This is a genomic window from Agrococcus jejuensis (assembly GCF_900099705.1).
Classification (GTDB): Bacteria; Actinomycetota; Actinomycetes; order Actinomycetales; family Microbacteriaceae; genus Agrococcus; species Agrococcus jejuensis.
Map to the genome: position 1 here is coordinate 1,850,892 of NZ_LT629695.1, position 115,019 is coordinate 1,965,910.

Annotated in this window: 99 protein-coding genes (2 of these 99 cut by a window edge); 55 read left to right on the forward strand and 44 right to left on the reverse strand. The window is 72.3% G+C overall.

The annotated features are described in order from the left end of the window. The 3 genes in view from BLQ67_RS08830 to BLQ67_RS08840 are tightly spaced (at most 41 nt apart) and all read left to right on the forward strand, a layout consistent with a single transcriptional unit that may run on beyond the window. Positions 1-1,799, forward strand: partial view of a dipeptide/oligopeptide/nickel ABC transporter permease/ATP-binding protein gene (locus BLQ67_RS08830; protein ID WP_092504307.1) — the 3' portion only. It extends 43 nt beyond the left edge of the window; only the last 1,799 of its 1,842 coding nucleotides appear in the window; its start codon lies beyond the left edge, outside the window; it ends in the stop codon at positions 1,797-1,799. Then, positions 1,796-2,659, forward strand: a complete 864-nt coding sequence (locus BLQ67_RS08835; protein ID WP_092504309.1) for an ATP-binding cassette domain-containing protein — start codon at positions 1,796-1,798, stop codon at positions 2,657-2,659. Before BLQ67_RS08830 ends, BLQ67_RS08835 begins: the two co-directional genes overlap by 4 nt. 41 nt (positions 2,660-2,700) lie before the next feature. Continuing rightward, complete coding sequence (locus BLQ67_RS08840; protein ID WP_092504311.1) at positions 2,701-3,714, forward strand: LacI family DNA-binding transcriptional regulator; 1,014 nt, start codon at positions 2,701-2,703, stop codon at positions 3,712-3,714. A 570-nt stretch (positions 3,715-4,284) separates the two neighbouring features. Here BLQ67_RS08840 and BLQ67_RS08845 read toward each other — a convergent pair. Beyond that, a complete protein-coding gene (locus BLQ67_RS08845) occupies positions 4,285-5,142 on the reverse strand; it encodes a sugar phosphate isomerase/epimerase family protein (RefSeq protein ID WP_231945004.1) in 858 nt (285 codons plus the stop codon). A 121-nt stretch (positions 5,143-5,263) separates the two neighbouring features. Here BLQ67_RS08845 and uxaC point away from each other — a divergent pair, with 121 nt between their 5' ends. The 6 genes from uxaC to BLQ67_RS08875 all read left to right on the forward strand — a co-directional run bounded on the left by uxaC (position 5,264) and on the right by BLQ67_RS08875 (position 12,737). Next, positions 5,264-6,676, forward strand: coding sequence for a glucuronate isomerase (gene uxaC, locus BLQ67_RS08850; RefSeq protein ID WP_092506862.1), 1,413 nt, complete (start codon positions 5,264-5,266; stop codon positions 6,674-6,676). Next, positions 6,673-8,070 (forward strand): mannitol dehydrogenase family protein, encoded by a 1,398-nt coding sequence (locus tag BLQ67_RS08855; protein WP_092504313.1) that lies wholly within the window; start codon positions 6,673-6,675, stop codon positions 8,068-8,070. The genes uxaC and BLQ67_RS08855 overlap by 4 nt, the downstream gene beginning before the upstream one ends. A gap of 57 nt (positions 8,071-8,127) precedes the next feature. Beyond that, positions 8,128-9,555 carry a glucuronide transporter gene (gene uidB / locus BLQ67_RS08860; RefSeq protein WP_092504315.1) on the forward strand — a complete coding sequence of 476 codons (1,428 nt, stop codon included), beginning with the start codon at positions 8,128-8,130 and terminating at the stop codon, positions 9,553-9,555. Beyond that, a complete protein-coding gene (manD, locus tag BLQ67_RS08865) occupies positions 9,552-10,799 on the forward strand; it encodes a D-mannonate dehydratase ManD (RefSeq protein WP_092504317.1) in 1,248 nt (415 codons plus the stop codon). Before uidB ends, manD begins: the two co-directional genes overlap by 4 nt. 126 nt (positions 10,800-10,925) lie before the next feature. Continuing rightward, complete coding sequence (locus BLQ67_RS08870) at positions 10,926-11,426, forward strand: gluconokinase (RefSeq protein ID WP_092504319.1); 501 nt, start codon at positions 10,926-10,928, stop codon at positions 11,424-11,426. Between the two features lie 90 nt (positions 11,427-11,516). Beyond that, on the forward strand, positions 11,517-12,737 hold the full coding sequence (locus tag BLQ67_RS08875) for a multidrug effflux MFS transporter (RefSeq protein ID WP_197674588.1): 1,221 nt from the start codon (positions 11,517-11,519) through the stop codon (positions 12,735-12,737). Positions 12,738-12,747: 10 nt separating this feature from the next. Here the strand turns inward: BLQ67_RS08875 and BLQ67_RS16605 are convergent, their stop codons facing one another. Both BLQ67_RS16605 and BLQ67_RS16610 read right to left on the reverse strand, forming a co-directional pair. Beyond that, complete coding sequence (locus tag BLQ67_RS16605; protein WP_172802281.1) at positions 12,748-13,392, reverse strand: TetR/AcrR family transcriptional regulator; 645 nt, start codon at positions 13,390-13,392, stop codon at positions 12,748-12,750. A 169-nt stretch (positions 13,393-13,561) separates the two neighbouring features. Next, a complete protein-coding gene (locus BLQ67_RS16610; protein ID WP_172802282.1) occupies positions 13,562-13,768 on the reverse strand; it encodes a hypothetical protein in 207 nt (68 codons plus the stop codon). An 89-nt stretch (positions 13,769-13,857) separates the two neighbouring features. Between BLQ67_RS16610 and BLQ67_RS08885 the strand changes: the two genes are divergently transcribed. The 5 genes from BLQ67_RS08885 (at position 13,858) to BLQ67_RS08905 (ending at position 19,010) form a co-directional block, all read left to right on the forward strand. Next, complete coding sequence (locus BLQ67_RS08885; protein WP_092504323.1) at positions 13,858-14,805, forward strand: AEC family transporter; 948 nt, start codon at positions 13,858-13,860, stop codon at positions 14,803-14,805. A 174-nt stretch (positions 14,806-14,979) separates the two neighbouring features. Continuing rightward, positions 14,980-15,927, forward strand: coding sequence for an EamA family transporter RarD (gene rarD, locus BLQ67_RS08890; protein ID WP_092504325.1), 948 nt, complete (start codon positions 14,980-14,982; stop codon positions 15,925-15,927). 43 nt (positions 15,928-15,970) lie between these two features. Beyond that, positions 15,971-16,933 (forward strand): hypothetical protein, encoded by a 963-nt coding sequence (locus BLQ67_RS08895; RefSeq protein WP_092504327.1) that lies wholly within the window; start codon positions 15,971-15,973, stop codon positions 16,931-16,933. A gap of 90 nt (positions 16,934-17,023) precedes the next feature. Then, positions 17,024-17,425 (forward strand): Fur family transcriptional regulator, encoded by a 402-nt coding sequence (locus BLQ67_RS08900; protein WP_231945233.1) that lies wholly within the window; start codon positions 17,024-17,026, stop codon positions 17,423-17,425. A gap of 82 nt (positions 17,426-17,507) precedes the next feature. Then, positions 17,508-19,010 (forward strand): catalase, encoded by a 1,503-nt coding sequence (locus tag BLQ67_RS08905; RefSeq protein ID WP_092504330.1) that lies wholly within the window; start codon positions 17,508-17,510, stop codon positions 19,008-19,010. A 258-nt stretch (positions 19,011-19,268) separates the two neighbouring features. On the opposite strand, the gene BLQ67_RS08910 is transcribed toward BLQ67_RS08905, so the two are convergent. Continuing rightward, on the reverse strand, positions 19,269-20,543 hold the full coding sequence (locus BLQ67_RS08910; protein WP_231945005.1) for a low temperature requirement protein A: 1,275 nt from the start codon (positions 20,541-20,543) through the stop codon (positions 19,269-19,271). 165 nt (positions 20,544-20,708) lie between these two features. Next, positions 20,709-21,146: a DUF6069 family protein gene (locus tag BLQ67_RS08915; protein WP_092504332.1), complete on the reverse strand. Its 438-nt coding sequence runs from the start codon at positions 21,144-21,146 to the stop codon at positions 20,709-20,711. An 86-nt stretch (positions 21,147-21,232) separates the two neighbouring features. On the opposite strand from BLQ67_RS08915, the gene BLQ67_RS08920 reads away from it, so the two are divergent. Continuing rightward, positions 21,233-21,688 carry a MarR family winged helix-turn-helix transcriptional regulator gene (locus tag BLQ67_RS08920; protein WP_092504334.1) on the forward strand — a complete coding sequence of 152 codons (456 nt, stop codon included), beginning with the start codon at positions 21,233-21,235 and terminating at the stop codon, positions 21,686-21,688. A 348-nt stretch (positions 21,689-22,036) separates the two neighbouring features. After that, positions 22,037-23,530, forward strand: coding sequence for an MFS transporter (locus BLQ67_RS08925; RefSeq protein WP_092506865.1), 1,494 nt, complete (start codon positions 22,037-22,039; stop codon positions 23,528-23,530). 154 nt (positions 23,531-23,684) lie between these two features. Here BLQ67_RS08925 and BLQ67_RS08930 read toward each other — a convergent pair whose 3' ends face one another. Continuing rightward, complete coding sequence (locus BLQ67_RS08930) at positions 23,685-24,665, reverse strand: aldo/keto reductase (RefSeq protein ID WP_092504336.1); 981 nt, start codon at positions 24,663-24,665, stop codon at positions 23,685-23,687. 192 nt (positions 24,666-24,857) lie between these two features. Here BLQ67_RS08930 and BLQ67_RS08935 point away from each other — a divergent pair, with 192 nt between their 5' ends. Next, positions 24,858-25,307 (forward strand): YbhB/YbcL family Raf kinase inhibitor-like protein, encoded by a 450-nt coding sequence (locus tag BLQ67_RS08935; protein WP_197674589.1) that lies wholly within the window; start codon positions 24,858-24,860, stop codon positions 25,305-25,307. 57 nt (positions 25,308-25,364) lie between these two features. On the opposite strand, the gene BLQ67_RS08940 is transcribed toward BLQ67_RS08935, so the two are convergent. The 6 genes from BLQ67_RS08940 to BLQ67_RS08965 all read right to left on the reverse strand — a co-directional run bounded on the left by BLQ67_RS08940 (position 25,365) and on the right by BLQ67_RS08965 (position 34,075). Then, on the reverse strand, positions 25,365-27,503 hold the full coding sequence (locus BLQ67_RS08940; RefSeq protein ID WP_092504340.1) for a DUF11 domain-containing protein: 2,139 nt from the start codon (positions 27,501-27,503) through the stop codon (positions 25,365-25,367). A gap of 171 nt (positions 27,504-27,674) precedes the next feature. After that, on the reverse strand, positions 27,675-28,559 hold the full coding sequence (locus BLQ67_RS08945; protein ID WP_092504342.1) for a hypothetical protein: 885 nt from the start codon (positions 28,557-28,559) through the stop codon (positions 27,675-27,677). Continuing rightward, positions 28,556-30,226, reverse strand: a complete 1,671-nt coding sequence (locus tag BLQ67_RS08950; protein ID WP_092504344.1) for an N-6 DNA methylase — start codon at positions 30,224-30,226, stop codon at positions 28,556-28,558. Before BLQ67_RS08950 ends, BLQ67_RS08945 begins: the two co-directional genes overlap by 4 nt. A 114-nt stretch (positions 30,227-30,340) precedes the next feature. Beyond that, the gene (locus BLQ67_RS08955; RefSeq protein WP_092504346.1) at positions 30,341-31,321 is read right to left on the reverse strand and encodes a carbohydrate ABC transporter permease; all 981 of its coding nucleotides are present in this window, start codon (positions 31,319-31,321) and stop codon (positions 30,341-30,343) included. Beyond that, positions 31,318-32,343, reverse strand: coding sequence for a carbohydrate ABC transporter permease (locus BLQ67_RS08960; RefSeq protein WP_092506866.1), 1,026 nt, complete (start codon positions 32,341-32,343; stop codon positions 31,318-31,320). The genes BLQ67_RS08955 and BLQ67_RS08960 overlap by 4 nt, the downstream gene beginning before the upstream one ends. A gap of 370 nt (positions 32,344-32,713) precedes the next feature. Continuing rightward, positions 32,714-34,075 (reverse strand): ABC transporter substrate-binding protein, encoded by a 1,362-nt coding sequence (locus BLQ67_RS08965; RefSeq protein WP_092504348.1) that lies wholly within the window; start codon positions 34,073-34,075, stop codon positions 32,714-32,716. 242 nt (positions 34,076-34,317) lie between these two features. Between BLQ67_RS08965 and BLQ67_RS08970 the strand changes: the two genes are divergently transcribed. Further along, a complete protein-coding gene (locus BLQ67_RS08970) occupies positions 34,318-35,316 on the forward strand; it encodes a LacI family DNA-binding transcriptional regulator (protein WP_092504350.1) in 999 nt (332 codons plus the stop codon). A 328-nt stretch (positions 35,317-35,644) separates the two neighbouring features. Here BLQ67_RS08970 and BLQ67_RS08975 read toward each other — a convergent pair whose 3' ends face one another. Then, a complete protein-coding gene (locus BLQ67_RS08975; RefSeq protein ID WP_172802283.1) occupies positions 35,645-36,409 on the reverse strand; it encodes a DeoR/GlpR family DNA-binding transcription regulator in 765 nt (254 codons plus the stop codon). A gap of 29 nt (positions 36,410-36,438) precedes the next feature. Between BLQ67_RS08975 and BLQ67_RS08980 the strand changes: the two genes are divergently transcribed. Continuing rightward, on the forward strand, positions 36,439-37,629 hold the full coding sequence (locus BLQ67_RS08980; protein WP_231945007.1) for an MFS transporter: 1,191 nt from the start codon (positions 36,439-36,441) through the stop codon (positions 37,627-37,629). 448 nt (positions 37,630-38,077) lie between these two features. Next, complete coding sequence (gene treS / locus BLQ67_RS08985) at positions 38,078-39,802, forward strand: maltose alpha-D-glucosyltransferase (RefSeq protein WP_092504354.1); 1,725 nt, start codon at positions 38,078-38,080, stop codon at positions 39,800-39,802. Between the two features lie 25 nt (positions 39,803-39,827). Here treS and BLQ67_RS08990 read toward each other — a convergent pair whose 3' ends face one another. The 4 genes from BLQ67_RS08990 to BLQ67_RS09005 form a co-directional block, all read right to left on the reverse strand. Further along, positions 39,828-40,220, reverse strand: coding sequence for a VOC family protein (locus tag BLQ67_RS08990; RefSeq protein ID WP_092504355.1), 393 nt, complete (start codon positions 40,218-40,220; stop codon positions 39,828-39,830). Between the two features lie 32 nt (positions 40,221-40,252). Continuing rightward, positions 40,253-40,984, reverse strand: a complete 732-nt coding sequence (locus BLQ67_RS08995) for a TSUP family transporter (protein WP_092504357.1) — start codon at positions 40,982-40,984, stop codon at positions 40,253-40,255. A gap of 3 nt (positions 40,985-40,987) precedes the next feature. After that, entirely contained in the window at positions 40,988-41,818 is an 831-nt protein-coding gene (locus BLQ67_RS09000) for an RDD family protein (RefSeq protein ID WP_092504359.1), read from the reverse strand. A 128-nt stretch (positions 41,819-41,946) separates the two neighbouring features. Then, positions 41,947-42,564, reverse strand: a complete 618-nt coding sequence (locus BLQ67_RS09005; protein WP_092504360.1) for an RDD family protein — start codon at positions 42,562-42,564, stop codon at positions 41,947-41,949. Positions 42,565-42,645: 81 nt separating this feature from the next. Here BLQ67_RS09005 and BLQ67_RS09010 point away from each other — a divergent pair, with 81 nt between their 5' ends. Then, positions 42,646-43,653, forward strand: a complete 1,008-nt coding sequence (locus BLQ67_RS09010) for a pirin family protein (protein WP_092504362.1) — start codon at positions 42,646-42,648, stop codon at positions 43,651-43,653. A 98-nt stretch (positions 43,654-43,751) separates the two neighbouring features. Here the strand turns inward: BLQ67_RS09010 and BLQ67_RS09015 are convergent, their stop codons facing one another. Both BLQ67_RS09015 and BLQ67_RS09020 read right to left on the reverse strand, forming a co-directional pair. Beyond that, positions 43,752-44,603: a hypothetical protein gene (locus tag BLQ67_RS09015; RefSeq protein ID WP_092504363.1), complete on the reverse strand. Its 852-nt coding sequence runs from the start codon at positions 44,601-44,603 to the stop codon at positions 43,752-43,754. 467 nt (positions 44,604-45,070) lie between these two features. Next, a complete protein-coding gene (locus BLQ67_RS09020) occupies positions 45,071-45,787 on the reverse strand; it encodes a DUF3159 domain-containing protein (protein WP_092504365.1) in 717 nt (238 codons plus the stop codon). A gap of 206 nt (positions 45,788-45,993) precedes the next feature. Between BLQ67_RS09020 and BLQ67_RS09025 the strand changes: the two genes are divergently transcribed. After that, on the forward strand, positions 45,994-46,581 hold the full coding sequence (locus BLQ67_RS09025) for a hypothetical protein (RefSeq protein WP_092504367.1): 588 nt from the start codon (positions 45,994-45,996) through the stop codon (positions 46,579-46,581). A 22-nt stretch (positions 46,582-46,603) separates the two neighbouring features. Here BLQ67_RS09025 and BLQ67_RS09030 read toward each other — a convergent pair whose 3' ends face one another. From BLQ67_RS09030 to BLQ67_RS09035, 3 genes are all read right to left on the reverse strand, one after another. After that, the gene (locus BLQ67_RS09030) at positions 46,604-47,488 is read right to left on the reverse strand and encodes an MBL fold metallo-hydrolase (protein WP_157674742.1); all 885 of its coding nucleotides are present in this window, start codon (positions 47,486-47,488) and stop codon (positions 46,604-46,606) included. Beyond that, a complete protein-coding gene (locus BLQ67_RS16385; protein ID WP_157674743.1) occupies positions 47,485-47,664 on the reverse strand; it encodes a hypothetical protein in 180 nt (59 codons plus the stop codon). Before BLQ67_RS16385 ends, BLQ67_RS09030 begins: the two co-directional genes overlap by 4 nt. A gap of 156 nt (positions 47,665-47,820) precedes the next feature. Then, the gene (locus BLQ67_RS09035; RefSeq protein ID WP_231945008.1) at positions 47,821-48,597 is read right to left on the reverse strand and encodes an IclR family transcriptional regulator; all 777 of its coding nucleotides are present in this window, start codon (positions 48,595-48,597) and stop codon (positions 47,821-47,823) included. Between the two features lie 62 nt (positions 48,598-48,659). Here BLQ67_RS09035 and BLQ67_RS09040 point away from each other — a divergent pair, with 62 nt between their 5' ends. The 4 genes from BLQ67_RS09040 (at position 48,660) to BLQ67_RS09055 (ending at position 52,887) form a co-directional block, all read left to right on the forward strand. Further along, on the forward strand, positions 48,660-49,748 hold the full coding sequence (locus tag BLQ67_RS09040; protein WP_092504372.1) for an isocitrate/isopropylmalate family dehydrogenase: 1,089 nt from the start codon (positions 48,660-48,662) through the stop codon (positions 49,746-49,748). A gap of 40 nt (positions 49,749-49,788) precedes the next feature. After that, a complete protein-coding gene (locus BLQ67_RS09045) occupies positions 49,789-50,787 on the forward strand; it encodes a tripartite tricarboxylate transporter substrate-binding protein (protein ID WP_092504374.1) in 999 nt (332 codons plus the stop codon). Between the two features lie 85 nt (positions 50,788-50,872). Then, on the forward strand, positions 50,873-51,376 hold the full coding sequence (locus BLQ67_RS09050; protein ID WP_157674745.1) for a tripartite tricarboxylate transporter TctB family protein: 504 nt from the start codon (positions 50,873-50,875) through the stop codon (positions 51,374-51,376). Between the two features lie 2 nt (positions 51,377-51,378). Continuing rightward, positions 51,379-52,887, forward strand: a complete 1,509-nt coding sequence (locus tag BLQ67_RS09055; RefSeq protein WP_092504378.1) for a tripartite tricarboxylate transporter permease — start codon at positions 51,379-51,381, stop codon at positions 52,885-52,887. Positions 52,888-52,930: 43 nt separating this feature from the next. Here the strand turns inward: BLQ67_RS09055 and BLQ67_RS09060 are convergent, their stop codons facing one another. Both BLQ67_RS09060 and BLQ67_RS09065 read right to left on the reverse strand, forming a co-directional pair. Then, positions 52,931-54,334: a glucose-6-phosphate dehydrogenase gene (locus BLQ67_RS09060; protein WP_092504380.1), complete on the reverse strand. Its 1,404-nt coding sequence runs from the start codon at positions 54,332-54,334 to the stop codon at positions 52,931-52,933. Positions 54,335-54,458: 124 nt separating this feature from the next. Beyond that, complete coding sequence (locus BLQ67_RS09065; protein ID WP_092504381.1) at positions 54,459-54,848, reverse strand: peptidoglycan DD-metalloendopeptidase family protein; 390 nt, start codon at positions 54,846-54,848, stop codon at positions 54,459-54,461. Between the two features lie 302 nt (positions 54,849-55,150). On the opposite strand from BLQ67_RS09065, the gene BLQ67_RS09070 reads away from it, so the two are divergent. Further along, complete coding sequence (locus tag BLQ67_RS09070; protein ID WP_092504383.1) at positions 55,151-55,636, forward strand: FBP domain-containing protein; 486 nt, start codon at positions 55,151-55,153, stop codon at positions 55,634-55,636. Between the two features lie 137 nt (positions 55,637-55,773). On the opposite strand, the gene BLQ67_RS09075 is transcribed toward BLQ67_RS09070, so the two are convergent. The 4 genes from BLQ67_RS09075 to BLQ67_RS09090 all read right to left on the reverse strand — a co-directional run bounded on the left by BLQ67_RS09075 (position 55,774) and on the right by BLQ67_RS09090 (position 59,662). Then, complete coding sequence (locus BLQ67_RS09075) at positions 55,774-57,456, reverse strand: thiamine pyrophosphate-binding protein (protein WP_092504385.1); 1,683 nt, start codon at positions 57,454-57,456, stop codon at positions 55,774-55,776. 367 nt (positions 57,457-57,823) lie between these two features. After that, positions 57,824-58,540 carry a VIT1/CCC1 transporter family protein gene (locus BLQ67_RS09080; protein ID WP_092504386.1) on the reverse strand — a complete coding sequence of 239 codons (717 nt, stop codon included), beginning with the start codon at positions 58,538-58,540 and terminating at the stop codon, positions 57,824-57,826. A 71-nt stretch (positions 58,541-58,611) separates the two neighbouring features. Further along, positions 58,612-58,878, reverse strand: coding sequence for a hypothetical protein (locus tag BLQ67_RS09085; RefSeq protein ID WP_092504388.1), 267 nt, complete (start codon positions 58,876-58,878; stop codon positions 58,612-58,614). 73 nt (positions 58,879-58,951) lie between these two features. Next, positions 58,952-59,662: a GOLPH3/VPS74 family protein gene (locus BLQ67_RS09090; protein WP_092504390.1), complete on the reverse strand. Its 711-nt coding sequence runs from the start codon at positions 59,660-59,662 to the stop codon at positions 58,952-58,954. A 243-nt stretch (positions 59,663-59,905) separates the two neighbouring features. On the opposite strand from BLQ67_RS09090, the gene BLQ67_RS09095 reads away from it, so the two are divergent. From BLQ67_RS09095 to BLQ67_RS09110, 4 genes are all read left to right on the forward strand, one after another. Then, positions 59,906-61,162, forward strand: a complete 1,257-nt coding sequence (locus BLQ67_RS09095) for an inorganic phosphate transporter (protein WP_092504392.1) — start codon at positions 59,906-59,908, stop codon at positions 61,160-61,162. Beyond that, positions 61,159-61,386, forward strand: a complete 228-nt coding sequence (locus BLQ67_RS09100) for a hypothetical protein (RefSeq protein WP_157674747.1) — start codon at positions 61,159-61,161, stop codon at positions 61,384-61,386. The genes BLQ67_RS09095 and BLQ67_RS09100 overlap by 4 nt, the downstream gene beginning before the upstream one ends. 87 nt (positions 61,387-61,473) lie before the next feature. Further along, a complete protein-coding gene (locus BLQ67_RS09105) occupies positions 61,474-62,055 on the forward strand; it encodes an HhH-GPD-type base excision DNA repair protein (RefSeq protein WP_092504396.1) in 582 nt (193 codons plus the stop codon). Continuing rightward, complete coding sequence (locus BLQ67_RS09110) at positions 62,052-63,728, forward strand: class I SAM-dependent methyltransferase (protein ID WP_231945009.1); 1,677 nt, start codon at positions 62,052-62,054, stop codon at positions 63,726-63,728. Before BLQ67_RS09105 ends, BLQ67_RS09110 begins: the two co-directional genes overlap by 4 nt. A gap of 57 nt (positions 63,729-63,785) precedes the next feature. Here the strand turns inward: BLQ67_RS09110 and BLQ67_RS09115 are convergent, their stop codons facing one another. Next, entirely contained in the window at positions 63,786-64,475 is a 690-nt protein-coding gene (locus BLQ67_RS09115) for an NUDIX hydrolase (RefSeq protein ID WP_231945010.1), read from the reverse strand. A 92-nt stretch (positions 64,476-64,567) separates the two neighbouring features. Between BLQ67_RS09115 and BLQ67_RS09120 the strand changes: the two genes are divergently transcribed. From BLQ67_RS09120 to BLQ67_RS09145, 6 genes are all read left to right on the forward strand, one after another. Further along, positions 64,568-65,593, forward strand: coding sequence for an SPFH domain-containing protein (locus BLQ67_RS09120; protein ID WP_092504399.1), 1,026 nt, complete (start codon positions 64,568-64,570; stop codon positions 65,591-65,593). A 1-nt stretch (position 65,594) separates the two neighbouring features. After that, a complete protein-coding gene (locus tag BLQ67_RS09125) occupies positions 65,595-66,485 on the forward strand; it encodes an NAD(+)/NADH kinase (RefSeq protein WP_092504401.1) in 891 nt (296 codons plus the stop codon). An 86-nt stretch (positions 66,486-66,571) separates the two neighbouring features. Further along, positions 66,572-67,024, forward strand: a complete 453-nt coding sequence (locus tag BLQ67_RS09130) for a MarR family winged helix-turn-helix transcriptional regulator (protein WP_092504403.1) — start codon at positions 66,572-66,574, stop codon at positions 67,022-67,024. 73 nt (positions 67,025-67,097) lie between these two features. Beyond that, the gene (locus BLQ67_RS09135) at positions 67,098-68,441 is read left to right on the forward strand and encodes an MFS transporter (protein WP_092504405.1); all 1,344 of its coding nucleotides are present in this window, start codon (positions 67,098-67,100) and stop codon (positions 68,439-68,441) included. Positions 68,442-68,553: 112 nt separating this feature from the next. After that, positions 68,554-68,847 (forward strand): hypothetical protein, encoded by a 294-nt coding sequence (locus tag BLQ67_RS09140; protein ID WP_092504407.1) that lies wholly within the window; start codon positions 68,554-68,556, stop codon positions 68,845-68,847. Positions 68,848-68,909: 62 nt separating this feature from the next. Beyond that, the gene (locus tag BLQ67_RS09145) at positions 68,910-69,239 is read left to right on the forward strand and encodes a DUF7882 family protein (RefSeq protein WP_092504409.1); all 330 of its coding nucleotides are present in this window, start codon (positions 68,910-68,912) and stop codon (positions 69,237-69,239) included. Between the two features lie 11 nt (positions 69,240-69,250). Here the strand turns inward: BLQ67_RS09145 and BLQ67_RS09150 are convergent, their stop codons facing one another. Beyond that, a complete protein-coding gene (locus BLQ67_RS09150) occupies positions 69,251-69,568 on the reverse strand; it encodes a YbaY family lipoprotein (RefSeq protein ID WP_092504411.1) in 318 nt (105 codons plus the stop codon). Positions 69,569-69,898: 330 nt separating this feature from the next. Between BLQ67_RS09150 and BLQ67_RS09155 the strand changes: the two genes are divergently transcribed. Next, positions 69,899-77,941, forward strand: a complete 8,043-nt coding sequence (locus BLQ67_RS09155) for an Ig-like domain-containing protein (RefSeq protein WP_157674749.1) — start codon at positions 69,899-69,901, stop codon at positions 77,939-77,941. 325 nt (positions 77,942-78,266) lie between these two features. Then, on the forward strand, positions 78,267-84,197 hold the full coding sequence (locus BLQ67_RS09160; RefSeq protein ID WP_172802284.1) for an Ig-like domain-containing protein: 5,931 nt from the start codon (positions 78,267-78,269) through the stop codon (positions 84,195-84,197). Between the two features lie 187 nt (positions 84,198-84,384). Here the strand turns inward: BLQ67_RS09160 and BLQ67_RS09165 are convergent, their stop codons facing one another. The 3 genes from BLQ67_RS09165 to BLQ67_RS09175 form a co-directional block, all read right to left on the reverse strand. Beyond that, positions 84,385-85,446, reverse strand: coding sequence for a winged helix DNA-binding domain-containing protein (locus tag BLQ67_RS09165; protein ID WP_092504417.1), 1,062 nt, complete (start codon positions 85,444-85,446; stop codon positions 84,385-84,387). Positions 85,447-85,615: 169 nt separating this feature from the next. Beyond that, positions 85,616-86,827: an MFS transporter gene (locus BLQ67_RS09170; RefSeq protein ID WP_092504419.1), complete on the reverse strand. Its 1,212-nt coding sequence runs from the start codon at positions 86,825-86,827 to the stop codon at positions 85,616-85,618. Further along, a complete protein-coding gene (locus tag BLQ67_RS09175; RefSeq protein ID WP_092504421.1) occupies positions 86,820-87,179 on the reverse strand; it encodes an ArsR/SmtB family transcription factor in 360 nt (119 codons plus the stop codon). The genes BLQ67_RS09170 and BLQ67_RS09175 overlap by 8 nt, the downstream gene beginning before the upstream one ends. Before the next feature lie 209 nt (positions 87,180-87,388). Between BLQ67_RS09175 and hemB the strand changes: the two genes are divergently transcribed. The 3 genes from hemB to BLQ67_RS09190 all read left to right on the forward strand — a co-directional run bounded on the left by hemB (position 87,389) and on the right by BLQ67_RS09190 (position 90,169). Then, positions 87,389-88,366, forward strand: coding sequence for a porphobilinogen synthase (gene hemB, locus BLQ67_RS09180; RefSeq protein ID WP_092504423.1), 978 nt, complete (start codon positions 87,389-87,391; stop codon positions 88,364-88,366). A 127-nt stretch (positions 88,367-88,493) separates the two neighbouring features. Then, a complete protein-coding gene (gene hemL, locus BLQ67_RS09185; protein WP_092504425.1) occupies positions 88,494-89,813 on the forward strand; it encodes a glutamate-1-semialdehyde 2,1-aminomutase in 1,320 nt (439 codons plus the stop codon). Positions 89,814-89,962: 149 nt separating this feature from the next. Continuing rightward, the gene (locus BLQ67_RS09190) at positions 89,963-90,169 is read left to right on the forward strand and encodes a hypothetical protein (RefSeq protein WP_092504427.1); all 207 of its coding nucleotides are present in this window, start codon (positions 89,963-89,965) and stop codon (positions 90,167-90,169) included. Positions 90,170-90,374: 205 nt separating this feature from the next. Here the strand turns inward: BLQ67_RS09190 and nucS are convergent, their stop codons facing one another. Both nucS and BLQ67_RS09200 read right to left on the reverse strand, forming a co-directional pair. Further along, complete coding sequence (gene nucS, locus BLQ67_RS09195) at positions 90,375-91,070, reverse strand: endonuclease NucS (RefSeq protein WP_092504429.1); 696 nt, start codon at positions 91,068-91,070, stop codon at positions 90,375-90,377. Between the two features lie 46 nt (positions 91,071-91,116). Next, positions 91,117-92,313 (reverse strand): MFS transporter, encoded by a 1,197-nt coding sequence (locus tag BLQ67_RS09200; RefSeq protein WP_157674753.1) that lies wholly within the window; start codon positions 92,311-92,313, stop codon positions 91,117-91,119. Between the two features lie 39 nt (positions 92,314-92,352). Here BLQ67_RS09200 and BLQ67_RS16390 point away from each other — a divergent pair, with 39 nt between their 5' ends. Genes BLQ67_RS16390 through BLQ67_RS09210 form a run of 3 tightly spaced genes read left to right on the forward strand, consistent with a single transcriptional unit; the run spans position 92,353 to position 95,389 of the window. Then, the gene (locus BLQ67_RS16390) at positions 92,353-92,655 is read left to right on the forward strand and encodes a hypothetical protein (protein WP_157674755.1); all 303 of its coding nucleotides are present in this window, start codon (positions 92,353-92,355) and stop codon (positions 92,653-92,655) included. Positions 92,656-92,712: 57 nt separating this feature from the next. Continuing rightward, the gene (locus BLQ67_RS09205; protein WP_092504433.1) at positions 92,713-93,753 is read left to right on the forward strand and encodes an ABC transporter ATP-binding protein; all 1,041 of its coding nucleotides are present in this window, start codon (positions 92,713-92,715) and stop codon (positions 93,751-93,753) included. Between the two features lies 1 nt (position 93,754). Beyond that, a complete protein-coding gene (locus BLQ67_RS09210) occupies positions 93,755-95,389 on the forward strand; it encodes an ABC transporter permease (protein WP_157674757.1) in 1,635 nt (544 codons plus the stop codon). A 1-nt stretch (position 95,390) separates the two neighbouring features. Here BLQ67_RS09210 and BLQ67_RS09215 read toward each other — a convergent pair whose 3' ends face one another. From BLQ67_RS09215 to BLQ67_RS09230, 4 genes are all read right to left on the reverse strand, one after another. Further along, positions 95,391-96,065, reverse strand: coding sequence for a GPP34 family phosphoprotein (locus BLQ67_RS09215; RefSeq protein WP_092504437.1), 675 nt, complete (start codon positions 96,063-96,065; stop codon positions 95,391-95,393). A gap of 38 nt (positions 96,066-96,103) precedes the next feature. After that, positions 96,104-97,453, reverse strand: a complete 1,350-nt coding sequence (locus tag BLQ67_RS09220; protein WP_231945011.1) for an MATE family efflux transporter — start codon at positions 97,451-97,453, stop codon at positions 96,104-96,106. A 114-nt stretch (positions 97,454-97,567) separates the two neighbouring features. Then, on the reverse strand, positions 97,568-98,788 hold the full coding sequence (locus tag BLQ67_RS09225; RefSeq protein WP_092504439.1) for an acyl-CoA dehydrogenase family protein: 1,221 nt from the start codon (positions 98,786-98,788) through the stop codon (positions 97,568-97,570). After that, entirely contained in the window at positions 98,785-100,155 is a 1,371-nt protein-coding gene (locus BLQ67_RS09230; RefSeq protein WP_092504441.1) for an LLM class flavin-dependent oxidoreductase, read from the reverse strand. Before BLQ67_RS09230 ends, BLQ67_RS09225 begins: the two co-directional genes overlap by 4 nt. A 164-nt stretch (positions 100,156-100,319) precedes the next feature. Here BLQ67_RS09230 and BLQ67_RS09235 point away from each other — a divergent pair, with 164 nt between their 5' ends. The 7 genes from BLQ67_RS09235 to BLQ67_RS09265 all read left to right on the forward strand — a co-directional run bounded on the left by BLQ67_RS09235 (position 100,320) and on the right by BLQ67_RS09265 (position 108,710). Next, on the forward strand, positions 100,320-101,699 hold the full coding sequence (locus BLQ67_RS09235) for an MFS transporter (protein WP_092504443.1): 1,380 nt from the start codon (positions 100,320-100,322) through the stop codon (positions 101,697-101,699). Between the two features lie 299 nt (positions 101,700-101,998). Continuing rightward, positions 101,999-104,149, forward strand: coding sequence for an adenylate/guanylate cyclase domain-containing protein (locus BLQ67_RS09240; RefSeq protein ID WP_092504445.1), 2,151 nt, complete (start codon positions 101,999-102,001; stop codon positions 104,147-104,149). Next, positions 104,146-105,573: a mechanosensitive ion channel domain-containing protein gene (locus BLQ67_RS09245; protein ID WP_197674590.1), complete on the forward strand. Its 1,428-nt coding sequence runs from the start codon at positions 104,146-104,148 to the stop codon at positions 105,571-105,573. The genes BLQ67_RS09240 and BLQ67_RS09245 overlap by 4 nt, the downstream gene beginning before the upstream one ends. Positions 105,574-105,582: 9 nt before the next feature. Then, positions 105,583-107,523, forward strand: a complete 1,941-nt coding sequence (locus BLQ67_RS09250) for a M13 family metallopeptidase (protein ID WP_092504447.1) — start codon at positions 105,583-105,585, stop codon at positions 107,521-107,523. A gap of 280 nt (positions 107,524-107,803) precedes the next feature. Then, the gene (locus BLQ67_RS09255; protein ID WP_092504449.1) at positions 107,804-108,052 is read left to right on the forward strand and encodes a hypothetical protein; all 249 of its coding nucleotides are present in this window, start codon (positions 107,804-107,806) and stop codon (positions 108,050-108,052) included. After that, positions 108,052-108,507, forward strand: coding sequence for a phage holin family protein (locus BLQ67_RS09260; RefSeq protein WP_092504451.1), 456 nt, complete (start codon positions 108,052-108,054; stop codon positions 108,505-108,507). Before BLQ67_RS09255 ends, BLQ67_RS09260 begins: the two co-directional genes overlap by 1 nt. Then, positions 108,504-108,710, forward strand: coding sequence for a DUF3618 domain-containing protein (locus BLQ67_RS09265; protein ID WP_092504453.1), 207 nt, complete (start codon positions 108,504-108,506; stop codon positions 108,708-108,710). The genes BLQ67_RS09260 and BLQ67_RS09265 overlap by 4 nt, the downstream gene beginning before the upstream one ends. A 90-nt stretch (positions 108,711-108,800) precedes the next feature. Here BLQ67_RS09265 and BLQ67_RS09270 read toward each other — a convergent pair whose 3' ends face one another. Further along, on the reverse strand, positions 108,801-109,277 hold the full coding sequence (locus tag BLQ67_RS09270) for a GNAT family N-acetyltransferase (protein ID WP_157674760.1): 477 nt from the start codon (positions 109,275-109,277) through the stop codon (positions 108,801-108,803). A gap of 122 nt (positions 109,278-109,399) precedes the next feature. On the opposite strand from BLQ67_RS09270, the gene BLQ67_RS16395 reads away from it, so the two are divergent. Further along, the gene (locus BLQ67_RS16395) at positions 109,400-109,831 is read left to right on the forward strand and encodes a pyridoxamine 5'-phosphate oxidase family protein (protein WP_157674763.1); all 432 of its coding nucleotides are present in this window, start codon (positions 109,400-109,402) and stop codon (positions 109,829-109,831) included. A 98-nt stretch (positions 109,832-109,929) separates the two neighbouring features. Beyond that, on the forward strand, positions 109,930-110,484 hold the full coding sequence (locus BLQ67_RS16400) for a thioesterase family protein (protein WP_157674766.1): 555 nt from the start codon (positions 109,930-109,932) through the stop codon (positions 110,482-110,484). Between the two features lie 22 nt (positions 110,485-110,506). On the opposite strand, the gene BLQ67_RS09280 is transcribed toward BLQ67_RS16400, so the two are convergent. The 4 genes from BLQ67_RS09280 to BLQ67_RS09295 all read right to left on the reverse strand — a co-directional run bounded on the left by BLQ67_RS09280 (position 110,507) and on the right by BLQ67_RS09295 (position 114,752). Then, a complete protein-coding gene (locus BLQ67_RS09280) occupies positions 110,507-111,673 on the reverse strand; it encodes a hypothetical protein (RefSeq protein WP_092504459.1) in 1,167 nt (388 codons plus the stop codon). A 4-nt stretch (positions 111,674-111,677) separates the two neighbouring features. Continuing rightward, positions 111,678-112,319, reverse strand: coding sequence for a hypothetical protein (locus BLQ67_RS09285; RefSeq protein ID WP_092504461.1), 642 nt, complete (start codon positions 112,317-112,319; stop codon positions 111,678-111,680). Between the two features lie 19 nt (positions 112,320-112,338). Further along, positions 112,339-113,055 (reverse strand): WXG100-like domain-containing protein, encoded by a 717-nt coding sequence (locus tag BLQ67_RS09290; protein WP_092504463.1) that lies wholly within the window; start codon positions 113,053-113,055, stop codon positions 112,339-112,341. Positions 113,056-113,180: 125 nt separating this feature from the next. Beyond that, the gene (locus BLQ67_RS09295) at positions 113,181-114,752 is read right to left on the reverse strand and encodes a phytoene desaturase family protein (RefSeq protein WP_092504465.1); all 1,572 of its coding nucleotides are present in this window, start codon (positions 114,750-114,752) and stop codon (positions 113,181-113,183) included. 178 nt (positions 114,753-114,930) lie between these two features. On the opposite strand from BLQ67_RS09295, the gene BLQ67_RS09300 reads away from it, so the two are divergent. After that, positions 114,931-115,019: the beginning of a proline dehydrogenase family protein gene (locus BLQ67_RS09300; protein ID WP_269457080.1), read on the forward strand. Its footprint extends 4,813 nt past the window's final position; 89 of the gene's 4,902 nt are visible here — the first part of the coding sequence; the start codon lies at positions 114,931-114,933; the stop codon falls past the right edge of the window.

The following is a 115,019-nucleotide window of genomic DNA, read 5'->3' on the forward strand; positions in this document are numbered from 1 at the left end:
CGGTGCGCCCGCACATCCTGCGGCGCCTGCTGCGCAACCCGCTCGCGGTCATCTCGTCGACGATCCTGGCGATCCTCTTCGTGCTCGCGCTCATCGGGCCGATGATCGCCCCGTACGGGCAGAACTTCGCCGACGTCGCCCAGCCGCTCGCCGACCCGTCGTCGGCGCACTGGCTCGGCACCGACTCCGCCGGCCGCGACGTCGTGAGCCGCCTGCTGTTCGGCACGCAGCTCACGATCCTCTCGGCCATAGTCTGCGCGGCCGTCGCCATCGCGATCGGCCTGCCAGCAGGCCTGCTCGCCGGCTACTACGGCGGCCGCTTCGACGGCGTCGCCGGCTGGATCGCCGGCATGCTCATGAGCCTGCCGAGCATCATCGTGCTGCTCGCGGTGCGCTCGGCGCTCGGGCCGTCGGTGTGGATCAGCATGCTCATCTTCGGCATCATGCTGAGCCCCGGCTACTTCCGCCTCACCCGATCCGCGGTGCAGTCGGTGCGCGGCGAGCTCTACGTCGATGCTGCCCGCGTCGCGGGGCTGTCGGATGCGCGCATCATCGCGCGCCACATCCTGTCGGTCGTGCGCGCGCCCATCATCATCCAGACGGCCATCGTCGTCGGCGTCGCGATCTCGATCCAGGCGGGCCTGCAGTTCCTCGGCCTCGGCGACCCGAGCGAGGCCAGCTGGGGCTCGATGGTCAACGACGGCTTCCGCAACCTGTTCAACGCGCCGGGCCTCATCGTGCCGCCCGTCGTGCTCATCGGCGCGACGATCGGTGCGCTCGTGCTGCTGGCCAACGGCATCCGCGACGCGCTCGAGGACCGTGCGAAGGGCAAGCGCAAGCGGTCGACGAAGGACATCGCGACGGGGGCGATCACGGTCGTGACGCCCGTGCAGCAGGCGGGCCGCGCGCCCGCCGTGGGCGACGAGGCGGCGCCGTCCGGCGACGAGCTGCTGCGCGTCGACGGCATCGGCATCGGCTACCGCAAGCCCGACGGCTCGCTCCGCACCGTCGTCGACGACGTGTCGTTCACGGTCGCACGCGGCGAGGTCGTGGGCATCGTCGGCGAGTCGGGCTCCGGCAAGTCGCAGACGGCGTTCGCGATCCTCGGGCTGCTGCCCGACGATGCCGAGATCGTCTCGGGCTCCATCGAGTTCGACGGCACCCGCACCCTCGCCGAGGGGCAGACGAAGGTCGACCAGTCGATCGTGCGTACCCTGCGCGGCAAGCGCATCGCGTACATCCCGCAGGAGCCGATGTCGAACCTCGACCCGAACTTCACCGTCGGGCACCAGCTCGTGCGGCCCCTGCAGGTCACGAAGAGGATGACCAAGGCGGCCGCGAGGGCGCGCGCGCTCGAGCTGCTCGCCATGGTCGGCATCAAGGATCCGCAGCGCACGTTCGACGCGTATCCGCACGAGATCTCGGGTGGCATGGCGCAGCGCGTGCTCATCGCCGGCGCCGTCGCCGGCGAGCCCGACCTCATCATCGCCGACGAGCCGACCACGGCCCTCGACGTGACGGTGCAGGCCGAGGTGCTCGACGTGCTGCGCGACCTGCAGCACCGCCTGGGCATGGGCATGGTGCTCGTGACCCACAACTTCGGCGTCGTCGCCGACATCGCCGACCGCGTCGTCGTGATGCAGGCCGGCCGCGTCGTCGAGACCGGCTCCGTGCGCTCGGTGCTGCGCGAGCCCGAGCATCCGTACACGCAGATGCTGCTCGGGTCGATGCTCGAGGGCAAGGAGCCCATGACGCTCCTCACCGCCGATGGCGGACGCAGGGCAGGAGGCCCCCGATGACCAGTCCGCTGCTGACGGTCGACGAGCTCGTCGTCGAGTACCCGCGCAAGGGTCTGCGCGCCAAGCCCAACCGGGTGCTGCAGGGGGTCTCGATCGCGATCGAGGAGGGCAAGACCCTCGGGCTCGTGGGCGAGTCCGGCTCGGGCAAGACGACCCTCGGTCGTGCGCTGCTGGGCCTCGCGCCCGTCACGGGCGGCACGATCACGTTCGACGGGCGCGACATCAGCCATCCGTCGCGTCGCGAGCGTCGCGCGCTGAGCCGCGACGTGCAGGTGGTGTTCCAGGATCCGTACTCGTCGCTCAACCCCGCGATGCCCGTCGGCGAGATCCTCGCCGAGCCGCTCGTCGTGCAGGGCATCGGCGGCTCGGAGGCGAAGGCGCGCATCGCCGAGCTGCTCGACCAGGTCGGGCTGCCGACGGATGCGTCGAGCCGTCTGCCGCGCGAGTTCTCGGGCGGCCAGCGGCAGCGCGTCGCCATCGCCCGCGCCCTCGCGCTGAGGCCGCGCCTGATCGTGTGCGACGAGGCCGTCAGCGCCCTCGACCTGTCGACCCAGGCGCGCGTGCTCGACCTGTTCCTGCGCATCCAGCAGGACACGGGCGTCGCCTACCTCTTCATCTCCCACGACCTCGACGTCGTGCGCCACATCAGCCACGACGTCGCCGTGCTCAACCACGGCGTCATCGTGGAGCAGGGGCCGGCGAAGCAGGTGACGGAGGATCCGCAGGACGCGTACACGAAGCGGCTGCTGCTCGCCTCGCCCGTGCCCGACCCTGATCGACAGGCGCAGCGTCGTGCCGAGCGCAAGGCGCTCATCGCCGAGACCGATGCGGCGCGGCTCGCGTCGGTCGACGCGGGCTAGCATGGACGCTGCTCTGCCAGGCGCGGATCGGAGGAGCGGGGATGGCGACTGAGAAGCCGCGCCGCGCGTCGACGGCGCCCACCATCTACGACGTGGCCCGTCTCGCGGGCGTGAACCCGTCGACGGTGTCGCGGGCGCTCAACACCCCCGGCCGCATCAACGCGCGCACGGAGGAGAAGGTGCACGCCGCAGCCCGCGAGCTGCGCTACCGCTCGAACCCGATGGCGCGTGCCCTGCCGACGGGGCGCACGTCGACGATCGGCCTCATCCTCTCCGACATCACGAACCCGATGATCGCCGGCATCGTGCGTGGCGCCGCGACGGCTGCGGATGCGCTCGGCTACACCGTGGTCATCGCGGAGTCGCAGGAGTCGCCCGAGCTCGAGTCACGCGCGACGGAGCGCATCGTCGCGAGCGTCGACGGCGTGATCCTCGCCGCGTCCCGTCTCGACGACGCCTCGATCACGGAGCTCGCGGGCGAGAAGCCGCTCGTGCTCATCAACCGCGCCCTCGACGGCGTGGAGTCGGTGATCGGCGAGGTGCGCGCGGGCATCGAGGAGGCCGTCGCGCACCTGCAGCTGCTCGGCCACACGCGCATCGTGTACCTCGCGGGTCCGTCGACGTCGTGGATGAGCCGCCACCGCGCCGCGGTCATCCAGGACGTCGCGTCGGGTCGCGGCATCGACATCGAGGTCGTGGGCCCGAACGTGCCGACGCTCGAGGGCGGTGCGGCGACGCTCTCGCGGCTCGTGGCGATGGATGCGACGGCCGTGATGGCGTACAACGACGTCATGGCGATCGGCCTGCTGCGCGCCGCCGCCGAGCAGGGGTTCGACGTGCCGTCGCAGATGAGCATCGTCGGCTTCGACGACGTCTTCGGCTCGGACTTCACGCATCCGCCGCTCACGACCATCCGCATGCCGCTGCTCGCGCTCGGCGAGCTGGCGGTGCACCGCATCCTCGAGGCCGTCGGCGTCGAGACGGCCACCGAGCCGGCTGCCGCCCCCATCGCGCAGCTCGTGGTGCGGGGCTCGACGGCGAGGCCTCGGGCGTAGGTCGTCGCACGAAGCGATGCTGAGCGGGCCTTCATCTGCATGTCGCGGATGAGGGCCCGCTCAGCATCATTCGGTGCGGTGATGCTCGCCCACCAACTGGTCGAGGAGCGCGCGAGCCCTTGGGCGAGCACGCGTCACGAGACCACGCGAGCGCCGCTCCTGCCCGGCCATGCGCGTGGTCGCGTCGAGCGGGCACGTCGCGTGGTCTCGTGACGGCTCCTCGCTGCGCTCGGGGCCTCCTCGACCAGCTGGGAGGGGGCCGCCCCGTCCCCAAGTCCGATCGTTGAGGTGCGAGCGCAGCGAGCCTCGAAGCGATCCCCACCGAGGTCCGCGGTGCCCCTTTCGAGGCTCACTTCGTTCGCACCTCAAGGAGCGGTTGGGAAGGTCGGGCCCCCACCAGCTGGTCGAGGAGCGCGCGAGCCCTTGGGCGAGCACGCGTCACGAGACCATGCGAGCGCCGCTCCTGCCCGGCCATGCGCGTGGTCGCGTCGAGCGGGCACGTCGCGTGGTCTCGTGACGGCTCCTCGCTGCGCTCGGGGCCTCCTCGACCAGCTGGTGGCGAGCGAGGCGTCAGAACAGGTCGCCGAAGCCCATCGTCTGCAGGTTGTCGTACGACGTCTGCAGGCAGTCGAAGACGTCGCGGCCGTAGAGGTCGTCCTGCTCGACGAGCAGGTAGCGGGCGCCCGACTCGACGGCGGTGGGGATGATGCCGTGCCAGTCGAGGTTGCCCTCGCCGACCTCGCCGAACTGCACGACGGCGTTGAACGCGTCGTAGACGGCGCTGCGGTCGCCCTTCGACAGCGCGTCGAACACCTCGGGCGGCATGTGGCCGATGCGGTAGTCCTTCAGGTGCACCATCGACACGCGACCGGCGCGGGCGGCGATGGCGCGCTGCGGGTCGAGGCCGCCGCGCTGCAGCCAGTGCACGTCGAGCTCGAGGCCGACGGTGGGGGAGCGGTCGGCGATGATGTCGAGCAGGTAGGTGCCGTCGAACTTCACGAACTCGACGTGGTGGTTGTGATAGTGCAGCTCGATGCCCTCGTCGCGCAGTCGCGCGGCCATCCGCTCCGCCTCGTCGCAGAACTCGAGCACCTGGTCGAGGCTCGCGAGCGACGCGAGCGGCAGCATGCCGATGCGGATCATCGTCGAGTCGAGCGCCTTCGCGTCGGCGACGATCTTGTCGAAGCGCTCCGAGAGGGAGTCGTTGCCGACGACCTGCGGCCCGACGGTCGCAGAGAGCGCAGCCATCTCGACGCCGAGCTCGTCCTTCGCGCGAGCGAGCTCGGTGACGTTTTCGGGCGTCATGGGGATCTGCGACACCTCGATCGCTCCGTAGCCGATCTCGCGCACGCGCCGCAGGGCCTCGTACGCTCCGTGCTCCTCGACCGCGCCCTTGAGCATCATCGCCTGCACGCCGATCTTCGCCATCGCATCTCCTCGTGTCGCACGACCGCGCCACTGCGGTCGATGCTTCCACCTTGGCCCGAAAGCCGCATTTTGGCAACCGGTTGACAAACGGATGCCGCGCGGCTTGAATCGGCATGTGCCGATGACGCTGCGCCTGGATCCCGACCGCCTGCTCCCCGTGGACCCCACGACGAGGGAGGTGGCCAGGCGCCTCTATGCGCTCGTGGCCGGAGCGCCGATCGTCTCGCCGCACGGCCACGTCGACCCGCATCTGCTGCTCGACGACGAGCCCTTCCCCGACCCGGCGACCCTCTTCATCCGCTACGACCACTACGTCACGCGCCTGCTGCACGCCGACGGCGTCTCGTTCGCGACGCTCGGCGTGCCGGATGCGTCGGGCGCCGAGCAGGTCGGCGAGCCGCGCGAGGCGTGGCGCGCGTTCTGCAGCCGCTGGCGCCTCTTCGCCGGCACCGCATCGGGCTACTGGCTGGCCCACGCGTTCGGCACGCTCTTCGGCATCGACGAGCAGCCGAGCGCCGAGAACGCCGACGCGCTCTACGACCGCATCGCCGCGCAGCTCGAGCGCCCCGAGATGCGCCCCCGCGCCCTGTTCTCGCGGTTCGGCATCGACGTGCTCGCCACGACCGACGACCCCATGGACGACCTCGCGGCCCATCGGGCGCTCGCCGACGACCCGACGTTCTCGGGTCGCGTGCTGCCCACGTTCCGCCCCGACGCGTACATCGACCCGCTCGCGCCGGGCTTCCGCGACAAGGTCGCGGCCCTCGCCGCGTGGGGCGGCCACGCGGCCGACGACTACCCCGCGTACGTCGCGTCGCTCGAGGCGCGCCGCCGGCACTTCGTCGAGCACGGCGCCGTCTCGGCCGACTTCGGCGTGCGCGAGCCGTACTCGATCGACCTCGGCGCCGAGCGCGCGGGCGAGCTGTTCGCGAAGGCCGTCGCCGGCACGATCGACGCCGCCGAGGCGCGCGACTTCCTGGGCCACATGCTGCTGGAGTCGGCGCGCATGAGCGTCGACGACGGCCTCGTCATGACGATCCACCCGGGCGTGCACCGCAACCACTCGCAGTCGACGTTCGACCGCTTCGGGCCCGACACGGGCCACGACATCCCCATCCCGGCCGAGTTCGTGCAGAACCTGCGTCCGCTGCTCGAGCGCCACGGCAACGACCCGCGCCTGCACCTCGTGCTCTTCACGATCGACGAGACGACGTACTCGCGCGAGATCGCGCCGCTCGCGGGCTTCTACCGCTCGGTGTTCATCGGTGCCCCGTGGTGGTTCCTCGATGCGCCGGATGCGGTGCAGCGCTTCCGTGCCGCCGTGACCGAGACCGCAGGCTTCTCGCGCGGCTCGGGCTTCATCGACGACACGCGCGCGTTCCTCTCGATCCCCGCCCGCCATGACATGAGCCGCCGCCTCGACGCCGCGTTCCTCGCGCGCCTCGTCGCCGAGGGTCGCCTCGACGAGGAGTCGGCGGCCGAGATCGTCGTCGACATGGTCGGCGCGCAGCCCAGGAAGGTCTTCCGCCTGTGACCGCTCTCACCCGCGCCTCCGCGCGCGCCGGCGCTCCGGCACCCGTGCGCATCGTGCATCTGGGCCTCGGCGCCTTCCACCGCGCGCACCAGGCCTGGTACACGGCGAAGGCCGAGGATGCGGGCGAGTGGGGCATCGCGGCGTTCACGGGCCGTCGGCCCGACGTGGCGGATGCGCTGCGCCCGCAGGGCGGCGCGTACACGCTGCTCGAGCGCGGGCCGGATGGCGACGCGGCCGAGACGATCGGCAGCATCGTGGAGGTGTGGCCGGGCGACGACGTCGCGCGGCTGCGCGAGCTCGTGGCCCGCGAGGCCGTGGCGATCGTGTCGCTCACGATCACGGAGCCCGCGTACCGGCTGCGCGCCGACGGCTCCGCCGACCTCGACGACGCCGCGGTCGCGGCCGACGTCGCGGCGCTCGCCGCGGGCACCGACCCGTCGACGCCGCTCGGCCGCCTCGTGGCCGCGCTCGACGCGCGACGCCGCGCCGGCGCGGGTCCGATCGCGGTCATGCCGTGCGACAACATGCCGAACGCCGGCGGCAACGTGCACGCGGCGCTGCAGGCCATCGCCTCCGCTGCCGGCCTCGACGAGACCGCCGCGTGGATCGCATCCGACGTCGCGTGCGCCTCCTCGAGCGTCGACCGCATCACGCCCGCGACGACCGACGCCGACCGCGCCGAGGTCGCGCGACTCACGGGCCTCGACGACGCCTCGCCCGTCGTCACCGAGCCCTTCCGCGACTGGGTCGTGCAGGGATCCTTCCCCGCCGGCCGCCCCGTGTGGGAGACCGCGGGCGCGCGCTTCGTCGACGACGTCGAGCCCTTCGAGCGCCGCAAGCTGTGGCTGCTCAACGGCTCGCACTCGCTGCTCGCCTACCGCGGCCTGCTCGCGGGCCACGCGACCGTCGCGGAGGCGATCGCCGACCCCGTGCTGCGCGCCGAGGTGGATGCGTGGTGGGGCCTCGCGGGCGAGCACCTGCCCGCCGGCCTCGACCTCGCGGCGTACCGCGCCGCGCTCGTCGCCCGCTTCGAGAACGCCCGCATCGAGCACCGTCTGCAGCAGATCGCGGCGGAGGGCGTCACGAAGCTGCGGGTGCGGTTCGTGCCCGTGCTGCTCGCGGAGCGCGAGCGCGGCGGCGACGCGTCGAACGGCGCCGTGGCGATCGGCGCGATCGCGGCGTGGGTCGCGCTCGTGCTCGACGGCGTGCAGCTCGTCGACGGCCGTCGTGCCGAGGTCGAGACGGCCATGGCGTCGGCGACCCCCGTGCGCGACCTGCTCGCGCTCGTCGAGCCCCGGCTCGCGGCCGACGCATCCATCGTCGAGGCGGTCGAGATCGCCGCCTCCGAGGCCCGTTCTGGCAATCGCTTGCCAACCGTGCCGGAACTTGCTTGACTGAGTCTCGTGAGGCCCCGACGGGCCGCACCCGCTTGCGATGCGAGGAGCACGACCATGAGCGACGCGACGACGCGCCTCACCAGGCTGCAGATCGTCGGCTACGGCGCCGGCGACGCGGCGAACAACCTCGCGTTCACGACCGCGACGATGTTCCTGCTCGTCTACTACACCGATGTCGCCGGCATCGGCGCCGCGGCCGCGGGCACGCTGCTGCTCGTCGTGCGCATCTTCGACGCGTTCGCCGACGTCTTCGCCGGCCGCGTCGTCGACCGCACGTTCACGAAGCGGTTCGGCAAGTTCCGCCCGTTCCTGCTCTTCGGCTCGCTGCCGCTGCTCATCCTGAGCTTCCTCACGTTCAACGTGCCGCAGATCGGCGAGACGGGCATGCTCATCTACGCGTACCTCACGTACGCCGCGCTGGGCCTCGCCTACAGCCTCGTCAACATCCCCTACGGCTCGCTCGCCGCGGCCATGACGCAGACGGCCTCCGAGCGCGCCCGCCTCTCGGGCGCCCGCACGATCGGCGCCGTCGTCGTCGGTGGCGGCCTGGGCATCTTCGTCGCGCCGCTCATCACGCCCGAGCGCGACCTGCAGACGATCTTCACCGCCATGACGCTCGGCTTCGTCGTCGTCGGCTTCGCCCTCTACCTCTTCACGTTCTTCACGGCTCGCGAGCGCGTGCAGCGCGACGTGCCCAAGGTGTCGATGCGGCAGAGCATGCGCGTGCTGCGCACCAACCGGCCGCTCATCATGCTGTGCGGCGCCGCCTTCCTCTTCCTCACCGGCATGCTCGCGATGAGCACCGTGCAGCTGTACTACCTGCGCGACGTGCTCGGCGCCATCGAGCTCTACGCGTTCGTCGCGATCGTGCAGATCGCCGGCACCTTCGGCATCGGCGCCCTGCTGCCGCGCATCGTGCGCGCCATCGGCAAGCGCGCCGGCTTCCTCATCGGCATGGCCGTCGTCGCCGTCGGCGGCGTCACGGCGGCGCTCGCGCCCGCATCCATCCCGGGGCTCGGCTTCACGGGCATCGCGATCGCGACGCTCGGCGTGAGCTTCAGCGGCATGCTGCTGTGGGTGCTCGAGGCCGACACCGTCGAGTACGGCGAGTGGCAGACGGGCGTGCGCGCCGAGGGCATCACGTACGCGCTGTTCTCGTTCACGCGCAAGACCGGCCAGGCCGTCGGCGGCGCCCTCGCGGCCTACGCGCTCGCGATCGGCGGATACGCGGCGGGCGCGGGCGAGCAGTCGTCGAGCGCCGAGTGGGGCATCCGCATCGCCGTCGGCGGCATCCCCGCCGTCATGGCCGTGCTCGCCGCGAGCCTCATGGCGATCTACCCGCTCACCGACGCGAGGCACCGCGAGATCGTCGCGGAGATCGCCGAGCGCCGCGCCGACACCATCGACCCCGTGCTCTCGACCGCCGCGTTCGCGACGCGGTCGGGCACGACCACGCCCCCGACGAAGGAGACCAGGGCATGACCATCGAATCCGCAGAGGTGCTCGTCTCGAGCCCCGGTCGCAACTTCGTGACCCTCCGCATCACGACCTCCGACGGCGTCACCGGCCTCGGCGACGCCACCGTGAACGGCCGCGAGCTCTCGGTCGTGTCGTACCTCAAGGACCACGTGGTGCCGCTGCTCGTCGGCCTCGACGAGCACCGCATCGAGGACACGTGGCAGTACCTCTACCGCGGCGCGTACTGGCGCCGCGGCCCCATCACGATGGCCGCCATCGCGGCCGTCGACACGGCGCTGTGGGACATCAAGGCGAAGATCGCCGGCCTGCCGCTGTACCAGCTGCTCGGCGGCCGCAGCCGCGAGGGCCTGCTCTGCTACGGCCACGCCTCGGGCGCCGACCTGCCCGAGCTGTTCGACTCCATCCGCCACCACCAGGCCGAGGGCTACCGCGCCATCCGCGTGCAGACCGGCATCCCCGGCCTGCCGAACGTCTACGGCGTCGCGTCGAGCGCGAACTCGGCGACGACGGCCGAGGGCGTCACGGCCCGCTACGACCACGAGCCGGCCCGCCCGGGCTCGAAGCCCGTGGAGGAGTCGTGGGACACCCGCGCGTACATCCGCCACGTGCCCACCGTCTTCGAGGCCGTGCGCAACGAGTTCGGCCCCGAGCTGCCGCTGCTGCACGACGCGCACCACCGCCTCACGCCCATCCAGGCGGCGAAGGTCGGCAAGTCGCTCGAGCCGTACGACCTGTTCTGGCTCGAGGACGTCACGCCCGCCGAGAACCAGGCCGTGCTGCGCCGCGTGCGCGAGCACACCACGACGCCGCTCGCGATCGGCGAGGTGTTCAACACGATCCACGACTACCGCGAGCTCTTCGAGGAGCAGCTCATCGACTACGTGCGCAGCCCCATCACGCACGCCGGCGGCGTCACGGGTCTGCGTCGCATCTTCGACTACGCGTCGGTGTACCAGATCAAGTCGGGCGTGCACGGGCCGACCGACGTGTCGCCCGTCGGCCTCGCCGCGGCCATCCACCTGGGCATCGCCATCCCGAACTTCGGCATCCAGGAGTACATGCAGCACTCGGCGGCGACGCATGACGTGTTCCAGACGGACTACACGTTCGAGGGCGGCATGCTGAAGCCCGGCGAGGCCGCGGGTCTCGGCGTCGAGTACGACGACGTGGCGGGCGCCGCCCACGAGTACGCGCCGGCCTACCTGCCGGTGAACAGGCTCCTCGACGGGTCGATGCACGACTGGTGAGCGAGAGCACCTCGTCGGCCAGCGACACGACGAGGCATGGGAGGGCGGGGTCGGCTGGGCCTCGCCCTCCCGCATACGACGAGAACCCCACACGACGAGAACCCCACACGACGAGAGGATGGGCGGATGCGGCCGATCGTGATCATGGGCGCGCAGGGCACGGGCAAGTCGACCGTGGGCGCTCTGCTCGCCGCTGCGCTCGGCGTGCCGTTCGTCGACGGCGACGACCTGCATCCGCCTGCCAACAAGGCGAAGATGGCGAGCGGCACCCCGCTCGACGACGCCGACCGCGCGCCGTGGCTGCGCGACGTCGGGGCGCGGCTCGCTCGTGGCGATGCACCGGTGGTCGCGTGCTCGGCGCTCAAGGTCGCGTACCGCGACCTCATCCGTGGCGAGGCGCCAGACGCCGTGTTCGTGCATCTCGTCGGCGACCGCGACCTGCTCGCGTCGCGGCTCGCGGGGCGCGACCACGAGTACATGCCCTCGACGCTGCTCGACAGCCAGCTCGCGACGCTCGAGCCGCTCGAGCAGCGCGAGGATGCGGTGGCGCTGTCGATCGATGCGGCGCCCGAGGCGATCGTCGCGTCGGCCGTCACGTGGCTGACCGCGCAGCCCGCGCGGCGCTGACGTGCCGGCTCGGGTGCGGGGCACTCGCGGAGCCTCCCCGCGATCCGCCGCATCCGATGGGATGGATGACGACATGAGGGAGCATCGACCGTGACGCAGCGCAGCACCGCCGACCGGGCCGTCGGCGGCCTGGGGCCGTGGCTGCCGATCGTGCTCGGCATGCTCACGATCTTCGGCCCCATCTCGGTCGACATCTACCTGCCGTCGCTGCCGGCGCTGCGCGACGACCTCGCCGTGACGCCGGCGCTCGCGCAGCTCACGCTCACCGCCTGCCTCGTGGGCCTCGCGCTCGGGCAGCTGCTCGTCGGGCCGCTCTCCGATCGGTTCGGCAGACGGCGTCCGCTGCTCGTGGGGCTCGGCGTGTACGTCGTCGCCGCGGTGCTGTGCTCGGTCAGCATCTCGATCGAGATGCTCATCGTCGCGCGCGTCGTGCAGGGCGTCGCGGGCGCGACGGGCATGGTCATCGCGCAGGCGTCGGGCCGCGACCGGCTCGACGGCCCGCGACTGACGCGCTACTACGCGAACATCGCGGTCGTCGTCGGCTCCGCGGCGCTCGTCGGCCCGCTGCTTGGCGGCCAGCTCGCCGCGTTCATGGACTGGCGCGGCATCTTCCTCGTGCTCGCCGGCATCGGCACGGCCATCTGGCTCGCGTGCCTCACGGGCTTCTCGGAGTCGCTGCCGCACGACCGCCGCCGCGCGGGCGAGTCGTCGATCCTGCACGACATGCGCAGCCTCGCCCGCGACCGGGCGTTCGTGACGCCCGTGCTCGTCATCGGCCTGCTGAACGGCGCCGTCATCGGCTACGTGAGCGGCGCCTCCTTCCTGCTGCAGGGCGCCTACGGGCTCACGCCGCAGCAGTACTCGTACGTCATCGCGGCGGGCGCAGTCACGTTCGTGCTCGGCGGCATCGTCGCCGGGCAGGTGGGCGCTCGTCGCTCGCCGCGCGCGCTGCTGCCCGTCGGCATCGGCCTCGCCATCGCGGGCGCGACGGCGACGCTCGTCATCGGGGTGCTCGACGTCGGGCTGGCGGCGCTCATCGCGGCGATCCTCGCGGTGACGAGCGGCACCGCGCTCACGGTGCCCTCGGCGACGACGATCGCGCTCGCCCGCAGGCCCGACATCGCGGGCAGCGCCGCGGCGGTCGTCGGGGTGACGCGCTACGCGCTCGGTGCTGCGGCCGCACCCCTCGTGGGCCTCGGCGGCGGCCTGAGCGCCGTGCCGCTCGCGATCGTCATGCTCGTCTGCACGCTGGGTGCGCTGGGGGCGTGGCTCGCGATCCCGCGGGCGGGCGAGGGAGCGTCGGGCGACTGAGCATCGTCGCTCAGCCCTCGATCGCCTCGCGGATCGCCTGCGTCAGCATCGACTCGACGATGGCGCCGAGCTGCGCGATCGCCTCGTCGTCCATCCCCGGATCGTCGAGGAACGCCGCGAGCACGATGGCGTCGGTGCGCTGGATGGCGGCGACGAGCTCGGTGCGGCGCGCGGGCGTGAGCACGACGCCGTGGCGCGGCGCGAGCACGGCCACGAGGTCGCGCGCCGCGGCCTCCACTGCGATCGCCCGGTCGGCGCGCGCCTCCGGCAGCAGCCACTGCCACGCGCGCACCGGTTGGTACGCCGGGATCGTGCGGTGCATGCGCACGTAGGTGTCGAGCAGCGCGCGCACGTCGGCGGCGAGGCTGCCGTGCGACGTGACGGCGGCGTCGACGAGCGCGTCGCGCATGCGCATGACGTTGCGCTCGTAGAGGGTGCGGATGAGCGCCTCGCGGTCCTCGAAGTACCGGTAGACCGTGCCGACCGAGACGCGCGCACGGGCGGCGACGTCGGTCGTCGTCAGCCGTTCGATGCCGCGATCCCAGATGAGGGAGGCGGCAGCGTCGAGCAGGCGATGCGCCGTCTCGGTCGCCTGACCTGGCGTCGGATCCACGCGCATGGCTGCGGAGTCGAGCTCGATGGGTCCGGTGTCCATGCCGACCTCCTGCATCCGTGCGGGTACGCGAGCATAACCGGCGAGAACCTTCGACGGTCGAAGGAAACTCACTGGATCGATCGAGGAGCTCGAACGGCGTTCTGACCTGTGTTTCCGCAGGTTTCCGGCGGTCGACAGTCGACCGTTCCGGGGTGAAGAAGGTTCGGCGTCAGTCGCCGTCGGCGGCGTCGTCGACACCGCTGGCGTCACCGGCCTCGGCGCTCGTCGGCGTCGGTCCGTCGGCTGCGAGCCACGCGGCATCCGCGGCCCCGCCGTCGTCGAGCCCCGCCTCCGCGAGCGCACGCTCGATCGCATCCGCGAGCGGATCGGCGCCCGGCTCCGAGGGCGTGCCGAACGGCAGTGCTTCCTGACCCATGCCAGCACGGTACGTCGCGAGGTGGCCAGCACGCCAGGGGTGGCAGGATCGGAGGGCATCGGTTCCACGGACGGACGGAGCGTCCGCTCGTGGACCTCGACAACATGGCCAACGCCGCCCTCGCGTTCGGTGGCGTCGCCGTCGTCATCGCCATCGGCTACGTCGTGCGCCGCTTCGAGGTCGTGGGCCCCGAGGCCGAGCGCATCCTCAGCCGCCTCACGCTGCTCGTCGGCATGCCGGGCCTCACCTTCGTCGTGCTGGCCCGCGCCGACCCGACGGTGCTGCTGTCGTCGTACTCGCTCGCGATGATCGCGCCCATCGTGCTCACGATCCTCGTCACCGTCGGCGCCCTCATGACGCAGGCGCGCGTGCGCCGCTCGCCGACGGCCCTCGCCGTGCTTGGCATCTCGACCGGCTTCACGAACTCGGGCAACATCGGCATCCCGCTGTCGGTGTCGATCCTCGGCACCACGTCGTTCCTGGCGCCGAGCATCCTGCTGCAGGTGCTCGTGCTCGCGCCCGTGGCGATGGGCATCGCGACCGCCGCCGCGCACGAGGGCGGCCCGCAGCCGTGGTGGCGGCGCGTGCTGCGCCCGTTCGCGACGCCCGTCGTGCCCGCCGCGCTGCTCGGCGGCACCGTCATGCTCACGGGCGTCGAGATCCCGGATGCGGTGCTCATGCCCGCCGACCTGCTCGCCGACGCGTCCATCCCGATGCTGCTCCTGGCGTTCGGCATGTCGCTGCGCGGTGCGCGCCCGCTCGGGCCGTTGCGCACCGACACCGCGGTCGTGCTCATCCCGCTCGTCGCGAAGCTCGTGCTCCTGCCGCTCGCGACCCTCGGCTTCGGTCTGCTGCTCGGCTTCGGCGGCCTCGAGCTGCTCGCGCTCGTCGTCATCGCGTGCCTGCCGTCGGCGCAGAACATGTACGCCATCGCGTCGTCGTACACGTCGTTCGGCGCCGTCGTGCGCACGGTCGTGCTCACGACGACGGTGCTCGCGTGCCCGTTCGCGGTGCTGGCGGCGGGGCTGCTGGGCTGACGCCCGGCACGAGGTGACGCTGAGGCGGCCTTGGTCGGCGACATGCACGTCAACCCGTCGTGAGCGTCACCTGGTGCCCTGAGCACGTCGCCGCTCGCGCATCCGCCCGCTCCTAGGCTGGATGCGCGCAGGCCGTCGGCGAGCGCATCCCGCCCGCTGCCGCATGGAGGTCGCATGCTCGCGCCCGTTCGCGCCGCATCGTCGCTGCGCTCCGGCGTCGGCCTCGGCGTCGCCGCGTCGATCGGGGCGTCGGTGCTGTTCGGCGTGCTCTTCCTGCTGCCGCCGCTGCTCGCGCCGCTGACGGGCATCGAGATCGTCGCGTGGCGCGTCGTCGTGATGCTGCCGGTGCTCATCGCGCTGTTCGCCGCGACGGTCGGGCTGCGCGACGTCGCGCGCGTGCTCGCCCGCATCCGTCGCCGTCCCGTGCTCGCGCTCGTGCTCGTGGCCGACGCCGCGCTGCTGTCGGTGCAGCTGTGGCTGTTCGGCTGGGCGCCCATCGCCGGGCACGGCCTCGACACCGCGACCGGCTACCTGCTGCTGCCGCTCGCGATGGTGCTCGTGGGCGTCGTGCTGCACGGCGAGCGGCTGTCGCGGATGCGCGGCGCGGCCGTCGCGGCCGCGGTGCTGGGCGTCGTCGCGGCGCTCGCTGTCGGCGGCTCGGTCGGGTTCACGACGGCGCTCGTGGCGCTCGGCTACCCGATCTACTTCGACCTGCGCCGCCGCTTCGGCCTCGACGGACCCGGCGCGACCGTGCTCGAGCAGCTCGTGCTGCTGCCCGTCGCGATCGTCGTGCTCGTCGCGCACGCCGCATCCGGTGCCGCCGCCGTGACGTGGGGCCACGCGCCGATGCTCGCGCTGCTCGGCGTCGTGAGCGGCACGGCGCTCTGGATGTACCTGTCGGCCAGCCGCATGCTGCCGTTCGGGCTCTTCGGCCTGCTCACGTACGTCGAGCCCGTGCTGCTCGTCGTCGTCTCGACGCTGCTGCTCGGGGAGGCCGTCGGCGCCTCCGACGCCCTCGTCTACGGGCCCATCGCCGTCGCGCTCGTGCTCCTCGCCCTCGAGCCGTGGCTCGCCCGCCGCCGCGGCGAGCCGCCCACGACGACGCAGCCCATCCCGCACTGAGCCGCCCCAGGGGCCGTGGATGTGGTCGTGCGAGGCTGCCGAGATGACGAACGTCGCCGCCGGTGCCATCAGGTGGCGAGCGAGCGCAGCCCGCGTCGTCGGTCACGGCTGGCTGCTGGGGGCGGCGGGCAGCGGCGTCGCCGCACTGGCTGCGGGCGTCGTGGCCGGGGTGCAGGCGTCGCAGCGCACCGAGGTCGACGGCTGGTCGATGGTCTTCGTGGGCCTCGTCGTGCTCCTCGGCGTCGCGCCGGTCGGCGGCACGGGCGGGCTCTGGGCGGCCGCGATCGTGCTCACCCTTCGGGGTGCTCGGCCCGCCCGGCGCCACGGCCCGCGCATCGTGCGCCTCGCGATCGCGATCGCACTGCTCGTCGGGGGCCTCGTGACGGTCGTGCAGCTCGTCGACGTCGGAGCCATGGCCGGCGCCGACGGCCCGGTGCCCGCCGTCGTCCTGGCCGTGATCGGGCTGCTGGCGACGGCGCGCATCGTGCGCATCGCCGGCCGCGTGTCGCAGGGGGCGCCGCGGGTCGAGTCGACGGCCGAGCCGACGTCGGGGGTCGCTGCCGTCGAGGTGCTGCCGCGCGAGCCGTTCGTGCTGGGCGCGTGCCTCGGCCCGATCGCCCTGGCGGCGGCACCGCTCATCGCGACCCTCGACCCGCAGACCTCGACGCCGATCGTGCTGACCAACGCGGGCATCCTCGTGTGCTTCGGCATCGGACTCGGCCCGCTCGTCGGGCTCGGGTTCGCGGCGGTGGTGCCGCTGCCGTGGGCGCAGCGCGACGATGGGCCGCGCCCGCTCCCGGTGCGCATCGCCGGGCTCGTGCTGCTGCAGGTCGTGTCGGCCGCGCTGCTCGGCGGCATGGCGTACGCGCTCCTCGGCATGGACGAGGCCGCGGTGCACGCCGCCACGAGCGGCGGCGTCGTGATCCTCGCCGTCCAGCTCGCCCTCCTCGACGCCGCGTGGCGTTCGCACGCTCGACACGCCGAAGATTTGAGTCGTTCACGATAAGCCGCCAGGATGGGGGGCATGGACCTCGTCGACCACGCACCCGCCGAAGGGCCCGACGCGGCCCTCGCGCAGCGCGTCGCGCACGAGTCGATGCTCCGCACTCGCGGCCTGCGCGTCACGCGCGGCCGCCTCGCCGTGCTCGACGTGCTGAAGGCCCAGCCGCACTCGGATGCCGACACCATCCACCAGGGCGTCGCCATCCTCGAGCCCGGCATCTCGGTGCAGTCCGTGCACAACGTGCTCGCTGCGCTGCACGAGGCAGGCGTGCTGCGCCGCTTCGAGCCCGCCCGGTCGGCCGCGCGCTACGAGCTGCGCGTCGACGACAACCACCATCACGCCGTCTGCTCGCGCTGCGGCCGCGTCGAGGACGTCGACTGCGTCACCGGCGAGGCGCCGTGCCTGCACGCGCCCGCACCCGTCGGCTTCGCCGTCGTGCAGGCCGAGGTCACGTTCTGGGGGCTCTGCGCCGACTGCGCGCAGTCCGAGCGCTGACCCCCGCCCGCATCCCGATCGCCTCGGGATGCTCCACCGACTCCACCGACCCGTTCGACCCACCCCACGAGGAAGAGGACCCATGACCCAGCGGACCACCACCAACTCCGGAGCGCCGGTCGCGAGCGACCAGCACTCGCAGTCGGTCGGCGCCGACGGCGCCATCGCGCTCACCGACCACTACCTCGTCGAGAAGCTCGCCCAGTTCAACCGCGAGCGGGTGCCCGAGCGCGTCGTGCACGCCAAGGGTGGCGGCGCCTTCGGCACGTTCACGACCACGAACGACGTGTCGCAGTACACGCGCGCCGCACTCTTCCAGCCGGGCGTCGAGACCGAGATGCTCGCACGCTTCTCGTCGGTCGCCGGCGAGCAGGGCAGCCCCGACACGTGGCGCGACCCCCGCGGCTTCGCGCTGAAGTTCTACACGACCGAGGGCAACTACGACCTCGTCGGCAACAACACCCCCGTCTTCTTCATCAAGGACGGCATCAAGTTCCCCGACTTCATCCGCTCGCAGAAGCGCCTCCCCGGCTCGAACCTGCGCGACCACGACATGCAGTGGGACTTCTGGACGCTGCAGCCCGAGTCGGCCCACCAGGTGACGTGGCTCATGGGCGACCGCGGCCTGCCCGCGTCGTGGCGCCACATGGACGGCTTCGGCTCGCACACGTACCAGTGGATCAACGCTGCAGGCGAGCGCTTCTGGGTGAAGTACCACTTCGAGACCGACCAGGGCAACGACTTCATGGCGCAGGACGTCGCCGACCAGCTCGCGGGCTCGGACGGCGACTACTACATCCGCGACCTCTACGAGGCGATCGACGGCAACGACTTCCCGTCGTGGACGCTGTACGTGCAGGTCATGCCGTACGACGAGGCCGCCGAGTACCGCTTCAACCCGTTCGACCTCACGAAGGTGTGGCCCAAGGGCGACTACCCGCTCATCGAGGTCGGCCGCATGGAGCTGAACCGCAACCCCGAGAACTACTTCGCCGAGATCGAGCAGGCAGCGTTCGCGCCGTCGAACTTCGTGCCCGGCATCGCGGCCAGCCCCGACAAGATGCTGCAGGCCCGCATCTTCAGCTACGCGGACGCGCACCGCTACCGCGTGGGCACGAACCATGCCGAGCTGCCTGTCAACCGGCCGCACGCGACCGAGGCGGCGTCGTACTCGAAGAACGGTGCCATGCGGCACACGTTCCACGCGCCCGAGACGCCGGTGTACGCGCCGAACTCGTTCGGCGGCCCGCACGCCGACCCCGAGGCGCACGGCGACGACCGCGGCTGGGAGTCCGACGGCGCCCTCATCCGCTCGGCCGCCACGCTGCACCCCGAGGACGACGACTTCGGCCAGGCCGGCACCCTCGTGCGCGAGGTGCTCGACGACGCGGCCCGCGAGCGCCTCGTGGGCAACATCGTCGGCCACGTGTCGAAGGTGCGCATCCCCGAGATCCGCGAGCGCGTGCTCGCCTACTGGGCGAACGTGGATGCGTGGCTCGGCGAGCAGGTCGCTGCGCGCCTGCCCGAGATCACCGACCCCAAGTCGACGCTCGTGGAGCCCCCGGCCACCGCGCCGGTCGGCTGACGCCCCGCTTCGGCGGTGCGATGTGCGCGTGAGCGGCACCTCGTGGCGCTGAGCGCCACGAGTGCCCGCTGAGGCGCACATTCGGTCGACCGACGACGGCCCCGCACCCCTTCGGGTGCGGGGCCGTCGGCGTCTGCGGCATCCGTCATGGTGACTGGTCGCAGTTGGCTCATGACTGGTCGGACTTGGCAGCCAACGCTGACCAGTCGGCGACCAACTGTGACCAGTCCCGGGTGATCAGTCGATCGCCCCGAGCGCTCAGTGCGCGTCGACCCGCGCGTCCGTGCGCGCGTAGTGGTCGGCCAGGTGCCGGCGGCCCACGGTCTCGGCGCCGACGACCACGATCCACGGCGCCGCCGCGACCAGCAGGATGTCGAGGGCGAACGGCGTGCCGGTCTCGGTCAGCACGACCGCCAGCGCCAGCACCGCGATCGCCAGCGTCAGCATGACGACGTGCCCACGGTGCACGCGACGGATGAGGATGTCGGCGATCGCGACGTACGCGACGAGGAAGATGCCGACGGGGATCGCGACGGCACGCGTCGCCTCCGCGTAGCCGACCTCCGCCTCGCCCTCGATGACGTAGGCGCCGAGATGCAGCCCGGCGCCGACGGCGGCGATCGCCGCGAACACGAGGATGTGCAGGTAGCCGAACGCGAACGAGCCGCCGCGCTCGCGGTGCAGCAGGTCGCCGAACGGCATCGCGAAGTACGCCCACCACATGCCGAACGTCAGCACGACGCCCGCCACCACCAGCACGATCGCGTCGCCCGACCAGCCCTGGTGCTCGATGATCGGCTGCACGGCGGCGACGGTGCCGAGCACGCCCTCGCCGAGCGCGATGATCGCGAGCAGGCCGTAGCGCTCGGCGATGTGGTGCGGATGCCACGGGGTCGCGTGCAGGCGCTCGGAGAAGAAGGGGCCGGCGAGCTCGATCGCGTAGAGCACGACCGAGGCGATGATCGTCGGCACGAGCTGCATGTGCACGACGGCGACGACGACCCATCCGACCTGCGCGACCGCGATCGCACCGGCGTAGCGCAGCGCGGTCGTGCGGTGCTCGGGCGACTGCGCCGCGAGCCGCAGCCACTGCGCGAGCATCGCGACGCGCATGACGATGTAGCCGGCCACGACGACGCCGTTGTCGATGCCCTCACCCTCCTCGAGCGAGTGGAAGACGTCGGAGAGGCCGAGCGCGAGCACGACGACGCCCACCATCTGCACCATCGTCGTGAGTCGGTAGACCCAGTCGTCGGTGTCGAAGGCGGATGCGAACCACGAGAAGTTGATCCACGCCCACGTGATCGCGAAGGCGCCGAATCCGAAGCCCGCGATGGCCACGAAGACGTGGTCCTCTGCGAGGGCGTGCGCCATCTGGTTGCCGGCGATGCCGAACGCGACGACGAACGCGAGGTCGAACAGCAGCTCGAGCGGCGTCGCGGCGCGGCCGCGCTCGTGCGGGTCGCGGCCGAGCATGCGTCGCAGGCGGACGGATGCGATCGCGGGAGCGGTGGAGGGGGCGTCGGCGCTCATGCGGATCCTGTCTGCCGAAGGTGGCGACAGCATCCCACAGCGCGTGCCCCGCGCTGACCGGTCATTCGTCGTGGTGACTGGTCACAGTTGCACCGGACTGGTCACAGTTGCACCGGAACTGCGACCAGTCAGGTGCAACTGCGACCAGTCCGGACTCCGGGGCGGTCAGCGCGAGCGACGCGCCATGAGCGCCGCGAAGAACGAGCCTCCGGCGACGAGGTGCATGATCGCGAGCGTCACGCCCGACGTCGGCTCGGTCGCCGCGGTCAGTGGCTGGAACGTCGACGCGACCGCGAGCACGAGGCCCACCCACGCGAGCACCTTCGTGGTGCGCGGCCAGCGGCGGGCGAGCAGCCACGCGACGACGGCGCCGATCGCCAGCGGCAGGATCGTCGCGACGATCACGGGCGCGATGCCGACGACCATCGTCGAGCCGCCCATCGCGACGGCCATGGCGGCGCCCGCGGCGGTCGCGACGAGCAGCAGCACGACGTTGACGACCGTGGCGATGCCCGCTGCGGCGAGGCCGCGCACGAGCAGGGTGGGGGATGCGGTGGATGCGGTGGTGCCCGTCGCGGCGACGGGCTCGGATGCGGTGCTCATGGCTCCTCCTCGGTTCCGTGCGGACCATGATCCGCCGAATGCTTGACCAAGTCAACCATTGACCTGGCGGAGTATGCTGACGGGCGATGACCGAAGCCGCCGCACGCATCCAGGAGTCGCGCGAGCTCGCCGTGCTCGCCCACCGCACGGCCGCCCTCGCACGCGCCGACTTCGCCCGCGCCGTCGCGCCGCACGGCGTCACCCCGCCGATGGCGCGCGTGCTGCTGCTGCTCGCCGAGCCCATGCCCATGCGCCGCATCGCCGAGCGCCTGCTGTGCGACGCCTCCTACGTCACGGGCGTCGCGGACCTGCTCGAGGATGCGGGGCTCGCCGAGCGCACCGCCGGCACCGACCGTCGGGTGAAGCTGCTCGCCGCGACGTCGCGGGGCGCCGAGGTGCGCGTGGCGCTCGCGGGCGCGGTCGCCGACGAGTCGACGGTGCTGCGCGCGCTCGACGACGCCGAGCGCGCGCAGCTGCGCGTCCTGCTCGGCCGCCTGCTCGCGACGACGGATGCGCCGGTGGAGGTCGACGCGTTGGCGTGAGCGGGCCATCGGAGCGGTTCACCTCCAGCTGGTCGAGGAGGCCCCGAGCCCGAAGGGCGAGGAGCCGTCACGAGACCACGTGACGTGCCCGCCCGACGCGACCACGTGCGTGCGTGAGCAGGAGCGGCGGTCGCGTGGTCTCGTGACGCGGGCTCGCCCTTCGGGCTCGCGCGCTCCTCGACCAGCTGGGGTGGGCCGCCGGATCCGCGTCGCTGCGACGTGCCAGGTGGAATGCACCCTCCGCGTGCCGCTCAGGCGCGGATACGGCGGCGCCCTCCGCGACCAGCCGACCCCGCACGGTCCGCCGCATCCCAGCATCCCCCGCAGCGTAGGGTCGATCCAGTGACCATGGACTCCGGCGGCGACCCCACGACGGGGCGCGTGCCGATCGTCCCGGGCACCGACCCCGACGACGCGCGCGCCGATGCGGCGGCGCCGGCGCACCAGGTCGCGGGCCTCGAGGCGTCGTCCGACGCGATCGCGAAGCCCGGCCCGCACCAGCCGACCGAGCCCGAGGCGCCCATCCGGCGCAAGCGCCTCGTCGACCTCGAGCCGCTGCGCGCATCCCCGGCCTTCGCGCGCCTGTGGATCGCGAACGCGATCTCGGGCATCGGCTCGATGGTGACGGTCGTCGCGGTCGGCCTGCAGATCTACGACATCACCGAGTCGACGCTCGCGGTGTCGCTCGTCGGCCCGATCGGCCTCATCCCGATGATCGTCGCCGGCCTCTGGGGCGGCATGCTCGCGGATGCGTTCGACCGCAAGCGCGTGCTGCTCGTGTCGGCGATCGTCGGCTGGCTCACGGTGCTCGGCATCGTCGCGATGTCGGCGTACGACGCGTGGGCGATGGGCGAGGGGCAGCGCGTCGACGTGTGGCCGTTCTACCTGCTCGCCACGATCAACGCCGTCGCGACCACCGTCTCGGGCGCGACGCGCAGCGCGATCACGCCGCGCATCGTGCCCGCGCACCTGCTGTCGCGCGCGGCGGCGCTCAACGGCATCGCGATCGGCGCGATGGTCACGATCGGCCCCGCCCTCGCCGGCGTGCTCGCCGCGACGGTCGGCCTGCCGCTGACGTTCGCCGTGGATGCGGTGCTGTTCTCGGTCGCGTTCATCGGCATCCTCGGCCTGCCGGCCATGCCGCCGCAGGGGCAGGTGGCGAAGCCGGGCCTCGAGTCGCTGCGCGACGGGATGCGGTTCCTGAAGCAGGCGCCGAACATCCGCATGTCGTTCGTCGTCGACATCATCGCCATGGTCTTCGGGCGGCCGAACGTGCTGTTCCCGGCCGTCGGCGCGCTCGTGATCGGCGGCGGACCGATCACGGTCGGCGTGCTCACCGCCGCGGGCGCGATCGGCACGCTGCTCGCGAGCCTCTTCTCGGGTCCCGTCGCGCACGTGCACCGCCACGGCCTCGCGGTGCAGCGGGCGATCATGCTCTACGGCACCGCCGGGCTGCTGCTCGGCGTCGTGCTGCTCGTCACGACGCTGTCGGGCGTCTCGGTCACCGACCAGCTCGAGGGCGTCGCGTGGCCTGCGCTCGTGCTCGCGTGCCTCGCGATGGCGGGGATGGGCGCGAGCGACGAGATCAGCGCGATCTTCCGCTCGACGATGCTGCTGCAGGCGTCGCCCGACGAGATGCGCGGCCGCCTGCAGGGCGTCTTCACGGTGGTCGTCGCCGGCGGACCCCGTCTCGGCGACCTCTACGCCGGCCTCACCGCATCCCTCGTGGCGCTGTGGTTCCCGCCGCTGCTCGGCGGCCTGTGCATCGTCGCCCTCGTGGTGCTCGTGACGCGGATGCAGGGCACGTTCCTGCAGTACGACGCACGCACCCCGACGCCGTAGGCCCGTCCGTCCGACTGGTCAGAGATGCACGGGACTGGTCAGAGATTCGTGCGGACTGGTCGCAGTTGCACCGAAGCTGCGACCAGTGTGGTGCAACTGCGACCAGTCATCGGGCACGCCGTGACCAGTCAGCGCGACGAGGAGCCGCGCGGGATCAGGCGAAGCCCTCCATCGCGTGGGGCACGTAGTGCTCCTCGAGGCGGCGCAGCTCGTCGTCGGTGAGCGTGAGCTCGGCCGCGGCGACGGCGTCGTCGAGGTGCTGCATCTTCGTCGCACCCACGATGGGCGACGACACGACCGGCTGCGCGAGCACCCACGCGAGCGCGACCTGCGCGGGGCGCACCTCGCGCTCGGCGGCGATCGCCAGCACGGCATCCACGATGCGCCGGTCGGAGTCCTCCGCCTGGTGGTAGAGCGAGGGCGCGAGGCCGTCGGTCGCGAAGCGCGTCGACTCGGCGTCCCACGGGCGCGTGAGCTTGCCGCGCGCGAGCGGGCTCCACGGCAGCGCGCCGACGCCCGAGTCGAGGCAGAACGGGTACATCTCGCGCTCGTCCTCGCGCGTCAGCAGGTTGTACTGCGCCTGCATGGAGATGAAGCGCGTCCACCCGTGCAGCTCGGCGGTGTGCTGCAGCTTCGCGAACTGCCACGCCCACATCGACGAGGCGCCGATGTACCGCACCTTGCCAGAGCGCACGAGGTCGTCGAGCGTCTGCATCGTCTCCTCGATCGGCACCGTCGGGTCGAAGCGGTGGATCTGGAACAGGTCGATGTAGTCGGTGCCGAGACGGCGCAGGCTCGCGTGCACGGACTCGAGGATGTGGCCGCGCGACAGGCCGCGGCCGTTGACGCCGTCGCGCATCGGCATGAAGACCTTCGTGGCGATGACGACGTCCTTGCGCTGCGCGAAGTCGGCGAGCGCCTTGCCGACGATCTCCTCCGACCGGCCCGCCGAGTAGGCGTTGGCGGTGTCGAACGACGTGAAGCCCAGCTCGAGCGCCCGCTGGATGAAGCCGCGCGACTCCTCCTCGGGCAGCGTCCAGCCGTGGTTGCCGGCGTCGGGCTCGCCGAAGCTCATGCACCCGAGGGTGATCTGCGAGACGTCGAGGCCGCTCGTGCCGATCCTGGTGCGCTGCATTGCGTGGCTCCTTGCCGTGGGCGTGGGCGATCCGCGCCGAAGGTCGGCGAGCGGATGCGGGGATGCGACGCCTCCGATCCTCGCAGAGCGCGCCGTGACGCGGCCACGCTCCCAGCGCAACCCGCTGCATCCGTCGACGGCGAGCGACAGCATGGAGGGAGTCGCGCTGCTCGCGCGACGGAGAGGATGCCCATGGGACCGCACGTCGCCGACCTGACCATCTCGACCGAGGACTACGAGGCCGACGGGCGCATGCCCGACCGGCTCGCGAAGGAGGGCGGCAACGAGGCGCCCCGCTTCGTCGTCGCCGGCGTGCCGAAGGACGCCGTCGAGCTCGCGCTCGTCGTGCACGACCCCGATGCGCCGATGGCGCGCGGCTTCACCCACTGGGTCGTCTACGGCCTGCCCGCCATCGACGGCGCGATCGACCCGTCGCTCGGCCGAGCCGCGCCGACGAGCGCGGGCGAGCCCGGCTGGTACGGCCCGCAGCCGCCGGTCGGCCACGGCACCCATCGCTACTACGCGTGGGTCTACGCCCTGTCGGAGCCCATCGGCGGCGAGCCGACGCGCGAGGCGTTCCTCGACCGCCACGCGGGCGCGATCCTCGAGCAGAACCGCGTCGTCGGCACGTACTCGCGCTGACCGCGCGAGCGCATCGACCACGGATGCCCCGGCCGACCCGGCCGGGGCATCCGCACGTCACGAGCGGCGAGCGCGCCGCCGCATCCCGAGCGCGGCGAGCCCGACGAGCAGCGCGAGCGCCCCGCCGACCCCGATGATCGGCGAGACCGCGGCGCCGGTCTCGGGCAGCGGATCGGTCGGGCGCATCGGGCGCAGCGTGGGGCTCGGCACGGGCGCGGCCGCCGGCGTCGTCGCCGGCGGCGACGCGACGGCGACGGGCACGAGCGGCGTCTCGACGACGTCGCAGCGGTCGTCGTCGCTCACGAGGTCGTCGTTCGGCGTGCAGGTGCCGGGCGATGGCGGCGTCTGCGGACTCGTGACCCATGCCGCGTTCGCGACGGTCGCCGCGGCGCTCGGCGTCGTCGACACCGTGCCCTGCAGCGTGACCGAGGCGACGGCGCCCGACGCGAGCGCGCCCACGCTCCAGACTCCGGAGGCGGCGTCGAACGCGCCCTGCGACGGTCCGCCCACGACGCGCACCGTCGCGAGGTCGAGCTCGGCGGGGTAGTCGTCGACGACCGTGACCTCGGTCGCCTCGACCGGGCCGAGGTTGCCGACGTCGATCGTCCACGTCACCGTCGCGGCACTGCCGTCGTCGGCGGCGAGCAGCTCGGCGTCGACGCGCTTGTCGATGCGCAGGTCGGGCAGCGCGGCGAGCGCCACGGCCGCCTCGGCGTGGTCCTCGATGAACGCCCAGTCGTCGATCGCCCGCAGGTCGCCCCATGATCCCGTGCGCCCGTCGTTCTGGTTCGGATGCTCGCCGCCCGCATCCCACCCGTGCACGCCGCCGGCCGACGTCGTCGCGGGATCGCTGCCGATGAGCGCCGCGGGGCGCGTCCAGCGAGCGGCGCTCGACGCCTCGAGCGCCGTGTCATCCCAGTGCAGCGTCGCGACGCCCGGCGCTGGCCCGGTGAGCGCCTCGACCTCGATGCCGCCCGCGCTCGTCTCGGCGTCGATGCGCACGACGTGCACCGGCGACACCTGCGCCATCGTCGCCCGCATCGTCACGCCCGTCGCCGTCACCGGCACGGCGGCACCCGACGCGTCGAGCCCATCCCATCGCCACGAGAACGGCCCCGGCTCGAGCACGGCGACCTCGTCGACGACGTCGAGCGGCCCGTCGTACGCGCCGTCGCCGTCGGCGTCGACCTCCACGCGCACGACGCCCGGCTGCCCCAGCAGCGAACCCGAGAGCACGCCTGCGTTCGACGCGAACGTCTCGCGCGCGAACCCGAGCTCGGCGATCGAGGGCGCCACGTAGGAGGCGGCGAGCCACGTGTCGTCGGTGCGGCCGTCGGCCCACGCCGTCGTGGACGCCGGCAGGTCGGCGGCCGGAGGGTCGAGGAAGAGGCGGAAGTCGGTGAGCCCCTCGCACTGCGCGTCGGTCGGCTGCCACCACGCGGCCCCGGCGCCTCCCGCCTCGGGCGAGTGCGGCATGGGCACCGAGCGCAGCGCGGGCTCGCACGTGCCGACGGCGGCGTTGCCCACGTCGTTGACGCGCAGCGTGGAGTCGACGCCGTCGTAGCCGTCGAGCGTCACGCGGTAGAGCGCCCCGTCGGGCGCCGCGGCGAAGAGCTCGAGCGTCGTCTGCTCGGGCGTGTGGATCGCGAGCGACTCCGTCCACACGCGTCCAGGGATCGACGCGCCGCCGCGCACGACGCCCACGTCCCACGCGAGCGACGCCTCGCCGCCCGTGCCCACGAACGGGTCGACGACCGCGATGGTCCAGACGCCCTCGACCGCAGCGATCCACGCGCCGCCCACGTGCGTGCCGGCGATCGGCACCGGCACGGCGTCGTCGTGCACGACCGCACCCGTCGGATCCGTCACGACCACCCGCGCACCCGCAGGCGTCCGGGCCGTCGAGGCGATGCGCGCCACGATCTCGTCGCCCGCCGCGGCGTACGCGAAGAGCGTCGTCGCGCCCTCGTCGGTGAAGCCGCCCTCGAGCAGCGTGCCCGGCAGCGTCGTCGTGGCCGGACCAGGGATCGCGTGCGGCCGCGTGCTCGCCTCCGCGCCCCACGCCGCCGCGGGGCCGAGCCCGAGCGCGACGGCCACGGGCACGCCCGCCAGTGCTGCTGCGAGGCGCGGCCAGCGCCGCCGCCGTCGGTCGTGATGGATGTGCGTCGTCTCGGTGCGCGCTCGTCGCTGTCGCATGGGGCCTCCCTCGTGCCGCGGCGAAGGTACGAGCGAGCCCCGACTCCGACGGGTCCAGAGAGCTCCGAATGTGGACGGACGCGTTCTCCACAGCCCCCGCCTGCACGCGGAAGGGGGCCGCCCACCGGGCGACCCCCTCCAACGGTCACCGCAACGCGAACGCCGCGGTGACTACACCAAAGTGTCTTCTTCGCGAACTGGGATGTTCCGACGCTCGATGAGACTGCGCACCGCCACATGCTGCGACACTGCGGTCCCTTCGAGGACGCGGGTCACCATCTTGGTCATGAACTGCTCAGGCCGAACATCCTCCGGCACGGCATCCAGCTCGACGACGACCTCGCCGTCACTCGTGTGCCAATCGATGAGAGCGAGGCCGGTGGCCGTGTATCCATTGGATGCATCGGTAGCGCGAAGCTTTCGCATCATGTCGATGGTGCGCTCGAAGGCCTCCGGTTCATCTCTCAGGATGGTGGCTCGCTGGACGAAGAAGAAGCCCACGGCGGCGAGCGGGTGTCGACCGCGGAGGTTGCCCGCGTCGCCGTACGCTTCCTCGAAACGGTTGCTGAGGTTCTTGCCGAATGAGGAGATCTGGGTCTTCGTGCTGAGGAGGAGTTCTGGCCCCCGATCCCAGCGCGCGATGGCGACGTCGACCTGCTTTTCGTAGGCGCGACCCAGAATGTGGGCATCGGTCGGCGCAATTGCAGCCATGTTGGCCACTCGCGCTCTCACGTCGTCCGCTAGGCCCTTGGGCAACCTCTCGAGGAGTAGCGCGATGTCTCGGGGAAGGACTCGCGGACGGGTGGGACGCGGCCACACCTCGTCGACGCCGAATCTGGAGCGCCGGAGCTCGTGGGACAGCCAAGAGTCGACGCCGTTTGCAAGCGCTCCTGTCTCCCAGCCCTTTCCAGCAGCGACCGGGATCGTCAGCAGCCTGGCGAGCAGTTGGTAGTCGGGCGCATACGTCGGCGGCTGGCCCCGACCATGAGTCCAGGGATCGCCCAGATCAGCCGCCGCGAGAGCGTCGTCGAAGGGAGAGAAGGAGTCCTTCTTCATGGTTGACGTCTCAACTTTCTCCCGCTGCGACCGCGGGCTACCCGGCGATCGGCAAGCTTCGCCTGATCGTTGCGAACTGACTCGAGCTCAGACGATGTCATCGCAGAGAGCAGAACCGAGTCGACAAGGCGAACAGCTTGGTTCAGCTTCTTTTGCTGAAGCAGGCGCCGGACGGTCGGCCGGATAGCGAGCAGGTCGTCACGCCGTGTACTGATCGCTTCCGGTGACGGCACCATCCAGCCGTCTGCTTCACGAGGTTCCATCTTCAGAATGCCGCCTCCATACGACCGTCCCACGGACTCAGCGGACAGCGTCGTGAAGGAGTTCAGTGCTGCAACGGAGAGCAACTCTCGTCCCAGGTCGCGTACTTCGGGCTTCAAGTACACGCCATGAACGCTGTTGAGATGTCGCGCTTCGACCTCATTGGTCGCCAGTTGCACGGTGGCGGCATTCATGTAGGTCAGGAAGAGGTCAGGGGCAGCAAGTACCGGTACGCGCCACCATGGTGAGCGCACGCGGCACTTGTACGCCTGGTCGACGCCGGTGGCGTGGCCTTGTGCGATGTACTCCATTGTCGCTTTGGCTGGGTTGCTACTTGGGTACAGAAGCCAGGTCGACTCGCCGTTTCGTCCAAGGCGGGAGATTGCATCACGTGTCAGTGCCAGTGAGCGGAGATGGGTACTGCCGGGAGGGCTTACGCGCAGTAGGTCGCGGCGAGGTATGGCGAGTTCTCGCACGCGTTCAGGCGAGAGCGCAAAGAATCGATTGCCCCCAGTCACGGCGCCCAGAGACGTTTCTCCCCAGGTGCTCAGCGGTGTGAAGCTGCCGTCGCCTCGGGCGTTGCCGACCGCTCGCAGTGTTGTGTCTGAGAGCTGGAGTGCGGGCCAGCGGTCACCCGTGTCGAGCGGGAGCCAGGATGTCCCCACGTCGAGACTGCTGAGCGACTCAGCGTTGCGAGTCTGCCGAAGCGTTGCAGCACCGGTACCACGGAGACCCCAGCCTGATGCCTTGACCAGCACGGTGTCCGCCTCCGCATCGGAAAAGATCTGCTCGTCGAACACCACTAGTTCGACGTGCGCAAACCTCTCCAAGAGAAAGCGTCTTACGGGAGCGGCGTAGTTGACGCTCAGGAGCTCTGCCGGAAGCACGAGTCCAAGGCGACCGCCAGGCTTCAAAAAGCCTGCGGCGTGCACGACGAACGCTGCCCAGCTCGAGGCGAGGCCAGTGAGAGCGACGCCTTGATCCAGAGCTGCGAAACGCGCGCGGTCTCGCTGATCCCCTGTCCAATCCTGGTAGCGGATGAACGGGGGGTTGCCGATCACCGCGTCGAAGCGAGCCTGCGCTTCCACCAGAAAGAAGTCACTGACACGAATGGCCGCTTCCCCGCCGGCCTCGCCAACGATGAGGCGGGCTGACTCAGCACTCGGACCATGTATCTCGACGCCGTCGACGAGTGGTTTGTCGGCGCCCAGTTCCTTCAGCCGGTCGACCGCTGCAGCAAGAAACGCTGCCTCTCCAGCAGATGGCTCCAAGACACGATCCGACGCATCGACGAGTGCCCACTCTGCGAGGTGCCGGGTCACTGAAACCGGGGTGAAGAACGCGCCGCGAGCCTTTCGCTCCGATGGAAGGTCCAAGACGCCTGGGAGTGGACGATCGGGCAGCATCACCCCACGATATTCGCGGCGACCGCTGACATGTACCAGGCACGCGGAAGGGGGCCGCCCGCCGGGCGACCCCCTCCTGCGCGAACCGCAACGCGAACGCCGCGGCGGCGACCCCTATCCCTTCGCCGAGCCTGCGAGCAGGCCGCGCACGAAGAACCGTTGCAGGCCGAAGAACACGATGAGCGGCACGATGAGCGACACGAACGCGCCTGCGGTGAGGCGGTCCCAGTTCTCGCCGCGCGAGCCCGCGAGCTCGGCCAATCGTTGCGTCAATGGCGCGGTATCGGGTGTGCCAGACGAGAACACCAACGCCACGAGCAGGTCGTTCCACACCCACAGGAACTGGAAGATCGCGAACGACGCGATCGCCGGCATCGCGAGCGGCAGGATGATGCGGAAGAAGATCTGCCCGTGCCCCGCACCATCCACGCGCGCGGCCTCCACGACCTCGCTCGGGATCTCCGAGATGAAGTTGTGCAGCAGGAAGATCGCCAGCGGCAGCGCGAAGATCGTGTGCGCGACCCAGATCGGCGCGTACTGCCGCTCCGAGATGAACGGCAGCGCATCCGCCAGCCCCTCCTGGAAGGGCTGCAGGAACGTCACGAACATCTGCAGCAGCGGGATGAGCGCCATCTGCAGCGGCACGATCTGCAGCGCGAAGATGATGACGAACAGCGTGCCCGAGCCCTTGAACTTCACCCATGCGAACGCGTACGCCGCGAGCGAGGCGAGCACGAGCGGGAAGATCGTGCCCGGGATCGCCACGATGAGCGAGTTCACGAAGTACTCGCCGAGCTGCGGCGACGACGCCGAGCCCGAGAGCAGCACCTCCTGGTAGTTCTGGAGCGTCAGCTGCGGGTTCGTGAAGAACGTCCACCAGCCGGAGGTGCGGATGTCGTCGCCCGGTCGGAACGACGACAGCAGCAGGCCGAACGTGGGGATGGTCCACAGCACGGCGATGACGATGGCGACGAGCGTCGCCCACGGGCTCGTGAGCCGCTGCTTCACACGGTCCGCGCGCGAGCGAGGAGCCGTGTTCAGCGCGTCGTCGACGTCGCGGATCTCGGGATCGGGCGTGATGGCGGTGGAGGTCATCGGATCTCCCTCTGCTGGCGCAGGATGCGCACGTTGTAGAGCACGATCGGCAGCACGAGCACGAACAGGATGAGCGCGAGCGCGGCACCGCGCCCGGGCTCGCCGGCGCGGAACGCCTGCGTGTACATCTCGTTGGCCACCACGGAGGTGTCGAAGTTGCCGCCCGTCATGGTGCGGACGATGTCGAACACCTTGAGCGTCGCGATCGAGATCGTCGTGACGACGACCACGATCGACGAGCGGATGCCGGGCACGGTCACGTTCGTGAACCGCTGCCAGGGGCTGGCGCCGTCGAGGCTGGCTGCCTCGATCTGCTCGGTCGGCACGCCCTTGATCGCGGCCGACAGCACCGTCATCGCGAAGCCCGTCTGGATCCAGATCATCACGATGATGAGCGCGAGCGTGTTCGTGGGCGAGTTCTGCAGGATCTGCTGCGGGTCGCCGCCGAAGAGCACGAGGATCTGGTTGATGAGGCCGATCTGGTCCTGCTGCGGACCGCGGTAGGCGTACATGAACTTCCAGATGATGCCTGCGCCGACGAACGAGATGGCCATCGGCAGGAAGACGAGCATCTTGAAGACCTTCTCGCCCGCGCTCTTGTCGATGAAGACGGCGTAGGCGAGGCCCACGATCGTCGACACGAGCGGCACGAGCACGACCCACACGACGGTGTTCGCCAGCGTGACGAGCGCCGTGCCCTGCGTGAACATCCACACGAAGTTGTCGAGTCCGTTGAACTCGCCCTGCGCGTTCGTGAACGCGAGCAGCGCCGTGCGCAGCGCGGGGTAGATGAGGCCGAGGGTGAGCAGCGCCACCGCGGGCACGAGGAAGACGAGCATCGGCTTCGAGTCGTCGTCTCGGGATGCGGTGAAGCCGAGCACGGCCACGATCGAGATCGTGAGCGCGGCGGCCCACGGCCAGGCGCCGATCGTGGTCTCGCCAGCGCCTTCGATGACGAGTGCCCCGACGACGACCGCGGCTGCGGCGAGCACGTGGGCGGCCAGGCGGCCGGAGCGCCGCATCCGCTCGGGTGCGAGCTCGAGCAGCAGGCCGATGAGCAGGGATGCGGTGAGCGGCCATCCGATCAGCAGGATGGCGGTGCGCACCTGATCGGTGAGCCAGCCGACTCCGTCGAGGAGTCCGAGCTGGCTGGCGAGCGTCGCGACGAGCACGACGGCGGCCGCGACGATGCGGCCGATGATGCTGCGCAGGGCCGTGGCCTCGCGGTCGAGGACGAGCAGCAGCACCACGACGAGCAGGGCGAAGCCGCCGAGGCCGAACACGGCCTGGAGCAGCTTGCCGACGAGATCCATGGTGGTCATGGGTCACCTCCCGGGTATGGATCGGGGGCCGTGCTCGCGCACGACCCCCGATCGCGGTGTCAGCCTCTGGCTACGGCCAGCTGCTCTCGATCGTCGAGAGCACGGACTCGGTCGACTCCCCGCCGACCCAGTTGACCATCCCGGTCCAGAACGTGCCCGTGCCGACGGCGCCCGGCATGATGTCCGAGCCGTCGAAGCGGAACGTGGTGTCGGGGTCCTGCAGGATCTCGACGGCCGACGTGAGGAGGGCGCTCGAGGCGTTCTCCGGGTCGAGGCCGTTGTTGGCCGAGATCACGCCACCGAGGGAGACGCGGTTGTTGGCCCACAGGTCGCTCGACAGGTACGTCTGCACGGCCACGACCTCCTCGGCGTCCGAGAAGGCGCCCACGAACTCGCCACCGCCGGTGACGGTGTTCGAGCCGTCCTCGCTCGGCAGCAGGAATGCCCAGACGTCGCCGTCCTCGGCGACGGGCACCGAGTTGTCGTCGCTCCAGAAGCCCTCGTAGAACGAGGCCTGGTGGTGCATGGCGCACGTGCCGTCGAGCACGGGCAGGCCCGCCTCGCCGAAGTCGGTGGTGGCGATCGTCGAGACGTCGCCGATGCCGCCGTTCACGTAGTCGGGGTTGAGGATGAGGTCGCCCACGCGGTCCATGGCGTCGACGATCTGCGGGTCGTCGAACGGGATCTCGTGGCTCGTCCACTGGTCGTAGACGTCGGCGCCCGCGGTGCGGAGCACGTAGTCCTCGACCCAGTCGGTGCCGGGCCAGCCGGTGGCCTCGCCCGAGCCGAAGCCGACGCACCAGGGCACGACGCCCGTGTCGTCGGTGGACTCGGCGATCGTGGCCGTGAGGTCGTCGAGCTCGTCGAGGGTGGTCGGGATCTCCCAGCCGTTCTCCTCGAAGACCGACGGCGAGTACCAGACGAAGCCCTTGACGCTCGCCATGAGCGGGGCGCCGTAGAGCGTGCCGTCGACGGTGCCGTAGTTCTGCCAGTCCTCGCTCCAGAACTCCTGCGCGTTCGCCTGCACCGACTCGGGTGCCGGCAGCAGCGAGCCGGTGCCCGCCACGGAGGCGAGGAGGCCGGGCTGGGGGAAGATCGCCAGGTCGGGCGGGTTGCCGCCCTGCACGCGCACGTTGATCTGCGCCTCGAACTCGGCGGAGCCCTCGTAGACGACGTCGATGCCCGTGCACGACTCGAAGTCGGCCCACGACTCGTTGAGTCGGTCGGCCTCGGCGTCGAGGATCGTGCCGTAGATGTTGACCTCGGCGCCGTCGAACGTGCCGTAGTCCTCGTAGAGGCTGCAGTCTGCGGCCTCGCCATCGCTGCCGCCGCCACCGCTGCCGGCGTCGTCGCCGACGCATGCGGTGAGTGCGAGTGCGGTGATGCCTGCGATGCCGAGCGGCATGAGCAGGCGGCGCTGGGAGCGCTTCATCGGAACTCCTGTCTCTATTGGTGCAAGTGCTGCAGACGACGGGAGACAGGCGGGGCGTCTGCTGGGGCGCCCTCGCCCGAACCGGAACCGGTTCCACAGCACTTGCGACGGTAACCGTTGGACCCGGATGCCGCAACGAGCCGGGCCTTTCGCTTTCGGTTCGTTGTGCTTCCGTGATACTCATTGGAACCGGTTGCGGCTGACCGGTCGTGGCTCAGGGACCGGATGCGCGAGGGGGCGCCATGGCCGTCATCGACGACGTCGCGAGGCTCGCGGGCGTCTCGAAGGCCACCGCATCCCGGGCGCTCTCCGGTCGCGGATCCGTGGCGGATGCGACGCGCCAGCGGGTGCTGCAGGCCGCGGCCGCGCTCGACTTCCGCGCGTCGCCGGCCGCCGTCTCGCTCGCGACGGGCCGCACGGGCGCGCTCGGCGTGCTCGCTCCTGCGATCGACACCTGGTACGTGTCGACGCTGCTGCGGGGCATCGCCGAGGCGGCGCTGTCGCACGACCTCGACGTCGTGCTCTACGACCTCGGTCGCGGCGCCGAGATGCGCGAGCGCGTCTTCGAGCGCTTCCGGCAGCGGCACCACATCGACGCGCTCATCTCGACCACGTTCGCGCTCACGCACCGCGAGGTGTCGCGGCTCGCCTCCATCGGCATCCCCGCCGTCGCGCTCGGGGACGGGGCGGCGGGCGTGCGTTCGTGGTGCCTCGACGACGAGCGCGTCGGCACGCTCGCCACCGAGCACCTGCTGTCGCTCGGGCACCGGCGCATCGTGCACGTGGGCGGGTCGACGGTGCTCGACGAGTCGCTGTTCGCGGCCGAGCGGCTGCGCGAGCGCGGCTACCAGCGCGCGATGCGCGCCGCCGGGCTGCAGCCGGCGCCGACGCTGCTGCACGACCCGACCGCCGAGGCGTCGTACGCGCACGCGCTGTCGATGCTGCGGTCGCCCGACCGGCCTCGAGCGGTGTTCGCCGCGACCGACGAGATCGCGATGGGCGTGCTGCTCGCCGCCCGGTCGCTGGGGCTGCGCGTGCCGCTGGACCTCTCGGTCGTGGGCGTCGACGACCACGCGTACGCGGCGGCGTTCGACCTGACGACGGTGCGGCAGGACCCGCGCGAGCACGGCGAGCGCATCGTCGACTGGCTCGTCGCCGACCTGGCTGCGCCGTCGGGAGACACGTCGCACGAGCTCATCGAGCCCGAGCTCGTGGTGCGGGGGTCGACGGCGCCGGCGTGAGTCCTCGGTGGTCTCTGATCGGCCACTTCTTGCGGTGATCGGTCACTGGTTGCGGTGATTGGTCACTTCTTGCGGTGACTGGTCACTCGTTGTGGCGACTGGTCACTCGTTGCGACTGACTGGTCACGATTCGGTCCAACGAGCGACCATTCCCCACAACGAGTGACCACCGTGAGCCGGACTGGTCACGGTGGATCGGGACTGGTCGCAGATGCGCGCGACTGGTCACACATGCGCCGGGACTGGTCGCAGTTGCACCACATTGGTCACGGTTTCGGTGCAACTGCGACCAGTCACGCGCCAATCGTGACCAGTCCCGAAGGCAGGCTCAGGCCGACGGCACCAGCACGACCTCGGGCCTCAGGGCCCGGATCGCGTGCAGCACGTCGGCGGGCACCGCATCCGTCGTCACGACCGCATCCACGTCGGCGAACGTCGCGAACCGGTGCGCCGACGTGCGCGCGAGCTTGTCGGGCGTCACGACCAGCACGACGCGGCGCGAGGCGGCGATGGCCTCGCGCTTCACCTGCGCGTCGTCCCAGCCCGCGACCGTGAGGCCCGACTCGGGCGATGCGGCGCACGCGCCGAGGATCGCCACGTCGAACCGCGTCTCGCGCACGGCCTGCAGCGCGCCGACGCCCGCGAACGACAGGTCGTCGTGCACGATCGTGCCGCCGGGCACGCGCACCTCGGCGCCGGGTCGAGCGCCGAGAGCCGCGGCGGCGTGCAGCGAGAGCGCGAGCGCGCGGATGCGTCGCCCCGCGAGCGCGCGGGCGACGGCGACGGCCGTGGTGCCGTTGTCGACGAGCACCGAGGCGTCGTCGGGCACGAGCGCGGCTGCGGCCGCGGCGAGGGCGGCCTTGTCGTCGCCGTGCTCGCCCGCGCGCAGCGAGAACGGGAACCCCGAGCCGCGATGCGCGACCGGCTCGGCGCCGCCGCGCACGCGAGCGAGCGCGCCGACCTCGGCGAGCTCGGCGAGGTCCCGGCGCACCGTGATGGCGGACGCGCCCGTGAGCGTGCAGAGGTCGTCGATCGTCCGCCGCCCCGACTCGACGGCTCGGATGATCGAACGCTGCCGTTCCGATCGTTGCATGCGATCAGTCTGGCCCCTAGCGTGCATCCGTGGCCATCCGATCGACGCTCCGACCCATCGCCGGCTCCGGCCTCATGTTCGCGACGAACGGCGCGATCTTCGCCGCGCTGCTGCCCTGGTACCCGCAGCTCGCCGACCGGCTCGGACTCGGCGGCCTGCAGTTCGGCCTCGTCGTCGCCTGCTTCGCTCTCGGCGCCGTCGTGTCGTCGGCGCTGCCCGCGCCGCTCATCCGCCGCTTCGGCGCTCGCCGCGTCGCCGTGCTCGGCACCGTGCTCGTCGCGCTCGCGGTCGCCGCCGCCGGCTGGTCGACGACCGGCGTCATGCTCGCAGCGTGCATCCTCGCCGTCGGGTTCACGGATGCGATCGTCGACGTCGCGCAGAACGTCGCCGCCCTGCGCGTGCAGCAGCGGGCCGGCAGGCCGATCCTCGGGTCGCTGCACGCGCTGTGGAGCCTCGGCGCCGCCGGCTCCGGCGCCATCTCGACCGCCGTCGCGGCCTCGGGTGGCGACCTGCGCATCCACCTCGCGGTCACCGGCGTCGTCTGCGTGGGCCTCGTCGGCCTCGCCGGCTGGCTCGTCGGTCCCGTGCCCGAGGCGCCCGTCGAGGAGGACGCCGGCGTGCACGGCCTCGCGCGCTGGCGCCGCGTCGCCGTGATCGCGCTGCCGATCGTCGTCATCGCGATCGCCGGCACGGTCGTCGAAGACGTCGCCAACAACTGGGCCGCGCTCTCGGGCGTGCAGCTCGCGGGCCTCGACGCCTCGGTCGCGGGCATCGCGTTCACGGTCGTCATCGCGAGCCAGTGCGTGGGCCGCTTCACGGGCGACCTGCTCATCCACCGCCTCGGCCGCGGCACGGTCGCGCGCATCGGCGGCGCGCTCGTGGCGCTCGGCGGCGTCGCGATCGTGCTCGCGTCGGAGCCCGCGCTGCTCATGGCCGGCTTCGTGCTCGCCGGATACGGATGCGCGACGCTCGTGCCGAGCGCGTTCTCGGCCGCCGGATCGATCCCGGGCCTGAGCGAGGGCGCCGGCGTCACGGTCGTGAGCTGGCTCATGCGCCTCGGCTTCCTCGGCACGAGCCCGCTCATCGGCGGACTGTCGGATGCGGTCGACCTGCGTGCGGGACTCGCGGTGCTCGTGGTGGCCGGCCTCGTGGTCGTGGTCCTCGCCCCGCGGCTCGAGCCGGGAGCGCAGCGGGCGGTGCCGTCCGCGCCGGCGTCCTGACCGCGTCCGTCGCTCGGCGTCGGCTGCTGACTGGTCGCTCGTGGGGGTGATCGGTCACTCGTGGGCCCGAATGGTGACCACTCGATCCAACGAGTGATCACTCGACGCAACGAGTGACCACTCGACGCAACGAGTGACCAGTCGCCGTCCCGAAGTTGGGACTGGTCGCACTTGCACCACAGTGGTCGCAGTTTCGGTGCAACTGCGACCAGTCGAACGCGAACCGTGACCAGTCCGGTGCAACTGCGACCAGTCGAACGCGAACCGTGACCAGTCCGGGGCAACTGCGACCAGTCACCGAAGCCGCCCCATGCGCCACGACCACCGCCGCGCGCAAGCCCCCGCATCCTCTGGCCCCGAGCGCCCGCGAGTGCTTGGCTGGGTCGACGCGCTCCGACCGCGAGGCGGCGGCGCCCGCGCGAGCATGAGCCGAGCGAGAGGACCGCGCATGTCGTTCACCGCACCCATCCCCGTGATCGGCGCGAGCCATGTGCCCGGCTTGCAGCTCGACCCCGACTGGCACCGCAAGTCGGTGTTCTACGAGGTCATGGTGCGCTCGTTCGTCGACTCGAACGGCGACGGGTTCGGCGACTTCCAGGGGCTCACGTCGAAGCTCGACTACTTGCAGTGGCTCGGCATCGACGGCATCTGGGTGCCGCCGTTCTTCCAGTCGCCGCTCAAGGACGGCGGCTACGACGTCTCCGACTACGAGGCGGTGCTGCCCGAGTACGGCACGATCGACGACTTCAAGCACTTCGTCTCCGAGGCGCATGCGCGCAACATGCGCATCATGATCGACCTGCCGATCAACCACACGTCCGACCAGCATCCGTGGTTCCTCGCCTCCCGCGAGGATCCCGAGGGCGAGTTCGGCGACTTCTACGTGTGGCGCGACACGGATGAGGGCTACCCGAACGTGCGCATCATCTTCGTCGACACCGAGACGTCGAACTGGGCGTTCGACAGCCAGCGCAGGCAGTTCTACTGGCACCGCTTCTTCTCGCACCAGCCCGACCTGAACTTCGAGAACCCGAAGGTGCACGAGGCGGTGCGAGACATCCTGCGCTTCTGGCTCGACATCGGCGTCGACGGCATCCGCCTCGACGCGATCCCGTACCTGTACGAGTCGGAGGAGGGCAACGGCGAGTCCGAGCCGGCGACGCACCAGTTCGTGCGCGACCTGCGCGCGATGATCGACCACGAGTACCCGGGCCGGGTGCTCATCGCCGAGGCCAACCAGTGGCCGGCCGAGACGGCCGAGTACTTCGGCACCGCCGAGGAGCCCGAGTGCCACATGGCGTTCGACTTCCCGACGATGCCGCGCATCTTCTACAGCCTGCGCGCGCAGAACGCCGCGGAGCTGAAGCGCGTGCTGTCGGAGCAGGTGGAGGTGCCGCCGGGATCCGCGTGGGGCGTGTTCCTGCGCAACCACGACGAGCTGACGCTCGAGATGGTGAGCGAGGAGTACCGGCAGGCGATGTACGGCTGGTACGCGTACGACCCGCGGATGCGGTCGAACGTGGGCATCCGCCGCCGGCTCGCGTCGCTGCTCGACAACTCGCGCGCCGAGCTCGAGCTCGCGAACGCGCTGCTGCTGTCGCTGCCCGGGTCGCCGTTCCTGTACTACGGCGACGAGATCGGGATGGGCGACAACATCTGGCTCGACGATCGCGACGCGAGCCGCACGCCGATGCAGTGGTCGCCCGATCGCAACGCCGGCTTCTCGACCGCCGACCCCGGCAAGCTCTTCCTGCCGGTCGTGCAGTCGCTCGTCTACCACTACACGTCGGTGAACGTGGAGGCGCAGATGGCGCAGGCGTCGAGCCTGCTCAACTGGATGCGCGCCGTGCTCCACACCCGCAGGCAGCACCCCGTGTTCGGGCTCGGGTCGATCCGCGTGCTCGAGACCGACAACGAGTCGGTGCTGGCCTTCGTGCGCTCGTATGCCGGCGACGGCACGTACCACGGGCCGAAGGAGGAGCACGTGCTGTGCGTCTTCTCGTTCAGCCACAACCCGGTGCACGTGACGATCGACGCGCCCGACTGGTCGGGCTCCGAGCTGCACGACCTCTTCGGCGGCGGCCAGTTCCCGACGATCGCCGACGACGGACGCTTCTCGCTGACGTTCGGCACGCAGTCGTTCTACTGGATGCACATCTCGCCGCCGCGGTAGCAGCCCGCAGCAGGGCGCGCGGCGGCTACCGCGTGCCGGCGTCGAGCTCCGCCTGCGAGCGCAGCACGCACAGCTCGTTGCCCTCGGGATCGGCGAGCGTCACCCATCCGCCCGTCGCCGTGCGGCGGTCGGCCAGCTGGGTGGCGCCGATGGCGAGCAGCCGCTCGACCTCCTCGTCGCGCGTGCGATCCGTGGGCCGCAGGTCGAGGTGGATGCGGTTCTTCACCGTCTTGCCTTCGGGCACCTCGATGAACAGCAACCGGTGCGAGCCGTCGGCCGAGAGGATCATGCACTCCTCGTGGCCGGGCTCGTTCGGGTCGCCCTCGACGTCGACGTACCCGAGCACCTGCTTCCACCATTCGGACTGCGCGTACGCGTTCGCGGAGTCGATGGACGTGTGGGAGACGGCGCTGACCATGGCCCGAGGATAGGGACCAGACGCCCGACCGGCTACGCCGTCGCGAGCTGGATGACGCCCGTCACGATCACCGCGACGCCGCCGAGCGTCGCGACCGTGATGCACGCGATGCGGCCCGCGCGCGGGTCGATGCGCTTCGCGGCATACGAGCCGACGACCGCGCCGACGCCGAGCGCCGCGAGGGCCACGATCCACTCGGGGAGGGTGAGCGACGGCAGCTCGCCGCGCATGACGAGCGAGGCGATGCAGACGATCACGAGGTAGCCCTGCATGCTCGTGACGAACGCCTTGTGCTCCCAGCGCGCCGCGATCGCGTAGGCCGTGACGGCCGGCCCGCCGACGCCGGCGAGCACGTTCATGACGCCACCCGCAGCACCGGCGGCGACGAGCCCCGGCCACCGGTCGAGGCCGCGGATGCGCCGCGCGGCGACGCTGATCGACAGGGCGATGAGCACGAGGCAGCCGGCGAGGATCGACAGGTGCGGGCCCGCGAGCGACCGGGCGAGCAGCGCGCCCGGCACGATCGCGACGACCGCGGCGGCCGCGATCGGCAGGATCCGCCTGTACTCCACCTGCTTGATGACCCCGAGGTAGGCCACGACCGCGGTGCCGAGGCCGAAGACGTTCGCCACGACGACGCCCTGCAGCGGCCCGAGCAGCAGCATGAGCATCGGCGAGGCGACGAGGCCGAAGCCGATGCCCGCGACCCGCTGGGTCGTCGAGCCCAGCAGCACGATGCCGCCGATCGCGGCTGCGACCACCACGGGTCAGCCGCGCACGACGGCGGTCTTCGCCAGCTTGTCGTGGATCGCCTGGCGGCGCGCATCCCACAGCGGCCACAGGCCGTCGACGATGGGGAAGACGCCGGCGAGCAGCCCGAGCCCGGGCACGCCCGCGAGCAGGTTGGGCACCGCGTAGTGCAGCAGCCAGCGCGACAGGGCGGCGCGCCAGATCGGCAGGCCCTCGGCGTCGCGCAGCCGCACGCGGATGCCCATGAGGCGCTTGCCGAGCGTGCGGCCCCGCAGCGCGACGAGCACCACGTGGTACGCGCCGCTGGCCGCGAGGGTGAGGAACGAGAGCGCGATGAGCTCGCCCGAGTGCTGCGTCAGGAAGCCGACGTAGGCCTCGTCGACCGCGGCGCTCGCCGCCGCCGGATCCGTCTCGGCGCCGGCCGCGAAGAGCGGCGCGAACGCCTCGTCGGCTGCGGTGATGAGGCCGAGCGCGCCCGCGATCACGAGCGTCGTGAGCTGGATGACGATCCAGTCGACGACGTACGCGCCGAAGCGTCGGCCCCACGTCGCGAGCTCGACGCCGTCGGGCGTGCGGATGCGGTCGTCGGGCGACGCGGGCTGCCCCCAGCCGAAGCCGCGGGGCTGGTCGGGCCAGCCGTCCTGCTGGTCGGACGGGGTCGAGCCGTAGCCCGGCTGCGGCTCGGGCTGCACGGGCTGCGGCTGCTGCGGCGCACCCGGCGCCTGGAACGCCGCGGGCTGCGTCTGCTGCACGGCGAGCCACGTGTCGCCATCCCAGTAGCGGCGATCCTCGGGGCCGGTGCCGAACGGATCCTGGTACCAACCGGGCTCCCGGGACTGCTCGCTCATGCCTTCGATCGTACGGCGGCGCGGCGCGCGGTGCTGCCTGGCGGCCGGGCACGACGTGACGCTGAGCAGACCGCCGAGGGCGATCCTCCCTCGCGACGCCGCTCAGCGTCACTCCATGCCGGGTACGGCTACGCCATGACGACGCTCGTGCCCGCCGCCGAGTCGTGGAACGCCTGTCGGCGGTCGTTCCAGATGAGCGGGCGCAGCCCGTCGATCGTGACCCACAGGCCGGCGACGGCGCCGAACGGTCCCGCGGTCGAGAGCGCGGCCGGCGCGAGCTGCACCGCCCAGCGCGCGATCGCCTCCGATGGCGTCGCGAGGCGCTCGCGTTCGCGATGCCGTACGCGGATGCCGAGGATGCGCTTGCCGAGGGTCCAGCCCAGCCTGCTGACCATGAGGATCGAGTACACGGCGCCCAGCACGAGGGTCGCGGCGATCGACAGCGCGACGTAGCGCCAGCTGCCGAGGTCGGTGTCGAACACGGTGTCGAGGCTCGTGCGGGGGATGGAGCCGAACCACGAGCCGGGCGCGAGCGCCTGCAGCGGCAGCAGCAGCGCCTGCACGGCCACCGAGAGCAGGAAGCCGTCGATCCAGTAGGCGATGAGTCGACGCCACCACGGCGCGAGGGGCACGCCGTCGGGCGTGACGACGCGGTCGCGTTGGGCTGGCGACAGCAGCATCGCCTCCTCGGCCGTCGGCGTCGGGCGGGGGCGGCCGTCATGTCCGGGAGTCCACTGGTCGCTCATGCGACGTACCGTATCGACGTCGCGGCGGCGCGTGCACCCCCTCGACACGACCAGGCCCGCATCCCGGCGTAGCCTCGACCCATGAGCAACGACGAGGCCGCTCCGGTCGTCGAGGCGGAGCGCGGATGCGTCGACGAGGCCGCCGAGGCGGGCGTCGAGCTGCTGCTGCCGCGCGAGGTGCCGCTCGGCGGCCCGCGCGCGATGCCGGTGCTGCGCGTGCTGCCGAACAAGCATCGGCACATGGTGGGCGCGTGGTGCTTCGCAGACGCCTTCGGCCCCGAGGACGTCGCGGTGCACGGCGGCATGGACGTGCCGCCGCATCCGCACACGGGCCTGCAGACGGTGTCGTGGCTCGTGGCCGGCAGCATCGAGCACCGCGACTCGGTCGGGTCGGTGCACACGGTCTCGCCCGGCGGCGTCAACGTGATGACGGCGGGGCGCGGCATCGCGCACTCCGAGCACTCGACGCCAGAGACGACCTCGCTGCACGGCGTGCAGCTGTGGGTGGCGCTGCCCGAGGCGCAGCGGTGGATCGACCCGCACTTCGCGGGGCTCGACGCCGTGCCGACGGTGGCGGTGGGGGATGCGACGGTGCAGGTGTTCGCGGGGTCGCTCGGCGTGCTGCACGCCGAGGTGCCGGTGCACACGCCCATCGTCGGCGCCGAGGTGCGGCTGCCCGCAGGCGGCGCGGCCGAGGTGCCGGCGGATCCGTCGTTCGAGCACGGGGTGCTCGCGCTCACCGAGGGTCTCGTGGTCGGCGGCGTGCCCGTGCCGGTCGGCGGCATGGCGGTGCTCCCCCCGGGCGACGACCTCGTGCGCATCCGCGCCGCAGCCGATGCGCCGGGCGACGTCGTGGCCATCCTGCTCGGCGGCGAGCCGTTCGCCGAGGAGATCGTCATGTTCTGGAACTTCGTCGGCACGACGCACGACGACGTCTCGACGGCGCGCGACACGTGGATGCGCGAGCGCGGCGAGGGCGAGGACGCGCGCGAGCGCTTCGGCGTCGTGCCCGGCGGCGAGCCCACGCTGCCGTCGCCACGGCTGCCCGACGTCGAGCTGCTGCCGCGCGGGCGGGCTCGGCGGCGCTGACGCGCGAGCTCGGCACCGACACGCACGGATGCGGTCGGAGCGGGGCGAGCGGTGGGATGCGTCCTCGCGATGCCGCTCCCGCCGCATCGTCGCGCGCGTCAGGCCGTGACGGCCGCGGCGCTCGCGATCGGCGCCCGGTCGCGCAGCACCGCGAAGGTCGCGACGCCCGCAGCGACGCACGAGGCCGCCGCGAGCCACGGCATCGCCCACGACATGCCGCCGCTCGTCACGAGCGTGTCGGCGATGTCCATGCCGAGGCCGAACTGCCACCACGGCAGTCCCATGATGGCGAGGACGCCGGGCGCGAGAGTCCACGCGAGCGAGGCACCGGGCCGCAGTCGGCGCCACAGCACGACGGCAGCGACGACGAGCGTCGACGCGCCCCACATGACGGCGAACATCACGGCGAGGCCGTGGCTGTCGGTCTCGCCGGCAGCGGCGAGCGCGGCGTGCACCTCGGCGGCCGTCGCGCCGGGCACGAGCGTCTCGGGCAGCCAGACGAGCGCATCCGCGACGCCGAGGCCCACGAGCGCGAGGCTCGCGCCCGTGCCGGCGGCGACGGAGGCCCACCGCACGGGCGCGTACGGCGGCACGCCGCGCCCCGTGAGCACGAGCGCGATGGCGGCGACGATCGCGAGCACGATGGGGAAGCCGAGCACGAGGCTCATGCCGAGGATCGCGCCGAACGCCACGACGACGGCGAGCACGGCGGCTCCCGCGGCGCTCGCGGCGATCGCCACGAGCTGCCCCCGCGGCGCGCCCCGCAGGCCCGCGCGCACGAGCAGCGCCGTCCCGACCACGAGCCCGGCGACCACGACGACGACCATGGGCGCGATCGACAGCCAGCCGTCGCGCGGCATCACGGCCATCGCGAAGAGGCCGGCCGCCACGACTGCGGCGTAGCAGGCGACGGCGGCACGGGCATCGGGATGCTGCAGGGCGTCGCGCATGCCCCGACCGTAGGGCGACGCCCTGGACGGCGCGTGCACCCCGTCCATGCGCCGGCCATGGACGAACCGAGGCGCGATGCGCGCAGGAATCGGGATTCTTGACGATCCGGCAAGGACCCCGCACATCCGCACCCCGATCCCCGGATGCGCCGCGCGAGCCGCGGCTAGCGTCGAAGCGTGCTCTCTCGCACATGATCGACGGTCGTACCGTTCTCCGCTTCGTCGGGGGCCAGCCAACCTCGGTACGACCGTCGATCAAGATCCGCCGATCCTCTCGGCATCTCCCGCTGCTCGGCAGGCGTCACGCGTTGGCGCGCGCCAGCGCATCCATCCGTCCGCGCACGAAGAAGCGGTGCGGACTGGCGCTCGGAGCTCGCTATCGCGAGGTGAGTGAAGGCTCCTGGTCGGTCCGCACCGCTTGGCTTGGCCCCGACCCTAGACCCGCACGGATCGGGTGACAAGACCCGTCAGGCGTCGGCAGGCGTGTCGGATGCGGGCGCGGGCTCGCCGGGCACGCGCGGATGCCGGATGCCCGGGTGGTCGCGCGGGATCGAGCGGAACAGCACGATGCCCGACACCACGAGGCACGCGGCGACGAGCGGATAGGTGAGCGCGGCCTGGAAGAACGCGAGCGCGCCCGGCTGGTCGAGCACGAACAGCGGCACGAACACCGCCAGGCGCACGACGTACTGCAGCACCCAGATCCACGACGCCCGCTGGTAGGCGCGCAGCAGCACGGGGTCGCGACGCCAGCGCGTGCGCGTGCCGACGACGGCGCCGAGGATGAGGCCGAGGAACGGCCAGCGCACGACGATCGACCCCGCCCACGCGAGCGCGCTCGCCGCGTTCGTGAGCAGGCGGATGAGGAAGAAGTCGCGCGCCTCGCCCGTGTACGCCGCGATGAGCGCTGCCACGACGACGGCGAGCAGGCCGATGACGACGGCGCGCGGACGGCGTCCCTGCACGATGCCGACCACCGCGATCGCGACCGATGCGACCACGGCGGCACCGCATCCGAGCCACAGCGCGATCGAGCCCGGCAGCGCACCGCCCGCGAGCCAGCCCACGAGGAACGCGGCAGGCGGGATGCTCGCCTCGACCGCCGCGCGCGTGCCGCCCAGCAGGTCGGCGAGCGACTCGCGCTGCGGCGCCGGCAGCGCGTCGTCTGCGGGGCGCTGCGACATGAGGCAAGCCTAACTTCGCCGGAAGGCCTCGTGGCTGGTCGCAGTTCGCGCGTGACTGGTCGCAGTTGCACCGCACTGGTCGCAGCTTCGGTGCAACTCCGACCAGTCATGGCACCACGGGCCTCCACCGGCCGGGGGAGCGGCGCGCAGCAGGGTCCGCCGACGGGCTGACGCGCTCGCACCGCGGCGTCCGTAGCGTCGCTGCCATGGGACGCACGAAGCCAGGAGACGGACGCCAGCTGCGACCGATGCGCCATGTGCAGTTCCTGTGGCGCACGCAGCTCGGCATCGACCACGCGGGATCGCGATGGGTCGTCGAGCAGGACTTCGGCGACGGCGAGGAGCGCATCGAGCTCTACCGTGACGGCGTGCAGGTGGCGAAGGCGACGAGCCCGGCGAGGTTCGACGTGCCGGATGGGCGCATCGAGGCGAAGATCGTGTCCGGCCAGGTGCGGCGCGCACGGCTCGTGACCCCGGCGGGCGTGCAGCGGATGACGCCCGAGCGCGGCACCGCCGAGCACGGCCGCGCGCGGTTCGCCGAGCGCTTCCCCGTCGCGAGCGGCGTCATCGCCGCCATCTCGTTCACGATCGTCATCGGCGCTGCGATCCTCGAGCTGCCGCAGCTGCTGCAGGTCGTCACGCACGTCGAGGTCGTGCGCGACTGGCTCGGCTGGTCGTTCACGTCGCCCATCCGCCTGCCGGTCGAGTGGAACGTGGGCATCACCATCGCCGGCGTCGCCGCGTCGATCGAGCGAGGCTGGCGCTTCAAGCACATCCCGGGGATCGACGAGTAGGCCGGCGTGCCCGCGGCCGATCTCAGTCGCGAGCGTCGTCGACCATCGCGAACGGTGCGATGGTCTCGAAGGCCGCTGGCAGGTGCCACCGGAGTCCGTCGCGGGTGCTCATCGCGTCGACCATCTCCAGAGCGCGATCGCCGCGGTCGAGCAAGCGGGGGAACGGCTGCAGCGGGTGCGCGAGCGACCTGCCGAAGTCGTCCCAATGGACGGGCACCACCAGGCGCGCGCCCGTGGCCGTGACCACATGCCGCCAGTACGCACGCTGCTCGCGTGCTGAGCGGCGGCCGATGCCACCGACGCCGAGGTAGACCACGCTGGCGGCGAGATCGTCGAACGAGTGGGGCGCGATCCCGGCGCTCGGATGCACGAGCATCGTGCCGTCGGGGTGCGCGACGTGGAACGAGAACGCGCCGCCCTCCCGGTACCGCGAGGCACGCACGGGCGGCCGCAGCGGCTCGTCGATCATGCCCGGGAGCCGATCGGGCGTGCTGTGCACGCCCTCGGCGACGAGGATGCGGAAGGCGCCGATCACGATCGCGTCGCCGTGTCGGAAGCGCCGCATGCTCCGCTCGGCCATGCCTGCGCCCGTGCCGATCTGCAGCGTCGACGGCGAGCCGTGCAGCGTCGCGCCGAGACGGCGCGCGACCGTCGGCGCGTCCATCGCGTGGTCGTGGTGGGAGTGCGCCACGAGCACGGCCTCGGCGCGGTCGATGCCGCAGCGGGCGAGCGCCGCATCGATGCGGCGTGGGTCGGGTGCGATGCGTCCGACTGCGACGCGCAGCAGCGAGGGACGGCTCAGGAACCCGTCGACGAGGAACGCCGAGCGCTCGTCGCGTACCAGCAGGCTCGAGGTGCCGAGAAAGGTGACGCGTACCGCACCCGCGCCGATCGGCGCGTGCGTCACGGTGCAGCCTTCGGTGCGGTCGGCCCCACGTCGCCGGGCTCCTCGTGCCGCACCCGAGGATCCTCTGCGACCGCCTCGGCGATCGCCTCCACGCCGGCGCGGATCGCGACGAGCGCGGCGAGCAGCCTGCGATCGCGGTCGTCCGCGCACCGGGTGCATTCCGCCGTCGTCGTCACCGTGGACCTCCTCGCGCCGTGCTCCATCCTCGCACGTACTTGCTCTCATTGTGATTCGTGACTTACATTGTGAGCCGTCCCCGGAGCGAAGGAGCTCGCATGCGCAGCACGACGAGCGCCCCGCCACAGCTGCCGAGCGGAGTCGAGAGGTCGACGTCAGACGGTGCGTCGCCCGCCGAGCAGCCGCGTGAGCGCGTCGGCGGCCGCGACGACCGCCGCGACGGCCGAGCCGGTCGCGGATTCCGGCAGTCGGAGCGTCGGCGCGAGCACGCCGAGCGCCCCCACGAGCTCGCCGCGAGCGCCGAAGACGGGCGCCGACACGCTGCTGATGCCCAGCTCGCGCTCGCCGACCGTCACCGCGAAGCCGTCGGTACGCGCACGCTCCACGTGCTCCCGCAGGTCCGCGGGATCGACGACGCTCGAGGGCGTGAAGCTCGACAGCTCGCCGGAGAGCGTGTGGTCCGCGAGCTCCGCGTTCCACGCGAGCAGCACCCTTCCGGCGGAGCCCGCGGAGATCGGCATGGTCTCGCCGGGGCTCATCGACCGTCGCAAGGGATGCAGCGACTCCGCCACCGCGATGCACACGCGCATGCCCGAGCTCTCACGGAACAGGCAGGCGGTCTCGCCCGTCTCGTCGCGCAGCGACCGCAGGATGGGCTGCGCCAGATCGACGATGCCGATGCCCTGCAGCGCGGGTGCCGACCAGTGCAGCATGCGCACGCCGACGCGCAGCACGTCGTCGGAGCGGTCGAGGAAGCCGTCCTCGACCATGTTCGCCGCGAGTCGCTGCAGCGTCGACGTGGGGATGCCGGTCGCGCGACGCAGGTCGCCGAGCGTGAGCGCGGGTCGCTCCGGAGTGAACGCGTCGAGGATCGCGCGCACCTTGTCGAGCACCAGCAATGGCCGGCCGGCCGTCCCCTTGCCATCGCTCACGACCACGAGTGTATGGGCGCTCCGCCCACGCTCTCCGCCCGCCACCAGGAGGACACCACCGCATGACCAGCCACCGCACCTACGTCATCGACGCCATCCCCGGCGACGGCATCGGCCCCGAGGTCGTCGAGCCGACGATCGCCTGCGTCGATCGCGTCGCATCGCTCCACGGCTTCTCCATCGACTGGCGCGCGCGCGACTGGGGCTCGGATCGCTACCGCCGCACCGGCGCGATGATGCCGGTCGACGGTCTCGATGCCCTGGCCGACGGCGACGGCATCCTGCTCGGCGCGGTGGGCGATCCCGACATCGACGACGTCACGACGCTGTGGGGCCTGCTCATCCCCATCCGTCGCACCTTCGACCAGTACGTCAACGTGCGTCCCACGACCGTGCTGCCCGGCGTGCAGCCCGCCGTGGCGGACGCCGTCGGCATGGACCTCGTGATCGTGCGCGAGAACGTGGAGGGCGAGTACTCCGAGGCGGGCGGTCGACTGCATCGGGGCACCGAGCACGAGCTCGTGATCCAGGAGGCCGTGTTCACGCGGCGGAACACCGCACGCGTCGCCCGCTACGCCGCCTCGCTCGCCGATCGCCGCGGGGCAGCGCTCGTGTCGGCGACGAAGTCGAACGGCATCATCCACTCGATGCCCTTCTGGGACGAGGTCGTGCGCGACGTGGTCCGCGAGGAGCACCCGGGCCTCGTCCTCGAGAGCGTGCTCATCGACGCGCTCGCCGCACGCCTCGTGCTCAAGCCCCGCAGCGCGAGCGTCATCGTCGCCTCGAACCTCTTCGGCGACATCCTCTCCGATCTCGCCGCAGCCGTCGCAGGGTCCATCGGCATCGCACCGAGCGCCAACCTCGACCCCGAGCGTCGGCATCCGTCGCTGTTCGAGCCCGTGCACGGCACCGCGCCCGACATCGTGGGCCGCGACCTCGCGAACCCGATCGGGTGCCTGTGGGCTGCGTCGCTCATGCTCGAGCACCTCGGCGAGCACGCCGCGGCCGCATCGCTCCACGGAGCCTTCAGCGACGTGCTCGCCGCGGGCACCCGCACGCGCGACCTCGGCGGCGACGCCTCCACCACCACCTTCAGCCGTGCCGTGCTCGACGCCATCGACGTGCAGAGCGCAGCGCCCGCGCTGTCCTGATCCGATCCACCCCGCCACACCCGACGACGAAGGAGTCATCATGCGCGCCACCCACACGACCGCCACGCGGCGGTCATCGATCGCCGCGCTCGCGGTGCTGCCACTGCTCGCCCTCGCAGGGTGCAGCGGCGGCTCGGACGCCGCCTACCCCGACGACACGATCGAGATCGTCGTGCCGTTCGCGGCCGGCGGGCCCACCGACACCGTGACGAGGATCGTCGCCGACCCCATGGGCGAGGAGCTCGGCGCCCAGGTCGTCGTGCAGAACGTCGAGGGCGCAGGCGGCACGGTCGCGGCCGGCGAGGTGGCCGCCGCCGATCCCGACGGCTACACGGTGCTCATGCACCACATCGGCATGTCGACGGCGCCCGCGCTGTACGACGACCTCAACTTCGATCCGGTCGAGGACTTCGCGCCCGTCGGCCTCGTGACGGAGGTGCCCATGACGATCGTCTCGAGGTCGGGACTCGGACCCTCGAACCTCGAGGATCTCGTCGCCTACCTCGAGGACGAGCGGGAGTCCGTCACGATCGCGCACGCTGGCGTGGGATCCGCGTCGAACCTGTGCGCTCGACTGCTGCAGGATGCCGTCGGCGTCGAGCTCACCGAGGTGCCGTACGACGGCACGGGGCCCGCGATGGCCGACCTGCTGGGTGGGCAGGTCGACCTGCTGTGCGACCAGACCACGAACACCGCGGGCCAGATCCTGGGCGGCGAGGTGGACGCGTACGCCGTGACGACCCCTGAGCGCGTCGAGGTGCTCCCCGACGTGCCCACGACCGCCGAGGCGGGCCTCCCTGACCTCGAGATCGGTGTCTGGCACGCGCTGTACGTGCCCGCCGGCACGCCCGACGAGGTCATCGCGGCACTCGAGACCGCGCTGCAGACCGCGCTCGCCGACCCGGCGGTCGTCGACCAGATGGCCGAGCTCGGCATCGCGCCCGTGAGCGCAGCGGATGCGACGCCTGAGGCCCTCGCCGAGCGCCTCAGCGAGCAGATCGCGCTCTGGGACGACGTCCTCTCCGAGCCGGGACGCTGACATCGACGCCACGACTCCTCCGCGCGAGCACGGCTCGCGCGGAGGCGCCGGTCGGGCGTCGTCGGCCGACCTCGTCGCAGGCGCGGTGCTCACGGGGCTCGGCCTCGTCTTCGCGATCGGCGCCCTCGCGTTCGACCTCGGCACGCCACTGGCGCTCGGACCGGGTGCGTTCCCGCTCGCGGCCGCGTGCGTGCTCGTCGTGCTCGGCGTCGCGATCGGCATCCGTGCATTCGTCGCCCCCACGATCGTGCACGACGAGGCTCCTGAGGCGCTCGTCGCCGACGCGGCCGAGCACGGCATCGACGCCGCTGCCGACCGGCCGAGCCGACCGGCAGCCTTCGGGCGCATCCCGTGGCGTCCCGCGGTACTCGTCACCGCAGCCGTGGCGTGGTTCGCGCTCACCGTCGACGGGCTCGGGCTGCTGCTCGCAGCGTCCGGCACCGTCGTGCTGGCGTCGTTCGCACGCCAGGGCGTCCGTTGGTGGCAGCCGCTCGTCGTCGGCGTCGGTCTCACGGCCGGGAGCTGGCTGATCTTCGTCGTCGGACTGCGCCTGCGCGTGCCGCTGCTCGGCGACTGGCTGGGAGGCTGACCGTGGAGCTGCTCGACAACCTGCTGCTCGGCCTGTCCACGGCGCTGCAGTGGCAGAACCTCCTGTTCTGCCTGCTCGGCGTCGCCATCGGCACGGCCGTGGGCGTGCTGCCCGGCATCGGCCCGACGGCGACGGTCGCGATGCTGCTGCCCATCACGTTCGCGTTCGACGAGCCGGTCACCGCGCTCATCATGCTCGCCGGCATCTACTACGGCGCGCAGTACGGCGGGTCGACGACCGCGATCCTCATCAACCTTCCCGGCGAGTCGTCGTCGGCGGTCACGGCGATCGACGGGCATCAGCTCGCCAGGATCGGCAAGGCGGGCACGGCGCTCGCGACCGCAGCGATCGCGTCGTTCTTCGCAGGCACGGTCGCGACGGTGCTGCTCGCCGTCGCCGCCCCACCGCTGGCGGCGGTCGCGCTGAGCTTCGGCGCTCCCGAGTACTTCGCGCTCGTCGTGCTCGGGCTCATCGTGTCCGTCGCGCTCGCGAGCGGCTCGGTGCTCAAGGCGATCGCGACCATCGCCCTCGGCATCCTGCTCTCGACCGTCGGCCAGGACACCTTCACCGGCGTCGCGCGATTCACGCTCGGCATCCGCGACCTCGACGGCGGCATCGACTTCGTGTCGCTCGCCGTCGGCGTCTTCGGCATCGCGGAGATCCTGCGCAACCTCGCGGATCCGGAGCGTCGCGAGCAGATCGTCGCCAAGGTCTCGCGGCTCTGGCCGTCGAAGGACGACTTCCGCCGCATGACGGGGCCGATCCTGCGTGCCACGGGTCTCGGATCGCTGCTCGGCGTGCTGCCGGGCGGCGGGCACATCCTCGCCTCTTTCGCGTCGTACTCGCTCGAGAAGCGCATCTCGCGCACGCCGGAGCGCTTCGGCAAGGGTGCGATCGAGGGCGTCGCCGGACCGGAGGCGGCGAACAACGCGGCGGCGCAGACGTCGTTCATCCCGCTGCTGACGCTCGGCATCCCCGCGCATCCCGTCATGGCGCTCATGCTCGGGGCGTTCATCATCCAGGGCATCACGCCCGGCCCGACGGTGATCGAGACCGAGCCCGTGCTGTTCTGGGGACTCATCGCCTCGATGTGGATCGGCAACCTGCTGCTCGTCGCACTGAACCTGCCGCTCGTCGGCATCTGGGTGCGGATGCTGCGTGTGCCGTACTGGGTGCTGTTCCCGATGATCGTGCTGTTCGCCGCGATCGGCACGTTCTCGATCTCGCAGAGCATCTACGACGTGCTGGCGGTCGCCGTCTTCGGCCTGCTGGGGTTCGTGCTGCTGCGGGCGGGCTGCGAGCCTGCGCCGCTGCTGCTCGGCTTCGTGCTCGGGCCGCTGCTCGAGGAGAACCTGCGGCGTGCGCTCGTCATCTCGCAGGGCGACCCGTCGGTGTTCGTCACGCGTCCGCTGTCGGCGGCGCTGCTGGGCATCGGCGCGCTCGCGCTGGTCATGGCTGCGCTCCCGGCGATGCGACGCCGTCGCGAGGTCATCTTCGTCGACGAGGACTGATCGTGGCGGAGAGGCCGGGGCGTGCGCGGTGCGCGGCCCGGCCTCAGTCCGTCGCCGCCCCGTTCGACCGCCACCCGCGCGGGCCCACGCCGCCGGCGCGGTACTCGGCGAGCGGCACCTCGTCGCGCTTCCAGGCGCGCAGCACGGGCTCGACGATGCGCCAGCACTCCTCGGCCGCATCCGCCCGCACCGCGAGCCGCGGGTCGCCGTCGAGGATCGACGCGAGCACCTCGCCGTACGGCTCGAGCTGGCCGCCGCCGAGCTCGCCGCGCAGCACCGACTGCTCGAGCGTGAACGGGTCGCCCTTGCCGTTCGTCGTGAGGTGGATCGCGAACGAGTCGGGGCGGAAGTCGAGCACGAGCCTGTCTGCCGAGTTGCGCCCGCCGAAGCCGCGCGGCACGTGCGCCGGCTCGCGGAAGTGGATGACCGCTTGCTTGCGGATGTGCCCCATGGCCTTGCCGCTGCGCAGCACGAACGGCACGCCCGCCCAGCGCTGGTTGTCGACGTGCACCGTCACCTCGGCGAGCGTCTCGGTGCCGCGCTTCGCATCCACGCCCTCCTCGGCCACGTAGTCGGGCACCTCGCGGTCGCCGATCGTGCCCGCCGTGTAGCGGGCGCGGCGCGCATCCGTCGTCGCATCGACGACGCGAGCAGCGCGCAGCACCTGTCCGATGGCGTCGCGCAGGTCGCGCGCGTCGATCGATGCGGGCGGCTCGATCGCGACGAGCGCGAGCACCTGCAGCAGGTGGCTCTGGATCATGTCGCGCAGCGCGCCCGCGGTGTCGTAGTAGCCGGCGCGGCCCTCGAGCGCGACGGTCTCGTCGTAGAGGATCTCGACCTTCGCGATGGAGTCGCGATCCCACAGCGGCGCGAGGATGCGGTTCGCGAAGCGCATGCCGAGCAGGTTGAGCACCGTGTAGAGGCCGAGGAAGTGGTCGATGCGGAAGATCTGATCCTCGGGCACGATGCGCTGCACGAGGGCGTTGAGCTCGCGGGCGTCGTCGAGGCTCGAGCCGAACGGCTTCTCGATCGCGAGGATCGCGCCGTCGGGCGCGCCGACCTCGGCGAGCGCCTCGCAGACCATGCGGCTCACGTGCGGCGGCAGCGCGAAGTAGATGACGAGGCGGTCGCAGTCGACGCTCTCGAGCAGCGCCTGCAGGCTCGTCGGGTCGGTCGCGTCGCCCGCGACGTAGCGCGTGGTGTCGACGACATGCTGCGCCGTCGCGCCCAGCTCGCCCGCATCCCCGTCGCCGTGCGCCGCCGCCATCGCGGTCTGCACGCGGTTGCGCCACTCGTCCTGGCCGAGGTCGCGCAGGTCGGCGCCGACGATCTCGAGGCTGCGCCGCGGCTGCGCGCGCAGCAGCGTCGCGATGCCAGGCAGCAGCAGCCGGGACGTGAGGTCGCCGGATGCGCCGAGGATGAGCAGGGTCGTGCGATCTGCCGCCATGGGGCCACTCTTCCACGCGGGCTTCTGGCTGCTGTCGGTTTGCGTTCTGCAGGTGATCAGGGTGGTCAGAGGGGTATCTTCCCTCCGCCACCCCTGATCGCCTGCGAAACGCGAACGGCAGGCGTCAGCCCATCGCGCACGCGACGGTGCCGAGCGGCTCGTCGACGCGACGCTGCACGACGAACGACTCCCCGGCCATGAGCGTGAGCCCCTGCTCGGTCACGGGGGAGATGTCGCGCACGCACAGTCCGAAGCGCGCGGCCACGGCGCCGAGGGTGTCGCCGGATGCGACGACGTACTCGTAGGCGCCGGGCTCGACGAGCGTCGCCTCGCCCATCGCCTGCTCGCTCGGGCCGGCGTCGTCGGCGACGACCGGCTGCTGCGACTCGTCCGGCGCTGCGGTCGGCGTCGCGGAGGTCGACGGCATCGGGTCGACGCTCGCCCCGTCGGCGCACGCGGCGACGCTCGCGACGGCGACGGCGAGCGCTGCGAGGGCGAGGAGGCGTCGGGGCATGCGCCGATCCTGCCGACGCAGCCTGGGAGCCCCGCTGCGCCTCCGTCGCACGAGGGATGAGGTGCGTCGCGCACAGGAGTACCGTCGAGGCCATGCACATGACGTTCGCGATGCCCATCGGGTGGATGGAGGTCGTCGGCGGCGCACCCGCCGACCTCGGGTAGCCGCGACGGTCGCCGTGCTTCGGCGACCCCGCGCCACGAGCTCTGCCCTCCTCGAGGGCGCAGCGACACCGGTCGCTCTGCTCGCACACCCACCCATCCACGGTCCGCGACCGCGGACCCTCCTCGAACAGGATCGTCATGCAGCCCATCGACGGCGCGCTCGTGCGCGCCACCTTCGTCAACGTCTCCAAGAAGGAGCGTGCGAACATCCCCATGCCCGACCTCGACCTCGACTGGTCGCACCTCGAGTACCTCGGCTGGCGCGACCCGAAGCGGCCGCGCGTCGGGTTCGTCGTCGCGGAGGTCGACGGCGAGCCCGTCGGCGTCGCGTTGCAGCGCACCGAGGCCTCGAGTCGCACGCGACCGCAGTGCTCGTGGTGCGAGGACGTCACGCTGCCGAACGACGTCGTCTCGTTCAATGCGCGCCGCGCGGGCGACGCCGGCCGCAAGGGCGACTCGGTGTCGACGCTCGTCTGCGCCGCGTTCGAGTGCCCCGTCAACGTGCGCACGCAGCCGACGGCCCGCTACGTCGGCTTCGACGTCGAGGCGGCCATGCAGCGCCGCATCGCTGCGCTCGGCGAGCACGTGGAGGCGTTCGTGCGCGCGGTGCGCGACGGGCGCTGACCCGCTTCGGTCGGCACGTTCGCTTGCGTAGTGCAGGCGATCAGGGGTGGCAGAGGGGCATCTTCCCTTCGCCACCCCGGATCGCCTGCAGAACGCAGGACCGGGGATGCGGATGCGGGCGGCCGCCCGACGCATCCCTACGCGGGCACCGGCTCCGGCGCGATCTCGGCGCGCGTCGGCGACTGGTTCACGCGCATGATCTCCTCCTGGTACGGCGCGACGACCTCGCGCGAGATGCGCAGGTCGAGCAGCAGGAAGCGGCGCGTGGCGGGGTCCTCGGCGGCCCAGCTGCCGAGGCGCTCGAGGTCGGCCATCGTGCGCACGACGACGCCCTCGGCGCCGACCGCCGTCGCGAGGCCGGCGAAGTCGACCTCGGGGATGAGCATGGGCGGCTGCGCGAGGCCCTTGCCGCCGTAGAGCGTGGTCTCGGCGGCGTAGGCGGCGTCGTTCCACACGGTGGCGACGCCGCGGCCGCCCGCGACGCGCACGGCCGACTCGAGGTCCGCGAGCGCCATGAGCCCGCCACCGTCGCCGGTCGCGAGCACGATCGTGGCGTCGGGATGCGCGACGGCCGCGCCGGGCACCGACGGGAAGCCGAGGCCGATCGACTGGTACGCCGTGCCGACCATGTGGTGGCGGTCGGGGGATGCGACGGGCCAGTGCATGTTCGACCAGCCGAGGAAGTGGCCGCCGTCGGTCACGACGACGCGGTCGGTGGGCAGCAGCTCGCCGATGCGTGCCGCGGCGGAGCGCGGGTCGAGACGGCCGTCGGACGCGGCGCCGTCGCCGCGCTCGCGACCCCGCGCAGCGCGAGCGTCGACCGACTCGCGCCAGCCGCTCGGCGTCGCGCCGCGGGCGGCGAGCTCGTCGACGATCGCCTGCGCCGTCAGCGCCGCGTCGCCGCGTGCGTACACGTCGACCCGGCCGTTCGTCGCCGACTCGGCGACGTCGACCTGCAGCACGCGCGCATCCTCGGCGAACAGCTCGCCGAACCGCATCGTGAACTGGTTGAGCGACGCGCCGACCACGAGCGCCACGTCGGCGTCGTGCACGAGCGCCATCGCGGCGTCCGCCCCGAATCCGCCCGCCACGCCGAGGTCGTGCTCGTCGCGCGCCACGAGCCCGCGGCCCAGCGCGCTCGACGTCGTGAGCGCGCCCACGGCATCCGCGATCGCGTCGATCCCCGCGCCCGCGCCGGCGAGCCACGCGCCGCGGCCCGAGAGGATCACGGGGCGCTCGGCGCCGGCGAGCGCGTCGACGATCGCGGCGACGTCGGATGCGGCGGGCGGCACGGGCGACGGCAGCGCGAGCGCGCGCAGCTCGGGCAGCGAGCCGGCGTCGGCGGTGGCGACGTCGTAGGGGATGGCGACGACGACGGCGGTGCGGTGCGCGAGCGCGTGCTCGATCGCGTCGATCGTCGCGCCGGCCGGGTCGCCGACGCCGACGACCCACGTGCGGGCTCCGACGGCGGCGGCGAGCGCCACCTGGTCGACGTCCCACGGGCGGGCGCCCGTCGTGGGCTCGTCGCCGACGACGAGCACGAGCGGCACGCGCGCTTGCACGGCCTCGGCGAGCGGGGTCAGCGTGTTCGTGAAGCCGGCGCCGTACGTCGCGGTGGCGACGGCGAGGCGACCGGAGGCGCGGTGGTGCACGTCGGCGGCGACGACGCCGCCCGCCTCGTGCCGCACGGCGACGAAGGCCATGGCCGTGTCGCGCTCGACGGCGTCGAGCAGATAGGCGTTGCCGTTGCCCATGACGCCGAAGACGACGTCGGAGTGGGCAGCGAGCGCGTGGGCGACGTGCGCGGAGACGATGGGCATGGATGGCCTCTCGAGAGCAGTGACGGATGGATTCCGTATGTGTCTCGCCGGCCCGGGCTGCTGGCCCGTTGGGTTGCGTGCCCCTTTTCCGAGCACCGGTCGCATCCTCGCGACCTGACTGGAGCATGCTACTCCGCGGATGCGGCGCTGCGTCAGGGGTGATTGGTCGCGAATGCACCGGGACTGGTCAGAGATGCATGGGACTGGTCAGAGATGCGCATGACTGGTCGCAGTTGCACCGAAACTGCGACCACTGTGGTGCAGTTGCGACCAGTCATCGCGAAACAGCGACCAGTCCGGTGCAACTGCGACCAGTCAGCGCCGTGGATCCGACGAGTCGAGGCGCATCCGCGGCCGGTCACGATCGTCACCCGACCCCGGCGACCCCCAGCAGCGATCCGATGCCGTACGTGATGGCCAGGGCGATGGCGCCGCCCACGATGATCCGCACCGTCGCCGCCTGCCACGGCGCGCGGCCGAGGCGGGCGCCGATCGCGCCCGTGACGCCGAGCGCGAGCAGCACGACGACGATCGCGACGCCCACGCGCACGTCGACGGGCGCGAGCATGATGGCGGCGAGCGGCAGCGCGCCGCCGACCGTGAACGCGACGAGCGACGCGAACGCCGCACGCCACGGGCTCACGACGTCGTCCTGGTCGATGCCGAGCTCGAGCGTCAGGTGCGCCTGCAGGGCGTCGCGCTCGGTCTGCCGCGTCGCGACGAGCGTCGCCGACTCGCGGTCGAGGCCCTGCTGCTCCCACAGCTCGATGAGCTCGGCCAGCTCGCCCTCGGGGTCCTCGGCGAGCTCGCGCCGCTCGAGCTCGATGAGCGCTCGCTCGCTGTCGCGCTGCGACGACACCGACACGTACTCGCCGAGCGCCATCGAGATCGCGCCGCCCACGAGCGCCGCGGCGCCCGCCGTCAGCAGCGGCCCGGACTGCGTCGTGACGCCCGCGACGCCTACGAGCACCGCCGCGACCGACACGATGCCGTCGTTCGCGCCCAGCACGCCGGCGCGCAGCCAGCTCAGCCGGTCGAGCCATCCACCGTCATGCGGCTCGTGCCGCGCATGCCCATCGCCCATGCGGCGATCCAAGCACACACGAACGCCGCCGGTCGCGCGCGGCGACCGACGGCGTCATGCGGGGCGAGCGGCTACCAGAGGACGCCGCCGCCGATCGAGATGCCGCCCCACGTGAGGGCGATGAAGATCGCGGTGAAGACGACGGGCGCGATGCCCTTGCCGCCGCGGGCGAGGCCCTTGAGCAGGGCGATGACGCCGAGGATCGCGGCGACGATCGAGAGGCCGCCGCCGAGGATGAGGCCGATGAAGAGCGGGATGGGCATGAGGAGCAGTCCCGCGAGCCCGATCCAGAAGGCGATCCAGGCCGTCGGGTTGGCGCGGCGTGCGGTGGTGGTCATGCATCCATCGTGCGCCGCGAACCTTGGTCGGAGCCTGGGATGCGCGGCCGGTTCGCGCAGGGCGCAGCGACGCTCAGCTCGAGGCGGCGACCGTGATCGGCACGGTCGTCGCGACCATCATCGCGACCTGCATCGCCTCGACGGCCTTGCGTACGACCTCGCTCGACCACGAGCCGAGCGCCAGCGCGTCGGCGCGGGTCTTCAGCGGCTTCGCGTCGAGGTCGGGGAACACCTTCGGCAGCGCCTTCGCGCCGTGCAGGATCGCGAGGGCGGCGACGAGGTGCTCGTCGGATGCGGCGGGCTCGTCGCCCTGCAGCAGCGCGCGGGCGCGCGACTGCATCGCATCCTCGCGCTCGGTGCTCGCGCCGCGCTCCCATCGCTCCGACCACGCGATGCCCAGCCAGCGCGTCTCGGCGTGCGCGAGGGCGCCCTCGGCCACGAGCTCGCCGAGCAGCTCGGCTCGGAGTCGGGCGGCGACCGACCGCGTGCCGCCCCAGCCGACGACGCGCGTGAGCGCATCCGATGGCGTGCGGTCCTCGGCGTGCTCGACGAACGCCTCGAGCGCAGGCTCGACGACGGCGGTCGACGCCACGAACCGGCCGGGCTTCGTGCCCGTCGGCTCCCCTTCCTCGGCGAGCCGCAGCCTGCCGCGCACGACGAGCTCGGCGAGGCCCGCGCCGCCGAGCGTCTGCAGCAGCGTCGTGCCGTCGAGCACGGGCTTGCCGGATGCGTCGTCGAGCGCGAGCAGCAGCACGGTCTCGGGGATGGTCGCCTGGATGTCCATGGCTGCGACGCTACGGAGCGGTCGCGGCGCGCGCCTCCGCCACGGGGAGGACGCCGCGCGGCGGATGCGCGCGCCGGTCGTTGCGAGGTGCGGTTGCTGCACTCAGGTGCGGTTGCAACGGCACCTCAGTGCAGCAACCGCACCTCGCAACCGGCCGGACGCGCCCCATCCGCACCCGTCCATCCGCTTGAACCGCCACTTCAGGTCGACAGGGAGTGAACGGATGGTGAATGATCGGGGTCGATGCAGGAGCTCGCGATCCTCGTGATCGTCGTGCTCGTGGCGCTGGCGTTCGACTTCACGAACGGCTTCCACGACACGGCGAACGCCATGGCACCCTCGGTGGCGACCGGTGCCCTCAAGCCCAAGGTGGCCGTGGCGCTGTCGGCGTCGCTCAACCTCGTCGGCGCGATGCTGTCGATCGAGGTCGCCCGCACCGTCGGATCCGGCATCGTCGACCTCACGGGCGTCGACGGCGAGTCCCTCATGCTCATCGTGCTGTGCGGCCTCACCGGCGCGATCATCTGGAACGTGCTGACGTGGCTGTTCGGCCTGCCGTCGTCGTCGAGCCACTCGCTGTTCGGCGGCCTCATCGGCGCGACGATCGCGGCGCTCGGCGTCACGGGCGTGCTGTGGGGCGGCGTCGCGCAGAAGATCCTCATCCCCGCACTCCTCGCGCCGATCATCGCGGGCCTCGTCGCCTTCACGGGCACGTGGCTCGTGCACAAGGTCACGCGCCGCATCTCGACGCGCACCGAGCAGCGCGGCTTCCGCTGGGGCCAGATCGGCGCCGCATCGCTCATGTCGCTCGCGCACGGCACGAACGACGCGCAGAAGACGATGGGCGTCATCTTCCTCGCGCTCGTCGCCCACGGCTCGCTCGACCCCGACGCCGACATGCCGCTGTGGATCCGCATCGTCTGCGCGCTCGCGATCGCCGCCGGCACGTACATGGGCGGCTGGCGCGTCATCCGCACGCTCGGCAAGGGCATCGTCGACATCTCGCCCCGCCAGGGCATGTCGGCCGACTTCTCGAGCGCGTCGATCATCCTCACCTCGTCGCACCTCGGCCTGCCGCTGTCGACGACGCACGTCGCGTCGGGCTCGGTCATCGGCTCGGGCATGGCGCGCACGGATGCGACGGTGCGCTGGTCGGTCGCCCGCAAGATGCTGCTCGCCTGGGTCGTCACGCTGCCGGCTGCCGGCGCCGTCGGCGCGGTCTCGTTCCTCGTCGCCGACCTCTTCGGCCACCTCGTCGGCTCCATCGTGATCACCGCGGTGCTCATCGTCGCGTGCGCTGCGATGTGGCTGCGCTCGCGCGGCAGCCATGTCGACCACGCCAACGTGGGCGCCGAGTGGGATGCGATGCCCAAGGAGGAGCGCAAGGAGGCGAAGCGCGAGCGCAAGAAGGCGATCGACCGCGAGCTGTCGACGGTCGCGTCGGGCATCGCGCCGGTCGCGAAGCCGCGCAAGCGTCGCGGCGGCAAGGGTGGTGCGTGATGTTCGACCTCTCGGCCCTGCTCGTCTCCATCGTCTCGGTGCTCGTCGTCGGCCTGCTGCTCGGCGCCGGCATCCCCACGATCTACGCGCTCGGCGCCCGCCAGCTCGAGCAGTCGGCGCCCCGCAACCGCGTGCTCGGCTGGGGCGCGATGGCGGTGTGCGTGCTGCTCGCCGCGATGGGCATCGTGCTCATCGTCTTCGGCAAGGCGCTGTTCGGCATCTGACGCGTCGTCGTCGTCGCCAGCTCGCAACGGGAGCTCCACCGCGGCAGCCGCCTCCCGCGCCGCAGCCGGATGCGGGATGCTGAGAGCATGACCTCCGCGCTGCACATCACGGGCGACGACGCCGCCGACCGTCTGCTCTCCGACGACCCGTTCGCGCTGCTCACGGGCATGCTGCTCGACCAGCAGATCACGATGGAGGCGGCGTTCGCCGGCCCCGCGAAGCTGCACGACCGCATCGGCGACCTCGACCCCGCGCACATCGCCGGCATGGAGGAGGACGCCTTCAAGGACGTCATGGCCGAGAAGCCCGCCGTGCACCGCTTCCCCGGCTCGATGGCCGCCCGCGTGCAGGACCTCGCCCGCGCCGTCGTCGACGACTGGGGTGGCGACGCCGCCGCGATCTGGACGCGCGATGCCCCCGACGGCGCCGAGGTGCTGCGCCGCCTCAAGGCGCTGCCGGGCTTCGGCGACCAGAAGGCCCGCATCTTCCTCGCCCTGCTCGGCAAGCAGCGCGGCTTCGACGGCGCCGGGTGGCGGGATGCGGCCGGCGCGTACGGCGAGGAGGGCTCGTACCGCTCGGTCGCGGACATCGTGGATGCCGACTCCCTCAAGCAGGTGCGCGCGACGAAGCAGGCGGCGAAGGCGGCGGCGAAGGCCGCGAAGGCGTGAGCATCGAGGAGCCGGCGACGCCCGAGCCCGCGCCGGTCGTCTCGCTGGTGCCATCGGCGCCGACGGGCGAGCCCGCGACGCACGAGACGGACGATGCCGTGATCTCCCCGCATCCGTCATCCGCGCCGTCGATGGTGCTCGTGCCGGGCAGGCATCACCTGCTCACCGACTTCCAGGTGCGCGCGCTGCGCCGCATCCTCGCCTCCGAGGAGCGCGACGAGGCGGGCGTGCCGATCGTGATGGCGCCGAACGCCGTCGTGGTGTGGGCCGTGACGAGCGCGAACCAGGCGTCGACCCGGCGCAACCCGTTCCCCGGGCACCGGCGCGAGGCGGCGATCGAGATCCTCGCGCACGTCGAGCGCATCCCCTCGGTCGTCGTGCCCGTCGTCGACGTGCCGCCCACGGATCGCTTCGCCGAGCTGACCCTCAAGGCCGTCGAGCATGCGACCGCCAGCAGGCTCGTGCCGACGCCGCAGACGGCGGTCGTCGCCTGCTCGACCGAGGCCGTCGCAGCGATGTACCGCGACCTCGGCTACCGCGTCGCGCCGCTCGAGGCGGGCACGGATGCCGTGCCGCCGTGGGCGCACCTCGACGCGCTCGCGACGTCGCTGCCCGGCGACGACGCATGGCGCGACGGCGTGCACGCGGCGAGCCTCGACATCGTCGACCGCTACGGCCTCGACGAGCTCGCACGCATGGTCGCCGCCGACCCCGTCGTGGGCGACGAGGGCGGGCTCACCGCGACGCGCGACTACCGCTCGTACATGCGCTCGTTCGAGGATGCGGCGCCGCGCAAGTGGGCGCAGGCGCGGCCGTTCGTCGTGCCCGGACGCATCGTCGACGTGGGATGCGCGACGGGCGGCATGCTCGAGCTCGCGGCGCGCGAGCCGGCGCTCGCCGAGTCCGACCTCATCGGCATCGAGGTCGCCGCGCCGCTCTTCGCCGAGTGCGTGCACAAGCTCGCGCAGGGCGCGTTCGCGAACCCCAGCACATACTTCTACCGGCGCAACATCATGGCCGGGTCGCTCTTCCCCGACCGGTCGATCGCGACGACGCTCACGTTCGCGCTCACGCACGAGATCGTGTCGTACGGCGATGGGCTCCCATCGCTCGAGCGGTTCGCGGCGGCGATCGCCGAACAGACGCAGCCGGGTGGCGTGTGGATCAACTCCGACGTGTGCGGGCCCGCCGACCTCGCCGCACCGGTGCAGCTGCGCTTCGCCGACGGCGACGTGCGCACGCCCGCCGTCGCGCTCTCGGGCTCGAACGACGAGGTCGCGGCGGTGCTGGATGCGCTGCCCGTCGGCTCGCGCGTCGCGCAGTTCGCGCAGGACTTCCGCGCCGCATCCGGCAGCCCGTGGCCGTACGAGGTCGTCGACGAGCGCACGATCGCGCTGCGTCAAGGCGACGCCATGGAGCTCATGACGAAGGTGCACTACACGGGCAACTGGCTGTCCGAGATGCACGAGCGCTTCTGCGCGCTGTCGTGGTCGGACTGGGTCGCGCTCGTCGAGCGCGCGGGTCTCGAGGTCGACGAGCGCTCGGGCCCGTGGCGCAACGAGTGGATGGTCGAGCACCGCTTCGCGCCCGACGCGACCCTGCTCTCGGCCACCGGCGACCCCATCCCCTGGCCAGACACTCACGTGCTCCTGGTGGCCCGCCGCCCCCACTGAACGTTCGCGGAGTGGAGGGTTTCGGCCCGAAGTGGTCACCACTTCGGGCCGAAGTCCTCAACTCTGCGCTCGGGTGAGGGGCGGATGCAGCGCGTCGGTCGGGCCGCGGCGGAAGAGCCGCGCGGGGCGGCCGGCACCCTCGGCGATCGTGCCGCCCGTCGGCTCGACGAAGCCGGGCGTGCCCGTGACCTTGCGGTGGAAGTTGCGCGGGTCGATCGCGACGCCCCACACGGCCTCGTAGACGGCGCGCAGCTGCGCGACCGTGAACTCCGGCGGGCAGAACGCGGCGGCGAGCGACGAGTACTCGAGCTTCGCCCGAGCGCGCTCGAGGCCGTCGGCGACGATCGCGGCGTGGTCGAACGCGAGCGCGACGTCGCCGCGCGCGACCGCATCCATCGGCCACCAGCGCGCACCGGCGGCGTCGGATCCGGCGGCCGGCTCGTCGAGGTCGGGCGCGAGCGCGAGCCACGCGACGGTCACGACGTGCCCGCGCGGATCGCGCCCAGGGGCGCCGTAGGTGCGCAGCTGCTCGAGATGGATGCCCGAGGCGACGCCCGTCTCCTCGGCGAGCTCGCGGTGGGCGGCGGCGTCGAGGTCCTCGTCGGCGAGCACGAAGCCGCCGGGCAGCGCCCACGCGCCCGCGAAGGGCTCGATGCCGCGCTCGACGAGCAGCACGTGCAGCGCGCGGTCGCGGATCGTGAGCACGACGAGGTCGACGGTCACGCTCGCGGCGGGGAGGCGGGGCACCACGGCAGCCTACCGATCTCGTCATCTTGACGACAACCTGAGCTCAGAGTTATCGTCGCAATGACGACAAACAGACGACCGAGGAGGACGCCATGGCCACCATCACCCGCATCCCGTTCATCCGTCACTGCAGCACCGGGCCGACCGTCTACGTGCAGCACCGCGCGAAGGGCGCCGTGCGTCACGCGGGCCCCGGCCAGGCGTTCTGGTTCCGCGCCATCGACGCGACCATCAGCGAGGTGCCGCTCGACGACCGCGACCTGCCCGTGCTCGTCACGCTGCGCGCCGCAGACCTGCAGCAGCTCACGGCGCCCGCGACCGTCACGTACCGCGTCGCCGATCCCGAGCTCGCCGCACGGCGCATCGACTTCTCGATCGACCTCGGGAAGGGCCTGTGGCTCGAGCAGCCGCTCGAGGCCATCGCCGCGATGCTCCACGGCGCCACCGCCGCGGCCGTCGTCGCGCTGCTCGCGCCCGAGCCGCTCGAGCAGGCGCTGCGCGCCGACCCCACCGGGCTCGGCCGCCGCGTCACCGCGGCGCTCGTCGCCGACGCGCGCATCGCCGACCTCGGCCTCGAGATCGTGGGCGTGCGCTTCGGCCTCCTGCGCCCCGAGCCCGAGGTCGAGCGCGCGATGCAGACCCCGGCGCGCGAGCGCATCCAGGAGGACGCCGACAAGGCGACCTTCGCCCGGCGCGCCCTCGCAGTCGAGCGCGAGGCGGCGATCGGCGAGAACGAGCTCGCGAACCAGATCGAGCTCGCTCGCAGGCAGGAAGAGCTCATCGCCCGCCGCGGCGCCAACGCGCGGCGCGAGGCCGAGGAAGCCGCCGCTGCCGGGGCGATCGCGGCGGATGCCGACGCCGCGAAGGTGCGCACGGTCGCGGAGGCGCGGGCGGATGCCGATCGCGCGCTCGGCGAGGCGAAGGCCGCGGGGGAGCGGGCTCGGCTCGACGCGTACCGCGACGTGCGGCCCGAGGTGCTCACGGCGCTCGCGCTGCAGCAGCTCGCGGCGAACCTGCCGAGCATCGAGCGCCTCACCGTCACGCCCGACCTGCTCACCGACGTGCTCGGCGGGCTGCTGGGCGGCGGCGCCCCGGCGGCGGTCGCGGCGGAGCGCTGACATGGCCGCCCCTCGCGTCGTGGTCGTGCGCCGCGCGACCGAGCGCGACGAGCTCGTCGCGGCGCACGGCACGATCGGGCAGGCCGGCTTCTTCCTGCGGACGCGCGGGCAGTCGCTCGAGGCGGTCGAGCAGCGGCATGCGGCGACGACGGCGGCGCTCGACGCCGTCGCCGCCGCGGTGCCGGCCGACTGGCGTCGCGCCTCCGTCGAGCGCGCCGAGCTCGCCCGGTTCGTGTTCGAGCCGGCGGACGTCGTCGTGGTCGTGGGGCAGGACGGCCTCGTCGCCAACGTCGCGAAGTACCTCGACGGGCAGCCGGTGCTCGGCATCGACCCGCTGCCCGGCGCCAACGCGGGCGTGCTCGTGCCGCACGCGCCCGCCGACGCGGCCCGGCTCATCCGTGCCGCGGCTGCAGGATCCGCCGAGGTCGACGAGCGGGCGATGGTCGAGGTGCGCGTCGACGACGGGCAGTCGCTCGTCGCGCTCAACGAGGTCTTCGTCGGTCAGGTCGGCCACCAGTCGGCCCGCTACGCGCTCGAGGTCGGCGGCGAGCGCGAGCGGCAGTCGTCGTCGGGCGTCATCGTGTCGAGCGGCACGGGCGCGAGCGGCTGGTGCCGGTCGATCGCGCGCATCCAGGCGCCCGCGCTGGCGCTGCCGGCGCCGACCGAGTGGGCGCTCGCGTGGTTCGCGCGCGAGCCGTGGCCGAGCCCGTCGACGGGCGCCGACCTCGTCGCCGGGCGACTCGAGGGGGATGCGGCGCTCGCGCTGCGCGTGGAGTCGGATGCGCTCGTCGCGTTCGGCGACGGCATCGAGGCCGACCGCCTCGTCCTCTCGTGGGGCCAGCGCGTGGAGCTGCGCGTCGCCTCCCGCACCCTCCGCACCGTCCGGAGTTGAGGGTTTCGGCCCGATGTGACCTGCTATCGGGCCGAAACCCTCAACTCCGATGGACGGGATGCATGCATGCGTTATATAATGGATGCATGGAAACCAGCGAGGTCGTGCGCCTGAGCGCCGCGCTCGAGCGCATCGCCCGACTCGTACGCGGGGCCGAGCTGCCCGGCGGGCTCTCGTCGGTCGCCGCGTCGACGCTCTACGCGCTCGCGACCGAGGGTCCGACGCGCCTCACGCTGCTCGCCGCCGCCGAGCACGTCACGCAGCCCGCGATGACGCAGCTCGTGCGCCGCCTCGAGCGCGAGGGGCTCGTCGAGCGCCGCGACGACCCGAGCGACGGCCGCGCCGTGCTCGTCACGATCACGGATGCCGGCGCGAGCCTGAGCGCCGAGCGTCGCGCCGCGCGCGCCGACGCGCTCGCGACCGTGCTCGACGACCTCGGCCCCGGCGAGCGCGCAGCGCTCGCCGCCGCCGTGCCCGCGCTCGAGCACCTCGCCGCAGCGCCGACCCCGGCGCGCACCCCCGCATCCACCGCGCGGTAGCCCCAGCCACCGCATCCCACGCCCCGGCGCCTCTCGCGACGCCGTCGCACGTCACGAGAGAGGACACCCGTCCATGCCCACCAGCACGCAGCAAGCGCCAGCCGAGGGCCACGCGAAGCCCAGCATCCTGCACCAGCCGAAGGCCGTCTGGGCCGTCGCGTTCGCGTGCGTCATCTCGTTCATGGGCATCGGCTTCGTCGACCCGATCCTCCCGGCGATCGGCGAGCAGATGCACGCGAGCCACGCGGAGGTCGAGCTGCTGTTCACGAGCTACCTGCTCGTCACGGCGATCGCGATGCTCGGCACCGGCTGGGTGTCGAGCCGCATCGGCGGCAAGCGCACGCTCACCCTCGGCCTCGTGATCATCGTCGCGTTCGCGGCGCTCGCGAGCCTGTCGCCGTCGATCGGCGCCATGGTCGGCTTCCGCGCCGGCTGGGGCCTCGGCAACGCGCTCTTCATCGCGACGAGCCTCGCCGTGATCGTCGGCTCGGCGACCGGCGGCGTGCCCGGCGCGATCGCGATCTACGAGGCAGCGATGGGCATCGGCATCGCCGTGGGTCCGCTGCTCGGCGGCATCCTCGGCTCGGCCGGCTGGCAGTGGCCGTTCCTCGGCGTCTCGGTGCTCATGCTCGTGGGCCTCGTCGGCACGATCCTCTTCGTGCCGAACGCGCCGACCACGGCGACGCGCCTGCCGCTCAGCGCGCCGATCAAGGCGCTGCGCCACCGCGGGCTGCTCATCCTCAGCCTCGTCGCCCTGCTCTACAACTGGGCGTTCTTCACGGTGCTCGCGTACGCGCCGCTCATCCTCGGCTTCGACGCGATCGCGCTCGGCGCGGTGTTCTTCGGATGGGGTCTGCTGGTCGCGATCTTCGCCGTCGTCGTCGCGCCGCGCCTCGAGCGCCGCTTCGGCCTCGTGCCGGTGCTCATCGGTGCGTTCGTGCTCATGGCGCTCGACCTCGCGGCGATGGCGATCTTCACCGACGTCGCGGCGGTGCTCGTGGCGACGATCATCGTGTCGGGCGTCTGCTCGGGCCTCAACAACACGCTCGTGACGCAGGCCGTCATGCAGGTCGCGCCGGTCGAGCGCCCGGTGGCGAGCGCCGCGTACTCGTTCGTGCGCTTCTTCGGCGGCGGCCTCGCGCCGTTCGTCGCGGGCGTCGTCGGCACGGCGGTGAGCATCCACGTGCCGTTCTGGATCGCGGTCGTCGCGATCGCGGGCGCCGTCGCGCTGCTCGTCGCGTCGGGTCACCGGATCTCGGACGCGGTCGCCGCGGCCGAGGCCGCCGACGAGCAGGTGCTGCCGGTCGCCGCGGGCGATGCTCCTGCTGAGCCCGTCGTGCTCGTCGACGACGCGCTCGACGAGGATGCGTCGGCGATCCGCGCCGCCGAGCGGCAGCAGGAGCACGCGCGCCGCTGACGGGTCGCGCCTGCACGCGGAGCGTCGAGCCGCAAGTCCCGTCGAGGGGCTTGCGGCTCGTCGCATGCGGGGCGCACCGTGGATCTCGAGGACGCGGTGCGAGGAGGATGCGGTGCGATCGATCATGTACGCGGGGCAGGCGGTCACGTCGTCGGATCGCGTGGCGATCGAGCTGCTCGCCTACGCGAAGTCGCTCGCGACGCACGGCACGGTCGACGTCGTGTCGATCCCCATCGTCGGCGCGGGCGGTGCGGAGTCGTGCGACTTCCTGGTCGGCTCGGGCATCGCGCTCGCCGTGGGTCCCGCATCCGACCCGCTCACCGACGTCGTGGGCGCGGATCTCGCGATCGACGATCTTCGGGAGCGGCAGGCGCGGCTCGTCGGGCCGGGATTCGGCACGGTCTAGCGCGCCCTCGGCGCGCCGAGTCGAGCGCGAGTAGCGTCGTCTCCTGACGAAGGGGGGTCGACATGGGCGACCTGTACTACGGGGCCGCACGCACGCGCGTGCACATGGACGACCGCACGCTCGCGCACGTGAGCGCCGTCATCACGGCGAAGCTGCGCCGCAGCGAGCCGTTCCTGCTGTCGTGGCTCGACGACGACGCGATCGGCGACGGCCGCTCGTCGGTGTGGATCCACCAGGCGTGCGACCTGCACTACAAGTACGAGACGGCCGAGCACGTCGACCTCGACCGCGGCCTGCTCGAGCGGATGTCGCGCGCGTCGTCGGCGCCGCAGGGCCTGCTGGTCGACGAGGCGACGCTGCTGGAGCCTGCGGAGGACGCCGCCGAGGCGTAGCCGCGGTCGGCTCAGACCGAGCCGTCGTCGTCGGCGGGCTCGTCGGAGGCGTCCCGCACGAGCAGCACCCGCTCCCAGTCCGCGACGGGCTCGGGCGACGCCCACGTGCCGGCGTCGGTGCGCAGCGTCGCGCGCACGCGCAGCTGGTCGGCGTCGGTGACGCGCGCCTCGTCGACGGCGAGCGCGAACCGCGTGGGCGGCGATCCCTCGATCGCGGTCGCAGCCACGACGGCATCGCCGTCGAGCAGCTCGACCGTGAGGATCGCGTCGGGCGGCAGCAGCATCCGCTCGCGCATCCAGGCCTCGCCGGTCACCTGCAGCACGCTCATGGGAGCGAGCCTACGGAGCCGTGCCCGACGCCGCGATGGGGGGACGTCGCGCGTCGATCGGCGCGCGATGCCTCGATCGTCGAGCGACGTGACGGCGACCGTCGGTCGATGCCTCGATGATCGAGCCCAACCTTCGGAGCGCGGGGTACGACGGATTGCGACACGCCGAGCCCGATCGAACGACACGCCGGGAATGTCCCCCGATCCATAGAAAACCTGGTGACGAATCTTCAACGCCGGATAGGGTCCGGCGTGAGTGCCGTGTACCCCGATTTGGGATCCGTGGGGGATGCGCCTCCAGGTCCCGCACGTGAGGAACACGGAGCCATCGTGAGCCACACCGGAGTGAACCGCACCCCGATCGGAATCCCGCAGCGACTGAAGCGCGTCCTCGCCGGCGCCGTCTCGTCGATGCTCGTCGCCGGTGGCCTCGTCGCCATCTCGGTCGCCGCACCCATCGTGCAGGCGCCCGACGCGAACGCGGCGCCGAACTTCCTCTGCGGCCCGGGCGCCACGCCGACGCTCTACGCGACGGGCAACCCGGCGACCAACACCGCGAACCCTCGCGACATCTTCCAGATCAACCCGGCCACGGGCGCCACCTCGGTCGCGTACGCCCCGGGCATCGCCACCGGCACGCTGAACCAGCTCGCGATCTCGCGCGACGGCGCCAAGATCTTCTGGACCAACGGTGCGACGGCCACCTCGAACATCTACGAGTACACGCCCGGCAACACGCCCGCGGGCGCTGGCGTGCTCGACACCCCGACGCCGCGCGGCACCGCGGCGGCAGCCGGCAACACCATGGGCGGCTACGACCTCGCCACCGACCGCTTCGTCTTCGGCGCCGCGACCTTCACGGCCGGAGCCGCCAATGCGCCGCTCGTCGTGCACTCGTACAACCCCACCGGCAACGGCGTCGCCGCGAACGTCGCGACGATCAACCTGCCGAGCCCCGCGGGTGGCAACGGCGACCTCGCGTTCTCGCCGGCGGGCACGATGTACGTCGTGTCGGGCGGCAACACCCAACAGACCCCGGCCGGCAGCGGCGGCCTCGACGAGGCGCAGCTCTACCGTGTGACGGGTGGCATCTCGACCACCACCACCACGGGCACGACCCACACGGCGACCGCCCTCGGCGGTCGCATCGAGGGCGTCCGAGGCCTGAACTCGATCGCGTTCGGCGCCGACGGCTACCTCTACCTGTTCGGCACCGACGTGTCGGTGACGCCCAACACCGCAGCGCTGATCAAGGTGAACCCGTCGAACGGCGACATCGTCTCGCGCACCACCCTCACGGGTCCCGCCGCCGGCGGCCTCACCGACCTCGCGTCCTGCGCCTCGCCCTCGACCGTCCGCGGCGACGTCGAGCTCGACGAGCCCCGCCAGGGCAACGACCAGTTCCAGGTCGTCATCGGCGGCGGCGGCCTCAACCCGGCCGACACCTCGACGCAGGGCACCACCACCGGCTCGGGCGGCGCGGTCGACAACACCGGCCCCGTCACCGGCCCCGTCATCGTGCTCCCCGGCGACACCGTCACCGTCACGCAGACCACGACGCCAGGCAGCACCACGCCCACGACGGACTACGCCGCGACATGGCAATGCATCGACACGGCATACGGCGACGCGCTCGTCTCCTCCGGCTTCGGGCACCAGGCATCGTTCACGATGCCGACCAAGCCGGCCATCGGCTCGAACGTCATCTGCACGTTCACGAACGAGGAGGCCGTCAGCAGCATCACGCTCGACAAGACGGCCGTGACGACGACGGCGAACGCCATCGGCGACACCCTCAGCTACACGTTCACGATCACGAACACGGGCAACGTGCCCGCGTCGAACGTGACGCTCAGCGATCCGTCGCTGTCGAACGTCTCGTGCACCTTCCCGGTCACGAGCGGCTTCCTCAACCCGGGTCAGGTCGCGAACTGCACCGGCTCGCGAGCCGCGGTCCGCGCCGACTTCCAGGGCACCGGACCGATCTCGAACACGGCCACGGCATCCGCGACGACGCAGCAGACGCCCGCGGGCGGCCAGCCCTTCACGTCGACGGACACCGCGACCATCACGCCGAACCGCGCCGCACCCACGCCGCAGGCCGACACGTCGTCGAACAACACGATCGGCTCGCCCGTCACGGTCAACGTCATCGGCAACGACGGCACCGTCGTCGCGGGCAGCGTGCGTCTCGTCGACGGCACGGGTGCGCTCGTCACGACGCTGCCGGTCACCGGCGGCACGTACACGGCGAACGCGAACGGCACGATCACGTTCACGCCGAACCAGGGGTTCACCGGCAACCCGCCGGCCGTGACCTACAGCGTCGAGGCCCCCAACGGCATCGCTGCGCAGACGACCCTCACGATCACCTACGCCCCCGCCGCGCAGCCCGACGTCTCGAACGGCAACCCCCTCGGCCAGCCCGTCGTGGTGCCCGTGCTCGCCAACGACTCGGGCACGGTCGCGCCCGGCACGCTGCAGCTCTTCGACCCGGCCGCCAACGGCGGCGCGGGCGGCTACACGAGCGGCCCCGTCGTGATCCCCGGTCAGGGCACCTGGACGATCGAGACGCGCCCGGTCGGCGGCACGCCGACGACGGTCGTCGTGTTCACGCCGAACGCCGGCTACCTGGGCAACCCCACGCCCATCACGTACCAGGTCGGCTCCGGCCAGCCCGGCGACGCCCCCACGTCGACGACCGTCACCGTCCGGTACGCGCCCGAGGCGAACCCCGACGCGCAGGACGGCTACACGGCCGGCCAGCCCGCCACGATCAACCCGCTCGCGAACGACCGCGGCACGTTCGATCCGAACAGCTTCGCGTTCATCCCGCCGGGCAGCACCACGCCGCTCGCTCCGGGCGCCGCGCTCGTCGTGGAGGACGAGGGCACGTGGACGTACGACCCCGCCGCGGGCGTCGTCACCTTCACGCCGCTGCCTACCTTCTTCGGCGACCCGACGCCCGTCGGCTACCAGATCGTCGGCGCAGGCGGCTCGGCGCAGTCGACCATCACGCTCGAGGTGCTGCCCCTCGCACGCCCCGACGAGAACCTCGGCAACACGATCGGCGACACCGTCACCGTGCAGCCGCTCGCGAACGACTCCGGCACCTTCGACCCGACGAACGCGTTCGCGTTCCTCACGGGCGAGGGCGGCACGTCGCTCGGCACCACCTACTCGGCACCCGGCGAGGGCACCTGGGAGTACGCGGTCGTCGGCGGCGTCGGCACCGTGACCTTCACGCCCAACGCGGGCTTCCTCGTCGACCCGACGCCCATCTGGTACCGCGTGACCGACGACGACGGCGACACCGCCGAGTCGACCATCACCATCACGTACGTGCCCGAGGCCGTCGACGACCTCGGTGACATCACCGACTTCGGCGACGTCGCCACGGTCGACGTGCTCGACAACGACACGGGCGACTTCGACCAGTCGACGCTCGCGTTCATCCCGTCGGGCTCGACGACGCCGATCGCCCCGCTCGCACCGCTGACGGTGACCGGCGAGGGCGTGTGGGCCTGGGTCGAGACGGCTCCGGGCTCCGGCGAGTACGTCGTGACGTTCACGCCCGACGGCGGCTTCGAGGGCGACCCCACGCCCATCGGCTACCAGGTGACCGACGTCACGGGTGACACGGTGGACGCGCTCATCACGATCCCGTACCAGGTCATCGCCGTCGACGACACGATCGCCGACCAGACGATCGGTCAGCCCGTCGCGGTGCCCGTGCTCGCGAACGACCGCGGCACGATCGACCCCGGCAGCATCCAGCTGTTCGACCCGGCCGCCAACGGTGGCGCGGGCGGCTACGTCGCTCCGGGCACGCCGGTGACGATCCCCGGCCAGGGCGTCTGGACCGTCGAGACGCGCGACCTCGGTGCGGGCCCCGTGCCCGTCGTGGTCTTCACGCCGTTCCCGCTCTACCAGGGCGACCCCGACCCGATGCAGTACCAGGTCACGAGCCCCAATGGCGCCACCGACCAGGGCCTCATCACCATCACGGTCATCCCCGTCGCGCAGCCCGACTCGGTGCTGCTCGCCCCGCTCACCGATCCCGGCACGCCGGTCACGGTGCCGAACATCCTCGGCAACGACGCGGGCGTGCTCGACCCCGAGTCGGTCGAGGTCTACGACGTCGCCAACGACGTCTGGGTCGGCGTCGGCGGCACCGTCACGGTGCCCGGCCAGGGCACCTGGCAGATCGTGCTCGTGCCCGGCACGGGCGGAGCTCCCGCCACGGTCGACGTGATCTTCACCGCGGAGCCCGGCTTCTTCGGCGACCCGACCCCGGTGCAGTACCGCGCCGAGGACGGCTCGGGCGACCTCACGGCGCCCGTGCTCATCACGGTCACCTTCCAGCCGGTCGCGAACCCGGACTCCGACGGCGCGTTCGTCATCGGCCAGCCGGCGACGATCCAGCCTCTGCTCAACGACCTCGGCGACCTCGTGCCCGCGACGTTCACCTTCATCGACGCCGCAGGCAACCCGCTCGGCACGACGCTGACGGTGCCCGGTCAGGGCGTCTGGACGTACGACCCGGCCACGGCCACCGTCACCTTCACGCCCGAGTCGGGCTACGAGGGCGACCCGTCGTTCGTGCGCTACCAGATCTCGGACACGAAGGGCGCGACCGCGCAGTCGACCATCCGCGTCGACTACGACTCGGTCGGCGCCGACGACATCTCGGACAACAACCCCGTCGGCACGACGGTGACGCTCGTCAACGTCCTCGCGGACGACGGCGGCATCTTCGACCCGGCGACGTTCACGTTCAACCCGATCCCCGGATCGACGCTGAACCCCGACGGCTCGCTCACCGTGCCCGGCGAGGGCACGTGGACGTTCGTGCTGACGCCCGGAGGCGACGTGAACGTCACGTTCACGCCCCTGCCGACGTTCCAGTCCGACCCGTCGATCGTCACCTACACGGCCGGCCCCGGCCCGGGCCAGACGGGCTCGACGACGGCACAGCTGATCATCGACTACGTGCAGCTCGGCACGCCGGATGCGGTGCTGCTCGCGCCGCTGACGGAGCCCGGCACGCCCGTGCTCGTGGCCGACGTGCTCGGCAACGACCTCGGCGCCATCGACCCCGCCACGTTCGCGCTCGTGCCGCCGGCTGGCGTGACGCCGGGCGCCGACGGCTCGATCACGGTCCCGGGCGAGGGCACGTGGACGTTCGTGATCGTGCCCGGCGAGGGTGACGAGCTCGGCACGGTCGACGTGACGTTCACGGCGGCCCCCGGCTTCCAGGGCGACCCGACGCCGATCGGCTACACCGCGAACGACGTCGCGGGCGACCCGATCGACTCGACCATCAGGGTCACGTTCCAGCCGGTCGCGAACCCGGACGCACAGGGCGACTTCGTGCTGAACGAGAACGCGACGATCGCGCCGCTCGCGAACGACCTCGGTGACTTCGTCGCCGCGTCGTTCACGTTCCTCGACGCCGACGGCAACCCCGTGGCCGGCCCGGTGACGGTGCCCGGTCAGGGCGTGTGGTCCTTCGTGGTCGACGGCGACGTCGTCACGGTGACGTTCGACCCGGCCGACGGCTTCCTCGGCGACCCCGACCCCATCGGCTACGCGATCACCGACCAGAAGGGCGTGACGGTCGAGTCGACCATCACGTTCGACTACGACCCGGTCGCGGCGTCCGACTCGGTGTCGGGCATCGAGCCCGGCACGCCGGCCACGGTGCCGAACGTGCTCGGCAACGACTCGGGCGTCTTCGACGAGACGACGTTCGCGTTCGTGCCCGCCGAGGGCCTCGAGCTCGAGGCCGACGGCTCGTACGTCGTGCCCGGCGAGGGCACCTGGTCGTTCGTGATCACCCCGGGTGAGGATGGCGCACCGGCGACCGTCGACGTGATCTTCACGCCCGAGGAGGGCTTCCTCTCCGACCCGACCCCCGTCGACTACGTCGTCGAGGACCTCTCGGGCACCGAGACCGGCGCGACCATCACGGTCGACTACCTGCAGACGGCCGCACCCGACCAGGTGCTGCTCGCTCCGCTCACGGAGCCCGGCACGCCCGTCGACGTCGAGGACGTCCTCGGCAACGACGTCGGCGACTTCGACCTCGGCACCTTCGCGCTCATCCACCCCGAGACCGGTGCGCTGTTCGGCGCCGGCGAGCCGATGCTCGTCGACGGCGAGGGCACGTGGACGTTCGAGATCGTGCCGGGCGAGGGCGACGCACCCGACACCGTCACGGTCACGTTCACGGCGCTCCCGGGCTACGAGGGCGACCCGACCGAGATCGGCTACCAGGTGGCGGACATCGGCGGCGACGTCGTCGACTCCACGATCCTCGTCACGTTCCAGCCCGTCGCGAACGACGACTCCGAGTCCGGCTTCGCGATCGGCACGAACGCGCAGGTCAGCCCGCTCACGAACGACCTCGGCGAGTTCGACGTGACGACGTTCACGTTCGTGCCGCCGGCCGGTCTCGAGCTGAACGAGGATGGTTCGCTGACCATCCCCGGCGAGGGCACGTGGTCGTACGTCATCGACATCGCCGCGGGCACCGTGCTCGTCGTCTTCGACCCCGAGGACGGCTTCGAGGGCGACCCGTCGCCCGTCGACTACGAGATCACCTCCGAGAGCGACATCACCGTCGGCGCGACCATCACGGTCGACTACCAGCCGCTCGCGGTCGACGACACGGTGGCGGGCCTCGAGCCCGGCACGGTGGCGACGCTCGACGACGTGCTGGCGAACGACGCCGGCGACCTCGACCCGACGACGTTCGCGTTCGTGCCGGGCGCCGAGGGCGGCGTGCTCGACGGCGGCGACCTCGTGGTCGACGGTCAGGGCACCTGGTCGTTCACGATCGACGTGGAGACCGGCGTCGTGACGGTCACGTTCACGCCGGAGGAGGGCTTCCTCTCCGACCCCACGCCCGTGTCGTACACGGTCGAGGACCGGTCGGGCTCCGAGACGGGTGCGCTGCTCACGGTCGACTACCTGCAGGCAGCCGCAGACGACGCGAACCTCGACCAGCCCATCACGGAGCCGGTCACGGTCGCCGACATCCTGGCGAACGACGCGGGCGACTTCCTGCCCGAGTCGGTGCAGCTCTTCGACCCCGCGACCGAGTCGTGGCTCGAGCCGGGCGCCGAGCTCGTCGTGCCCGGCGAGGGCGTGTGGACGATCGTCGTGAACGACGACGGCACGGTCGACGTGGTGTTCACGCCCGAGGAGGGCTACCTCGGCGACCCGACGCCGGTGCAGTACCAGGCGGCGGACGCCGGTGGCGACCTCGCCCAGGCGACGATCACCGTGTCGTACCTGCCGGTCGCGAACGACGACGAGGACCTCGCCAACGAGTACGGCGTGCCCGTGCCGGTCGACGTGCTCGCCAACGACGTAGGCGACTTCGACCCGGCGACGGTGTCGCTGTACGACCCGGCTGCGAACGGCGGCGAGGGTGCATGGCTCGAGGCCGGCGAGTCGCTGGTCGTCGCAGGCCAGGGCACCTGGTCGATCGACCCCGCGACGGGCATCGTGACGTTCACGCCCGAGGCCGGCTACGGCGGCGACCCCGACGTCGTCACGTACCGCGTCACCGACTCCACCGGCGACACCGTCGAGGCGACCATCACGGTCACCTACGGTCCGACGGCGGTCGACGACGAGTCGCTGCGCAACGCGCAGGGCATGGCCGTCACGGTCGACGTGCTCGCGAACGACCTCGGTCAGTTCGACCCGACCTCCGTGCGCATCGTCGACGGCGAGGAGCTCGTGACCGAGCTCGTCGTCGCAGGCGAGGGCACCTGGCGGGTCGACCCCGAGACCGGCGCGATCACCTTCACGCCCGCATCCGGCTTCACGGGCAACCCGACGCCGATCGCCTACCAGGTGACCGACGTGACGGGCGACGTGGACCAGGCGACCGTGACGATCACGTACCTGCCGCAGGCCTTCGACGACCGCTCCGAGGGCAACGCCCCCGGCACGGCCGTCACGGTCGACCCGCTCGCGAACGACGCAGGCGACCTCGACCCGACGACGGTCGAGATCCGCGACCCGCAGACCGGCGACTGGGGCAAGACGGTCGTCGTGCCCGGCGAGGGCACGTGGACGGTGGACCCGGTGACGGGCGCCATCACGTTCACGCCCGAGCGCGGCTTCACCGGCGACCCGACGCCCATCACGTACCGCGTGACGGACGTCAACGGCGAGTCGACGCAGGCGACGGTCACGATCGACTACCGCCAGGCGCCCATCCCGGGTCTGCCCGACCTGCCGCGCACCGGTGCGGAGATCACGCTGTGGTCGCTCATCGCCGGCTTCGGCCTGCTGCTGGCAGGTGCGGCCGTGTGGCTCATCCGCCGCCGTCGCCAGGACGTGACCGACGCCTGAGTCGGTGACGGCCTGACGGCCTGACGCACGACGGCCCCGGAGCTTCGGCTCCGGGGCCGTCGTCGTTCGTCGATCGAGCGGTCTCGGGGAGCGCGGCCGACGATCGGGGTACAAAGAAGACGCGACGCGCCGATGCAACGCGCGTTGATCGAGGATTCCTCGTGCGAATCCCTGCGTAGCGCGCAATGTCCCCCTAGGGTTCATGAGGGATCCTCCGCACCCCTCGCGCTCGCGCGGGGCGGAAGGGGATCCATCACCCTCGTCCTCCCCCGAGAGACCCGGAGCCAGCGTGCGCCCCAACGACGTGCCGACCCCCTCGAGCACCATGCCCCAGCGACTGCGGCGCACCCTCGCCGGTGCCCTGTCGACGATGCTCGTCGCCGGAGGGCTCACGGCCGTCGCGATCGGCGCGCCCATCGTGGCAGCGCCTGCGGCGAACGCCGCGGACCCGTTCACGTGCTCGGCGAACACGATCTACGCGACGTCGACCGGCGACCCCGCGCCGCAGGCGCAGCGCAGCACGATCGGCCGATTCACGGTCGACGGCACGGGCAGCATCGCCGCCACGCAGGCGTACGACTCCGGGATCACCGCGGGCAACCTCAACCAGCTCGCGATCGGCCCTGACGGCACGGACATCTTCTTCACGCAGATCAATGGCGGCGTCGCCCAGGTCTTCCACTACGAGCCGCAGCGCACGGGGACGGCGGCCGACCCCAACCCGACGGTCGTCGCGCTCCCGACGACGGGCGTCGGGTCCGTCACCGGTACGACGATGGGTGGCTTCGACCCCCTCAGCGGTCGCTACGTCTTCGGCGGCTTCAACAGCGACCAGTCCCGAGTGGTGCTGAGCACCTTCGACCCGGACACGAACGCGGTCCGCACGGACGTGGCGCGGGTGACCCTGCCCAACACGCCCGGCAACAATGGCGACCTCGCCTTCGACACCGCCGGCGTCATGTACATCGTGTCGGGCGGCAATGCGAGCGCCGGGGGCCAGATCTACCGCATCACGCAGCCGATCCCCGAGACCGGTGACGTCGTGGAGCTCACCGGCACGAACCTCGGGCAGCGCATCGGCGCCGGCGAGACGACGCGCCCCGGTGCCATCAACTCGATCGCATTCGCGTCCGACGGCTACCTGTACCTCTATGCGACCTCTGGGACCGCAGGCGTCGTCCGCGTCAACCCGTCCAGCGGCGCAGTCACGGGCACCGGCCGTACGCTGACGGGCGATCTCGTCCGCGCCTCCGACTTCGGCACCTGCGCGACCCCGTCGACGGCATCCGGATCGATCACGGTCCCCGCGCCGGTCAAGCCGACCGACTCGTTCGACGTCGTCGTCACCGGCCCCGATACGCCCGCGTCCGAGACCGGCAACCAGGGCTCGACCGGCCCGATCGAAGAGGGCCCAGGTGAGGCCGAGGCCGGCCCGATCCTCGTGCTCCCCGGCCAGCCCGTCGAGGTCGAGCTCACGCCGACGCCCGAGACCGGCACGAACATCGACGACTACGACCCGTCGTGGCAGTGCGTCGACCCGTCGCGCCCCGCTGACGAGCAGGTCGTGAACTCCGGATGGGGCACGACCGCGAGCTACATCCAGCCGACGAACCCCGCCGAGGGCTCGACGATCACCTGCACCTTCCAGACCTCGGGTGCGCTGACCTTCCTCAAGACGGCCGACGTCACCACGGTCGACGCCATCGGCGACGTCATCACGTACACGTTCACGGCGACGAACCGCGGTCTCGCGCCGATCGAGGACGTCGAGATCGCCGACGGGATGGAGGGCCTCTCGGCGCTCGAGTGCGACCCCGCGCAGGGCTCCGACCTCGCACCGGGTGCCTCGATCACCTGCACCGCGACCCGCACGGCCACCGCTGACGACTTCGCGGCCGGTGCTCCGAGCACCATCACGAACACGGCGACCGCCGAGGGCACGAAGTCGCAGCGCGACGCCAACGGCGACGTGACCACCTCGACGCGTCCCTCGATCACGAGCACGGCCGTCGTGACGCCCAACCGCAACGCCATCGAGGTCGCGCCCGAGGAGAGCACGGGCGACGAGCCCGGCGCCATCGTCACGGTGCCCGTCGCCCAGGGCGACGACGTCGTGCCGGGCACGATCCGGATCGTGGGTGGCACGCAGGGCGGCAAGGAGCTCATCGTCGACCAGGGCCGTTGGACCGTCGACGACGAGGCCGGCACCATCGTGTTCACGCCGAACGGCCCGAACAGCGGCGACCCGGCACCCATCCAGTACACGGCGCAGGGCCCCAACGGCGTGACGAGCGCCCCGGCATCCGTCACCGTGACGTACGCGGGCACCGTCGACGACCAGCGCTCCGACGACAACGTCATCGGCACGACCGTCACGATCGACCCGCTCGCGGGTGCCGAGGGCTCGATCGAGCCCGGCTCGGTGCGCCTCGTCGGCCCCGTGTCGGGCCTGCCCGTCACGTCGATCACGCTGCCGAACGGTGCGACGTGGACGGTCGTCGACGACGAGCTCGTCTATGCGCCGAACGGCGTGACGACCGACCCGGTGCCCGTGCAGTTCCAGGCGACGACGACCGACGGCAGCCTCGTCGGCCCCGCCACGGCCGCGATCACCTACACGCCAGAGGCCGTCGACGACGTCGCCGCACCCTCGCAGCCGCGCGCGACCGCCACGGTGCAGCCCCTTGCGAACGACCGCGGCACGATCGACCCGTCGACGTTCGTCTTCCTCGACGAGGACGGCCAGCCCATCCTCGACGCCGAGACCGGCCTGCCCCTCGCGACCGTGCCGGTCGACGGCGAGGGCACATGGCGATTCGAGCTCGTCGACGGCGTCGTCACCGTGACGTTCACGCCGGAGGAGGACTTCCTCACCGACCCGACGTCGATCGACTATCGGGTGGCCGGCCCCGGCGAGGACCGCGTCACGACGCGTGCCACGATCTCGGCGCCGTACCTGCCGCTCGCGCAGCCCGACCGCAACGACCCGCAGGCGAGCATCGGCACCGACGTCGTGATCGACGCGCTCGCGAACGACACGGGCACGGGTCTCGACCCCGAGTCGGTCGTGCTGCTCGACCCCGAGACGGGCGAGTGGGTGAAGACGGTCACGACCGACGACGGCACCTACACGGTCGACCCCGAGACGGGCGTCGTCACGTTCGTGCCCGCATCCGGCCTCGTGGGCGACGCGGAGCCGATCACGTACCGCGTCGAGGACGTTCGCGGCGCACAGGTGACGTCGGAGATCGTGATCGCCTACGTGCCCACCGTGACGCCCGACTCGAGCCTCGGCAACGAGCCCGACTCGACCGTCGTCGTCGACGTGCTCGCCACCGACCGCGGCGACTTCGTGCCCGAGTCGCTGGCGATCGTGACGCCCACCGGCTCGCAGTCGTCGTACGACGTGCCCGAGCAGGGCACCTGGCGAATCGTGCCCGGCGTCGACGGCGGCCTGCCGCGCGTCGAGTTCGAGCCGCTGCCGACGTTCCACGGCAATCCGACGCCCGTCGAGTACGTCGTGACCGACGTGGATGGCGACACGGACTCCGCGCTCGTGACCATCACGTACCAGCCCGTCGCGATCCTGGACGTCGTGCGCGGCTTCGCGATCGACGGCGAGGCCGTGGTCGACCCGCTCGCGAACGACCGCGGTCCCCTCGACCCGTCGACGCTGCAGGTCTTCGACCCCGAGCTCGGCGAGGACGGCGAGTGGGCCGACTCCGTCGAGGTCGCAGGCCAGGGCGTCTGGACGGTCGAGACCCGCACGATCGACGGCGTCGAGCGCCAGGTCGTCGTCTTCACGCCCGCCGAGAGCTACGAGGGCGACCCCGACCCGATCCGCTATCGGGTGTCGAGCCCGAGCGCGACGGAGGAGCCGGTCGAGTCGACCGTGCAGGTCTTCTACGTGCCGACGGCACAGTCGCACGAGCTGCTGCTGCAGACGATCACCGAGGACGTCACGTTCCCGAACGTGCTCGACGGTGCCAAGGGCGAGCTCGACCGCGACACCTTCACGCTCGTCGACCGCAGCACGGGCCGCACCGTCACCGAGCCCGGCACGCCCCTGGTCGTCGATGGCGAGGGCACCTGGACGTTCGCGATCGACGAGGACGGCGCCGTGTCGGTGACGTTCTCGCCGCTCACGACGTTCGTCGGCGACCCGCGCGTCATCGACTACACGATCGAGAACCTCTCCGAGGTCGAGGTGGGCGGCACGCTCACCATCACCTACCAGCCGGAGGCCGAGCCCGACGTCGTGGGCCCCATGGCGCTCGACGCGCCGGCGGTCATCCGCCCGCTGGCGAACGACACCGGCGTCTTCGACCTCGAGACGTTCCGCCTCTTCGACCCGACGACCGGCCAGTGGCTCGAGCCGCTGCAGTCGCTCGACGTCGCTGACGAGGGCGTCTGGTCGGTCGAGATCGTCGACGGCGAGGTCGTCGTGACGTTCACGCCCGACGAGGGCTACGAGGGCGACCCGGCCCTCGTGCGCTACCAGGTGGGCGACGCGCAGAAGCCCGAGGTGCTCGTGGAGTCGACCATCACGGTCGACTACCAGCCCGAGGCTGCGAACGACGGCGTCGAGGGCGTCGAGCCTCGCACCGACGCGACCGTCGAGGACATCCTCGGCAACGACCGTGGCGAGCTCGTGCCCGGCACCGTGGCATTCGTGCCCGCCGGCGCATCCGACGCCGACGCGCTCGCGCCCGGCGAGGCGCTCGTCGTCGAGGGCGAGGGCGTCTGGACGATCGTCGTCGACGACGAGACCGGCCTCGTGTCGGTCGTCTTCAGCCCCGAGCGGGACTTCCTCAGCGACCCCACCCCGGTGCGATACGTCGTCGAGGACGGCAACGGCTCGGTGACGGGTGCGCTCGTCACGGTCGACTACCTGCAGTCCGCCGCCGACGACGAGATGCTCGACCAGCCCATCACGCAGCCCGTGACGGTCGACATCCTGCCGAACGACGTCGGCACGTTCGACGAGTCGACGCTCGCGTTCTACGACGCCGCGAACGGCGTGTGGCTCGAGGACCGCGCACCGCTCACGGTGCTCGGCGAGGGCACGTGGACGTTCGTCGACGACGAGGAGCTCGGCCGCACCGTGGTCGTCTTCACGCCCGACGAGGGCTACCTCGGCGACCCCGAGACGGTGCGCTACCGCGTCGCCGACGTGGGCGGCGACGTCGTCGAGGCGAACGTCACCGTGTCGTTCGTGCCGCTCGCGGTCGACGACGAGTCGCTCGGCAACGTCGTGGGCACGACCGTCTCGGTCGACGTGCTCGGCAACGACACGGGCGACTTCGTGCCCGCATCCGTGCGCATCGTCGCCGGCGAGGAGCGCGTCACGTCGCTCGTCGTCGCGGGCGAGGGCGAGTGGATCGTCGACGCCGAGACCGGCGCGATCGCGTTCGTGCCCGAGGCGGGCTTCGACGGCGACCCGACGCCGATCGAGTACGAGGTCACCGACACCACCGGCGACACCGTCTCGGCGACCGTCACGATCACGTACGGCATCACCGCCGTCGACGACGCCTCGCGCGGCAACGCGTTCGGCACCGCCGTCACGGTCGACGTCGTCGCGAACGACGCCGGCGGCGCCGTGCCCGGCACCGTGCGCATCGTCTCGGGCGACGAGCTCGTGCTCGAGCTCGTCGTGCGCGGCGAGGGCACGTGGACGGTCGACCCCGAGACGGGCGCGATCACCTTCACGCCCGAGGCAGGCTTCACGCGCAACCCGACGCCCATCACGTACGTCGTGGAGGACGCGGACGGCTTCGCCGACGAGGCCCAGGTCGTCGTGACCTACCTGCCGGTCGCGCACCCCGACGTCGTCGAGGACGCCGCCCCCGGCCAGCCGGTGACGGTCGACCCGCTCGCGAACGACACGGGCGACCTCGACCCGACGACGGTCGAGATCCGCGACCCGCAGACGGGCGAGTGGGGCAAGGACGTCACCGTGCCCGGCGAGGGCACGTGGACGGTCGACCCCGTGACCGGTGCGATCACGTTCACGCCGGCGCCCGGCTTCACGGGCTCGCCGACGCCGATCGACTACCGCGTCACCGACGGCGAGGGCAACGTGACGCAGTCGACGCTGACGATCGGCTACGCCGCCGTCGCGCCGGCGCCGGGCCTGCCCCGCACGGGTGCGGAGCTCGCGCTGTGGACGCTCGTCGCGGGCCTCGGCCTGCTGCTGGCGGGTGCGGCCGTGTGGCTCGTTCGCCGCCGCCGCGCGGGTGCGATCGACGCCTGAGTCGATGACGGCCTGACGGCCCGACGCACGACGGCCCCGGAGCTGCGGCTCCGGGGCCGTCGCCGTGTGCAGGCGGGGACTGGTCAGAGATGCACGCATGACTGGTCGCAGTTGCACCGAAACTGTGACCAGTCCGGTGCAACTGTGACCAGTCGCGATTCCGGAGGGGCGGGACCGCTCGACCCGCTCAGACGAGCGTCGCCGTCGCGCCGTGCGCGGCGCCGTACGCGCGCACCGCGCGGCGCAGCGCCGGCTCGCGACGGCCGGGGATCGGCACCCACGCATCCGTCTCGACCTCGATGCCCGCCGCGCGCGCCGTGCGGCGCCACGTGCCCGAGACGGCGCCGTCGACGACGATCGCCGGCAGGAACATGCCGTTCGAGCCGGGCACGATGCGGTCGAGCGGCTCGCCGCGCAGCGTGACCTCGCGGTCGCGATAGCCGAGCACGAGCTCGTCGAACGGGGCGATGAGGTGCACGCCCTCGGCGGGCTCGAGCCCCGACGCGTGCAGGTGCTCGACGCCGTCGACGGCGAATGCGGCGAGCTCGCCGCGCACGGCGTCGACGCCGCGACGCGCGTCGGCGATCGTGAGCCCCGTCCACCAGGCGAGGTCGTGGATCGTCGCCGGCCCGTGGCTCACGAGGTAGCGGCGCGCGACCTCGGCGAGCGCCTCGTCGCCGTCGAGCGCGCGCGGCTCCGTGACCCAGACGTCGTGCAGCGCGTAGTCGGTGCGGCTCACCATGACGACGTGGGCGTGCCTGGCGAGGTGGCCGAGGATGTGCGGGCCGCGCTGCGCATGCACGGGCTGCCCCGCGGCGACGAGCGCGTCGAGCAGCGTCTGGCGCGAGGCGGGGCCGTCGGCGAGGGTCGCCTCGACGACCGAGCGCGACCGGGCGAGCGCGCCGTCGTCGAGCTCGAGCTGCCGCATCCGGCCGGCGTCGCGTCGGTCGATGCGGTCGGCCGTGAGCAGCGCGAGCCAGCGGATGTCCTCCGCACGCGTCCAGTGCAGCGTGCCGCGCATGGGCCACGAGCGCACGATCTCCCCGCGCGCCTGCGCCGCCTCGACGTCGGCGGCCGACGCATCCGCCCGCTGCGCGACGGCCCACAGCGAGCCGAACCAGTCCTGCGCCTGCATCGACAGCATCCGCTCGACCGCGTCGGCCACGCACGCGGCGGGCTCGGCGAGCAGCTGCGCGCGCACGCGCATGCCCAGCAGTCGCCGCTCGTCGGCCGTCAGCCTGCGCACCATGCCCTCAGCATGCCGTGCGCCACCGACGTCGTGCGATCGCGAGACGGGCTCGATGCCGTCTGCGTGACTGGTCGCTCGTGGGGGTCGACTGGTCACTGGTGGTGGGGATCGGTCACTCGTTGCAACCACGAGTGACCACCGTCGCGCGACGAGTGACCAGTCGCTGCGCTCACACCTGCGCGGGCACCCGCATCCGCCACGTGACCGTCGCGAGCGCGAGGCCCAGCGCCGCGATGCCCGCGAGCACGAGCGCCGTCGTCGGCAGCCCGATGGCCGCGCCGAGCACGCCCGCCAGCGGGTAGGTCACGAGGTAGCAGGCGTGCGACAGCGAGAACTGCGCCGCGAACGCCGCCGGGCGCTCGTCGAGCGACGCCGCGCGGCGGATGAGGCGCGGCCCGGCCGTGAGGATGCCGGCGTTGCCCGCGCCCAGCACGACCCACACGGCCACGAGCGTCGGCCAGGCGACCGCATCCGGCAGCGTCTGCGCGGCAGCCGCGGCCACGAGCCCGAGCGCGACGACCGCGGCTCCGGCGAGCATGACGGGCCGGTCGGGGATGCGGTCGAGCACGCGGGGGACGGCGAGCGCGACGAGCATCGAGCCTGCGCCGTAGGTGGCGAGCAGCAGCGCGACGTCGGTCTGCGCGCGGCCGAGGTCGCCCTGCACGAGCACGACGGTGTTCACGATGACCATCGCGGTCGGCGCTGCGACCGCGAGGTCGAGGGCGAGGAGGGCGCGCAGCTCGCGTTCGCGCCAGAACACGCGCACGCCGCGCGTCAGCCGGTCGACGAACGACGACGGGGCGGCCGCCACGCGTGCGGGCAGCGCCGTGGCGAGCACGAGCAGCGCGGAGGCGACGAAGCCCACGACGGTGCCGACGAACAGCTCGTGGAACGTCACGACGGTCAGCAGCGCCGCGGCGAGCGCCGGGCTCACGAGCGCCTCGAGGTCGTACGCGAGGCGCGAGAGCGACAGGGCTCGCGTGTACTGCCGCTCGTCGGGCAGCACCTCGGGGATGATCGCCTGGAACGCGGGCGTGAACGTGGCCGACGCCGACTGCAGCACGAACACGAGCGCGTAGACCTGCCACACCTCGGTCACGAACGGCAGGCTCAGCGCCACGAGCGCGCGCACGACGTCGGCCGTCACGAGCAGCGCCTTGCGCGGCACGCGGCTCGTGAGCGCCGAGACGACGGGCGCGACGCCGACGTACGCGACCATCTTGATCGTGAGCGCGATGCCCAGCACGACGCCCGCATCCGCCCCGGCGACGTCGTAGGCGAGGAGGCCGAGGGCGACGGTGAGCAGCCCCGTGCCGACGAGCGCGACGACCTGCGCCGAGAAGAGCTGCGCGTAGGCGCGGTTCGCGAGCACCTCACGCATCGGTCGGCTCCTCGGCGGTCTCGGCGTGCTGCGGCGCGATGCCGAGCGTGTGCTCGGCCTGGTGCACGGCGTCGGCGACGAGCTGGCTCGCGTGGTCGTCGGCCAGTCGGTAGAAGACCTTCGTGCCCTCGTGGCGCGTGAGCACCATCCGCGCGAGGCGCAGCTTCGCGAGGTGCTGGGATGCGGCCGCGGGCGTCTTGCCGACGCGCTCGGCGATCTCGCCCACCGGCAGCTCGCCGCCGCGCAGCGCGACGATGATGCGCACGCGCGTGGCGTCGGCGAGCATCCCGAACACCTCGGCGGCGAGGTCGTACCGCTGGCACACGCCCCGAGCATCGTTATCTGCATGCATACGCAGATAGTTGCACGCTCGCGACCTCGGCGTCGCTCCAGTCCGCCGATCGGTCACCGCATCCGATCGGGACTGGTCGCAGTTGCACCACACTGGTCGCAGTTTCGGTGCAAGTGCGACCAGTCATGCGTGCAACTGCGACCAGTCGCGTGCACCAGTGACCAGTCACCGACGCGGGCGCCGCACCCGCCCGCGCGTAGGCTGGATGGGTGAGTCCCACGATCCGTCCGCGCAGGCTCCGACGCACTCCCGCCCTGCGAAGGCTGGTGGCCGAGACGCGCATCCACCCGAGCCAGCTCATCCTGCCGATGTTCGTCGCCGATGGGCTGACCGAGCCGCGACCCATCGGCAGCATGCCGGGCGTCGTGCAGCACACGATCGACTCCGCGAGCCGCGCCGTCGAGCAGGCGATCGAGGCGGGCGTCGGCGGCGTCATGCTGTTCGGCGTGCCGAAGGACGAGGACAAGGATGCGGCGGGCTCGGCCGGCATCGACCCCGACGGCATCCTCAACCGTGCGACGGCGGCGCTCGACGACCGCTTCGGCGACGACACCGTCATCCAGACCGACCTGTGCCTCGACGAGTTCACCGACCACGGCCACTGCGGCGTGCTCGACGAGTGGGGCGGCATCGACAACGACGCGACGCTCGAGCGGTACGCCGAGATGGCGATCGCGCAGGTCGACGCCGGCTCGGCGATGGTCGGCCTCAGCGGCATGATGGACGGCCAGGTCGCGTTCGTGCGCGACGCGCTCGACGACGCCGGCTACGAGGATGCGGCGATCCTCGCCTACGCCGCGAAGTACGCCTCCGCGCTCTACGGGCCCTTCCGCGAGGCCGTCGGCTCGAGCCTGCAGGGCGACCGTCGCACGTACCAGCAGGACCCGGCGAACGCGCGCGAGGGTCTGCGCGAGGCGACGCTCGACGAGGCCGAGGGCGCCGACGTGCTCATGGTGAAGCCCGCATCGTTCTACCTCGACGTGCTGCGCGACGTCGCCGACGAGGCGCAGGTGCCCGTGTGGGCGTACCAGGTGTCGGGAGAGTACGCGATGGTCGAGGCCGCCGCGGCGAACGGCTGGATCGACCGCGACCGCGCGATCGCGGAGTCGGTGACGTCGATCGTGCGCGCGGGCGCGGATGCCGTGCTCACCTACTGGGCGGTCGAGCTGGCCGAGTCGCTGCGCTGACCCGCCCCATCCACCTCGGTTCGCGTTTTGCAGGCGATCCGGGGTGGCGGAGGGAAGATACCCCTCTGACCCCCGTGATCACCTGCAAAACGCAATCCACGACGACGCAGACGCACGAGGACCGAGCATGACCGAGACGACGACCACCACCAACGACGCCCTCTTCGACCGCGCCCGCCGCTCGATCCCGGGCGGCGTCAACTCGCCCGTGCGCGCGTTCGGCTCGGTCGGTGGCACGCCGCGCTTCATCCGCAGCGCGCGGGGTCCGTACGTCACCGACGTCGAGGGCGTCGAGCGCGTCGACCTCGTGGCGTCGTGGGGTCCGGCGCTGCTGGGGCACGCGCATCCGGCGATCGTGGATGCCGTGCAGCAGGCCGCCGCGCGCGGCCTGTCGTTCGGCGCTCCGACGGGCGCGGAGGTCGAGCTCGCCGAGGAGATCACGCGCCGCGTGCCCATCGCCGAGCGCGTGCGCCTCGTGTCGACGGGCACGGAGGCGACGATGACCGCCATCCGCCTCGCGCGCGGCGCGACGGGTCGCGACCTGCTCGTGAAGTTCGACGGGCACTACCACGGGCACTCGGATGCGCTGCTGGTCGCGGCAGGGTCGGGGCTCGCGACGCTCGCGATGCCCGGCTCGTCGGGCATCCCCGACGCCGTCGCCGCGACGACGATCGTGCTGCCGTACGACGACGAGGCGGCCGTCGAGGCGGCGTTCGCCGAGCACGGCGATCGCATCGCGGCGATCATCACCGAGGCCGCGCCTGCCAACATCGGCCTCATCGCGCCGCGCCCCGGCTTCCACGCGTTCCTCGCCCGCACGGCGCACGCGCACGGCGCGCTGCTCATCAGCGACGAGGTGCTCACGGGCTTCCGCGTGCACGCATCCGGCATGTGGGGCATCGAGGGCACGACGGGCGACGAGGCCCCCGACATCCTCACGTTCGGCAAGGTCGTCGGCGGCGGCATGCCGCTCGCGGCGCTCGGCGGCAGGCGCGAGGTCATGGACCTGCTCGCCCCGCTCGGCCCCGTCTACCAGGCGGGCACGCTGTCGGGGAACCCGCTCGCCGTCGCCGCGGGCCTCACGCAGCTGCGCCTCGCCGACGACGCCGTCTACGCGCGCCTCGATGCGGTGGCGGATGCCATCACGGCAGGGCTGACGGATGCGCTCGCCGCCGAGGGCGTCGAGCACACGATCGCGCGGGTCGGCAGCCTGTTCTCGCTCGCCTTCGCCGCGTCCGCGCCCCGCACGTACGACGACGCGAAGGCGCAGGCGGTCTTCCGGCACGCCCCGTTCTTCCACGCGATGCTCGACGGTGGGGTCGCGCTGCCGCCGAGCCTGTTCGAGTCGTGGTTCGTCACGGCTGCGCACGACGACGCGGCGATCGAGCGCGTGCTCGCGGCGCTGCCGGCCGCGGCGCGCGCGGCGGCCGCAGCCCAGCCCGCCTGACGCGCCCCGCCGCGGTGCAATGTGCGCGAATCCGGGCCCTCGCGGCGCTGAGCGTCGCGAGGCCTCGGATTCGCGCACATCTCGCCGCGCGCCCAGGCCCGGAGTCAAGCCCCGCGTTGCCCCGAGGATGCGGGCGTAGCGTGCGATCCATGAGTGCCGACGACGCCACGCAGACCACCACCGCCATGACCGAGGGCGCTCGCCCGCCGTTCGACGACCACGACTTCGGCGGCGACGTCGAGCATCACGAGACGCCCGACCACGTCGCGCCCTACGCCTCGCGGGAGGATGCGGTGCCGACCACGTCGCCGGTCTCGATCCCGGACCACGTGGCGCCGTACTCGTCGCGCGACTGAGGCGCTGCGCTCGGGTTGCTTGCGTTTCGCAGGCGATCAACAGGGGCAGAGGGAAGATACCCCTCTGCCACCCCTGATCGCCTGCAAAACGCAACCACCCCATCCGGAGCATTGCGTTTCGCAGGCGATTCCGCCTCTCGAGGGAAGATTCCCCTCAAGACCCGGAATCGCCTGCAATACGCAATCGACCCGGGCGCAGGGCGCGTCAGAACAGCGTCGGGCGCTTGCTCTCGATGCCCTTCATCTGGTCGTAGTCGAGCACGAGGCAGCGGATGCCGCGATCCTCGGCCAGCGTGCGCGCCTGGGGCGCGATCTCCTGCGCGGCGAAGACGCCCGAGACGGGGGCGATGCGCGGGTCGCGGTTCATGAGCTCGAGGTAGCGGGTCAGCTGCTCGACGCCGTCGATGCCGCCGCGGCGCTTGATCTCGACCGCGACCGTCGCGCCCGCCGCGTCGCGCGCGAGGATGTCGACGGGGCCGATGGGCGTCATGTACTCGCGGCGCCACAGCTCGTGGCCGTCGCCGAGCAGCTCGATCTGGTCGGCGAGCAGCGCCTGCAGGTGCGACTCGACGCCGTCCTTCGTGAGGCCCGGGTCGATGCCGAGCTCGTGCGACGTGTCCGAGTGCACCTCGTGGAGGCGCACGACGAGCGCGTCGCCGGTCTTCTGGTGCGTGACGGTCCACAGCGCGGTCACGCCGGCCGACGCCTGGTCCTCGGTCGGCTCCGACGTCTCGACGACGCATGGCGGCGACATCCAGTTGAGCGGCTTGTACGAGCCGCCGTCGGAGTGCACGAGCAGCGAGCCGTCGGCCTTCAGCATGAGCACGCGCGTGGCGAGCGGGAGGTGGGCGGTGAGCCGCCCGGTGTAGTCGACGGAGCAGTTCGCGATGACGAGACGCACCCGACCACGGTACCCGCGTGCGAGCGCTCGCCGAGCCGCGAGAGCCCTACGGCCGCGCCTCGACCGCGGGGTCGGGCGCGCCGGATGCGGTGCCGCGCTCGCGCGCGACGGCGGAGGTGAGCAGCGACAGCACGACGAAGGCGAGCACGACCCACATGGCGTCGCGCAGGCCGAGGTGCTCGCCGAGGAAGCCGAGCAGGGGAGGGCCGGCGAGGAAGGCGACGTAGCCGATCGTCGCGACCGCGCCGACGCGGGCCGTGGCCATGCGGGCGTCGTCGGCGGCGGCCGACATGCCGATGGGGAAGCCGAGCGAGGCGCCGAGGCCCCACATCGCGGTGCCGATAAGCGCGACGACCTGATGGTCGACGACGATCACCAGCACGAGGCCGACGGCGGCGAGGGATGCGGTCGCACGCAGCATCGCGACCCGGCCGAAGCGCTCGATGAGCGGCACGCCTGCGAGGCGTCCGGCGGTCATGGCCGTGAGGAACAGCGCGAACGCGAGCGCGGCACCGACCTCGTCGAAGTCGTGCCCGTCGACCATGAGCAGCGTGAGCCAGTCGTTCGCCGACCCCTCGGTGAGCGCCATGCCCAGCACGAGGCCGCCGATGAGCCACGTGCGCGCATCCGTCCAGACCGACAGGCGCTCCTTGAAGCCCACGTGGTCCTCGGGCTGGATGGGCTGCTGCACGAGGTGCGGACGCACGACCGCGGCGAGCCCCACGACGAGGACGAGGTAGATCGTCATCTGCGGCCCGATGCCGATGCCGGTCGCCTCGCCGAGCGCGCCGTAGCCGGCGCCGGCGACGGTGCCGAACGAGAAGAACGCGTGGAAGACGGGCATGATGGCGCGGCCGATGGCGCGCTCGTTCGCGGCGCCCGAGAGGTTCATGGCGACGTCGGTGATGCCCGTCGACAGGCCCGTCACGAGCAGGCCGCCGATGAGGATCGGCATGCTGCGCGCCTCGACGCCCCAACCGGCGACGCACAGGCCGACGCCGATGATCGACGCGCCCGTCACCATGACGACGCGCGTGCCCAGCCGCGCGATGACGTGGCTCGCGGTCGCGAGTCCCGTGATCGAGCCGACCGAGATGCCCAGGAGGGCGAGGCCCAGCTGGTCGACGGAGATGTCGAGCATGTCGCGCGCCGTCGGGAACCGGGCGGCGAGCGACGCGAAGCCGAAGCCCATCGCGAAGAACACCGCGAACACCGCGTTCCGCCACCGCACCGTCTCGCGCATCCCACCATCCTTCCACCGGGCACCCCTACGGTGGGCGGCATGACGGATGAGGTGGATGCGGCGGTCGCACGCGCGGTGGTGCCGCTGCGGGAGCGCATCGCGCAGCTCGAGCAGCAGATCGACTGGCTGTTCGTGCAGCAGGGCTATCAGGCGCCGAACGGCACGGCGACGGCGCCGGCCCAGCAGGCGTGGCCGTACCCGGTGTCGCCGGCGGTCGTCGACCTCATCCGCGACGGTCGGCACATCGAGGCGATCAAGCAGGTGCGCGTCGAGCTGGGGCTCAGCCTCGCCGAGGCGAAGCGGCTCGCAGACGAGGTGCGCGAGCAGCTCGTGCACGGCTGACGACATCCCGCCGGGGAGGCCCTTGCGCGCCGCCGGCGCGGGCGTAGCATCGCGCTCATGAGCGTCATCGCGACGAAGGCTCTCGAGAAGCGGTTCGGCCGCTCGGTCGCGCTCGACGGCGTCGACCTCACGGTCGAGCAGGGCGAGATCCACGGATTCCTCGGCCCGAACGGGGCCGGCAAGTCGACGACGATCCGCATCCTGCTGGGGCTGTTGCGCGCCTCCGGCGGCGAGGCGAGCGTGCTCGGCATGCATCCGTGGCGGGATGCGACGCGCATCCACGAGCGCCTCGCGTCGGTGCCGGGCGACGTCACGCTGTGGCCGAGCCTCACGGGTGGCGAGGCGATCGACGTGCTCACGCGCATGCGCGGACAGCGGCCGCCCGCACGCGACCGGGCGCGCCTGCTCGACGCGTTCGACCTCGACCCGACGAAGAAGGGCACGGCGTACTCGAAGGGCAACCGCCAGAAGGTCGCGCTCGTCGCCGCGTTCGCGACGCCCGCCGACCTGTACGTGCTCGACGAGCCCACGAGCGGCCTCGACCCGCTCATGGAGGAGGTGTTCCGCGCCGAGGTGCGCCGCGTCGCCGACGAGGGCGCGACGGTGCTGCTGTCGAGCCACATCCTCTCGGAGGTCGAGCAGCTGTGCTCGCGCGTCTCGATCATCCGCGCCGGCCGCATCGTCGAGGCCGGCTCACTCGCCGACCTGCGGCACCTGTCGCACACGCAGGTGTCGTGGGAGGGGTCGGATGCGGATGCCGACGCGCCGGGGCTCGCGGACGTCGCGACGCGCGGCGGTCGCGTGGTCGGGTCGCTCGCGCCCGAGGCGGTGCCCGCCTTCCTCGCGTGGGCGGCGCAGCGCACGCTGCCGGGCCTCACGATGCAGCCGCCGAGCCTCGAGCAGCTGTTCCTGCGGCACTACGGCCCTGTCGCCGAGTCGGGCGGCTCATCCTCGTCCGACTCGCCCTCGGCGGGGCCGCTCCCAGAACCGCTCCTTGAGGTGCGAGCGGAGCGAGCCTCGAAAGGTGCCCCCGCAGAGCCGTCCGACGCCGACCACCCCCACGGCCGCCACGCCCGCATCGACGCACCCGAGCCCTGACATGCTCCGCGGCACCGGCCTCCTCGTCGCCGCCCACCTGCGGCGCGACCGCCTCACGCTCGTCCTCTGGACGGTGCTCTTCGCCGGCCTCTGGGCGTCGGTCGGCGCGGGCCTCGGCTCGTCGTTCGACGCGCAGGCCCGCTCCGAGCTCGTCGCCCTCATCGCCGCCGATCCGAGCCTGCGCATGCTGCGCGGCGCGCCCGCCGGCACGAGCCTCGGCGCGGTCATGGTGGTGTCGACCCTCGCGTACCTCGGCGTCGCGATCGCCCTCATGGCGACGTTCCTCGCCGTGCGGCACACGCGCGGCGACGAGGATGCGGGCCGCGCCGAGCTCGTGCGCTCGACGCCGACCGGTCGGCTCGCGCCGCTCGTCGCGACGGCGATCACGGGTGCGATCGAGGTCGCGATCGTGTCGGCGGGGCTGCTCGCCGGATCCCTCGCGATCGGCCTCCCCGCCGAGGGGTCGGCGCTCGTCGCGCTCGGCGTGCTGCTCGCCGGCGTCGCGTTCGTGCTCGTGGGGCTGCTCGCCGCGCAGGTCATGCCGTCGTCGCGCGGCGCCAACGGGCTCGCGGCGGCGATCGCCGGCGCCGCCTTCGTCGTGCGCGGCGTGGGGGATGCGCTCGCCGACGCGGGCGACGACCTCGCGCACGTCGCCTCGGCGTGGCCGTCGTGGCTGTCGCCGATCGGCTGGATCACGCAGACGCATCCGTTCGCCGACCCGTCCGACAGCGCTGGCTGGGCGCCGTCGTGGACGCCGCTCGCGCTCTTCGCACCGCTGCTCCTGGCGCTCGGCGCCGTCGTCGTGGCGCTCGAGTCGCGCCGCGAGCTCGGCGACTCGCTCGTGCGCGAGCGGGGCGGCCGTGCCACGGCGCACGCGCTGCTCGGCACCTCGCTCGGCCTCGCCGTGCGGCTGCATCGCGGCGCAGCGATCGGCTGGATCGCCGCCGCGGTCGTCGTGGGACTCTTCATCGGCCGCGTCGCGCCCGTCGCCGCCGACGCCTTCGAGGCGAACCCGACGCTGCTCGCGCTCGTGCAGGCGCTCGGCGGCACCGCCGACGACACGATCGACACCTTCGTGCACGCCCTCACGGGCATCGTCGCCCTCGTGGCGTGCGCCGCCGTGCTGCAGGGCGCGACGCGCATGCGCACGGAGGAGCTCGCGCACGGCGAGCAGGTGCTCGCCACCCGCACGTCGCGGCTCGGCTGGTTCGGCGCGACGCTCGCCGTCGCGCTCGTCGCGGGCGTGCTCGTGATGACGGCGTTCGCCGCCGCCGCATCCGTCTCGCTCGCGTCGTCGGATGCCGCGCGCACCGGCACGGTCGTGGCGATCGCGGCGTCGATGCTGCCGGCGTTGGGGCTCTACCTCGCGGTCGGTGCGCTGCTCGTGGCGGTGCTGCCGGGCGTCGGCGCCTGGCTCGGCTGGCTGCTGCTCGTCGTGCCGATGCTCGTCGGCGAGCTCGCGCCGCTCTTCGGCGACGACTGGGACTGGCTGCAGGACGTCAGTCCCTTCCACCATCTCGCGAACCCGCTCGCGACCGACCCCGACTGGACGGCGTCGTGGTGGATGCTCGGCGGCGCGGCGGTGGCGCTCGGCGTCGCGCTCGCGGCGTTCCGCCGACGCGACGCGGCGGTCTGACTCAGGTGTAGAGCCAGGGGTTGAACCGGTTGCCCGGCACGTACGTGAGCCGGAAGATCGTCTGCGCCAGCCACGTGCGGCTCACGATCGCACCGATGTCGACGACGAGCCGGTGCCGGTCGACCATCGGCAGGATCGCGGGCAGGGATCCGGTCGGGTGCAGCAGCGCGAAGAGCAGCACGACGTCGTCGTCGGCCTGCGCAGGTGCGTCGATCGCGCGCAGCATCCGCATCCGCAGGCGCTGCTCGACGTCGGCGCGCGGCCCGGCCACCCAGTCGCTGCGCACGGGGATGCCGAGCACGCGCACCTGCTCCTTCGACAGCATCCCCGCTGCTGCCAGGGTCTCGAGCCGCGCCTCGACGAGCTCGTCGACGAGGCCGCGCATGCCGGGCAGGAACCCGTCGTGCCCCTTCGTCGCCGCGGGCAGGTCACGCCCGTCGGCGTCTGCGAGCAGGCGGGCGAGCAACGGATCGGCAGCTGGCCGACCCGTCGCGCGCACGATCGGCGGACCCTGCGGATGCGCGGGCTCGAGCCGCGCGGCGCCGCCGACGACGAGCTCGACGATCGCCACGGCCATGAGGAACCGCTCCCACACCCGATCCGAGACGAGTCGCGCGCCGGTGTCGTCGTCGTGCACGAGCAGCAGCACGGCGTCGAGCAGGCGCAGCGGGGGCATGCGGGCACGCTACGCGGCGCGGCTGACGATGCGCCGGTCTAGCGCGTCGCGCCCAGCACCATCCACGCATCCGACCGTGCGCGCAGCCCGAGCGTGAGGGCGCGGGCGCCGAGGTAGCCGACCGAGAACGCGAGCCACAGCACGGCGAGGGCCGCGGATCCGTGCGGCACGGCCGGCAGCAGCGCGAGCAGCAGCAGCGGGAGGTAGAGCGCGAGGTTCACGAGGCCCGTGAACGCGAGGTAGCGCACGTCGCCGGCGCCGATGAGCACGCCGTCGAGCACGAACACGAAGCCCGCGATCGGCTGCGCGACCGCGAGCGGCACGAGCGCCCACGGCAGCATGCCGACGACGGCAGGATCCGACGAGAACGCTCCGCCGACGACCCACGCGAGCGCGAGCAGGATGGCGCCGAGGGCCGCGCCGCCCACGAGCCCCCACCGCACGAGCCTGCGCGTGATGCGCCGCACGAGCGCCGCGTCGCCCGCGCCGAGCGCCTTGCCGACCAGCGCCTGCCCCGCGATGGCGAGGGCATCCAACGCGAACGCGAGCGTCGAGAACAGCGCGAACGCCACCTGCGTCGCCGCGAGCACGTCGGTGCCGAGTCGCGTCGCGACGGCCGTCGTCGCGATGAGCGCGACGCGCAGCGACAGCGTGCGCACGAGCAGCCACACGCCCACGCCCGCGACGCGGCCGACGGCGGCGAGGGAGGGGCGCAGCGACACGTGCTCGCGCCGCGCCTCGCGCACCGAGAACGCGAGGAAGAACGCCGCCATGCCCCACTGCGCGATCACGGTGCCGATCGCCGAGCCGGCGACGCCCAGGCCGAGCCCGTAGATGAGCACGGCGTTGAGGATCGCGTTCGCCGTGAACCCCGCGCCCGCGACGATGAGCGGCGTGCGCGTGTCCTGCAGACCGCGCATGAGGCCCGTCGCGGCGAGCACGACGAGCATCGCCGGCAGTCCGAGGATCGAGATGCCGAGGTACGTCGCCGCATGCTCGGTGACGTCGCCCGCGGCGCCGAAGAGCGCGACGAGCGGATGCGCGAGCGGGATCGCCGCGAGCAGCGCGAGGCCCACGACGATCGCGAGCCAGATGCCGTCGACGCCTGCGCGGATCGCGCCCGGCCGGTCGCCGGCGCCGAGCAGTCGCGCGACGGCGGGCGTCGTGCCGTAGGCGAGGAAGATGAGCAGGCCGACGGCGGTGTGCAGCACGGCGCCGCCCACGCCGACGCCCGCGAGCTGCGCGGCGCCGAGGTGGCCGACGAGCGCGGTGTCGACGAGCAGGAACGCCGGCTCGGCGACGAGCGCGCCGAGCGCCGGCAGCGCGAGGGCGACGATGTCGCGGTCGAGCCTGCGCCGCTCGTCGCGGGATGCGGTGGCCTGGCTCACCCGTCGAGGCTATGCCCGGGTGCCCGCGCCTGATGACTGGTCACCGTTGCACCACACTGGTCGCAGTTTCGGTGCAACTGTGACCAGTCGGACGGGAACTATGACCAGTCAGGGTCAGAACGCCGTCGGGCCCACCGTCTCGTAGCGGTGCCAGACGCCCAGGGGGCCCGTGCCGGAGACCTCCCACGCGCCGATCGTGCGCGCCTTGAAGTTCGCGGGGTTGTGGGAGGCGACGGTGCGGGCGTTGCGCCAGTGGCGGTCGAGCGCGCGCGTGCGCTCCGTCGCCGACGCTCCGCCGATCTCGAACAGCCGCGTCGCGGCATCCGGCACCGCATCCGTGGCGAGCACCTGCGCCTGGTAGACGGCGATCTCCGCCTCCTCCAGCAGCCGCGCGTCGAGCGCAGCGCCCGGCGCAGCCGACGCCGCCGCGACGTCGAGCGCCCTCGCCGCCTCGAGCACCGCCGCCCGCACCGCGAAGGCCGTCGTCGACAGCCGCCCCACGACCTCGAGCACCTGCGGGTCGTCGGCGGGCCGCGCCGTGTTCGCGTGCACGTACGACCGCGACCGCGGCCGCACGAAGTCGCCGGCGTCGCGCACGACGGCCTCGGCGATGCCCGCGAGCACCGCCACGAGGTGCAGCTGGTAGAACGCCTGGATGTGCGTGAGCGGCCCGGCGCCGTACGTCGCGAACGCGTCGGGGTCCACGGGCACGCCGTCGAACACCGTCGTGCCCGAGGCCGTCGCGCGCTGGCCGAAGCCGTCCCAGTCGTCGCGGATCTCGACGCCGGGCGCATCCGTCGGCACCGCGAACGTCACGCGCGCGTCGCCGTCGGCGGCCGCGAGGTAGACCCAGTCGGAGTAGAGGGTGCCGGTGGAGTAGAACTTGCGCCCGTCGAGCCGCCATGCGCCGTCAGCACCGACCGACACCCGCGTCGAGATGTCGGCCAACGTGGTGCCGGTGAGCTCGCTCGTCGCGTTGCCCACGAGTGCACCGCCCGCGATGCGCGACACCCACGCATCCCGCTCCGCCCCGGGCCCGCGCCGCAGCACGAGCTCCACGAATCCGGCGTGCGAGCGCAGCAGGTGGCCGACGTTCGCATCGGCCGCCGACAGCGCGATCGTGAGCGCGACCGACTCGGCGATGGATGCTCCGAGTCCGCCATCGGCGACGGGCAGGCGCACCCGCCCGACGCCCGCATCCGCGAGCCTGCGCACGAGGTCGATCGGCAGCTCGCGGTCGAGCTCGCGCTGCACGGCTCCGGCGCGCACCTCCTCGATGAGCGGCGCGAAGCGGTCGACGATCGAGTCGGCCACGAGCCCGCCGACGACGGTCACGAGAACGCTCCGCGCCACTGCCGCGCCGGGTGCGACGCGGGCAGCTGGTCGTGGCCGAAGATGCGCGACCGCAGGGTGCCGGGCGTCTCGGGGTGCGCCTCGGCGAGGCCCCGCTCGCGCAGCACGGGCATGACGTGGTCGACGAACTCCTCGAACGAGCCGGGGATCGTCCAGTTGATCACGTTGATGCCGTCGACGCCGGCGTCCTGCCACGTCGCGAGCTGGTCGGCGATCTGCTCGGGCGTGCCGACGACGCGCGAGCGGATGCGGGCGGACAGCGCCGCGAGGTCGCGGATCGTGGGCTCGCGGTCGCCCGCGGCCTCCTGCAGCCACTGCAGGTGCGACTGGTTCGTCTGCGTCCTCACCTGCGACAGCGGGGTGTCGGGGTCGAGCTGCGCGCCGGTCTCGGGGTCGAAGCCGAGGTTCGAGTGCACGAGGAAGCCGTCGGGCGAGAGGTGCTCGTCGATCTCGGCCGACTTCCGCTGCGCCTCCTCCTCCGTCGACCCGATCACGAAGGCGAGGCCCAGGAAGAAGCGGATGTCGTCGCGGGCGCGGCCCACGGCCTCCACCTGGTCGCGGGTCGACGCGATGAGCTCGGCGGTCTTCTCGGGCGTCGACGACAGGATGAACTGGGCCTCGGCGTTGCGCGCCGCGAACGCGCGGCCGGCGACCGACGACCCGGCCTGGAACAGCACGGGCGTGCGCTGCGGCGACGGCCGCGACAGGTGCGGTCCGGCGACCGAGTAGCGCGTGCCGACGTGGTCGATGCGGTGGATGCCGGCCGCGTCCGACACGACGCCGGCGGCCTTGTCGGCGCGCCACGCGTCGTCGTCCCACGACCCCTCCCACAGCTTCGTTACGACGTCGACGTACTCCTGCGCCCACACGTAGCGCTCGTCGTGCTCCTCGAGCCGGTCGCTGCCGAAGTTGCGGGCGGCGCCGTCGAGGGCGCTCGTCACGACGTTCCAGCCGACGCGACCCTTCGTGAGGTGGTCGAGCGTCGAGACGCGGCGTGCGAACTCGAACGGGTGCGCCTGCAGCACCGACGACGTGAAGGCGAAGCCCAGGTGCTCGGTCGCGGCGGCGAGCGCCGAGATGAGCACCGACGGGTCGCCGTTGGGGATCTGCAGGCCCTCGCGCGCGTTGAGCGTGTAGTCGCCGCCCGCCGGGCCGTACAGGCCCACGACGTCGGCGAAGAACATGGCGTCGAAGCCGCCGCGCTCGAGCGTCCTCGCGAGGTCGACCCACAGGTCGAGCTCGTCGAACCGGTGCTGCTGCGCGTCGGGATGCCGCCACAGGCCGTGCTGGATGTGCGAGACGGTGTCCATGACGAACGCTGCGTACCGCAGCGGCGGGCGATCGGGCACGACTCCTCCTCCTCGCGCGGCGCTCGCGCGACCCGCCCAGCCTGCCGAAGGCCCGAGCCCGCGTCACGTCGCGTGACGGCGTGTGACGTCGTGCGACACGACCGCGTTGCGTCACGCGTTGCATCAGGGTTCGGTGGCCTGCGACCCGACCGCAGGAGCCCCCCATGTCCCAGACGACCAGCGCGACGCCCGAGCGCACGACGCAGCAGCGCCGCCGCCGTGTGCTCGCCGCATCCCTCGTCGGCACCACGATCGAGTGGTACGACTTCTACCTCTACGCGCAGGCCGCCGCCCTCGTGTTCGGCGCGACGTTCTTCCCCGAGACGACGCCCGCCGTCGCCCTCATCGCGTCGTTCGCGACGTACGGCGTCGGCTTCCTCGCCCGCCCGCTCGGCGGCATCATCGCCGGCCACCTCGGCGACCGCATCGGCCGCAAGCAGCTGCTCGTCGGCTCGCTGCTGCTCATGGGCATCGCGACCCTGCTCATCGGCCTGCTGCCCACGTACGCGCAGATCGGCATCTGGGCCGTCGTCGCCCTCGTGGTGCTGCGTCTCGCGCAGGGCCTGTCGGCCGGCGCGGAGTGGGGCGGATCGGCGCTGCTGTCGGTCGAGCACGCTCCGGCCGGGCGCCGCGGATTCTTCGGCTCCTTCACGCAGATGGGCTCGGCGGGCGGCCTGCTGCTCGCGACCGCGTCGATCTGGGGCGTGCAGGGCATCCTCGGCACCCAGGCGTTCCAGGAGTGGGCGTGGCGCATCCCGTTCCTCTTCTCGGCGGTGCTCGTCGTGATCGGCCTCGTCATCCGCCTCGGCGTCGAGGACGCTGCGGAGTTCCGCCAGATCAAGCAGGCGGGCGCGGTGCGCCGCTACCCGGTGCTCGAGGTGCTCAAGCGGCACCCGCGCGGCGTGCTCGTGACGATCGGCCTGCGCCTCGTGCAGCCGGCGTGGTTCTCGATCCTCACCGTGTACTCGCTCACGTACCTCACGAACGCGCGGGGAGACTCGGCGATCGGCATCCAGTCGCTGCTCATCGTGGGCGCGATCAGCCTCATCTCGACGCCGCTGTGGGGCTGGCTGAGCGACCGGATCGGCCGCCGTCGCATCGCGATCGGCGCCGCGATCGGCATCGGCGTGGCCGTCTGGCCGTTCTTCGCCTTCCTCGACCACGGCCCGCTCGCGCTCGTGTGGCTCGTGTTCCTCGTCGGCATGAACGTGCTGCACGACGCGATCTACGGCCCGCAGGCGGCGTGGTTCGCCGAGCAGTTCCCGACCGACCTGCGCTACTCGGGCGTCTCGCTCGGCTACCAGGTGGGCTCGATCTTCTCGAACGGCCTCACGCCGCTGCTCGCGGTCGTGTTCGTGGAGCTCGGCGGCGGCAGCCCCTGGATCCTCTGCGTCTTCATCGGCGTCTACGCCGTGCTCACGTCGATCGCGGCGGTGTTCGCGAAGGACGGCGGCTCCGACGACGTCGAGCTCGCCGCCTCCGACGACGTCGAGGCCGAGCTGGATGCGCTCGTCGAGGGGGAGGGCGCCGCGCAGCGCGCGTAGCCCCCCACCAGCTGGTCGAGGAGCGCGCGAGCCGCCAGGCGAGCACGCGTCACGAGACCACGCGAGCGCCGCTCCTGGCCAGCCATGCGCATGGTCGCGTCGAGCGGGCAGGTCGCGTGGTCTCGTGACGGCTGCAGCCTTCGGCTGCGGCCTCCTCGACCAGCTGGCTGGGGAGCCGGATCCGTGGGGCGCGGCGTCGCGCACGGGTCGAGCGCGTTACGAATCGGTCACAGCCATTGCCAAGCATCGCTGTACCCCGCAGGGTGAAGATGATTCGTCACCAGTCTCGGAGCGTGCGCATGAGCGATGCCCTGTCCACCACGTCCGAGCCGGTCGCGCAGCGCCGCCGACGCGGGCTCTCGCTCGGCACGCAGGCCAAGCTGCTCGTGATGCTGCTGGTCGTGAGCCTCGTGTCGGCGATCGCGATCGGCGTCATCGGCGTGACGAACGGCCGGGCGTCGCTGCAGGCCGCCGCCTACGACCAGCTGACGACGATCCGCGAGCTGCGCGGCGAGGCGCTCGAGAGCGAGTTCGCGGCGATCCAGACCGCCGTCGAGGTCGACTCGCGCAACGCGCAGACCCTCGCGGCGCTGCAGGCGTTCGACGCCGGCTTCGACGCCCTGCGCGATCAGCCCCTCGATGCCGCGGACGACGCCGCGCTCACCGCGTTCTACGAGGAGCGGTACATCCCGGCGCTCGAGGAGCGCACGGGCGAGACGTACTCGGCCGACGCGTTCCTGCCCGCGACGAACGCCGGCAGGTACATCCAGTCGCAGTACACGGCGACGCGCGGGCTCGAGGACTTCGACGCGGCGCTGCAGGACCACGACGCGGGCGACGGCAGCGACTGGTCGGCAGCGAACGCGCAGTACGGCCCGTACCTCACGGGCCTCGTCGACACCCTCGGCTACGAGGACCTGCTGCTGCTCAACCTCGACGCCGAGGTCGTGTACTCCGCGTACCAGAGCGTCGACATGGGGCTCTCGATGCGCGGCACCGTCTTCGGCGGCTCCGCGCTCACGCAGGCGTTCGACGAGGTGCTGTCGTCGGGATCGCTCGACGCCCTCGCGACGACCGACTTCGAGGCGTACCTGCCGTCGCTCGGCGCGTCGACGTCGTGGATCGTCTCGCCCGTCGGCGACGGCACGAACCTCGTCGGCGCGCTCGCCGTGCAGGTGCCGAGCGCGCAGATCGATGCGGTGCTCACGGGCAACGAGGGATGGGCGGACCAGGGGCTCGGCGAGACGGGCGAGGTCTACGTCGCCGGCGCCGACGGCCTCATGCGCAGCGCCTCGCGTCTGCTGGTCGAGGACCCGGAGGGCTACGTCGACCAGGTGGTGTCGCAGGGCACGCCCACGCGCGTCGCCGAGCAGGTCGTCGCCGACGAGTCGACCGTGCTGCTGCAGCCGGTCGACGACGACGGCGTCGAGGCGGCGCTGCGCGGCGAGGACGGCGTCGCCGAGATGGCCGACTACCGCGATGGCGCGAGCCTCGTCGCCTACGCGCCCATCGAGCTGCAGGGCCTCGACTGGGTCATCGTCGCGCGCATCGACGCCGACGAGGCGTTCGCGCCCGTCGCCGACTTCACGCGCACCGTCGTGCTGTCGATCCTCGGCCTCCTGCTGCTCGTCAGCATCGTGTCGCTGCTGCTCGCGCAGGTCTTCACGCGTCCGATCAACAAGCTCGTGACCGCCGTGCATCAGGTCGCGGGCGGCGACTACACGGTGCAGGTGCCCGTGCGCTCGCGCGACGAGTTCGGCGACCTCGGCACGGCGTTCAACGAGATGGCGACGAGCCTCAGGCTCAAGCAGGACCTCATCGACCAGCAGCAGGACGAGAACGCACGCCTCATGCGCACGCTCATGCCCGACTCCGTCGCCGAGCGGCTCAAGGACGGCGGCGACGAGGCGATCGCCGAGCGGCACGAGAACGTGTCGGTGCTGTTCGCCGAGCTCGTCGGCTGGGAGGACCACGCGCGCGGCCTCGGGCTCGAGGAGGAGATGGGGCAGCTCAACTTCCTCACCCGTGGATTCGACGAGGCGGCGACGAAGGCGGGCGTCGAGCAGGTGCGCACGCTGCGCGGTGGCTACCTCGCGAGCGTCGGGCTGCAGGTGCCGCGCGTCGACAATGCGCGCCGTGCCGTCGACTTCGGCATCGAGATGCGCGCCGTCGTCGAGCGCTTCAACGCGCAGCACGGCACGAAGGTCGCGCTGCGTGCCGGCGTCGACACCGGCACCGTCACGAGCGGCCTCGTCGCGCGCACGAACCTCGCCTACGACCTGTGGGGCGACGCCGTGAGCCTCGCGTACAAGGTGCGCACCGTCACGGGCGAGCCCGGCGTCTACGTGAGCGACGCCGTGCACGACCGCCTGCGCGACACCGTCGAGTTCACGAACGTCGGCAGCGTCGACGTCGCGGGCACGGCCAAGGCCGTCTGGAGGGTCGGATGATCGACGACGTGCTCGCGGCCGACTGGTTCGGCTGGGCGGTCGCGCTCGCGATCGGCGTGCCCATCGTGCTCGTGGTGCTCACGGAGGTCGTGAACCACCTGCAGCGGCGCGGGCACGCGGCGGCGAAGCCGCTGCGCTTCCTGCGCAACTGGGTCGTGCCGGTCGCGGCGCTGCTCGCGCTGCTCGCGTTCGCGTTCCAGTCGCCCGCCGACCAGGTGTGGGTGCGCATCGTCGCGACGGTGCTCGGCTTCCTCGTCATCCTGCTCGTGCTGTCGGCGTTCAACGTCGCGCTCTTCTCGCACGCCGAGGAGGGGTCGTGGCGGCAGCGCATCCCGACGATCTTCATCGAGATCGCCAGGCTCGTGCTCGTCGTCGTGGGCCTCGGCCTGCTGTTCCAGTGGGTGTGGGGCGCCGACGTCGGCGGCCTCATCACGGCGCTCGGCGTCACGTCGATCGTCATCGGCCTCGCGCTGCAGAACGCCGTCGGCGGCGTCATCTCGGGCCTGCTGCTGCTGTTCGAGCAGCCGTTCCAGATCGGCGACCACCTCGATGCGGCAGGAGTCTCGGGCCGCGTGGTCGAGGTGAACTGGCGCGCGAGCCACATCGACACGGGCTCGGGCATCCAGATCGTGCCGAACTCGACGCTCGCGGGGGCGTCGTTCACGAACCGCTCGCGGCCAGCGGGGCCGCATCACGCAGCCGTCGACGTCGCGTTCTCGACCGACGATCCGCCGCACGAGGTCGTCGCGCTGCTCGTGCACGTGGCGTCGAGCCTGCCGATGCTCGTGCCTGGCGAGACGCCCACGGCGTCGTACTCGGGCAAGGGCGGCTTCTCGGTGTCGCTGCCCGTGCAGGGCCCGGGCCTCGTCGGCGCCGCGACGAGCACCTTCCTCGGCTGGCTCTGGTACGCGGCCCGTCGCCGTGGCTTCGCCCTCGACGGGGATGCGACCGACCCGATCGCCGAGCCGGGCGTGCTCGAGCGCGCCATCGCCGACGTCGCACCGTCGCTGTTCGCCGACGAGGGGGGCAGGGCGCTGCTCGCCGAGCACGCGCGCCTCGAGCGCTGGGGCGTCGGCGAGACGGTGCAGCCGTCGGGCGTCGTGCCCGACACCGTGCGCTTCGTCGTCGACGGCCGCGCGCAGGTCGTCGCCGCCAACGGCGCGGCGCTGCTCGAGATCGGCACCGCCGAGCGCGGCGCCGCCATCGGGCAGACGGCGCTCACGCGCGAGCCGGCCATCGCCTCGACGGTCGTGCAGTCGGTCATGACGACCCTGTCGGTGCCGCTGCCGACCCTCGACCGGCTCGTCGCATCCGCACCCCGCCTCGCGCAGGAGATGGGCCGCTCGATCGACGCGACGAAGCAGGCGATGCGCGAGGCCGTCGCCGTCTCGGGAGGCACGGCACTGCCAGGGAGCCGCTCCTAGACTCGGCGCATGACTGCTGCCCGATCCGGCATCGACATCGCCGAGCTCAGCCCGGAGATCCGCCCCCAGGACGACCTGTTCCAGCACGTGCACGCCAAGTGGCTCGCGCGCACCGACATCCCCTCCGACAAGGCGCGCTGGGGATCGTTCGCCGTGCTCGCCGAGGAGGCGGAGCAGGCGGTGCGCACGATCATCGAGGAGTCGACCGACGCCGAGCCCGGCACCGAGCAGCGCAAGGTCGGCGACCTGTTCGCGTCGTTCATGGACGAGGCGGCGATCGACGCGCGCGGCATCGACCCCATCCGCCACCTGCTCGCGCAGGTCGACGGCATCGAGACGACCGACGACCTGCTGCGCGTCGTCGCGAGCATGGAGCGCATCGGCGGTCCCGGCCTCTTCGGCCAGTACGTCGACAACGACCCGGGCGACCCCGAGCGCTACGTCGTCAACGTCGTGCAGGGCGGCCTGGGCCTGCCCGACGAGTCGTACTACCGCGAGGAGTCGTTCGCCGAGACGCGCGCGAAGTACCTCGCGCACCTGCAGACGATGCTCGGGCACGTCGAGCGCCCGGATGCGGCGGCCGAGGCCTCCGCGATCCTCGCGCTCGAGACCGACGTCGCCACGCACCACTGGGACCGCGTGACGTCGCGCGACAGCGTCAAGACGTACAACCTGCAGCCGTTCGTCGACACGTACGAGTGGCTCGCGCCGTGGTTCGAGGCCGTCGAGTCGCCCGCCGACGCGTACCGCGAGGTCGTCGTGCACCAGCCGTCGTACCTCGAGGGCGTCGCGACGCTGCTCGTGCCCGAGCGCCTCGACGCGTGGCGCTCGTGGCTGCGCGCCGGCATCGTGCGCGCGTGGGCGCCGTACCTCACGACGACGATCTCGAAGGACGCGTTCGCGTTCTACGGCACCGCGCTCACGGGCGCGCTCGAGCAGCGCGCGCGCTGGAAGCGCGGCGTCGCGCTCGTCGAGGGCGCCCTGGGCGACATCGTCGGCAAGGTCTACGTCGAGCGGCACTTCCCGCCGCACGCGCGCACGGCGATGGACGAGCTCATCGCGAACCTCGTCGCCGCGTACCGCGCCTCCATCGAGACCCTCGAGTGGATGAGCCCGGAGACGCGCGAGGCGGCGCTCGAGAAGCTCGAGCGGTTCACGCCGAAGATCGGCTTCCCCGTGCGCTGGCGCACGTACGAGGCGCTCGAGGTCGGCGACGACCTCGTGGCGAACGTGCAGGCCGCCGCGTCGCACGAGCACGACCGCGAGCTGGGCAAGATCGGCCGCCCCATCGACCGCGACGAGTGGTTCATGGGTCCGCAGACCGTCAACGCGTACTACAACCCCGGCTTCAACGAGATCGTCTTCCCCGCCGCGATCCTGCAGCCGCCGTTCTTCGACCACACGGCGGACCCGGCCGCGAACTACGGCGCGATCGGCGCGGTCATCGGACACGAGATCGGCCACGGCTTCGACGACCAGGGCTCGCGCTACGACGGCGACGGCCGCCTGCGCGACTGGTGGACCGAGGACGATCGCGCGCGCTTCGAGGAGCGCACGAGCGTGCTCATCGCCCAGTACGACGCGCTGTCGCCCGCAGCCGCGCCCGACCACAACGTCAACGGCGCCCTCACGATCGGCGAGAACATCGGCGACCTCGGCGGCCTCGGCATCGCGTGGAAGGCGTACCTGCGGCACCTCGACGGTGCCGAGGCGCCCATCATCGACGGGCTCGACGGCGCGCAGCGCTTCTTCCTGTCGTGGGCGCAGGCGTGGCAGCTGAAGATCCGCACCGAGGAGGCCATCCGCCTCGTGTCGATCGACCCGCACTCGCCGAACGAGCACCGCACGAACCAGATCGTGCGCAACATGGATGCGTTCTACGACGCGTTCGCGGTGCGCGAGGGCGATGCGCTGTGGCTGTCGCCCGAGGCGCGCGTCACCATCTGGTAGGCGTGGCCCAGGCTGCGCACGGCTGCGACGGCGTCCTCCCCGATCGGGGCGGGCGCCGTCGGCGTCTGGGGCTCGCGCGCGTCGTCCATGCGACGAGGATGGCTCATCCGTCTGGGAGTCCGCATCCGCCCTGCGACGGATCCTCGCGTGCGCATGCCCGCTGCGGCACGCGAGGTCAAGGGGTGGGGAATGCCCAGTCCGCACGAGGCTCGCGGTCGCTAGGGTTGGACGGTCGGGGGATGCTCCAACGCCCTCGACTCCGAAGACGACAGGAGACGTGATGCGCGGCAGGATCCTCTTCGTGGTGGGCCTCGGCGTCGGCTACGTGCTGGGCGCGAAGGCCGGCAGGCAGCGGTACGAGCAGATCGCCTCCACGGCCGACAAGCTGTGGAACTCCAAGGCGGTCGCGAAGCCGCGTGCCGAGGTGCAGCACTTCGTCGAGACGCAGACGCCCAAGGTCGTCGACGCCGCGACCGACGCTGCGACGAAGGCCATCCGCAAGGCGACGCGTCGCCCGAAGGAGTCGTGATGGCCGAGCGCCGGTCGCTCCCCGAGCTGCTCGCGGAGGTGCCGACGCTCGTCGTGAACCTGTTCCGCGCCGAGCTCGAGAACCTGCAGTCGGAGGTCAAGGGCAAGGTCGCGAAGCTCGGCATCGGCGGCGCGCTCCTCGCGGTCGCGGGCGTCATGGCGATCTTCATGCTCGGCTGGCTCCTCGCGGCCGTCAACGGCCTGTGGCAGCTGCTGTTCGCCGAATGGGCGGCCGCGCTGCTCACCGCCGCGTGCCTGCTCGTGGTCATCGGCATCCTCGTGCTGATCGGCATCCCGCTGCTCAAGCGCGGCGCCGCCTTCAAGGAGATGGACTCGCTCGACTCCATCAAGGACGACGTGAACATGGTGCGCGGCCTCGGCCACGCCGCCGACGGCACCTCGCCGCTCGACGACCTGCCCACGCGCACCACCCGCACGGACGGAGACCTGCGATGACCGATCAGCGTGACGTCGACCGCCAGCGCGACGAGCTGCGCCGCGCCCTCGAGGAGATCGAGGATCGCGTGAACCCGGCGAAGGTCGCCGAGCGCACGCGCCGCCGCATCGACGAGAACCCGACGCCGTTCCTCGCCGCCGCGGGCGGCGTCGTGCTCGCCGTCGCGGGCGTCGCGGCGCTGCTCATCTTCCGCCGCCGCTAAGCGCGCGTCCGGCGTCGATCCCAGCGAGGACGCATCGGTCGTGACCCTTCGAGGCTCACTTCGTTCGCACCTCAGGGAGCGGACGAGAGGTCAGGCGTCGTCGCGGCCCGGCAGGTGCACGGCGAGCGCGAAGTCGGCGGGCGCATCCGCCGCATCCGACTCGAGCCCGAGGGTGCGGTAGAAGTCGACCGCGACCTCGCTCGACTGCCACTGCAGCATGCCGATGCGCGCCTCGCGCTCGGCCCACACGCGCACGGCCTCGAAGAGCGCCGTGCCGGCGCCGCGGCCGCGCGCCGCGGGCGAGACCCACAGGTCGTGCATGCGCGCGATCGACCGCTCCTGGCGCAGCGCGGGGCCATAGTCCTGCGCTGCGGCGTACCCGACGACCTCGCCGTCGGCGACCGCGACCAGCACGTGGTGCGTGGGGTTGTCGAGGTTCCACGCGAGCCGCTCGCGGTACCGCACGACCTTCTCGTCGGGCTCGTCGTCGGAGCCCCAGCGCTGCAGCAGCGCCACGAGCGCGTCGACGTCGTCGCGCGTCGCCGCTCGCACCTCGACCCCTGCCATGAGCCCAGGATAGGGCGCGCCGCTGGACGCGTCGGGGAAGCCGAGCGATGGGCTCGGCGTTGGCATGAGCGACGCGACGCCGCCCACCCGACGCGGCGACGCAGCCGAGGAGAGGGAGACCCGTGTCCGCACTCACCATGCCGCTCGCCGATCGCTGGCGGTTCCTGTCGGAGGCGACCGTGGCGGTCGTGTCCGCGAGCCACGACGGCGAGAGCGTCGCGGTGCCGATCTGGATCGAGGCGCGCGACCGCAGCGTGCTCATGGTCACGCCGCGCGCGTCCGAGAAGGCCCGCGTCATGCTCGGCGCCGGCCGCGCCTGGGTCACGGCGCTCACGAACGACGCGCCCTACCGCTTCGTCGCGGGAGAGGGCCCGGTGGAGCTCGACGAGTCGGTCGACCTGCCCGCGCTCGTGCGGTCGATGTCGCGCCGCAGCCTCGGCGAGGCGAAGGGCGCCGAGTTCGCCGAGGGCTGGCTCGAGGGCGATCCGAGCATCGTCGTGCTGCGCGTCACGCCCGACCGGTGGCGCTCGATGGACGAGTCGCGCGGCGAGTAGCGAGCGCCGACAAGGCGCGCACCCGCCGGAGGCGCCGCGCCTGTGCCCGACCGGCAGCGACTGGCACCGTCCAGCCGCCGCCCGCGAGGATGGGAGCCATGCACATGCTCCTGCGGTTCCTGCTCGCCATGCTCGTCCGCGGCAACCGCGCGCCGCGCCTCGCGATCGACGAGGTCAGCCGCATCGACTACCGCGTGCACCTCGTCGACATCGACCTGCTCGGCCACATGAACAACGGTCGGTACCTGTCGTTCATGGACCTCGGCCGCATCGACCTCACGAAGCGCACCGGCATCGCCGCGCGCCTGTCGAAGGCGGGCATCCACGCCGTCGTCGGCCAGCAGTCGATCGCCTACCGCCGCTCGATCGGCTTCCTGCACGCCTTCACGCTCGAGTCGCGACTCGTGGGCGCGGATGAGCGCAGCTGCTACATCGAGCAGCGGTTCGTGGCGAAGGGCCAGGTGATGGCGCGCGCCGTCGTGCGCGGCCGCTTCGTGCAGCGCGGCGTCGGCGCCGTGCGCATGGACGTCGTGAGCGCCGCCTGCGACTACGACTTCGAGGCGAACCACCCCGTGCCCGACGAGATCCGCACGTGGGCCGACTGGTCGGCGCTGCCCGGCGCGAAGGCCGACCACCCGAGCGTCTGGGCCTGACGCCCAGCGCCCGCGGGGCGCGTCAGCGCAGCGACGGCCCGCCGTCGACGTCGTGGCCGTGGACGTACTTGCGACCGGCCACCCACGGCAGCGCGTCGAGCGCATCCGCCCAGCCCACGACGGCTGCGAGGTCGTCGTCGGTCAGCACGACGTCCTTGAGGTAGGGGCCGGGGATGCCGCTCCACAGCGAGAGGTCGGGCGCGAGGAACCACGTCGCCGAGCGCGAGCCCGACGCGTGCGCCTTGATCGCGCCCGCCCGCATCCGCTCGATCGCGGGCCGCGGCGACCACGGCTGCCCGCTGAGCAGGTACGTCGCCGACTCGTCCTGCAGCGTGCGATGCGCCGACTTCGCGAGGCTCACGAGCGTCGGCTCCTCGCGGCGCTCGTCGTCGCTGCGGTCGACGAGCATGAGCAGGCTCGGGATGATGCTGCGGCGCACGTCCTGATCGCGCCAGTGGCCGCGGCCCACGCGCACGAGCACGTCGATCGCCGACCGGGCCTGCATGCGGCGGCCGAGGCCGGCGACGTCGTGCAGCAGCTCCTCGGGCGCGTCGTCGAGGTACCGGAACGTCGTGGGATCGGCGAAGTCCTCGTCGCGCGCGAGCACCACGAGCAGCCGCTGGGCCTGCAGCCGCGTCTCGAGCAGGATGTCGTCGCTCGCGTCGTGGAGCAGGTCGACGAGCGCCTCGCGACCGGAGAGGTCGCCGGCACGCGCTGCCGCGGCGACGGCGGCGACGCGCGCGTCGAGCGGGGCGAGCTCGCGGAGGTGCGGGGTCGCGACGATCGGCAGGTCGACGCCCGGCTCGGGGCCGAACCAGGTGCCGGCGGGCGGCTCGGACGCGCGGATGGCGTCGGCAGCGTCGGTGCGCGGAGCCGCGGGGGCCCGCGCGGGGCGCGGCGGCAGGGGCGTGCCCGCGGGCGGGGGAGCGATGGGCGTGCCGCGCCGCCAGCCCTGCTCGCCCAGCAGCAGCGAGTCGTGCTCGCGGGCACGGCACTCGTCGGCGAAGTCGCCGGCCGCATCCTCGTCGGCGAGGAACCGCTCGAGCTGCTCGGGCGTGAGCGCGTAGCGCTCGTGCGTGTCGATCGCGCCGATGCTCACGGGGATCGCCAGGAAGCCGCGGCCCGTCTCGTCGTCGATGCCGAGCGTGAAGAGCCGCGCTCGCGACACGAAGGGCGTCCGGATGCTCATGGCGTCAGCCTCCAGGGGGGAAGTCGTCGACGGTGAAGTCGGTGCCCTCGACCATACCTCCGGCGTCGATGACGCCCTCGGAGATGTTGCTGGGCGTCAGGCCGCCCGGCAGCCACTGCGGGTTCGCGCCCGACTCGTTGCCGCTGGGCATGCGGATGCCGTGGTCGCCCGGCCTCGGCACGTCCACGCGCACGAGGTCGCCGTCGAGGGTGCCGGGGGTGAGGCCCAGCGCCTGCTCCATGAGGGCCGGATCGCCGCCGGTCTGCGCGATCATGTCGTCGACCTCGCTCGCCGACATGATGAAGCTCGTCGAGTCGCGATGCGTGATGCCGTACTCGTCGTAGTCGGAGCGCGGCATGAAGCGGGTGCCGCCGTGCTCGAAGCGCGACACGTGATCGTCGAGATCGTCCTGCGAGAAGTACGTGCTCGGGTGCGGGCGGTTGCCGTTGCCCGCCGCGTGCACGTCGCGCAGCGAGTCGGGCAGGTGGTCGAACCGGTCGAGGTCGCGGATCGCCTCGGCGTCGTCGTGCATCTTGCGGGCGCGGTCGCGGGCGCGCTTGCGGTGCAGCCTCGCGATGCGCTCGAACGTCTCGCGCAGCTGGTCCTTGACGGTGTCCGCGGCGCCGTCGAGCTTGCTCCTGGCCATCAGGTGGTCACCGTTCCCATCAGGCGGTCGAGAACTGGAGGGACATGATCTGCGCCACGAACTCCTGGCCGAGGCTGTCGACGTCGTCGCCCGTCGCCTCCATGCCCGAGGATGCGCGATCGAGGGCCTGCAGGTCGAGGATGAGCGCCTCGGCCTCGCCGACGGCGCCCTGCACGACGGGCAGGTCCATCGTCGCCTCGATGAGCGGCTCGGCGATCGACAGCAGCGGATCCATCACCAGCTCGAGGATCTGGCCGACGGCGGCGTCGATCATGAGGTCGGTCACGATGTCGATCGCCTTCTTGCGGGCGACGAGGATGACGGCCTGCACGGCGGCACCGGCTCCGAAGGTGACGACGGCCGAGGCGATCGCGACGGCGATCTGCGCTGCCGTGATGACGAGCTCGGCGATGACCTTGAGCTTGAGGGCGACGACGGCGTCGGCGAACAGGTCGACGCCCGTCGCGGCGGGGCCGATGAGGTCGGAGAGCTGGCGCATGCTGCCCGAGCGCTCCTCGTCCCACGCGTCGGCGTGCGCCTTCGCGAACGATCCCGTGACCGAGGCGTACGCGTCCTGCACGTTGGCGTCGGCGGCGTCGATCGCGCTGTTGAGGTCGTCCTCGAACTGGCGCATGATGTGCGCCGCCTGGTTGATGGCGTCCTCGTCGAGCTGCGGCCATTCGAAGCCGAGCAGGTCGAGCACCCAGACGAGCTCGCCGGGCAGGGTCATGGCCATGCTTCAGGCTCCTCGGTGCTTCATGGGGACGACGGATCGGCCGTCAGCACGCCAGGGGCTTGGGCTCGATCCCGAACCTATCCGCGGCTGGCTGGACGCGCGGTGGGGAGAACTGCCCGCCGGCGTCAGATGCCGAGCAGCTCCAGCGCCGCGTGGGCGGCGTTGTGGCCGCCGACGCCCGACACGGCGCCGCCCCGACGTGCGCCGGAGCCGGCCATGAGGATGCGGTCGTGCGCGGTCTCGACGCCCCACGCCTCGGCGACCGAGCCGGGCGTCTCGTCGAGCCACGGCCACGACAGCGCGCCGTGGAAGATGTCGCCGCCTGGCATCGCGAGCGCATCCTCGATGTCCCTCGTCGTCTTCGTCTCGATGCACGGCCGACCGTCGGCGTCGGGCAGCAGCAGCGGCGCGATGGGCTCGGCGAGCACGGCGTCGAGCGACCGCAGCACCGCATCCTGCAGCCGGTCGCGCAGCGCGTCGTGCGCGGGCGTGCCCGGGCGGGCGTCGCCCAGGATGCGGTCGGGCGTCTGCAGCCCGAAGACCGTGAGTGTGTGGGCGCCGGATGCGGCGAGCTCGGGCGACAGGATCGACGGGTCGGAGAGCGTGTGGCAGTAGATCTCGCACGGCAGCGGGTCGGGGATGCCGCCGGCGGCGGCCACGCGCTGCGCCGCGTCGAGCTGCGACCACGACTCGTGCACGTGGAACGTGCCGCCGAACGCCGCCTCGGGCGCGATGCCGCCGCGCAGCCTCGGCAGGCGCGACAGCACCATGTTCACCTTCACCTGCGCGCCCTCGGGCTGCGTCGCATCCTCGCCGAGCAGGCGCGCGAGCACGGCGGGGGCGACGCCCGAGAGCACGAGGTCGTAGCCCTCCCGGTGCTCCTCGTCGCGCTCGACCCACGTGACGTCGCCGTCGGGCGTGATGGCCGTGACGGTCGCGCCGGTGCGGATGCGGGCGCCGGCCGCGCGGGCGGCGTCGGCGAGGCCGCCCGAGACGCGGCCCATGCCGCCGATCGGCACGTCCCAGTCGCCGGTGCCGCCGCCGACGACGTGGTAGAGCATGCAGCGGTTGCCGGCGTACCCGGTGCGGAGGTCGTCGAACGTGCCGATGAGCGCGTCGGTCGCGACGACGCCGCGCACGACGTCGTGCGACACCGCGGCCTCGATCGCGTGCGCGATGGGCGCATCCACGAGCTCCGCCCACGCTGAGGCGGCGCCGGCGCGCGCCTGCACGTCGGCGCGCAGCGGCAGTCGCTCGGTCATGGTCGGGAACACCGCCTGGGCCACGAGCGCCGTGCGGCGGTAGAGGTCGGCGAACCGGTCGGCGTCGTCGGCTGCCCCGATCGCCGCGAACGACGCGCGGGTGGCGTCGGCGTCCTGCTCGTCGACGAGCAGCCCGGCGTCGCTGCCGGGCACGGGCGTGTACGACGAGTAGCGGCGGCGGGCGAGCGGCACGGCGAGCCCCAGGTCGTCGATGATCTGCTGCGGCAGCAGGCTCACGAGGTACGAGTAGCGCGACAGGCGGGCGTCGACGCCCGCGAACGCCTGGGCCGACACCGCGGCGCCGCCCACGTGCTCGAGCCGTTCGAGCACCGTGACGTCGACGCCCGCGCGGCCGAGGTACGCGGCGGCGGCGAGGGCGTTGTGGCCGCCGCCGACGATGGCGACGCGGGGGCTGCGGGCGGCGGCGGTGCTCATGCGGCGACGCTAGCGGGTGGGGTGCGCGCTCGCGCTCGTCGCATCCGCACGGCAGCGGGGTCTGCGGTGCGAGAGACGTCTCGGGTCGCTGTGCCGTGCGGAACCGACGCGCGTCGAGGGGACGGCACGCCGCCGTCCACCCCCGAGGAGGCAGGGCCGCGCTGCGTACGATGGGCGCATGACGGATGCCCCGCGCGGCGACTCGGCCGACTTCGACGACATCCTCCGGGCGGGCGCGGCCGAGGCCGACGCGTACGCCGAGGTCGA

Coding starts and splice junctions, on each gene's coding strand:
- BLQ67_RS08835 (WP_092504309.1), top strand. CDS start 1,796: ATGACCAGTCCGCTGCTGACGGTCGACGAGCTCGTCGTCGAGTACCCG.
- BLQ67_RS08840 (WP_092504311.1), top strand. CDS start 2,701: ATGGCGACTGAGAAGCCGCGCCGCGCGTCGACGGCGCCCACCATCTAC.
- BLQ67_RS08845 (WP_231945004.1), bottom strand. CDS start 5,142: ATGGCGAAGATCGGCGTGCAGGCGATGATGCTCAAGGGCGCGGTCGAG.
- uxaC (WP_092506862.1), top strand. CDS start 5,264: ATGACGCTGCGCCTGGATCCCGACCGCCTGCTCCCCGTGGACCCCACG.
- uidB (WP_092504315.1), top strand. CDS start 8,128: ATGAGCGACGCGACGACGCGCCTCACCAGGCTGCAGATCGTCGGCTAC.
- manD (WP_092504317.1), top strand. CDS start 9,552: ATGACCATCGAATCCGCAGAGGTGCTCGTCTCGAGCCCCGGTCGCAAC.
- BLQ67_RS08870 (WP_092504319.1), top strand. CDS start 10,926: ATGCGGCCGATCGTGATCATGGGCGCGCAGGGCACGGGCAAGTCGACC.
- BLQ67_RS16605 (WP_172802281.1), bottom strand. CDS start 13,392: ATGGACACCGGACCCATCGAGCTCGACTCCGCAGCCATGCGCGTGGAT.
- BLQ67_RS16610 (WP_172802282.1), bottom strand. CDS start 13,768: ATGGGTCAGGAAGCACTGCCGTTCGGCACGCCCTCGGAGCCGGGCGCC.
- rarD (WP_092504325.1), top strand. CDS start 14,980: ATGCTCGCGCCCGTTCGCGCCGCATCGTCGCTGCGCTCCGGCGTCGGC.
- BLQ67_RS08895 (WP_092504327.1), top strand. CDS start 15,971: ATGACGAACGTCGCCGCCGGTGCCATCAGGTGGCGAGCGAGCGCAGCC.
- BLQ67_RS08900 (WP_231945233.1), top strand. CDS start 17,024: ATGCTCCGCACTCGCGGCCTGCGCGTCACGCGCGGCCGCCTCGCCGTG.
- BLQ67_RS08905 (WP_092504330.1), top strand. CDS start 17,508: ATGACCCAGCGGACCACCACCAACTCCGGAGCGCCGGTCGCGAGCGAC.
- BLQ67_RS08910 (WP_231945005.1), bottom strand. CDS start 20,543: ATGAGCGCCGACGCCCCCTCCACCGCTCCCGCGATCGCATCCGTCCGC.
- BLQ67_RS08915 (WP_092504332.1), bottom strand. CDS start 21,146: ATGAGCACCGCATCCGAGCCCGTCGCCGCGACGGGCACCACCGCATCC.
- BLQ67_RS08920 (WP_092504334.1), top strand. CDS start 21,233: ATGACCGAAGCCGCCGCACGCATCCAGGAGTCGCGCGAGCTCGCCGTG.
- BLQ67_RS08925 (WP_092506865.1), top strand. CDS start 22,037: ATGGACTCCGGCGGCGACCCCACGACGGGGCGCGTGCCGATCGTCCCG.
- BLQ67_RS08930 (WP_092504336.1), bottom strand. CDS start 24,665: ATGCAGCGCACCAGGATCGGCACGAGCGGCCTCGACGTCTCGCAGATC.
- BLQ67_RS08935 (WP_197674589.1), top strand. CDS start 24,858: ATGGGACCGCACGTCGCCGACCTGACCATCTCGACCGAGGACTACGAG.
- BLQ67_RS08940 (WP_092504340.1), bottom strand. CDS start 27,503: ATGCGACAGCGACGAGCGCGCACCGAGACGACGCACATCCATCACGAC.
- BLQ67_RS08945 (WP_092504342.1), bottom strand. CDS start 28,559: ATGAAGAAGGACTCCTTCTCTCCCTTCGACGACGCTCTCGCGGCGGCT.
- BLQ67_RS08950 (WP_092504344.1), bottom strand. CDS start 30,226: ATGCTGCCCGATCGTCCACTCCCAGGCGTCTTGGACCTTCCATCGGAG.
- BLQ67_RS08955 (WP_092504346.1), bottom strand. CDS start 31,321: ATGACCTCCACCGCCATCACGCCCGATCCCGAGATCCGCGACGTCGAC.
- BLQ67_RS08960 (WP_092506866.1), bottom strand. CDS start 32,343: ATGCGGCGCTCCGGCCGCCTGGCCGCCCACGTGCTCGCCGCAGCCGCG.
- BLQ67_RS08965 (WP_092504348.1), bottom strand. CDS start 34,075: ATGAAGCGCTCCCAGCGCCGCCTGCTCATGCCGCTCGGCATCGCAGGC.
- BLQ67_RS08970 (WP_092504350.1), top strand. CDS start 34,318: ATGGCCGTCATCGACGACGTCGCGAGGCTCGCGGGCGTCTCGAAGGCC.
- BLQ67_RS08975 (WP_172802283.1), bottom strand. CDS start 36,409: ATGCAACGATCGGAACGGCAGCGTTCGATCATCCGAGCCGTCGAGTCG.
- treS (WP_092504354.1), top strand. CDS start 38,078: ATGTCGTTCACCGCACCCATCCCCGTGATCGGCGCGAGCCATGTGCCC.
- BLQ67_RS08990 (WP_092504355.1), bottom strand. CDS start 40,220: ATGGTCAGCGCCGTCTCCCACACGTCCATCGACTCCGCGAACGCGTAC.
- BLQ67_RS09000 (WP_092504359.1), bottom strand. CDS start 41,818: ATGAGCGAGCAGTCCCGGGAGCCCGGTTGGTACCAGGATCCGTTCGGC.
- BLQ67_RS09005 (WP_092504360.1), bottom strand. CDS start 42,564: ATGAGCGACCAGTGGACTCCCGGACATGACGGCCGCCCCCGCCCGACG.
- BLQ67_RS09010 (WP_092504362.1), top strand. CDS start 42,646: ATGAGCAACGACGAGGCCGCTCCGGTCGTCGAGGCGGAGCGCGGATGC.
- BLQ67_RS09015 (WP_092504363.1), bottom strand. CDS start 44,603: ATGCGCGACGCCCTGCAGCATCCCGATGCCCGTGCCGCCGTCGCCTGC.
- BLQ67_RS09020 (WP_092504365.1), bottom strand. CDS start 45,787: ATGTCGCAGCGCCCCGCAGACGACGCGCTGCCGGCGCCGCAGCGCGAG.
- BLQ67_RS09025 (WP_092504367.1), top strand. CDS start 45,994: ATGGGACGCACGAAGCCAGGAGACGGACGCCAGCTGCGACCGATGCGC.
- BLQ67_RS09040 (WP_092504372.1), top strand. CDS start 48,660: ATGACCAGCCACCGCACCTACGTCATCGACGCCATCCCCGGCGACGGC.
- BLQ67_RS09045 (WP_092504374.1), top strand. CDS start 49,789: ATGCGCGCCACCCACACGACCGCCACGCGGCGGTCATCGATCGCCGCG.
- BLQ67_RS09060 (WP_092504380.1), bottom strand. CDS start 54,334: ATGGCGGCAGATCGCACGACCCTGCTCATCCTCGGCGCATCCGGCGAC.
- BLQ67_RS09065 (WP_092504381.1), bottom strand. CDS start 54,848: ATGCCCCGACGCCTCCTCGCCCTCGCAGCGCTCGCCGTCGCCGTCGCG.
- BLQ67_RS09070 (WP_092504383.1), top strand. CDS start 55,151: ATGCAGCCCATCGACGGCGCGCTCGTGCGCGCCACCTTCGTCAACGTC.
- BLQ67_RS09075 (WP_092504385.1), bottom strand. CDS start 57,456: ATGCCCATCGTCTCCGCGCACGTCGCCCACGCGCTCGCTGCCCACTCC.
- BLQ67_RS09080 (WP_092504386.1), bottom strand. CDS start 58,540: ATGGGCGATGGGCATGCGCGGCACGAGCCGCATGACGGTGGATGGCTC.
- BLQ67_RS09085 (WP_092504388.1), bottom strand. CDS start 58,878: ATGACCACCACCGCACGCCGCGCCAACCCGACGGCCTGGATCGCCTTC.
- BLQ67_RS09090 (WP_092504390.1), bottom strand. CDS start 59,662: ATGGACATCCAGGCGACCATCCCCGAGACCGTGCTGCTGCTCGCGCTC.
- BLQ67_RS09095 (WP_092504392.1), top strand. CDS start 59,906: ATGCAGGAGCTCGCGATCCTCGTGATCGTCGTGCTCGTGGCGCTGGCG.
- BLQ67_RS09105 (WP_092504396.1), top strand. CDS start 61,474: ATGACCTCCGCGCTGCACATCACGGGCGACGACGCCGCCGACCGTCTG.
- BLQ67_RS09120 (WP_092504399.1), top strand. CDS start 64,568: ATGGCCACCATCACCCGCATCCCGTTCATCCGTCACTGCAGCACCGGG.
- BLQ67_RS09125 (WP_092504401.1), top strand. CDS start 65,595: ATGGCCGCCCCTCGCGTCGTGGTCGTGCGCCGCGCGACCGAGCGCGAC.
- BLQ67_RS09130 (WP_092504403.1), top strand. CDS start 66,572: ATGGAAACCAGCGAGGTCGTGCGCCTGAGCGCCGCGCTCGAGCGCATC.
- BLQ67_RS09135 (WP_092504405.1), top strand. CDS start 67,098: ATGCCCACCAGCACGCAGCAAGCGCCAGCCGAGGGCCACGCGAAGCCC.
- BLQ67_RS09145 (WP_092504409.1), top strand. CDS start 68,910: ATGGGCGACCTGTACTACGGGGCCGCACGCACGCGCGTGCACATGGAC.
- BLQ67_RS09150 (WP_092504411.1), bottom strand. CDS start 69,568: ATGAGCGTGCTGCAGGTGACCGGCGAGGCCTGGATGCGCGAGCGGATG.
- BLQ67_RS09160 (WP_172802284.1), top strand. CDS start 78,267: ATGCCCCAGCGACTGCGGCGCACCCTCGCCGGTGCCCTGTCGACGATG.
- BLQ67_RS09165 (WP_092504417.1), bottom strand. CDS start 85,446: ATGGTGCGCAGGCTGACGGCCGACGAGCGGCGACTGCTGGGCATGCGC.
- BLQ67_RS09170 (WP_092504419.1), bottom strand. CDS start 86,827: ATGCGTGAGGTGCTCGCGAACCGCGCCTACGCGCAGCTCTTCTCGGCG.
- BLQ67_RS09175 (WP_092504421.1), bottom strand. CDS start 87,179: ATGCATGCAGATAACGATGCTCGGGGCGTGTGCCAGCGGTACGACCTC.
- hemL (WP_092504425.1), top strand. CDS start 88,494: ATGACCGAGACGACGACCACCACCAACGACGCCCTCTTCGACCGCGCC.
- BLQ67_RS09190 (WP_092504427.1), top strand. CDS start 89,963: ATGAGTGCCGACGACGCCACGCAGACCACCACCGCCATGACCGAGGGC.
- BLQ67_RS09200 (WP_157674753.1), bottom strand. CDS start 92,313: ATGCGCGAGACGGTGCGGTGGCGGAACGCGGTGTTCGCGGTGTTCTTC.
- BLQ67_RS16390 (WP_157674755.1), top strand. CDS start 92,353: ATGACGGATGAGGTGGATGCGGCGGTCGCACGCGCGGTGGTGCCGCTG.
- BLQ67_RS09205 (WP_092504433.1), top strand. CDS start 92,713: ATGAGCGTCATCGCGACGAAGGCTCTCGAGAAGCGGTTCGGCCGCTCG.
- BLQ67_RS09210 (WP_157674757.1), top strand. CDS start 93,755: ATGCTCCGCGGCACCGGCCTCCTCGTCGCCGCCCACCTGCGGCGCGAC.
- BLQ67_RS09215 (WP_092504437.1), bottom strand. CDS start 96,065: ATGCCCCCGCTGCGCCTGCTCGACGCCGTGCTGCTGCTCGTGCACGAC.
- BLQ67_RS09235 (WP_092504443.1), top strand. CDS start 100,320: ATGTCCCAGACGACCAGCGCGACGCCCGAGCGCACGACGCAGCAGCGC.
- BLQ67_RS09240 (WP_092504445.1), top strand. CDS start 101,999: ATGAGCGATGCCCTGTCCACCACGTCCGAGCCGGTCGCGCAGCGCCGC.
- BLQ67_RS09245 (WP_197674590.1), top strand. CDS start 104,146: ATGATCGACGACGTGCTCGCGGCCGACTGGTTCGGCTGGGCGGTCGCG.
- BLQ67_RS09250 (WP_092504447.1), top strand. CDS start 105,583: ATGACTGCTGCCCGATCCGGCATCGACATCGCCGAGCTCAGCCCGGAG.
- BLQ67_RS09255 (WP_092504449.1), top strand. CDS start 107,804: ATGCGCGGCAGGATCCTCTTCGTGGTGGGCCTCGGCGTCGGCTACGTG.
- BLQ67_RS09260 (WP_092504451.1), top strand. CDS start 108,052: ATGGCCGAGCGCCGGTCGCTCCCCGAGCTGCTCGCGGAGGTGCCGACG.
- BLQ67_RS09265 (WP_092504453.1), top strand. CDS start 108,504: ATGACCGATCAGCGTGACGTCGACCGCCAGCGCGACGAGCTGCGCCGC.
- BLQ67_RS09270 (WP_157674760.1), bottom strand. CDS start 109,277: ATGGCAGGGGTCGAGGTGCGAGCGGCGACGCGCGACGACGTCGACGCG.
- BLQ67_RS16400 (WP_157674766.1), top strand. CDS start 109,930: ATGCACATGCTCCTGCGGTTCCTGCTCGCCATGCTCGTCCGCGGCAAC.
- BLQ67_RS09280 (WP_092504459.1), bottom strand. CDS start 111,673: ATGAGCATCCGGACGCCCTTCGTGTCGCGAGCGCGGCTCTTCACGCTC.
- BLQ67_RS09285 (WP_092504461.1), bottom strand. CDS start 112,319: ATGGCCAGGAGCAAGCTCGACGGCGCCGCGGACACCGTCAAGGACCAG.
- BLQ67_RS09290 (WP_092504463.1), bottom strand. CDS start 113,055: ATGGCCATGACCCTGCCCGGCGAGCTCGTCTGGGTGCTCGACCTGCTC.
- BLQ67_RS09295 (WP_092504465.1), bottom strand. CDS start 114,752: ATGAGCACCGCCGCCGCCCGCAGCCCCCGCGTCGCCATCGTCGGCGGC.